Annotated in this window: 109 protein-coding genes (1 of these 109 running past the window's edge); 70 read left to right on the forward strand and 39 right to left on the reverse strand. The window is 58.0% G+C overall.

All coding sequences use genetic code 11. The features are described from left to right. Positions 1-205: 205 nt before the first annotated feature. Entirely contained in the window at positions 206-931 is a 726-nt protein-coding gene (locus FGE21_RS05935) for a uroporphyrinogen-III synthase (RefSeq protein WP_139662380.1), read from the reverse strand. A gap of 86 nt (positions 932-1,017) precedes the next feature. On the opposite strand from FGE21_RS05935, the gene tsaD reads away from it, so the two are divergent. Genes tsaD through FGE21_RS05955 form a run of 4 tightly spaced genes read left to right on the forward strand, consistent with a single transcriptional unit; the run spans position 1,018 to position 3,770 of the window. Next, positions 1,018-2,115, forward strand: a complete 1,098-nt coding sequence (tsaD, locus tag FGE21_RS05940; protein ID WP_139662381.1) for a tRNA (adenosine(37)-N6)-threonylcarbamoyltransferase complex transferase subunit TsaD — start codon at positions 1,018-1,020, stop codon at positions 2,113-2,115. Further along, positions 2,112-3,074 (forward strand): NAD(P)H-dependent glycerol-3-phosphate dehydrogenase, encoded by a 963-nt coding sequence (locus FGE21_RS05945; protein WP_139662382.1) that lies wholly within the window; start codon positions 2,112-2,114, stop codon positions 3,072-3,074. Before tsaD ends, FGE21_RS05945 begins: the two co-directional genes overlap by 4 nt. Position 3,075: 1 nt before the next feature. Then, the gene (locus tag FGE21_RS05950) at positions 3,076-3,348 is read left to right on the forward strand and encodes a YciI family protein (protein WP_139662383.1); all 273 of its coding nucleotides are present in this window, start codon (positions 3,076-3,078) and stop codon (positions 3,346-3,348) included. Then, entirely contained in the window at positions 3,348-3,770 is a 423-nt protein-coding gene (locus FGE21_RS05955; RefSeq protein ID WP_139662384.1) for an EVE domain-containing protein, read from the forward strand. Before FGE21_RS05950 ends, FGE21_RS05955 begins: the two co-directional genes overlap by 1 nt. 244 nt (positions 3,771-4,014) lie before the next feature. Here FGE21_RS05955 and FGE21_RS05960 read toward each other — a convergent pair whose 3' ends face one another. Both FGE21_RS05960 and ahcY read right to left on the reverse strand, forming a co-directional pair. Further along, positions 4,015-4,356, reverse strand: coding sequence for a DUF2853 family protein (locus FGE21_RS05960; protein WP_139662385.1), 342 nt, complete (start codon positions 4,354-4,356; stop codon positions 4,015-4,017). Positions 4,357-4,563: 207 nt separating this feature from the next. Further along, positions 4,564-5,949, reverse strand: coding sequence for an adenosylhomocysteinase (gene ahcY, locus FGE21_RS05965; protein ID WP_139662386.1), 1,386 nt, complete (start codon positions 5,947-5,949; stop codon positions 4,564-4,566). Positions 5,950-6,120: 171 nt separating this feature from the next. Between ahcY and FGE21_RS05970 the strand changes: the two genes are divergently transcribed. Further along, positions 6,121-6,717 (forward strand): HD domain-containing protein, encoded by a 597-nt coding sequence (locus FGE21_RS05970; protein WP_139662387.1) that lies wholly within the window; start codon positions 6,121-6,123, stop codon positions 6,715-6,717. On the opposite strand, the gene FGE21_RS05975 is transcribed toward FGE21_RS05970, so the two are convergent. The 3 genes from FGE21_RS05975 to FGE21_RS05985 form a co-directional block, all read right to left on the reverse strand. Next, positions 6,714-7,922, reverse strand: coding sequence for a DUF563 domain-containing protein (locus FGE21_RS05975; protein WP_139662388.1), 1,209 nt, complete (start codon positions 7,920-7,922; stop codon positions 6,714-6,716). The two genes, FGE21_RS05970 and FGE21_RS05975, sit on opposite strands and share 4 nt — an antisense overlap. Before the next feature lie 9 nt (positions 7,923-7,931). Beyond that, the gene (locus tag FGE21_RS05980) at positions 7,932-8,486 is read right to left on the reverse strand and encodes an ActR/PrrA/RegA family redox response regulator transcription factor (protein WP_139662389.1); all 555 of its coding nucleotides are present in this window, start codon (positions 8,484-8,486) and stop codon (positions 7,932-7,934) included. 81 nt (positions 8,487-8,567) lie between these two features. Beyond that, entirely contained in the window at positions 8,568-9,191 is a 624-nt protein-coding gene (locus tag FGE21_RS05985; RefSeq protein WP_139662390.1) for an SCO family protein, read from the reverse strand. A gap of 119 nt (positions 9,192-9,310) precedes the next feature. Here FGE21_RS05985 and regB point away from each other — a divergent pair, with 119 nt between their 5' ends. From regB to trxA, 8 genes are all read left to right on the forward strand, one after another. Beyond that, positions 9,311-10,708: a sensor histidine kinase RegB gene (gene regB / locus FGE21_RS05990; RefSeq protein WP_139662391.1), complete on the forward strand. Its 1,398-nt coding sequence runs from the start codon at positions 9,311-9,313 to the stop codon at positions 10,706-10,708. Between the two features lie 86 nt (positions 10,709-10,794). After that, positions 10,795-12,345, forward strand: coding sequence for a PAS-domain containing protein (locus tag FGE21_RS05995; protein ID WP_139662392.1), 1,551 nt, complete (start codon positions 10,795-10,797; stop codon positions 12,343-12,345). Between the two features lie 41 nt (positions 12,346-12,386). Continuing rightward, positions 12,387-12,875: a tRNA (adenosine(37)-N6)-threonylcarbamoyltransferase complex ATPase subunit type 1 TsaE gene (gene tsaE, locus FGE21_RS06000; RefSeq protein WP_139662393.1), complete on the forward strand. Its 489-nt coding sequence runs from the start codon at positions 12,387-12,389 to the stop codon at positions 12,873-12,875. After that, positions 12,872-13,870: an aminoglycoside phosphotransferase family protein gene (locus tag FGE21_RS06005; RefSeq protein WP_139662394.1), complete on the forward strand. Its 999-nt coding sequence runs from the start codon at positions 12,872-12,874 to the stop codon at positions 13,868-13,870. Before tsaE ends, FGE21_RS06005 begins: the two co-directional genes overlap by 4 nt. Then, positions 13,867-14,559, forward strand: a complete 693-nt coding sequence (locus FGE21_RS06010) for a nucleotidyltransferase family protein (RefSeq protein WP_176695371.1) — start codon at positions 13,867-13,869, stop codon at positions 14,557-14,559. Before FGE21_RS06005 ends, FGE21_RS06010 begins: the two co-directional genes overlap by 4 nt. Further along, complete coding sequence (gene addB / locus FGE21_RS06015) at positions 14,552-17,485, forward strand: double-strand break repair protein AddB (protein WP_139662395.1); 2,934 nt, start codon at positions 14,552-14,554, stop codon at positions 17,483-17,485. The genes FGE21_RS06010 and addB overlap by 8 nt, the downstream gene beginning before the upstream one ends. Further along, positions 17,482-20,847 (forward strand): double-strand break repair helicase AddA, encoded by a 3,366-nt coding sequence (addA, locus tag FGE21_RS06020; RefSeq protein WP_139662396.1) that lies wholly within the window; start codon positions 17,482-17,484, stop codon positions 20,845-20,847. Before addB ends, addA begins: the two co-directional genes overlap by 4 nt. Positions 20,848-20,909: 62 nt before the next feature. Beyond that, a complete protein-coding gene (gene trxA, locus FGE21_RS06025) occupies positions 20,910-21,230 on the forward strand; it encodes a thioredoxin (RefSeq protein ID WP_139662397.1) in 321 nt (106 codons plus the stop codon). Positions 21,231-21,396: 166 nt separating this feature from the next. Here the strand turns inward: trxA and FGE21_RS06030 are convergent, their stop codons facing one another. Next, on the reverse strand, positions 21,397-21,591 hold the full coding sequence (locus FGE21_RS06030) for a DUF1127 domain-containing protein (RefSeq protein ID WP_139662398.1): 195 nt from the start codon (positions 21,589-21,591) through the stop codon (positions 21,397-21,399). Between the two features lie 258 nt (positions 21,592-21,849). Here FGE21_RS06030 and hslV point away from each other — a divergent pair, with 258 nt between their 5' ends. From hslV to FGE21_RS06050, 4 genes are all read left to right on the forward strand, one after another. Then, positions 21,850-22,407 carry an ATP-dependent protease subunit HslV gene (gene hslV / locus FGE21_RS06035; RefSeq protein WP_139662399.1) on the forward strand — a complete coding sequence of 186 codons (558 nt, stop codon included), beginning with the start codon at positions 21,850-21,852 and terminating at the stop codon, positions 22,405-22,407. Next, a complete protein-coding gene (locus FGE21_RS06040; RefSeq protein ID WP_139662400.1) occupies positions 22,404-23,459 on the forward strand; it encodes a hypothetical protein in 1,056 nt (351 codons plus the stop codon). The genes hslV and FGE21_RS06040 overlap by 4 nt, the downstream gene beginning before the upstream one ends. Positions 23,460-23,472: 13 nt before the next feature. Beyond that, positions 23,473-24,783 (forward strand): ATP-dependent protease ATPase subunit HslU, encoded by a 1,311-nt coding sequence (gene hslU / locus FGE21_RS06045; RefSeq protein ID WP_139662401.1) that lies wholly within the window; start codon positions 23,473-23,475, stop codon positions 24,781-24,783. Positions 24,784-24,855: 72 nt separating this feature from the next. Next, positions 24,856-25,977 carry an alpha/beta hydrolase gene (locus FGE21_RS06050; RefSeq protein ID WP_139662402.1) on the forward strand — a complete coding sequence of 374 codons (1,122 nt, stop codon included), beginning with the start codon at positions 24,856-24,858 and terminating at the stop codon, positions 25,975-25,977. Positions 25,978-25,979: 2 nt separating this feature from the next. On the opposite strand, the gene FGE21_RS06055 is transcribed toward FGE21_RS06050, so the two are convergent. The 3 genes from FGE21_RS06055 to FGE21_RS06065 are packed head-to-tail and all read right to left on the reverse strand — an operon-like array spanning position 25,980 to position 28,296. Further along, a complete protein-coding gene (locus FGE21_RS06055; protein ID WP_139662403.1) occupies positions 25,980-26,585 on the reverse strand; it encodes a Smr/MutS family protein in 606 nt (201 codons plus the stop codon). After that, positions 26,585-27,643, reverse strand: a complete 1,059-nt coding sequence (locus FGE21_RS06060; protein WP_139662404.1) for a murein transglycosylase A — start codon at positions 27,641-27,643, stop codon at positions 26,585-26,587. Before FGE21_RS06060 ends, FGE21_RS06055 begins: the two co-directional genes overlap by 1 nt. Beyond that, entirely contained in the window at positions 27,640-28,296 is a 657-nt protein-coding gene (locus FGE21_RS06065) for a Tim44/TimA family putative adaptor protein (RefSeq protein WP_139662405.1), read from the reverse strand. Before FGE21_RS06065 ends, FGE21_RS06060 begins: the two co-directional genes overlap by 4 nt. Positions 28,297-28,409: 113 nt before the next feature. Between FGE21_RS06065 and FGE21_RS06070 the strand changes: the two genes are divergently transcribed. Both FGE21_RS06070 and secB read left to right on the forward strand, forming a co-directional pair. Then, the gene (locus FGE21_RS06070) at positions 28,410-28,901 is read left to right on the forward strand and encodes an FxsA family protein (RefSeq protein WP_139662406.1); all 492 of its coding nucleotides are present in this window, start codon (positions 28,410-28,412) and stop codon (positions 28,899-28,901) included. Between the two features lie 64 nt (positions 28,902-28,965). Next, on the forward strand, positions 28,966-29,454 hold the full coding sequence (gene secB, locus FGE21_RS06075; protein WP_139662407.1) for a protein-export chaperone SecB: 489 nt from the start codon (positions 28,966-28,968) through the stop codon (positions 29,452-29,454). A 61-nt stretch (positions 29,455-29,515) separates the two neighbouring features. Here the strand turns inward: secB and dnaQ are convergent, their stop codons facing one another. Genes dnaQ through FGE21_RS06095 form a run of 4 tightly spaced genes read right to left on the reverse strand, consistent with a single transcriptional unit; the run spans position 29,516 to position 32,256 of the window. After that, the gene (dnaQ, locus tag FGE21_RS06080; protein ID WP_139662408.1) at positions 29,516-30,244 is read right to left on the reverse strand and encodes a DNA polymerase III subunit epsilon; all 729 of its coding nucleotides are present in this window, start codon (positions 30,242-30,244) and stop codon (positions 29,516-29,518) included. Then, positions 30,237-30,830 carry a dephospho-CoA kinase gene (coaE, locus tag FGE21_RS06085; protein ID WP_139662409.1) on the reverse strand — a complete coding sequence of 198 codons (594 nt, stop codon included), beginning with the start codon at positions 30,828-30,830 and terminating at the stop codon, positions 30,237-30,239. Before coaE ends, dnaQ begins: the two co-directional genes overlap by 8 nt. Further along, positions 30,827-31,660 carry a shikimate dehydrogenase gene (locus FGE21_RS06090; protein ID WP_139662410.1) on the reverse strand — a complete coding sequence of 278 codons (834 nt, stop codon included), beginning with the start codon at positions 31,658-31,660 and terminating at the stop codon, positions 30,827-30,829. The genes coaE and FGE21_RS06090 overlap by 4 nt, the downstream gene beginning before the upstream one ends. After that, a complete protein-coding gene (locus FGE21_RS06095; protein WP_139662411.1) occupies positions 31,657-32,256 on the reverse strand; it encodes a nucleoside triphosphate pyrophosphatase in 600 nt (199 codons plus the stop codon). Before FGE21_RS06095 ends, FGE21_RS06090 begins: the two co-directional genes overlap by 4 nt. Before the next feature lie 418 nt (positions 32,257-32,674). On the opposite strand from FGE21_RS06095, the gene FGE21_RS06100 reads away from it, so the two are divergent. The 7 genes from FGE21_RS06100 to FGE21_RS06130 all read left to right on the forward strand — a co-directional run bounded on the left by FGE21_RS06100 (position 32,675) and on the right by FGE21_RS06130 (position 40,072). Next, a complete protein-coding gene (locus FGE21_RS06100; RefSeq protein ID WP_139662412.1) occupies positions 32,675-33,130 on the forward strand; it encodes a CopD family protein in 456 nt (151 codons plus the stop codon). Between the two features lie 127 nt (positions 33,131-33,257). Beyond that, positions 33,258-34,529: a transcription termination factor Rho gene (rho, locus tag FGE21_RS06105; RefSeq protein WP_139662413.1), complete on the forward strand. Its 1,272-nt coding sequence runs from the start codon at positions 33,258-33,260 to the stop codon at positions 34,527-34,529. A gap of 29 nt (positions 34,530-34,558) precedes the next feature. Next, positions 34,559-35,845: a tRNA uridine-5-carboxymethylaminomethyl(34) synthesis GTPase MnmE gene (gene mnmE, locus FGE21_RS06110; protein WP_139662414.1), complete on the forward strand. Its 1,287-nt coding sequence runs from the start codon at positions 34,559-34,561 to the stop codon at positions 35,843-35,845. 12 nt (positions 35,846-35,857) lie between these two features. Further along, the gene (gene mnmG / locus FGE21_RS06115) at positions 35,858-37,735 is read left to right on the forward strand and encodes a tRNA uridine-5-carboxymethylaminomethyl(34) synthesis enzyme MnmG (protein ID WP_139662415.1); all 1,878 of its coding nucleotides are present in this window, start codon (positions 35,858-35,860) and stop codon (positions 37,733-37,735) included. Continuing rightward, positions 37,732-38,349 (forward strand): 16S rRNA (guanine(527)-N(7))-methyltransferase RsmG, encoded by a 618-nt coding sequence (rsmG, locus tag FGE21_RS06120; RefSeq protein WP_139662416.1) that lies wholly within the window; start codon positions 37,732-37,734, stop codon positions 38,347-38,349. Before mnmG ends, rsmG begins: the two co-directional genes overlap by 4 nt. Next, a complete protein-coding gene (locus FGE21_RS06125) occupies positions 38,342-39,154 on the forward strand; it encodes a ParA family protein (RefSeq protein ID WP_139662417.1) in 813 nt (270 codons plus the stop codon). The genes rsmG and FGE21_RS06125 overlap by 8 nt, the downstream gene beginning before the upstream one ends. Positions 39,155-39,169: 15 nt before the next feature. Beyond that, positions 39,170-40,072, forward strand: a complete 903-nt coding sequence (locus FGE21_RS06130) for a ParB/RepB/Spo0J family partition protein (RefSeq protein WP_139662418.1) — start codon at positions 39,170-39,172, stop codon at positions 40,070-40,072. Here FGE21_RS06130 and FGE21_RS06135 read toward each other — a convergent pair. Genes FGE21_RS06135 through rph form a run of 4 tightly spaced genes read right to left on the reverse strand, consistent with a single transcriptional unit; the run spans position 40,062 to position 42,890 of the window. Beyond that, positions 40,062-40,415: a YbaN family protein gene (locus tag FGE21_RS06135; RefSeq protein WP_139662419.1), complete on the reverse strand. Its 354-nt coding sequence runs from the start codon at positions 40,413-40,415 to the stop codon at positions 40,062-40,064. The genes FGE21_RS06130 and FGE21_RS06135 overlap by 11 nt on opposite strands. Positions 40,416-40,418: 3 nt before the next feature. Then, positions 40,419-41,573 (reverse strand): radical SAM family heme chaperone HemW, encoded by a 1,155-nt coding sequence (hemW, locus tag FGE21_RS06140; protein WP_139662420.1) that lies wholly within the window; start codon positions 41,571-41,573, stop codon positions 40,419-40,421. Continuing rightward, positions 41,566-42,180, reverse strand: coding sequence for an RdgB/HAM1 family non-canonical purine NTP pyrophosphatase (gene rdgB, locus FGE21_RS06145; protein WP_139662421.1), 615 nt, complete (start codon positions 42,178-42,180; stop codon positions 41,566-41,568). The genes hemW and rdgB overlap by 8 nt, the downstream gene beginning before the upstream one ends. Next, positions 42,177-42,890, reverse strand: coding sequence for a ribonuclease PH (gene rph, locus FGE21_RS06150; RefSeq protein WP_139662422.1), 714 nt, complete (start codon positions 42,888-42,890; stop codon positions 42,177-42,179). The genes rdgB and rph overlap by 4 nt, the downstream gene beginning before the upstream one ends. A 140-nt stretch (positions 42,891-43,030) precedes the next feature. On the opposite strand from rph, the gene hrcA reads away from it, so the two are divergent. Then, a complete protein-coding gene (hrcA, locus tag FGE21_RS06155) occupies positions 43,031-44,095 on the forward strand; it encodes a heat-inducible transcriptional repressor HrcA (protein ID WP_139662423.1) in 1,065 nt (354 codons plus the stop codon). Between the two features lie 9 nt (positions 44,096-44,104). Further along, positions 44,105-44,665, forward strand: coding sequence for a nucleotide exchange factor GrpE (locus FGE21_RS06160; RefSeq protein ID WP_139662424.1), 561 nt, complete (start codon positions 44,105-44,107; stop codon positions 44,663-44,665). Positions 44,666-44,952: 287 nt separating this feature from the next. Here the strand turns inward: FGE21_RS06160 and mutS are convergent, their stop codons facing one another. Continuing rightward, the gene (gene mutS, locus FGE21_RS06165) at positions 44,953-47,601 is read right to left on the reverse strand and encodes a DNA mismatch repair protein MutS (protein WP_139662425.1); all 2,649 of its coding nucleotides are present in this window, start codon (positions 47,599-47,601) and stop codon (positions 44,953-44,955) included. A 123-nt stretch (positions 47,602-47,724) separates the two neighbouring features. After that, positions 47,725-48,573 (reverse strand): flagellin, encoded by an 849-nt coding sequence (locus FGE21_RS06170; RefSeq protein ID WP_139662426.1) that lies wholly within the window; start codon positions 48,571-48,573, stop codon positions 47,725-47,727. A gap of 324 nt (positions 48,574-48,897) precedes the next feature. On the opposite strand from FGE21_RS06170, the gene FGE21_RS06175 reads away from it, so the two are divergent. The 3 genes from FGE21_RS06175 (at position 48,898) to FGE21_RS06185 (ending at position 52,880) form a co-directional block, all read left to right on the forward strand. Further along, positions 48,898-51,153 carry an NADP-dependent malic enzyme gene (locus tag FGE21_RS06175; protein ID WP_139662427.1) on the forward strand — a complete coding sequence of 752 codons (2,256 nt, stop codon included), beginning with the start codon at positions 48,898-48,900 and terminating at the stop codon, positions 51,151-51,153. 17 nt (positions 51,154-51,170) lie between these two features. Further along, positions 51,171-52,043 carry a ribokinase gene (locus FGE21_RS06180; protein WP_139662428.1) on the forward strand — a complete coding sequence of 291 codons (873 nt, stop codon included), beginning with the start codon at positions 51,171-51,173 and terminating at the stop codon, positions 52,041-52,043. 123 nt (positions 52,044-52,166) lie between these two features. Further along, positions 52,167-52,880, forward strand: a complete 714-nt coding sequence (locus FGE21_RS06185) for an HAD family hydrolase (protein ID WP_139662504.1) — start codon at positions 52,167-52,169, stop codon at positions 52,878-52,880. Positions 52,881-52,898: 18 nt separating this feature from the next. On the opposite strand, the gene FGE21_RS06190 is transcribed toward FGE21_RS06185, so the two are convergent. From FGE21_RS06190 to FGE21_RS06205, 4 genes are all read right to left on the reverse strand, one after another. Beyond that, complete coding sequence (locus FGE21_RS06190; protein ID WP_139662429.1) at positions 52,899-53,180, reverse strand: SCP2 sterol-binding domain-containing protein; 282 nt, start codon at positions 53,178-53,180, stop codon at positions 52,899-52,901. 97 nt (positions 53,181-53,277) lie between these two features. Then, entirely contained in the window at positions 53,278-53,664 is a 387-nt protein-coding gene (locus FGE21_RS06195) for a DUF1036 domain-containing protein (RefSeq protein ID WP_139662430.1), read from the reverse strand. A 116-nt stretch (positions 53,665-53,780) separates the two neighbouring features. Continuing rightward, positions 53,781-54,236 (reverse strand): DUF1810 domain-containing protein, encoded by a 456-nt coding sequence (locus FGE21_RS06200; RefSeq protein ID WP_139662431.1) that lies wholly within the window; start codon positions 54,234-54,236, stop codon positions 53,781-53,783. After that, positions 54,233-55,459: an argininosuccinate synthase gene (locus FGE21_RS06205; protein ID WP_139662432.1), complete on the reverse strand. Its 1,227-nt coding sequence runs from the start codon at positions 55,457-55,459 to the stop codon at positions 54,233-54,235. Before FGE21_RS06205 ends, FGE21_RS06200 begins: the two co-directional genes overlap by 4 nt. Before the next feature lie 300 nt (positions 55,460-55,759). Here FGE21_RS06205 and ilvA point away from each other — a divergent pair, with 300 nt between their 5' ends. After that, a complete protein-coding gene (ilvA, locus tag FGE21_RS06210) occupies positions 55,760-56,986 on the forward strand; it encodes a threonine ammonia-lyase IlvA (RefSeq protein ID WP_139662433.1) in 1,227 nt (408 codons plus the stop codon). An 11-nt stretch (positions 56,987-56,997) separates the two neighbouring features. On the opposite strand, the gene FGE21_RS06215 is transcribed toward ilvA, so the two are convergent. Further along, entirely contained in the window at positions 56,998-57,321 is a 324-nt protein-coding gene (locus FGE21_RS06215) for an Hpt domain-containing protein (protein ID WP_139662434.1), read from the reverse strand. Positions 57,322-57,494: 173 nt separating this feature from the next. On the opposite strand from FGE21_RS06215, the gene FGE21_RS06220 reads away from it, so the two are divergent. Next, complete coding sequence (locus FGE21_RS06220) at positions 57,495-58,766, forward strand: PP2C family protein-serine/threonine phosphatase (RefSeq protein ID WP_370285504.1); 1,272 nt, start codon at positions 57,495-57,497, stop codon at positions 58,764-58,766. Positions 58,767-58,785: 19 nt separating this feature from the next. On the opposite strand, the gene FGE21_RS06225 is transcribed toward FGE21_RS06220, so the two are convergent. Continuing rightward, a complete protein-coding gene (locus tag FGE21_RS06225) occupies positions 58,786-59,229 on the reverse strand; it encodes an NUDIX domain-containing protein (RefSeq protein WP_139662435.1) in 444 nt (147 codons plus the stop codon). A 76-nt stretch (positions 59,230-59,305) separates the two neighbouring features. Between FGE21_RS06225 and FGE21_RS06230 the strand changes: the two genes are divergently transcribed. From FGE21_RS06230 to FGE21_RS06265, 8 genes are all read left to right on the forward strand, one after another. Continuing rightward, a complete protein-coding gene (locus FGE21_RS06230) occupies positions 59,306-60,283 on the forward strand; it encodes an Hsp33 family molecular chaperone HslO (RefSeq protein WP_139662436.1) in 978 nt (325 codons plus the stop codon). Positions 60,284-60,287: 4 nt separating this feature from the next. Beyond that, complete coding sequence (locus FGE21_RS06235) at positions 60,288-60,890, forward strand: CoA pyrophosphatase (protein ID WP_139662437.1); 603 nt, start codon at positions 60,288-60,290, stop codon at positions 60,888-60,890. Beyond that, complete coding sequence (locus FGE21_RS06240) at positions 60,887-62,041, forward strand: CCA tRNA nucleotidyltransferase (protein WP_139662438.1); 1,155 nt, start codon at positions 60,887-60,889, stop codon at positions 62,039-62,041. Before FGE21_RS06235 ends, FGE21_RS06240 begins: the two co-directional genes overlap by 4 nt. Before the next feature lie 220 nt (positions 62,042-62,261). Further along, entirely contained in the window at positions 62,262-64,100 is a 1,839-nt protein-coding gene (locus FGE21_RS06245; protein ID WP_139662439.1) for an ABC transporter ATP-binding protein, read from the forward strand. Continuing rightward, positions 64,097-65,944 carry an ABC transporter ATP-binding protein gene (locus FGE21_RS06250; protein ID WP_139662440.1) on the forward strand — a complete coding sequence of 616 codons (1,848 nt, stop codon included), beginning with the start codon at positions 64,097-64,099 and terminating at the stop codon, positions 65,942-65,944. The genes FGE21_RS06245 and FGE21_RS06250 overlap by 4 nt, the downstream gene beginning before the upstream one ends. A 70-nt stretch (positions 65,945-66,014) precedes the next feature. Further along, the gene (locus FGE21_RS06255; protein ID WP_139662441.1) at positions 66,015-67,262 is read left to right on the forward strand and encodes a class I SAM-dependent RNA methyltransferase; all 1,248 of its coding nucleotides are present in this window, start codon (positions 66,015-66,017) and stop codon (positions 67,260-67,262) included. A 23-nt stretch (positions 67,263-67,285) separates the two neighbouring features. Continuing rightward, positions 67,286-68,071: an ion transporter gene (locus tag FGE21_RS06260; RefSeq protein ID WP_139662442.1), complete on the forward strand. Its 786-nt coding sequence runs from the start codon at positions 67,286-67,288 to the stop codon at positions 68,069-68,071. Positions 68,072-68,146: 75 nt separating this feature from the next. Next, positions 68,147-68,665: a murein L,D-transpeptidase family protein gene (locus tag FGE21_RS06265; RefSeq protein WP_139662443.1), complete on the forward strand. Its 519-nt coding sequence runs from the start codon at positions 68,147-68,149 to the stop codon at positions 68,663-68,665. 73 nt (positions 68,666-68,738) lie between these two features. Here FGE21_RS06265 and FGE21_RS06270 read toward each other — a convergent pair whose 3' ends face one another. Beyond that, positions 68,739-69,233: a CAP domain-containing protein gene (locus tag FGE21_RS06270; protein ID WP_139662444.1), complete on the reverse strand. Its 495-nt coding sequence runs from the start codon at positions 69,231-69,233 to the stop codon at positions 68,739-68,741. 166 nt (positions 69,234-69,399) lie between these two features. Here FGE21_RS06270 and FGE21_RS06275 point away from each other — a divergent pair, with 166 nt between their 5' ends. Together FGE21_RS06275 and FGE21_RS06280 are read left to right on the forward strand one after the other, a co-directional pair. After that, the gene (locus FGE21_RS06275) at positions 69,400-70,020 is read left to right on the forward strand and encodes a L,D-transpeptidase (protein WP_139662445.1); all 621 of its coding nucleotides are present in this window, start codon (positions 69,400-69,402) and stop codon (positions 70,018-70,020) included. 139 nt (positions 70,021-70,159) lie between these two features. After that, complete coding sequence (locus tag FGE21_RS06280; protein ID WP_011540212.1) at positions 70,160-70,342, forward strand: hypothetical protein; 183 nt, start codon at positions 70,160-70,162, stop codon at positions 70,340-70,342. A gap of 97 nt (positions 70,343-70,439) precedes the next feature. On the opposite strand, the gene hemH is transcribed toward FGE21_RS06280, so the two are convergent. Then, complete coding sequence (gene hemH, locus FGE21_RS06285) at positions 70,440-71,501, reverse strand: ferrochelatase (protein WP_139662446.1); 1,062 nt, start codon at positions 71,499-71,501, stop codon at positions 70,440-70,442. Positions 71,502-71,605: 104 nt separating this feature from the next. Continuing rightward, positions 71,606-72,445, reverse strand: coding sequence for an SAM-dependent methyltransferase (locus FGE21_RS06290; protein ID WP_139662447.1), 840 nt, complete (start codon positions 72,443-72,445; stop codon positions 71,606-71,608). An 11-nt stretch (positions 72,446-72,456) separates the two neighbouring features. Here FGE21_RS06290 and FGE21_RS06295 point away from each other — a divergent pair, with 11 nt between their 5' ends. The 4 genes from FGE21_RS06295 (at position 72,457) to FGE21_RS06310 (ending at position 74,800) form a co-directional block, all read left to right on the forward strand. Beyond that, positions 72,457-73,191, forward strand: coding sequence for a ComF family protein (locus FGE21_RS06295; protein WP_139662448.1), 735 nt, complete (start codon positions 72,457-72,459; stop codon positions 73,189-73,191). Positions 73,192-73,263: 72 nt separating this feature from the next. Next, positions 73,264-73,521, forward strand: coding sequence for a glutaredoxin 3 (gene grxC / locus FGE21_RS06300; protein ID WP_139662449.1), 258 nt, complete (start codon positions 73,264-73,266; stop codon positions 73,519-73,521). Between the two features lie 8 nt (positions 73,522-73,529). Further along, positions 73,530-74,360, forward strand: a complete 831-nt coding sequence (locus FGE21_RS06305) for a carbon-nitrogen hydrolase family protein (protein ID WP_139662450.1) — start codon at positions 73,530-73,532, stop codon at positions 74,358-74,360. Then, positions 74,360-74,800, forward strand: a complete 441-nt coding sequence (locus tag FGE21_RS06310) for a MarR family winged helix-turn-helix transcriptional regulator (RefSeq protein ID WP_139662451.1) — start codon at positions 74,360-74,362, stop codon at positions 74,798-74,800. The genes FGE21_RS06305 and FGE21_RS06310 overlap by 1 nt, the downstream gene beginning before the upstream one ends. A 368-nt stretch (positions 74,801-75,168) precedes the next feature. Here the strand turns inward: FGE21_RS06310 and ubiG are convergent, their stop codons facing one another. After that, positions 75,169-75,912 (reverse strand): bifunctional 2-polyprenyl-6-hydroxyphenol methylase/3-demethylubiquinol 3-O-methyltransferase UbiG, encoded by a 744-nt coding sequence (gene ubiG, locus FGE21_RS06315; RefSeq protein ID WP_139662452.1) that lies wholly within the window; start codon positions 75,910-75,912, stop codon positions 75,169-75,171. A gap of 50 nt (positions 75,913-75,962) precedes the next feature. On the opposite strand from ubiG, the gene pip reads away from it, so the two are divergent. The 8 genes from pip to infB all read left to right on the forward strand — a co-directional run bounded on the left by pip (position 75,963) and on the right by infB (position 84,854). Next, positions 75,963-76,943 carry a prolyl aminopeptidase gene (gene pip, locus FGE21_RS06320; RefSeq protein ID WP_139662453.1) on the forward strand — a complete coding sequence of 327 codons (981 nt, stop codon included), beginning with the start codon at positions 75,963-75,965 and terminating at the stop codon, positions 76,941-76,943. Then, positions 76,940-77,800 (forward strand): ABC transporter substrate-binding protein, encoded by an 861-nt coding sequence (locus FGE21_RS06325; RefSeq protein ID WP_139662454.1) that lies wholly within the window; start codon positions 76,940-76,942, stop codon positions 77,798-77,800. The genes pip and FGE21_RS06325 overlap by 4 nt, the downstream gene beginning before the upstream one ends. Before the next feature lie 291 nt (positions 77,801-78,091). Then, positions 78,092-78,565 (forward strand): RNA polymerase sigma factor, encoded by a 474-nt coding sequence (locus FGE21_RS06330; protein ID WP_255731387.1) that lies wholly within the window; start codon positions 78,092-78,094, stop codon positions 78,563-78,565. Then, positions 78,562-79,314, forward strand: a complete 753-nt coding sequence (locus tag FGE21_RS06335) for an anti-sigma factor (protein WP_139662456.1) — start codon at positions 78,562-78,564, stop codon at positions 79,312-79,314. Before FGE21_RS06330 ends, FGE21_RS06335 begins: the two co-directional genes overlap by 4 nt. A gap of 145 nt (positions 79,315-79,459) precedes the next feature. Then, positions 79,460-80,071 (forward strand): ribosome maturation factor RimP, encoded by a 612-nt coding sequence (gene rimP, locus FGE21_RS06340; protein ID WP_139662457.1) that lies wholly within the window; start codon positions 79,460-79,462, stop codon positions 80,069-80,071. Then, the gene (nusA, locus tag FGE21_RS06345; protein WP_139662458.1) at positions 80,071-81,687 is read left to right on the forward strand and encodes a transcription termination factor NusA; all 1,617 of its coding nucleotides are present in this window, start codon (positions 80,071-80,073) and stop codon (positions 81,685-81,687) included. Before rimP ends, nusA begins: the two co-directional genes overlap by 1 nt. A gap of 27 nt (positions 81,688-81,714) precedes the next feature. Next, positions 81,715-82,332: an RNA-binding protein gene (locus FGE21_RS06350; protein WP_139662459.1), complete on the forward strand. Its 618-nt coding sequence runs from the start codon at positions 81,715-81,717 to the stop codon at positions 82,330-82,332. Positions 82,333-82,340: 8 nt separating this feature from the next. Continuing rightward, a complete protein-coding gene (gene infB, locus FGE21_RS06355) occupies positions 82,341-84,854 on the forward strand; it encodes a translation initiation factor IF-2 (RefSeq protein WP_139662460.1) in 2,514 nt (837 codons plus the stop codon). A gap of 175 nt (positions 84,855-85,029) precedes the next feature. On the opposite strand, the gene mutT is transcribed toward infB, so the two are convergent. The 3 genes from mutT to FGE21_RS06370 are packed head-to-tail and all read right to left on the reverse strand — an operon-like array spanning position 85,030 to position 87,545. After that, positions 85,030-85,422, reverse strand: coding sequence for an 8-oxo-dGTP diphosphatase MutT (gene mutT, locus FGE21_RS06360; RefSeq protein WP_139662506.1), 393 nt, complete (start codon positions 85,420-85,422; stop codon positions 85,030-85,032). 14 nt (positions 85,423-85,436) lie between these two features. Beyond that, positions 85,437-86,663 carry a bifunctional glutamate N-acetyltransferase/amino-acid acetyltransferase ArgJ gene (gene argJ / locus FGE21_RS06365; protein ID WP_139662461.1) on the reverse strand — a complete coding sequence of 409 codons (1,227 nt, stop codon included), beginning with the start codon at positions 86,661-86,663 and terminating at the stop codon, positions 85,437-85,439. Between the two features lie 30 nt (positions 86,664-86,693). Continuing rightward, positions 86,694-87,545 carry a peptidylprolyl isomerase gene (locus FGE21_RS06370; RefSeq protein ID WP_139662462.1) on the reverse strand — a complete coding sequence of 284 codons (852 nt, stop codon included), beginning with the start codon at positions 87,543-87,545 and terminating at the stop codon, positions 86,694-86,696. A gap of 177 nt (positions 87,546-87,722) precedes the next feature. Here FGE21_RS06370 and secA point away from each other — a divergent pair, with 177 nt between their 5' ends. The 3 genes from secA to FGE21_RS06385 all read left to right on the forward strand — a co-directional run bounded on the left by secA (position 87,723) and on the right by FGE21_RS06385 (position 93,019). Then, a complete protein-coding gene (secA, locus tag FGE21_RS06375; protein WP_139662463.1) occupies positions 87,723-90,416 on the forward strand; it encodes a preprotein translocase subunit SecA in 2,694 nt (897 codons plus the stop codon). A 125-nt stretch (positions 90,417-90,541) separates the two neighbouring features. Further along, the gene (locus tag FGE21_RS06380; RefSeq protein ID WP_139662464.1) at positions 90,542-91,441 is read left to right on the forward strand and encodes a hypothetical protein; all 900 of its coding nucleotides are present in this window, start codon (positions 90,542-90,544) and stop codon (positions 91,439-91,441) included. A gap of 24 nt (positions 91,442-91,465) precedes the next feature. Beyond that, entirely contained in the window at positions 91,466-93,019 is a 1,554-nt protein-coding gene (locus FGE21_RS06385; RefSeq protein WP_139662465.1) for a phosphate ABC transporter substrate-binding/OmpA family protein, read from the forward strand. Between the two features lie 89 nt (positions 93,020-93,108). Here the strand turns inward: FGE21_RS06385 and FGE21_RS06390 are convergent, their stop codons facing one another. Further along, a complete protein-coding gene (locus tag FGE21_RS06390) occupies positions 93,109-94,167 on the reverse strand; it encodes an ABC transporter ATP-binding protein (protein WP_139662466.1) in 1,059 nt (352 codons plus the stop codon). A 53-nt stretch (positions 94,168-94,220) separates the two neighbouring features. Further along, positions 94,221-95,012, reverse strand: a complete 792-nt coding sequence (locus FGE21_RS06395) for an IclR family transcriptional regulator (protein WP_139662467.1) — start codon at positions 95,010-95,012, stop codon at positions 94,221-94,223. Positions 95,013-95,153: 141 nt separating this feature from the next. Here FGE21_RS06395 and FGE21_RS06400 point away from each other — a divergent pair, with 141 nt between their 5' ends. The 10 genes from FGE21_RS06400 to FGE21_RS06445 all read left to right on the forward strand — a co-directional run bounded on the left by FGE21_RS06400 (position 95,154) and on the right by FGE21_RS06445 (position 107,188). Further along, complete coding sequence (locus FGE21_RS06400; protein ID WP_139662468.1) at positions 95,154-96,407, forward strand: ABC transporter substrate-binding protein; 1,254 nt, start codon at positions 95,154-95,156, stop codon at positions 96,405-96,407. Between the two features lie 160 nt (positions 96,408-96,567). Further along, complete coding sequence (locus tag FGE21_RS06405) at positions 96,568-97,476, forward strand: carbohydrate ABC transporter permease (RefSeq protein WP_139662507.1); 909 nt, start codon at positions 96,568-96,570, stop codon at positions 97,474-97,476. Continuing rightward, the gene (locus FGE21_RS06410) at positions 97,476-98,324 is read left to right on the forward strand and encodes a carbohydrate ABC transporter permease (protein ID WP_139662469.1); all 849 of its coding nucleotides are present in this window, start codon (positions 97,476-97,478) and stop codon (positions 98,322-98,324) included. The genes FGE21_RS06405 and FGE21_RS06410 overlap by 1 nt, the downstream gene beginning before the upstream one ends. Then, a complete protein-coding gene (locus FGE21_RS06415) occupies positions 98,321-100,387 on the forward strand; it encodes an alpha-galactosidase (RefSeq protein ID WP_139662470.1) in 2,067 nt (688 codons plus the stop codon). The genes FGE21_RS06410 and FGE21_RS06415 overlap by 4 nt, the downstream gene beginning before the upstream one ends. Further along, entirely contained in the window at positions 100,384-102,099 is a 1,716-nt protein-coding gene (locus FGE21_RS06420) for an IlvD/Edd family dehydratase (protein ID WP_139662471.1), read from the forward strand. The genes FGE21_RS06415 and FGE21_RS06420 overlap by 4 nt, the downstream gene beginning before the upstream one ends. Position 102,100: 1 nt before the next feature. Next, positions 102,101-102,871: an SDR family NAD(P)-dependent oxidoreductase gene (locus FGE21_RS06425; protein WP_139662472.1), complete on the forward strand. Its 771-nt coding sequence runs from the start codon at positions 102,101-102,103 to the stop codon at positions 102,869-102,871. Beyond that, positions 102,868-103,782, forward strand: a complete 915-nt coding sequence (locus FGE21_RS06430; RefSeq protein WP_139662473.1) for a 2-dehydro-3-deoxygalactonokinase — start codon at positions 102,868-102,870, stop codon at positions 103,780-103,782. Before FGE21_RS06425 ends, FGE21_RS06430 begins: the two co-directional genes overlap by 4 nt. A gap of 10 nt (positions 103,783-103,792) precedes the next feature. Continuing rightward, positions 103,793-104,398 carry a 2-dehydro-3-deoxy-6-phosphogalactonate aldolase gene (locus tag FGE21_RS06435; RefSeq protein ID WP_139662474.1) on the forward strand — a complete coding sequence of 202 codons (606 nt, stop codon included), beginning with the start codon at positions 103,793-103,795 and terminating at the stop codon, positions 104,396-104,398. Continuing rightward, on the forward strand, positions 104,395-105,249 hold the full coding sequence (locus FGE21_RS06440) for an SMP-30/gluconolactonase/LRE family protein (protein ID WP_139662475.1): 855 nt from the start codon (positions 104,395-104,397) through the stop codon (positions 105,247-105,249). The genes FGE21_RS06435 and FGE21_RS06440 overlap by 4 nt, the downstream gene beginning before the upstream one ends. 7 nt (positions 105,250-105,256) lie before the next feature. Then, the gene (locus FGE21_RS06445; RefSeq protein WP_139662476.1) at positions 105,257-107,188 is read left to right on the forward strand and encodes a beta-galactosidase; all 1,932 of its coding nucleotides are present in this window, start codon (positions 105,257-105,259) and stop codon (positions 107,186-107,188) included. Between the two features lie 4 nt (positions 107,189-107,192). Here the strand turns inward: FGE21_RS06445 and radC are convergent, their stop codons facing one another. The 3 genes from radC to dnaK form a co-directional block, all read right to left on the reverse strand. Further along, complete coding sequence (gene radC / locus FGE21_RS06450; protein WP_139662477.1) at positions 107,193-107,957, reverse strand: DNA repair protein RadC; 765 nt, start codon at positions 107,955-107,957, stop codon at positions 107,193-107,195. A gap of 138 nt (positions 107,958-108,095) precedes the next feature. Further along, positions 108,096-109,250 carry a molecular chaperone DnaJ gene (gene dnaJ, locus FGE21_RS06455; protein ID WP_139662478.1) on the reverse strand — a complete coding sequence of 385 codons (1,155 nt, stop codon included), beginning with the start codon at positions 109,248-109,250 and terminating at the stop codon, positions 108,096-108,098. A gap of 77 nt (positions 109,251-109,327) precedes the next feature. Continuing rightward, positions 109,328-111,253, reverse strand: coding sequence for a molecular chaperone DnaK (gene dnaK, locus FGE21_RS06460; protein WP_139662479.1), 1,926 nt, complete (start codon positions 111,251-111,253; stop codon positions 109,328-109,330). Positions 111,254-111,460: 207 nt separating this feature from the next. On the opposite strand from dnaK, the gene FGE21_RS06465 reads away from it, so the two are divergent. Continuing rightward, positions 111,461-112,063 carry an alpha-ketoglutarate-dependent dioxygenase AlkB gene (locus tag FGE21_RS06465; protein ID WP_139662480.1) on the forward strand — a complete coding sequence of 201 codons (603 nt, stop codon included), beginning with the start codon at positions 111,461-111,463 and terminating at the stop codon, positions 112,061-112,063. Here the strand turns inward: FGE21_RS06465 and FGE21_RS06470 are convergent. Then, positions 112,060-112,881, reverse strand: a complete 822-nt coding sequence (locus FGE21_RS06470; protein ID WP_139662481.1) for an ABC transporter permease — start codon at positions 112,879-112,881, stop codon at positions 112,060-112,062. The genes FGE21_RS06465 and FGE21_RS06470 overlap by 4 nt on opposite strands. Positions 112,882-112,999: 118 nt before the next feature. Between FGE21_RS06470 and cysQ the strand changes: the two genes are divergently transcribed. Next, positions 113,000-113,348, forward strand: partial view of a 3'(2'),5'-bisphosphate nucleotidase CysQ gene (gene cysQ, locus FGE21_RS06475; RefSeq protein ID WP_139662482.1) — the 5' portion only. 449 nt of this gene lie beyond the right edge of the window; 349 of the gene's 798 nt are visible here — the first part of the coding sequence; its start codon is at positions 113,000-113,002; its stop codon lies off the right edge, out of view.

Here is a 113,348-nt window from a genome sequence, read left to right on the forward strand (position 1 = left end):
AAAGTGGGAGCTCCGTTTCGGCAAAATCGTCAAGCTCTTCGGTACCGAGCCGTTCCTCGATTTCCGCCGCGGTCATCTCGCTCTTAGGAGCGTTTTCTTGCGAACGATCAGATGTCGCGTCCTGCGCTTCGTTGGTTTTCTTGTCTTCAGCCACAGCGCCGTTCCCCCGATTCCCAAAACATACACAACCCAGCTAAAGTTGACCCTAGTCTTCGGATCGACCGGCCTCAACCCGCACAAAAGGTGCCGCGACATCAAGCAGCATCTCCGCCATTGCTTGTGCTGCAGGAGCTTTACTTACGTGTACTGCCTTACAATGCAAGCGCGGCATAGCTTCAACAACTGCATCACTCATCGCAATCAATGTTAATTGGGACATATCCTTGCAGACGCTTTGGAAATGCGCAGCTGTCCTTGGCGAAAACAGGGGGACGAACATGGGAAGTCCAGCGTTCATCGCCTCCTGTGCACGAAGGTTGAGTGGACCAAACACCTGCCGGTAAATCACCAGATCGGTGCATTTCAGGCCCAGCGCGGACAAGCGAGCAGCCACGTCACCACGGGAAAATTCACCCCGTAGATGCAGAATACCCCCAGGGGGCCGCCAAACGGCAAGTTGTTCGACCAGCGCATCGGCCTGATGGCCCGCGTATTCCGCATCCCAGCCAGAGCTTCGGGCGAATTCGGTCGTGCGCTCCCCGACACAATAGGCTTTGGTGCGAATTTCCGTCTGGTTCGAGGCCACCCTCACCGCTTCACCAGAGGAGAAAATCACCGAAGAGATACCACTGAGGTCGACATTTCCGCCCGTGGGCACAATTTCAAGAAGAGGAGACTGCAGCACCGATATGCCCTGCAAGAATTGTGAGGGCAGCAGATTGAGAAACCGGGTATTTGCGTCGCAGGGACGAGTCATCAACAGGGTTGGCATGCTCGTTTTCACCTATGCGCTCCCGGGATTGTTTGCACCTCTTCTTGGTGGTAGCCCCCCACTACAAAGGATGCAACGGTAGCAACATGACGCAAACCCTCACGTTTCTTGGACTCGAAAGCAGCTGCGATGATACGGCGGCCGCGGTGGTGCGGCAACGCGACGGCGGACCTGCTGAAATTCTCTCCTCGATTGTTTACGGTCAGACCGACCTGCACAGTTCTTTTGGTGGTGTGGTCCCGGAAATCGCAGCGCGGGCGCATGCCGAAAAACTCGATACCTGTGTGCGGGACGCTTTGACGCAAGCCCACCTGTCGCTGGACGATCTGGATGCCGTTGCGGTCACAGCCGGTCCCGGACTGATCGGAGGGGTGATGTCCGGAGTGATGTGTGCCAAGGGCATAGCCGCAGCCAGAAACCTGCCTCTGGTCGGGGTCAATCACCTCGCGGGTCACGCGCTCACGCCGCGATTGACGGATGGAATTGACTATCCATATCTGATGCTTCTGGTCTCAGGCGGACATTGCCAGTTCCTGATCGCGCGGGGGCCGGAACTGTTCACCCGACTGGGCGGGACGATTGATGACGCACCGGGCGAAGCCTTTGACAAGACGGCGCGTCTTCTTGGGCTGCCGCAACCCGGCGGACCATCTGTACAGGCCGAAGCAGAGATGGGAGATCCCGACAGGTTTCGTTTCCCGCGACCTTTGCTCGACCGCCCTGACTGCAACCTTTCCTTTTCCGGTCTCAAAACCGCGCTGATGCGGATGCGGGACCAAATCATCGAGACACAAGGCGGCCTGACACGCCGGGATCGCGCCGACCTTTGCGCCGGTTTCCAGGCCGCGATTGTCGAAACTCTGGTTAAAAAAACGCAACGTGCGCTGGACCTCTATCTGGCAGAGGCTCCGGGCCGGCCGACCTTGGCTGTCGCCGGTGGCGTGGCGGCCAACACTGAGATCCGCAAAGGGCTGATGCAGCTGTGCGCCACGTCGGGGACGGATTTCCTGGCGCCTCCGCTCGCCCTTTGCACCGACAACGCCGCGATGATCGCCTACGCTGGTCTGGAACGGTTTCGGGCCGGGGCCCGCGATGGAATGGATCTTATTGCACGGCCCAGGTGGCCATTGGATAAAACAAGCCCCGCTCTGATCGGGAGTGGAAAGAAGGGCGCAAAAGCATGACTGTCGCGGTTCTGGGCGCCGGAGCATTTGGCACGGCGCTGGCGATTTCATTGGCGAGAAAAACGCCCGTGACGCTGTGGTGCCGAGACGAGGAACACGCCGGGGACATGCGTAAAACGCGCGAAAACCGCCGACGTCTGGCTGGCGCTCCATTTCCTGAACACCTGACAGTCACGTCTGATATCGCCGAGATCGGGGGCAATGCGACGCTCCTTCTCGCGGTCCCGATGCAGCAAATGCGCGGCTTTTTGCGAGCGCATCATCTTCGTTTCTGCCGCTCCCGGCTGGTTGCGTGCTGCAAAGGGATTGAGCTTGCGACGGGTTTGGGGCCGATCTCTGTCATTCAGGACACTGTTCCGGGCGCAACCGCTGCCTTGCTGACAGGGCCGAGCTTCGCAGCCGATATCGCAAGAGGCTTGCCAACGGCGCTCACTCTGGCCTGTGACGGTGACAGCAAGGGCTATGATCTGCAAAAGCAGCTCTCGACTGACAATCTGCGCCTCTACCGCACGACTGATCTGATAGGTGCGGAAATCGGCGGGGCGCTGAAAAACGTCATCGCAATCGCCTGTGGCGCGGTGATCGGCGCCAAACTCGGGGACAGCGCCCGCGCAGCTCTGATGACGCGGGGCTATGCGGAGATGCAGCGTCTGGCCCTGGCACGCGGCGCCAAGGCAGCAACACTGGCAGGTCTTTCAGGTTTCGGTGATCTCGCCCTGACATGCACCTCAGAGCAATCGCGAAACTTTCGTCTTGGCCTCAGCCTGGGTCAGGGCACCCCCTTTGATCCGAGCGTGACCGTGGAAGGTGCGGCAACGGCCAGGGCGACTGCGAAAGCCGCGTCGGCGATTGGATTGGAAATGCCGATCACGCAAACGGTAACCAATTTGCTGGATCACAGGTTGACGATAGCCGACGCGGCGGATCAACTGCTTAAAAGGCCACTAAAAGAGGAATAAAATGCTCATAGCATTGATAGCGCGCGATAAACCGGATCACCTTCAGACTCGTCTCGACAACAGGGCTGCGCATCTCGCCTACATTGATGACACGGGCGTGGTCGCACAGGCGGGTCCGCTTTTGGATCAGGACGGCGAGATGGTTGGCTCGCTGGTCATCCTTGACGTGGAGGACATGACCGCCGGCGAGGCCTGGGCGGAACACGATCCCTACAACAAGGCTGGTCTGTTCGAAGCGGTGGAGCTCATCACCTGGAAAAAGGTCGTTGGCTGATGGCTTTCTGGCTGTTCAAATCCGAACCCAACACCTGGGGCTGGGATGATCAGGTAGCCAAAGGCGACGCGGGCGAGGAATGGGACGGCGTTCGCAACTATCAGGCCCGGAACTTCATGCGCGAAATGCAACTCGGAGATCGCGGGTTTTTCTACCACTCCCTGAAAGAGAAATCTGTCGTTGGGATCGTCGAAATATGTGCCACAGCCCATCCTGACAGCAAGACCGACGACCCGAGATGGGAATGCGTGGATATCAAAGCCGTGCGGCCCTTTGCCAAGCCGGTGTCGCTGGACGAAATAAAGTCAAATCCGGCTCTGTCAGAGATGGTTCTGGTCAGGAACTCTCGTTTATCCGTGCAACCTGTCTCTGACGCGGAGTGGCAGGAAGTCTGCAGGATGGGGCAAACCAAAGACGATTGACGGTCGGCCACCACCTGTCCCACAGAGCTACAAAACCTGTTTACCAATTATTATGGGCCGCAAGGCATTGCCGCGGCCCATACTATCGGAACAGTCATTTTCACCAATCACACCCCAATCACCCAGAGTGGATTTCGGACAGTCTCGTCTCGCGAAACCGGGTATCGCTGTGATGTCACAAGACTTGGTCTTGCAGTCGAAGGTTAGATCAGCAGTGAGAATGCGTGATAGTTTGACCAAGAGGTTATCCGTAGATGGCTTCTTTGCCGAAATGCTTGGTCAGCATGTAATAGACAACCGCACGGTATTTGTTGCGCTCAGATTTACCGTAGGTTTCAATCACTTTTGAGATTGCGTCCATCAACTCCGGACCATCTTCGAGGCCCAGTTTCTTCACCAGGAAATTGTTTTTTACGGTTTCGAGTTCGCTCGGCTGGCTTGACGCGACCGTCGAGGCATCTGCGTTGTAAATTGCCGGTCCGCAACCGATTGTCACTTTCGTCAAGAGATCCAGATCCGGCTCCATGCCACATTTGGTCTTCAGGTCTTCTGCATATTGCGCAATCAGCTCTTCACGCTTTCCCATAGTCGAATTCTCCTGTCGGCTCGGCAGCCATACTTCTGGTGTCACATTATTGTGTTTCGAAGGTACGGTGATTTTTCTGACCAACAAAGGTTTTTTTCATCGAGATCTGCATCAGAAATGACGGCTCGGAGAGGCCAGCGCCTTCAGCGAGCATGAAAAAACCCGACGCACTGGCCGGGTTCTTCCATTTGTAAACTGGAAAAGCGTTCAGTAGCGGTAGTGCTCTGGCTTGAAGGGACCTTCCGGCTTCACACCGATATAAGATGCCTGCTCGGAGGTCAGCTTGGTCAGTTTGGCCCCCACACGATCAAGATGCAGCGCCGCGACTTTTTCATCCAGATGCTTGGGCAGGATGTATACGTCGTTTTTGTATTCATCGCCTTTCGTCCACAGCTCCATCTGCGCCAAAACCTGGTTGGTAAAAGACGCCGACATGACAAAGGAAGGGTGGCCCGTCGCATTACCAAGGTTCAGAAGACGACCTTCGGAGAGCAGGATGATACGGTTGCCCGAGGGCATCTCGATCATGTCCACTTGTTCCTTGATATTCGTCCACTTGTGGTTCTTCAGGCTCGCCACCTGAATTTCATTGTCGAAATGGCCGATATTGCCGACGATGGCCATATCCTTCATCTCGCGCATATGCTCGATACGGATGATGTCCTTGTTACCGGTGGTCGTAATGAAGATATCCGCATCCAGCGCTTCTTCCAGCAGGACAACCTCAAAACCGTCCATGGCCGCCTGAAGCGCACAAATGGGGTCCGCCTCGGTAATTTTGACCCGGGCACCGGCACCGCGCAGGGAGGCCGCGGATCCTTTTCCCACATCACCGTAGCCGCAGACGACTGCGACCTTGCCCGCCATCATGGTGTCGGTTGCGCGGCGGATGCCATCAACGAGGGATTCCTTGCAGCCGTATTTGTTGTCGAACTTCGATTTGGTCACACTATCGTTCACGTTGATCGCAGGGAACGGCAGCTGACCCTGCTTTACCAGATCATAAAGACGGTGGACGCCGGTGGTTGTTTCCTCGGAGACGCCCTTGATCTGATCACGCATCTTGGTGAACCAGCCCGGAGTTTGCTCCATGCGTTTCTTGATCTGCGCTTTGATGACCTCTTCTTCTTCAGAAGTCGGCACGGAAATAACATCTTCGCCCGCCTCGGCCCGCGCGCCAAGAAGTATATACAATGTCGCATCACCGCCATCGTCGAGGATCAGATTGGGTCCCTCGGGGAACTGGAAGGATTTATCAAGATAATCCCAATGCTCTTCCAGGCTCTGCCCCTTGATCGCAAAGACCGGGACACCGGTTTCCGCAATCGCCGCAGCAGCGTGGTCCTGAGTTGAGAAGATGTTGCAGGACGCCCAGCGCACGTCAGCACCCAGCGCAACAAGGGTCTCGATCAGAACAGCGGTCTGGATCGTCATGTGCAGCGAGCCGACGATGCGCGACCCCTTCAGCGGCTTGGCCTCCCCGTATTCGCTGCGCAGTGCCATCAGACCCGGCATTTCGGTTTCTGCGATGTCCAGCTCCTTGCGGCCATAGCCCGCCAGCGAGATGTCCTTGACGATATAGTCTACGGCCATTGTCTGCTCCGTTTGAGAAGTCCACAGGATATATTGACGCCGGAGGTAACACTGCAAAAGTTGATAAGCAACGAAGATGGCACTGCCCGGCGAGCGCTTTTACGGTGCTGTCCATTTGCGTCGGCACACATCAGGCGCTAGCTAGGTAGAAAACCGCTCTACGGAATTCATATGCCCCCGAAACCTCCCCGCGCCTGGCAACGTATGTTGTCCGGACGCCGCCTCGACCTTCTGGATCCGACACCCGTTGACATAGAGATCGAGGATATCGCCCATGGTTTGGCCTTTGTCGCGCGCTGGAATGGTCAGACTCATGGTGACTTCGCCTATTCCGTGGCCGAGCATTCCCTATTGGTAGAGATCATTCATGGACGCATGAATCCAAAGGCACCGGTCAAGTGGAAGCTGGCCGCCCTGCTTCACGACGCGCCGGAATATGTCATCGGCGATATGATTTCACCCGTTAAAGCAGCCGTTGGGTCGGGATATGGTGAGCTGGACGCGCGGTTGACGGCCGCCATTCATATTCGATTCGGCCTGCCCGCCACGCTCCCCAAGACCATCAAGGCCCAGATCAAGCGGGCAGATAAAATCTCTGCCTGGATGGAAGCGGTTCAGATCGCAGGATTTTCGGAAGCGGAAGCAACCAGGTTTTTCGGGCGCCCCGATAAAGCGCTGATTGAAGATCTGACGATCCGCCTGCGCCCACCGGTCGAGGTCCGGCGTGACCTGATCGCGCGGCACGAAGCCCTTCTGGCGCAGCTCTAGGAGGGAGAACCGTCGGCTGCACGCCGGGCTTCTCGTGCGGCCCGACGCGCGCGTCTGGCCATTCGCCGCTCCCGGATCCGGTCTCTCTCAAACTCAGGCGACTCAACAAACCGGTCGCTTTTTATACCTTTGTCTTTCAGTATCTGCGCCCGGTCTTCTTCACTGAGGACCGGCCAGTCCTCGCCGCCAGAGATGAAGCCTCCGGCCCGGAGCTCCCTGCCAATGACGGAATGATTGAGTTCGCCGAAGCTCAGCCGACTGGAGCGCTGTTTGTCCACCGGCACCCATTCCGTCCGCAATGCTCCAATGACCAAGGGATCACATCCACAGAAATGGCGGACATTGTCGGTCAGCAGCGTATGGGCGGTAGATTTTCGCCGCAGCACCATCGCGACACGCTGATCCGGCCGCCCGACCATTGCATAGAGATGCAGCGCCGATCCGTCCGCTGCGATCACCTTTTTTGCGGCTTTGTAGCGGGCGATCTGTTCCGTCAGACTGTGGTTTTGCGGATGGAAGATCTCGTATCCCTCTTCGGATAGATGGTGCTCCAATTGCTCCTCACCCAGCAATCCGCCCTTTCCCAACCCCAACTTGGACCGGGAAATATAGATTTTATCCGGCCCGTCGGGCACCACATCACGGGCAAAGCGTGCGTGGACAGCATTGCGGTAACGGGGCGTGCCTTCGATGATCTCGCCCAGACCAAACCCCTGCCCCGGCACAACCAACTCTTCGACCCGGGCGGGATCGGCAGCGACGCGAATAGGCAAATCCCTGTGCATGAGACCCAGGAATTCCGTCTGAAATCCCCGAACCTGATCACCAACCGCCGGACGTTTCGGAACGAACAGAACGCCATCTACAGGCCGATCCAGATGATCGAGCGCCCAGAGCCGCGAGGTGCTCTCCACCAGGAAATGGCCGAAATGCGCCCATAGGACGCCTCCCCAAAGCCAACGGCCCGAGATCTCCCCGCTGACAATATCAGGCATGGCGGGTTCAGTTGTGATGGGACGATGCCTGCGCCACAATGCGCCTTCTGGACAATATGTGCCATCCGCATGCAAAACGCCCGCCTCCTGCACCATGTCGCTTTCCACAGGCGGCACCACAATCGCGTCCTTCAGGGTCCGCAGTGTCTCCGACCAACCGCCTTTCGGGGATGGCAGCGTCAATGGATCTAGATCACCGGGGCCAGCCATCCGTCAGCTCTACTTTGGGCTGCGCTTGGCGAGAATACGCTGCAGTGTGCGCCGGTGCATATTCAGTCTCCGCGCGGTTTCTGAAACATTGCGATCACATAGCTCGTAGACGCGCTGGATATGTTCCCACCGGACCCGATCAGCGCTCATCGGATTTTCCGGCGGCGGCGGCAGCGCACCATCACCGGCCAGCAGCGCATTGGTGATATCGGTGGCATCTGCCGGCTTTGACAAATAGTCCGTGGCACCGATCTTGACCGCGGCCACCGCAGTTGCAATCGCGCCATAGCCGGTCAGCACCACAACGCGGCTGTCGGGGCGTTTCTCACGAAGCACTTCAACCACATCAAGACCATTGCCGTCTTCCAGCCGCAGATCCACAACCGCGTAGGCCGGGGGACGAACGGTCGCTGCGGCCCGGCCCGCCGCCACGGAATCCGCAGTCTCGACCGCGAAACCACGCTTTTCCATCGCCTTCGCCAGGCGGCGCAGGAAAGGTTCGTCGTCATCGACCAGCAAAAGCGAGGGATCGGGTCCGATGTCGGGCAAATTTGCTTCGACCATTCAAGTTCCTTCCAGCGGCGCGCGCTCTTGTTTGTCGAGGATATTAGGCTGTTAGCCTGAAACGTCAAACCACTGACACCATCAGCTGTTATCGATGAAACAGGCGACCCTGTCTGCCATCTGTTCCGCCGTGACATCGCGCCGGAAGAAGTCGACGAATCCATGCTCGGGCAGGACCAGATAGGACATGGTTGTGTGGTCCACCAGATAGTAGTCCTCATCCCCGTCCTGCGCTTTGTAGTAGGTTTTATACGCTTGGCTTGCGGCCTTCACCTGTTCCGCAGACCCGGTGAGGCCGATCATCTTCTCGTGCAGATTGTAGGCAAAGTCGCCGACCACCTCGGGCGTATCCCGTTCAGGATCAATAGAAATAAAGACCGGCGTGGTGGAATAGCCACGTTCCGCCAGAACATCCACTGCCTCGGCATTCCGGCTGGTATCGAGCGGGCACACGTCCGGACAGAACGTGTAGCCGAAGTAGAGGATCGATGGTTCGGTGATCACATCCTTGTCAGTGACCGTCTCTCCTGCGGCGTTTATCAACTCAAACGGCCCGCCAATGCTATCGCTGCCGCCAGCGATTGCAGTGGTGCGACACTGCGCGAAAGCGTCGGCCGACCCGCCGCCCCGCAACGTCAAATACCAGACTCCACCCAGCAGTGCGGCGATACACACAAGGGCCAGAACGGCGAAATTTCGAACCATAGCTCGTATCCTCATAGACATGGGGAGCATGCACTGGCACGGAGAATGTGCCGCAGTTGATCCCGGTTTATGCCAGACCTATCAAGAATTGTCGGCGATGCAACGGGAGCAAACGTCACATGAGCGATCAAAGTCTGGGCCTTATGAGCGGTCAGGAGCGCAGCAACTGGATCCGGCTGCGTACCTTGATCGTTCTTCGCTGGGTTGCAATCACCGGTCAGGCGACAGCGATCGGCGTCGCGCAAAGTCAGTACAACCTGCAACTGGCTCTGCTGCCGTGCTATCTTGCCATCGGCGTCTCTGCGCTTGGAAATCTGGTGGCATTGATCATTTTCCCGGAGAACAAGCGCCTGACGGAATTCCAGAATTTCCTGATGGTACTGTTCGATCTCCTGCAGCTGTGCTTTCTCCTCTATATGACCGGTGGACTGAATAATCCCTTTGCCCTTCTGGTATTGGGTCCGGTGACCATTTCGGCCTCGGTCATGGGCTTGCGGTCAACATTGATAATCGGGACAAGCGCGATCATCCTGACCTCGCTCCTTGTCCCATTTCACGTGCCGCTGGAGACATCCGAGGGCGAAATCCTCATTATGCCGACCCTCTTTATGTTCGGCCATTGGTGCGCTCTCATCATTGCGATCCTCTTTATCGGTGCCTATTCTTATCGGATCAGCGCAGAAATCCGATCCATGTCCGATGCCCTGGCGGCAACGCAATTTGCCTTGTCACGCGAACAGAAGCTGACCGACCTCGGCGGAGTTGTTGCCGCTGCCGCGCATGAACTCGGAACGCCCCTGGCGACGATTAAACTGACCAGTTCGGAGTTGATCGAAGAGCTCGAAGACGCCCCTGATCTGCAAGAGGATGCCCGTCTGATCAGGCAGCAGGCGGACCGCTGCCGGGACATTCTTCGCAGTATGGGCAGAGTGGGCAAAGACGATCTGCACCTGCGTCAGGCCCCCTTGTCCGCCCTGGTTCACGAGGCCGCCGAACCTCATTTCAGCCGGGGCAAGGATATCCGTTTCAGTGAGCATCCTGCCGAAGGCGCCGACCACAGCCCGCCCAGCGTTTTGCGCAAACCCGAGATGATCCATGGGCTGCGGAACCTGATCCAGAACGCCGTCGACTTCTCCCATACGAGCGTCTGGATTGAGCTACATTGGAGCACGGACTGGATCAAAGTTCGTATTCTCGACGACGGAAACGGGTTTCCCGTGCATCTTCTCGGCCGCCTCGGAGACCCTTTCATGCGTCGCCGCGCCCCGCTGACCGATCGCAGTCAGCGTCCGGAGTATGAGGGCATGGGTCTTGGACTTTTCATCGCCAAAACACTCCTGGAACGCACCGGTGCGCGTCTGAAGTTTGCCAACTGTCGCGATCTCCGCACCTCACAGGATCTGGCCCCTGAAAAACGGGGCGCACTCGTCACCGTAACATGGCCCCGCCGTAAAATCGACGCGATCCGCGGTGACACGCCCGTCCCTGGCGGTAAAAATATTCCCATAGGATTTTAGTTATTCACTTTTAGTAAACTAATTAAACTTCAATTAACCATTGTCAGAGAACATATGGGCGAAGAAGACTAAGCGAGGCTGGATCCATGCAATATCTGATGTCCGTAGAGTGGGTTGTTCTGGTTACCCTTTGCATTGCCAGCGCTGCTGTCGCGGTGTGGTTTTTGAACCCAAAGGCAGAACGCAAAGGCATGGAACATGACCTGCTGATTGCAGACGGCCGGACCGATGCCGTTTTCCTGTTCGACGACCAAACCCTGATTGCCTGGTCCTCCGGCGCGCGGAAGCTGCTCGGCGACAATACCGACGAATTCAGCTGGTCGAAACTCAGGGACAAGCTGGCGCGCAGCTACCCTGGCCTGCCCCAATCACCGGGGTTTCTGCGTGAAGTCGGGCCGCTGACCCTGTCCGGCACGGCAGAGGCAGACAGTCGGGAGGCCCATTGCGAGTGGATCGACGGCATTACGCGGGTACAGCTACGCCGTACATCCTCCGAACTCGGTCAGCCCGGCGATGAACAGGAACTGACCACATTGCGCGCTGCGGTCCATCAGGCCCCCTACCCGGTGTGGCTGCAATCTGACGATGCCCGCGTGACCTGGACCAACCTTGCCTATGATCGGCTGAACCAGAAGATCCGCGGACGTGGCAATGATACCTCCGCGCCATTATTTCCCAACCTGGATGCGCCGATGAACAGCGGCCGTCCCGAACGGATCTCGATCGAGCTGACAGAGCTGGACAAAAAGCTCTGGTACAACGTGTCAACGACAGAAACCGAAGCCGGCTGGCTGTGTCACGCAATGGATGTGAATGCCGTCGTCGATGCGGAAATCGCGCAACGCAATTTTGTCCAGACGCTGGCCAAGACATTTGCACAGCTCTCCATCGGGCTCGCCATCTTTGACCGAAACCGGCAGTTGGTACTGTTCAACCCGGTGCTGATCGACCTGACTGCCCTGCCTGCCAGTTTTCTGAGTTCGCGGCCCAATATGATGTCATTTTTTGACCGCCTGCGGGATCAGCGCATGATGCCGGAGCCCAAAAACTATTCCAGCTGGCGCCACCAAATGGCTGATCTTCTGGAGGCCGCCGCCGAAGGCCGGTATCAGGAAACATGGTCTCTGCCGTCGGGATCGGTCTACTCTGTTTCTGGCCGCCCCCATCCGGACGGAGCGATTGCCTTTCTGTTTGAGGACATCACCGCGGAAATCACCCTCACACGCCAGTTCCGGTCTGAGCTGGAACTGGGACAATCCATCCTCGACAATATTGACGATGCCTTTGCGGTGTTCGGCGCCGATGGCAGCATGATCTATTCCAACACCGCCTATCATCACATGTGGAAAACGGATCCCGAAGCCAGCTTTGCCAAGATCTCGATCACCGATGCCTGCAAAACCTGGCAGGAACTCTCCGGCCCCACGCCCACCTGGGGAGAGATCCGCGACTTTGTCTCTGGCGGTACAGAAAACCGCAGCCCCTGGTGGTCACGCGTCAATCTCCGGCATGGCGGGCAGTTGATCTGCCGGACCCAAGCGCTGCAGAACGGATCGACCATGGTGCGTTTCCAGCAGGTTGGCCTGCCGATCGCACCTCCGGAACAGGAACGTTTCACGGTGTCAAAGGAGAGCTGAACCCGCTTGCGGACAGTCTCTCACGGGGCCATTGTGGCCCAATGACACAGAGCATCAAACCGCGCTGCATCCCCCTCGACCTGAGCAGTGGCGACAAGACAACCGAATTGGCCCATCGTATCGCCCGGATCCTCAATCCGGGCGATGTTGTCTTGCTTGAGGGTCCGATCGGGGCAGGCAAGACCCATTTTGCCCGAAGCCTCATCCAATCCCTTTTGATTGAACCCGAGGATGTGCCCTCCCCGACCTTCACCCTTGTGCAGATTTACGACCTGGCCCAGTGCGAGCTCTGGCACGCGGATCTTTATCGGCTGTCCCATGTGGATGAGGTTGAGGAATTGGGCCTCATTGCGGCCTTTGATGATGCGATTTGTCTTGTCGAATGGCCGGAAAAGCTCGGAGAACTGCGCCCAGAAACTGCCTTGACCCTTCGGTTGTCCGTTGATCCCTGTGAAGAGAACTGCAGGCATGCGGAGTTGGAATGGACCTGTGATACCTGGGACGGCAGACTCAAAGGACTTCAGGAATGACCATTCGGAATGATGAAATTGCCGGTTTTTTGGCAGCGCACGGATATCAATCTTGGACCCACACGACACTGGCAGGGGATGCTTCGACGCGGTGCTACCGACGATTGACGGCCGATACCGGGCAAACGGTCATTCTCATGGATTGGCCACCGGAAACCGGCGGCGACACGCGACCCTTCGTCGAGATTGCCACCTATCTGACCGGGTTGAATGTATCCGCGCCTCAGGTTCTGGCGCAGGATCACGACCGCGGCCTTCTTCTGATCGAAGACCTGGGAGATGCCCTATTCACGCAAGCCATTGCGGCCCAGCCCCAGACAGAAACAGAGCTCTATGAGGCCGCAACAGACCTTTTGGTTCAATTGCATGGGGCTCCGGTGCCGGATCTCTCTCCACTCACCCCACGCGTGATGGCAGAGATGACCGGATTGGCTTTTACGGAGTATCACAGGGCGGTGAGGGGAGATTCAAACGACATTGTGCGCGCGCGATTTGAGGATCAGTTCGAAGAAATACTACGCAGGTCCCTGACCGGCGACATGGTGTTCGTGCATCGCGATTATCACGCCGAAAACCTCATATGGTTGCCGGACCGGGATGGAATTCGCCGGGTTGGCGTGATCGACTTTCAGGACGCCAGGGCAGGCCATCGCTCCTATGATCTGGCCTCTCTCCTGCAGGATGCGCGGCGGGACGTTCCAAAGCGCATCGAAACCGAAATGATAGAGCGCTACATTCAGGCAACCGGCATTGACGAGGTCTCCTTTCGGCGCGCCTACGCGGTTGCGGGGGTGCAGCGCAACATGCGCATTTTGGGAATATTCGCGCATTTGTCCCAAAACCTTGGCAAGCGCCAATACATCGACTTCGTGCCGCGCGTCTGGGCGCATTTCGAACGCGGCCTCTCTCATCCTGCCCTGGAAACCGTGGCCGAGGCCCTGCTGGACGTTCTTCCGGAACCGAATGCGGACACATTGGAGAAACTGCGCGCATGACCATCTCCCCGCGTGCCATTCTGATATTTGCGGCTGGGTTCGGGACTCGGATGGGCGCGCTGACCGCGGATCGGCCGAAACCGATGATCCCTGTTGCCGGTCGGCCATTGATTGATCATGCTCTCGATCTGGCGCAGGCCGTCAAACCGGATCGTATTGTGGTGAACACGCATTATCATGCTGAGGTCCTGCATGCGCACCTCCGGTCACGTGATGTGCTGATCAGCCATGAAGAGGGTCAAATTCTCGACACCGGCGGTGGTCTGAAAAAGGCCAGATCCCTGCTGAACAGCCCCAGCGTTTTTACTCTGAATCCCGATGTTGCCTGGACCGGACCCAATCCGTTGGCAGCATTGGAACAGGAATGGAATGATGCGCAGATGGACGCGCTGTTGCTGTGTGTGCCGACCATTCGCGCCGTCGGGCGGATCGGTGGTGGCGACTTCTCCGTCGATCGTTCGGGCCGCATCACGCGCGGCGGTGACTTGGTCTACACTGGCGCGCAAATAGTGAAGCCAGACCTTCTGGATATAATCCCGGAAACCGTTTTTTCACTCAATCTGCTTTGGGACATGCTGATTGCAAAGGGCAGGGCCTCTGCCGTGGAATATCAGGGCCAATGGTGTGATGTCGGGCGCCCGGACGGAATCGAACTTGCAGAAAAAATGATGGCGTCATCAGATGTTTGACACGAACATACCCGGCCCCCGCCTGTTTGCGGTTCCCTGTGGCGTGGATTTTCCGCGTGCCTTGGTGGAAGGGTTGATCCAGCGCAACGCCGGATCGCCGCCGGAGTCCTTGGCCAGGGTCGAGGTTATTCTCAACACAGAGCGTATGCTGCGTCGGGTGCGGCAGCTGTTCGACAGTGGACCGGCCTTGCTTCTGCCGCGTATTTCCCTGCTCTCCGGGCTCAGCACCCAAGCTACTCTGCGGGCGTTGCCCCCTGCCCTGCCACCCCTGCGCCGTCGGTTGGAACTCTCGCAGCTGATCGCCAGACTTTTGGAGGCTCAACCGGACCTGGCCGCGCGCTCATCGCTCTATGATCTGTCCGACAGCCTCGCCGAACTCATTGACGAAATGCAGAGCGAGGGTGTCACAACGGATCAGATTCGCGATCTGGATGTGTCCGACATGTCGGGTCACTGGGCCCGGGCAAAATCGTTCATCGGGATCGCCGACGCGTTTGTCGACCTCCATGACGGGGCGCTTGATGTCAACGCCCGCCAGAGGCAGGTCGTTCTGGAGCTGATCGAAGAGTGGCAGATCAACCCGCCGCAGCACCCGGTCATTCTGGCAGGATCTACCGGGTCGCGCGGGACGACATTGTTGTTGATGGAGGCAATCTCACGCCTGCCACAGGGCGCGGTTGTGTTGCCGGGCTATGATTTTGATCAACCGGACACGGTCTGGGCCAGTCTCTCCGATGCCATGGTTGCTGAGGACCATCCGCAGTACCGGTTCTGGAAGTTGATGCAGGACCTGAAGCTTTCCCCGCGTGACATCCGTCCCTGGACCGACACGCAGCCAAATGTCATCGCACGGAACCGTCTGGTTTCGCTGGCCCTTCGGCCCGCACCGGTTACCGACGCCTGGATGAGCGAAGGCCCACAGCTGCGCGATCTCGACAAGGCGACGGACTCCCTGACGCTGATAGAGGCCGAAAATCCCCGTGCCGAGGCCCTTGCCATTGCCTTGCGATTGCGACAGGCAGCAGAGGACGGGCAGACGGCGGCTCTGATCACGCCGGACCGGATGCTCACCCGGCAGGTTTCGGCCGCCCTCGATCGCTGGAATATCCTGCCGGACGATTCCGCCGGCCTGCCCTTGCAACTGTCACCACCGGGGCGTTTCTTGCGCCATGTTGCAGATCTTTTCTGCCGCCCGTTGCAGGCGGATATGTTGCTCACGCTGCTGAAGCACCCGCTCACCCATTCCGGCGATGCCCGTGGCCCCCATTTGCGCCATTCCCGCGAGCTGGAATTGCATATGCGCCGCTATGGACCGCCTTTTCCCGATGCCGCCGCGCTACAGAATTTCGGAACCGGCCGCGATCTGTTGCCCGGGTGGGCCGATTGGCTGGCCAACACGCTGGCCCATCAGGATCGCACCGGGCCGCGCCCACTCAGTGCATGGGTTGCTGACCTTCGCCGCATCGCCGAGGCCATCGCGGCGGGATCTCAGGCGACAGGATCCGGAGGTTTGTGGGACAAGAAAGCCGGCGCCAGTGCGCATGACGTGCTGAGCGAACTGGAAGCCGAGGCGCCGCATGGCGGACCAATGACAGCCCGCGATTTCGCTGACCTTCTGGGGGCGCTCTTGTCCCAGAGCGAGGTGCGCGACCGCGATGCCCCCTACGGCACGATCATGATTTGGGGCACGCTCGAAGCTCGGGTGCAGGGGGCTGATCTGGTGATCCTCGGCGGCCTGAATGAGGGCAGTTGGCCCGAAGCCGCGCGGCCCGATCCCTGGCTCAACCGAAAACTGCGCCACGAGGCCGGGCTGTTGTTGCCGGAGCGTCGGATCGGCTTGTCCGTCCATGATTTCCAGCAAGCGATCGCCGCGCCCGAAGTCTGGCTGACCCGCGCCAAAAGATCCGATGAGGCCGATACGGTGCCCTCTCGTTGGCTGAACCGACTGATGAACCTGCTCGGCGGTCTGCCGGAGCAAGGCGGACAAGCCGCGCTCTTTGCGATGCAGGTGCGGGGGCAGGTCTGGCTGGATTGGGCCAGCGTTCTCGACGCCCCGCTGCCGTCGCCGGCCAGTCCCAGACCCTCTCCGCGACCACCGATACCTGCACGGCCGCGCAGGCTGACGGTGACGGAAATTCCGCGCCTGATCCGGGACCCCTATGCGATTTATGCCAAACATGTGCTGCGGCTGCGGCCCGTTGATCCGCTGCTTCAGGAACCGGATGCGCTGCTGCGCGGAACCGTCATCCACACCGTATTGGAAACATTCATCAAATCCGTTCTGCAAACGCCAGAGAACCTCAACGCCGATGTATTCATTGAACAATCGCGTCGGATTCTCGAAGCGGAAGTACCCTGGCCCGTCGCCCGGACCCTCTGGCTTTCCCGCCTGCGCAAAGTGGCCGATGATTTTGTCGCGGGCGAGCGAGAGAGACAATCCCGCGCTCGTCCGTCCGGGTTTGAAACCTCGGGCGCCGTCCGCGTGTCGCCACTGGATTTCGAAATTACAGCCAAAGCAGACCGGATCGACGTGGACGACCTTGGGGGCCTGCACCTTTATGACTACAAGACCGGCGACCCGCCTTCAGAAAATCAACAAAAATCCTTTGAGAAACAATTGCTGATCGAAACTGCCATGGCAGAACAAGGCGCCTTTGACCAATACGGTGCGGCCCGGGTGGAACGTTCGCTGTACATCGGCCTGAAGCCGCCGGTAAAAGAGGTCCCCGCCCCGATCCAGGACGAACCGCCAGCGAAGGTCTGGGCAGAGCTGCGCAGTCTGATCGAAGCCTATTTTGACCCGGAGCAGGGCTACAGCAGTCGCCGCATGGTGCACCGCGATGACTTTGCCGGCGACTATGACCACCTTGCCAGATTTGGTGAATGGGATCGCAGCTCAGACCCCACGCCGGAGGACCTGACATGAACCGCGATGCCGCTTCCGAAGCACAGTTCCGTGCCGCACGACCTGACGCCTCCACATGGCTCGCGGCCAATGCAGGATCCGGCAAGACGAAGGTCCTGACAGATCGTGTCGCGCGCCTTCTGCTGCGGGGCGTGGAACCGCAACACATCCTGTGCCTGACCTACACCAAGGCCGCGGCCAGCGAGATGCAGAACCGGCTGTTTCAGCGATTGGGCGAATGGTCCATGCTACCGGACGCCACGCTACGGGCGGCGCTTGTGGACCTCGGCGCGGAAGACGCGACCAACGCCGACAGGCTCTCGCAGGCCCGCACCCTGTTTGCCAGGGCGATCGAGACCCCCGGTGGCCTCAAGATACAGACCATTCACTCGTTTTGCTCTTCGCTGCTACGGCGTTTCCCGCTTGAGGCCGGTGTCAGCCCACAGTTTTCCGAGATGGAAGATCGCGCCGCAACTCTGCTGCGGGCAGAAATCGTCGAGGATATGGCGCAAGGCGCTTCTGCACATGTCGTGGAGGCTGCCTCGTTTCATGTGGGGGGCCTGGATTTCGACGATCTGACTGCGGAAATATGCAGACGCCAGGCGGATTTCAGCCCCGCTATCGATCGCGACTCGCTCGGCACAGTATTTGGCTTGCCGGAGGGGTACGATCTGCGGGCGCTGCACAAGGATGTCTTCCTTGGCACAGAGGCGGATATCCTCGCTCGGACCGTCACGATGCTGCAATCGGGTGGCGTCACCGACAATAAAAACGCCGAGAAACTTGCGCAGATCAGGGAGGTCACAGTCGATGCCTTGCCTGTGCTTGAGGAGATTTTTCTGACCGGCAAAAGCGCCAAAGCGCCATTCACCGCCAAGATCGGCAGCTTTCCCACCAAGAAACTGCGCGAAAGCCATGGCGTGCTGATGGATCAGCTCGAACCCTTCATGGCCAGAGTGGAAGAGGCACGGCCACATCGGCTTGCCCTCGGGGCAATGGAAAAATCCCTCGTTTTACATGAGTTTGCGCGCGTATTTCTGCCGGAATACGAACGCCGGAAACAACTGCGGGGCTGGCTGGATTTTGACGACCTGATCGTCAAGGCGCGCAATTTGCTGAATGATCCCGCCGTGGCCAGCTGGGTTCTGTACCGGCTTGATGGTGGCATCGACCATATCCTGGTGGACGAGGCGCAGGACACCAGCCCGGTGCAATGGGACGTCGTCGAAAAGCTGGCCCAGGAGTTCACCTCAGGCCTGGGCGCCCGCCAGGAGGTTGAGCGCACCATATTCGTCGTGGGTGACAAAAAGCAGTCTATCTATTCCTTTCAGGGTGCGGACCCGGATGCGTTTGACCGGATGCAGGCCGAATTTGGCAAACGCCTAGTCGAGACCGGAGACGGCTTGCAAAACGCCAACCTGGCATTTTCGTTCCGCTCGTCCGCCGCGATCCTCGGTCTGGTGGATGTTGTGTTTGACGGGCAGGATCGGGCTGGGTTTGCGACGGAGGCCAAGCATCAGGCGTTCAAATCCGATCTCCCCGGTCGCGTGGACCTCTGGCCGCTGGTGGACAAGACCGAGAGCGAGGAAGACCGGGACTGGACGGACCCCGTGGACCGACCAAGCCCACGCCACCACGCGGTCATTCTGGCCGAACGCATTGCGGGTCAGATCAAGGACATGATCGACACCGGCGTCACCATCCCGGAGGACGGCCCGAACCGCGGTCGTTTTCAGCGCCGCCCCGTGCATGCCGGTGATTTTCTGATCCTGGTCCAGCGCCGATCTGATCTGTTTTCCGAGATCATTCGTGCCTGCAAGGCCGCAGGCCTTCCGATCGCAGGTGCCGACCGGCTGAAGGTCGGTGCCGAGCTGGCGGTCAAGGATATTGCGGCGGTGCTGCGGTTCCTCGCCCTGCCCGAGGACTCATTGTCGCTGGCGGAGGCATTGAAGTCACCTTTGTTCGGCTGGTCCGAGCAAATGCTGTTCGATCTTGCGCACAGACGTCAGGAGCCCCACCTTTGGGCTGCGTTGCGGTCCCGCGCCGATGCCTTCCCGCAAACGATGGAGATCCTGAATGACCTGCGTGATCAGGCCGATTTCCTCCGCCCGTTCGACCTGATTGAACGCATTCTCACCCGCCATATGGGTCGGGCAAAGCTCCTGGGCCGACTTGGAACCGAGGCAGAGGACGGTATCAACGCGCTTCTGTCGCAGGCCCTCGCCTATGAACGCACAGAAGTCCCCAGCCTCACCGGTTTTCTGGTGTGGATGCAAACTGACGATCTGGAAATCAAACGACAGATGGGTGCGGCTGGTGCCATGATCCGGGTGATGTCCGTCCATGGTTCCAAAGGGCTTGAATCGCCCATTGTGATTTTGCCCGATACCACGAAACGTCGGCCTTCCCCTGCCCCCGAGGTCATGACCGTCGATGGCACCCCCTTGTGGCGTGTGGCCAGCGAACAGATGCCGCCCGCGATGGTCGCAGCCAAGGACGGGGCCCAGGACCGCCAAGCAAACGAACGGTTGCGACTGCTCTACGTGGCTTTGACGCGTGCCGAAAAATGGCTGATTGTTGCCGGAGCCGGGGATTTGGACAAGGGTGGTGACAGCTGGTACCAGCGCGTCGATGCGGCAATGAAAACCATGGGAGCTCTGCCATTTGGTGCCCCTGGCGGTGAGGGTCTGCGGTGGGCTCATGGGGACTGGGATAGCCTGCCCTTTGTGCCCTCTGACCTGACAGAGGCGGAAGATATCCACTTGCCGGATCTGTTTCTGCGCCCGGCTCCACCCTATGTGGCGCCGCCCTCCACCCTGCGACCTTCCGAAGATCTGGGTGGAGCAAAGGCCCTTGCCGGCGATGGTGGACTTGATGAGGACTCGGCAAAATCACGGGGAACTGCGCTTCATTCGCTTCTGGAACACCTGCCCGGCATTCCCGAACCCGAGTGGGACCAAAGAGCCGAAGCCATCGCCCGGCATGACGACTGGACCGCGCTGTTTCAGGAGGCACGCCTGGTTCTGCAATCACCTGAATGCGCGGCAGTCTTCGCGCCGGATGCGCTGGCCGAGGTGACTGTCAGCGCCGATCTTGGCGGGCAACGGCTGCATGGCGTGATTGATCGCTTGATCCTGTCGCCGGATCGCATCCTGGTGGTGGATTTCAAATCCAACGCGATTGTACCCGACCGGCCAGACCTATGTCCCGAAGGGCTGCTGCGGCAAATGGCTGCCTACGAAGCCGCGTTGGCGCAGATTTACCCGGACCGGATGATTGAGACGGCGATCCTATGGACAAGAACCGCCACCCTCATGCGTTTGCCCCCCGAGCTGATCACACAGGCCCGTGAGCGGTCTGGTTTCCAGCGGCTGGAACCTTGACGCGGGCCTCACAGCTACTTACGTTCCGGGTCCAGTTGCCAAACATCTCAGGAGACATTTCCATGTCCACCGTAGCCGTCACCGACGCGACTTTCGACGCCGAAGTCAAGAATTCCGATGTCCCCGTAGTGGTGGATTTCTGGGCCGAATGGTGTGGCCCCTGCAAGCAGATCGGCCCCGCTCTGGAAGAGCTGGCAGCCGAATATGGCGGCAAAATCAAAGTGGCGAAGGTGGATGTTGACCAGAACCCGAACTCGGCTGCGGCCATGGGTGTACGCGGTATCCCGGCGCTGTTCGTCTTCAAAGATGGTCAGGTCGTATCCAACCGCGCCGGCGCGGCTCCGAAAGCGGCGCTGAAAAGCTGGATCGACGACTCGATCTGACTCGATCGGACTGGGACTTTTCCCGACGATACGGACAAAGGCGCGGCCCTGGGCGAGCGCCTTTTTTCATGTCATGCGAATTTTGGGGATCTCGGCGAAGTAGAGACAAAGGAAAAGCCGCCCTGCATCAGGACGGCTCTTACTTTACCGGATATGTCATTGCGGCTTACAGAGCCTCAATATCGGCACGTGTGAGCCCGATATCGTCGAGTTGAGCAGCGGTCAGGTTGGACAAAGCGTTGCGGGTGATGCGTGCTTCGTTCCATTCCACCAGAGCGGTGCGGAGGTTGAAGAAGAAATCGACTGCGCGCAGAACTGCGACAGAGCCGGCCGGTGCAATAACGTTACTTGCGTTTGCCATGATCGTGTTCCTTGAAGGGGACAGCCGACACCATGTCGGTTGTTGATGTTGATGTACTCATCCAATCCGAGTCTCACAATTGCCTATTCTTCAGTCCTGAATTGCGCCCCATGCATACCAAATGTGCAGTTTGAAAAGAATTTTATGGGTGAGGCCCGAATTTTGCTTCGGATGCTTGCGTCGCCTGCGCGCTGTCGGCTGCCCTTGTGCCGGCTTCCTGTTGCTTCCATATAGGACAGCAAAGAAACGGAGGCTTTTATGGCAGAGGACCAATTCCCCGGCTGGCACGGCACAACAATCATCGGAGTCCGCAAGGGTGGCAAAGTGGTCATCGCCGGTGATGGTCAGGTCTCGCTTGGTCAGACCGTGATCAAAGGCAGCGCCCGCAAGGTGCGACGACTGTCCCCCGGCGGCTACGACGTGGTCGCGGGTTTTGCCGGATCCACTGCCGATGCCTTTGCGTTGCTGGAGCGGCTAGAAGCCAAACTGGAAGCGACACCGGGCCAATTGCAGCGCGCCAGTGTCGAGCTGGCCAAGGACTGGCGCACCGACAAATACCTGCAAAAGCTGGAGGCCATGCTGATCGTGACCGATGGGACCGATCTCTATGTGATCACCGGCGCCGGCGACGTGTTGGAACCGGAACATGATGTCGCCGCCATCGGATCAGGCGGAAACTTTGCCTTGGCTGCAGCCCGCGCGATGATGGACAGTAACCGGGATGCCGAGGCTGTGGCCCGCGATGCGATGGCCATCGCTGCTGATATTTGCGTGTATACCAATGGCAACCTCACCGTTGAGAGCATTTGCGCATGATCACGCGCGACGATCTGCGCGCTGCGGTCGGTTCTGGTCTCATATCAGAATCTCAGGCCGCGTCGCTCACATCCTTGGCGGACAGTCGGCGCGGGGCCCGCGAGAGGCTGGATCCCGGAGACGAGCCCTTTGAGCTGTTCAAAGGGTTCAACGAGATCTTTATCGTCGTGGGCCTCGCCATTCTCGCGATGGGGTGGATTGCGGTGAACACGGCGTCCATGCTCACCGAGATCGTCAACTACAAGTCGCAAATGACCACCGCCGCATTGATTGGGGCCGCGCTCCTCTGGGCAATATCGGAATATTTCATCCGGGTTCGGCGCATGGTCGCTCCGGCAATTGCGCTGTCGGTCTTGTTTGCGGCCAACGCTGCCACCGGATTTACCGCACAATTTGCGCAGCCATTCATGATCGCACAGGAAGATTATACATCCCTGCCCGTCGCGCTGACGCTCTCGACCCTGGCTCTGCTGGTCTATTGGTGGCGTTTTCGGGTGCCCTTCGCCATGGCCTTGATCGCGCTCGGGCTGTTTGCCGTGACCATGATTATTGCCGCCGATCAGTCCGGCGTGCCGACCGAGATCGGTGATCTATTCCTGCTGAGCGCAAACGGGCCTTTTGCATGGATCACCCTTCTGGTGGGGCTTCTGGTATTCGCTGTCGCCATGGCCTTTGACCTGAGCGACCCTCATCGTGTGACCCGACGCTCGGCGCAGGGGTTTTGGCTGCACGTGGTTGCCGCTCCTGCTCTTGTGAACACGGTGGCATTGACGCTTCTTGAGGGCGAACAGGACGTTATGCTTGCGCTCGTTCTCGCGTTTTTTGCGCTCATCGCTATTGTGATCGACCGCCGGTCGTTCCTCATCACCGCAATCGGCTATATCGTAGCTCTCAGCACAACCGTGTTCGACAGCGAAGGCACCGGATTGAGCATTCTGGCGCTTGGCGTCGTTCTCGTGATCCTCGGGGCCTTCTGGGCCAGGATCCGAGCTGTTCTTTTGTCGTTGCTCGCCCGCGTGCTGCCGCTTCACCGCTTGCCGCCTTCTCACTGAAAAAGGGATAGACATGACTGATCTGACCCCCCGCGAAATCGTGTCCGAACTCGATCGCTTCATCATCGGCCAAAAGGACGCCAAGCGCGCCGTAGCAGTGGCCCTGCGCAATCGCTGGCGTCGTAAACAGCTGCCGGATGACCTGCGCGACGAGGTATACCCAAAGAACATTCTGATGATCGGCCCCACCGGTGTCGGCAAAACCGAGATTTCGCGACGGCTGGCCAAACTTGCCCGCGCGCCGTTCATCAAAGTAGAGGCCACCAAATTTACCGAAGTTGGCTATGTCGGTCGCGATGTCGAGCAAATCGTACGTGATCTGGTTGATACGGCGATTGTGCAGACGCGTGAACATATGCGTGAAAACGTCCGTACAAAGGCGCATAAGGCGGCTGAGCTCCGCGTGCTCGAAGCCATCGCCGGCAGTGAGGCCCGCGAGGGAACACTCGATATGTTTCGCAAGAAGCTAAAGGCCGGTGAGCTGGACGACACTGTCATCGAGCTTGATATCGCAGAAACCTCAAACCCCATGGGCGGCATGTTTGATATCCCCGGTCAGCCTGGCGGCAACATAGGGATGATGAACCTGGGGGACCTGTTTGGCAAAGCCATGGGGGGCCGCACCACCCGGAAGAAACTGACCGTCGCCGAAAGCTACGACGTGTTGATCAGCGAAGAAGCTGACAAGCTTCTGGACGATGAAACCGTGACCAAGGCCGCCTTGGAATCGGTCGAGCAGAACGGCATCGTTTTCCTTGACGAAATTGACAAGGTCTGTGCGCGAAGTGATGCGCGCGGCGGGGACGTCAGTCGCGAGGGGGTCCAGCGTGACCTTCTGCCCCTGATCGAAGGCACCACCGTGAGCACCAAACACGGACCGGTGAAAACGGACCATATTCTGTTCATTGCGTCCGGTGCATTTCACATCGTGAAGCCATCTGACCTGCTCCCCGAACTCCAGGGTCGGCTGCCGATCCGTGTCAACCTCCGCGCGCTGACCGAAGCAGACTTCGTGCGTATTCTGACCGAAACCGATAATGCACTGACCCGCCAGTATGAGGCGCTGCTCGGGACCGAACAGGTCACCGTGACGTTTACCAAGGACGGTATTCAGGCGCTTGCCCGGATCGCTGCCGAAGTGAACCAAAGCGTCGAAAACATCGGTGCGCGGCGGCTCTATACCGTGATGGAGCGCGTGTTCGAGGAACTGTCCTTCACCGCACCTGACTGTCCGGGAACGGAAATAGTTGTCGATGCAGCGCTGGTGAACAAGAACCTCGGTGAGCTGACAAAGTCCACTGATCTCAGCCGCTACGTGCTCTAGGGCGCCTTGCCTGTATCGCGGCCAATGCAAAGAGGGTACTACGGATCGCGGGACGGGCAGAAAGGCTGGAAGATGCGACTACATATTTTTTCCGCAGTCACGATCCTGTTTCTCGCCGCCTGCGCCGACAGGGATATGATGCCCATTGTACCGACGGCACTTTCCGTCGGTACAGCGCAAACGGTGTTTGCGACAACCACCCGGGCGGAAGAGCCGGACGGAACCTTTGGTTTTCAACGCTCAAACGACCTTCGAATGATGGAAATGACGGTGTCTATCCCGCCCGACCACAGTCCCGGAGAGCTTTCCTACCGGCACAAGAATCCCGATCCGACAAAGAACTTCACAATCGCAGACAACACTGACATTGCCTCGATAGAGGACCTGCGGCGTCGGTTTGCGCGGGAGCAGCGGGAAAATGGCTGGCCTCTGCGGGAGGTGACGATATTCGTTCACGGCTTCAACAGTACCCATCCGGAAACCGCCTATCGTGCCGCCCAGATTGCACATGACGTCGGCCTTCCGGGATCTCTGGTCATGTATTCCTGGCCCAGTCGCGGTCGCGCTTTTGGCTATGCCTACGATCTCGACAGTATGCTCTTTGCCCGCGACGGGCTTGAGGAAACCATACGCCGGGTCAAAAAAGCAGGCGCCGACCGCATTGTGCTGGTGGCCCACTCCATGGGGACTGGTCTCAGCATGGAGATGCTGCGGCAGGCTGAAATCCGCACACCTGGCTGGGCTTCTCGCACGATGAACGGAGGCGTTATTCTGATGTCACCGGATCTTGATGTGGATCTCTTTGAAAGCCAGATCGCCGATCTCCGGACGGTTCCCCAGCCCTTCGCTATCATGGTTTCCAAAAAAGACCGGATCCTGAACATCTCCGGTCGGCTGCGCGGAACCAGCACCGGCGAGCGGCTTGGCAACATTTCCTCCGCTGACCGGCTCAAGGATTGGCCAGTTCAGGTCATCGACCTCACCGCTTTTGACAGCGACGCCGCATCGGGGCATTTTGTGGCCGCAACCTCGCCGAGCCTGATTGCGGTGCTGCGATCGGCCGCGCGGGTGAACAGAGTCTTTGGCCCCGTGGATCCGAGTTTTCTCAGTCAGGTCCTGCCGGTGAATCAGGCAGTCCTGGCGGATTCGGGCAAACTTTTGCTGGAACGGCGTGAAAGGAGCGAAAATCGCTGACCTCAGCGATTGCGCCGCAAATAGACGTAATATGCGCCCTCACCGCCATGACTGATATGGGCCGGGGTGATCTGAAGAACCGCCTGTGCCAATGGAGGCAGCGCCAGCCACTGCGGAACCTGATGCCGTAGGACGCCGCGCGGAACCGGCATTGGACCGGGCTCATCGCGGTCCTTCCCCTTTCCGGTGATGACCAGCACGAGGCGTTTGTCTTTTGACTGCGATGTGAGAATGAAACGCACAAGCGCACCATGTGCCGACTCCATGCGCATCCCATGCAGATCCAGTTTCCCTTCCGGCTTCAACTTGCCGCGTTTCATCCGGCGAAAGGCTTTTTCATCCATTCGCACCGGATCGGCCGCCAGTTTTCGCCCCGGAGACGGCTTCAAATCATGACGTGGCGCCGCTCCGCGACCTTTGCTCCCAAGTTCAAACGGTTGCAGGGAGGCGGGTGCCGGTCTCTGCGGCTTCGGTTTTGGTTTTGGCGGAGGCGGCAGATCATCGTGTTCGCTCCCTCTTTCGTTCCGTCCGCTGTGCAGGCGTTCCGTATGTGTCACGACCTTTTTCCAAAGATCGATCTCTTCAGCTGTGAGTTTGCGCCGGCTCATCAGATATCATCCGGCAACAATGCATAGGCGCGCTGTATCGGCATCAATATCAGCATTCGGCCAGGGTCGCGGAGCTTGCCGGCGAGACGGCCCGCGTCATCGCCGGCGCCGAAAAAGATATCCGCCCTCTGCGCCCCTTTGATCGCGGATCCGGTATCCTGCGCGATCATCAGCCGACGCATTTTGGTCTCACCGTTTTTCTCAACCCACACCGGCGCACCAAGCGGGGTATAGGCGGGATCCACCGCGACGGATCGCAACGGCGTAATAGAGCGGTTCATCGCGCCAAGCGGCCCTTTGTGGGGCGCGACACGGTTCACTTCGCGGAAGAACACGTACGATGGGTTATGCATCAATAACTCTGTACCAGGACCCGGATTGCGACGAACCCAATTTTGAATGACCTGGGCACTGACTTGGTGGAGATTATAGATCCCGCGCCGCACCAGCTCTTGTCCAATCGACCGGTAAGGATGCCCGTTGGCCCCACCATATCCAAGTCTTATGGTCGAACCATTTGTCAACTTGATCCGTCCAGATCCTTGAATTTGCAAGAAAAACAGCTCTACTGGATCGTCAACCCAGGCAATTTCAAGACCTCGCCCCTCCATGACGCCGCTCGTCAGGATCTCTCGGCGGGTCAACCAAAGCGATGTGTTCCGGGCCTCTGGCGGCATCCTGTAGACCGGATAGCGGTACCGTGCCGTCCGAACCAGAGATCCCTGAAGCTCCGGTTCGAAATAGCCGGTGAACAGGCCATCCCTGCCGTCCTCGATCAAAACCGGGCGAAAAAACAATTCGAAAAAGCTGCGGGCGCCACTGTCATCGGCATTATGCGCCATGGCGCAGAGCGATTGCCAATCGGCACCATCAATATCCATGCAAGTGCCGCGAAAAACCCGAAGCGCCTCAACATGGTTGTCGAGGTCCCATTCGGACAGTTCGCTGAACTCCAGAATACGGTGGGATAGCCCCTGCACAGGTTGCGCTCCGGCTGAGAAACACAGGGTTACGGTCAAAAATACCGCACCCAGCCCCCTGCGGAGCGCACCCGTCATGCGTCCGTTGCCACCAGTTGCCAGTTCGGATCGTCACCGCCCATCTGTCGTGCAAACGTCCATGTATCCTTCTGGCGTTTGACCGCTTTTGGATCGCCCTCGACAATCTCGCCGCTGCGATCACGTACCACTGATGTCAGTTCACCGACAAACCGGACCGTAATCTCTGCAGTGGATGTCGGCTCGTGGAAACTGGCATCCGCAATGGAGGTTTCGCGCACGCCGATGAATTCTGCGTCAATGGTCAGACCCTGATCCTCGCGATTGGAAACCGCATCCACGAAGCTCTGGAAAATCTCATCCGAAATGAAGGGCTGAATCCCGTCAAGCTCGCCCGTCTCGAAGCCCATCAGGATCATCTCATATGCACCACGTGCGCCCTGCAGGAATTCCGCGACGTGAAACGACGAGTCCGCGCGCTTCATGTCAGCCAGCGCTTGCGCCTCGGGGCTCCCCTCATCGACATAAGCCACAATATCGTCATCAGGGCGGCCGTCTATTACTTCAAACTTACGCTGGGGCGCGCGGACGTCTGACCCGGACAAGGGAGGCTTTTCAAAGCCCTCTCGCGTGCCCAATACGCTCTTCAGGCGCAAAATCAGAAAAACCGCGATGCCGGCCAGGACCAAAACCTCTATCAAGGGCGACTCCATCTATACCTCTTGTCCAACTGGACCTGTTGGTTTGAAACCAACGCGTTCTGCTCTTATGTAGGTGACAGGCGGGATCAAGTCCACCGTTCTGCCTCAAGGAGAGGATGACTATAATGCCCCTTTTTCTAGCTTTCCTGCTAGTTCCCATAATTGAAATTGCCCTGTTCATTCAGGTCGGCAGTTTTATCGGCCTGTTGCCGACCCTCGGAATTGTCATTTTGACAGCCGTTCTGGGCACTTGGCTGGTCAAAACACAGGGCCGTCTGGCCTTGGGGCAACTGCGCGGTTCATTCGAACATCTCTCCGACCCGACCGAGCCATTGGCGCATGGTGCAATGATCCTTTTGGCGGGGGCACTCTTGCTGACGCCCGGATTTTTTACGGACGCCTTCGGTTTTTTGCTGCTCGTTCCGGGCTTTAGGACGAAGGCATTCTCCTATGTGCGCAGCAAGGTCGCTGTTACCTCCTTCCGAATGGGCGGAGCGCAGGGTCCATCGCATCCGCGCCAGAATGCGGGCGACGATATCATCGATGGGGATTTCGAAGATGTGACATCTCCGTCGTCAACTGGTCGATCATCCGGATGGGTCGAGGGACCGAAATAAGACTTTGAGGATGCTTCGCCAAGCTGGTAAGCACGCATCAACAAGGTAATTTCAGGAGACTTCCATGGCCGAAAATGGCGTACCGACAGAGGGCGCGGGTCAACCGCAAGTGCAGATGAATATTCTCGGGCAGTTCATTCGCGATCTGTCGTTTGAGAACGTGATGGCCCAAAAAGGGGTCGGAGGCGAGGTTCAGCCGGACGTCAATGTTCAGGTTGCCCTTGATGCCAAAAAGCGCAGCACCGAAAACCAGTACGAAGTCATCACCAAGCTGACCATTGAATCCAAGAATAAGGCCGGTGGCGAAACGCTGTTCGTTCTGGAGCTGGAATATGTCGGGATATTCAACATCTCTGGCGTGCCGGAAGAGCAGCTGCATCCATTTCTGTTGATTGAATGCCCAAGGATGCTGTTCCCGTTCCTGCGGCGCATCGTCTCCGACATCAGCCGTGACGGTGGTTTCCCGCCCCTGAACCTCGATAACATCGACTTCGTCGGCATCTACCGCAACGAGTTGGCGCGCCGTCAAACCACGGAAGACGTAGTAAACTAAGGTTTCTTCTATCTTCACTCTGCAGAGTAAGCGCCACACTCATTCGTTGTGGCGCTTATTTTCATTTCAAAGTCTTCCACAGCGCATCATCCCCCATCTTGGCGATAAAGGCCTCATGCGCGGCTTTCTCACTCTCTGTCAGTCGGGGGGGCAGGGGCGTGGCCCGTGGGGCAGGGCGCCAATCGGTGTCGATACCGCGCGGCCCACTGGACGATTGTGTGGACAGGCCAAAATCAGGCTGCCGTCCGCCGATCAGCTCCAGATAGACATCCGCAAGGATTTCCGAGTCCAGCAAGGCCCCGTGCAGGGTTCGGTTTGCGTTGTCGATACCAAACCTGCGGCACAGTGCATCCAGCGTTGCCGGTGAGCCGGGAAATCTCTTTCGAGCCATGGCAAGCGTATCGATGGCCTGATCCATGGGCAGTTGACGCAGGTTCATCCAGCCAAGTTCAGCGTTCAGAAACTTCATATCGAAGCTGGCGTTGTGGATCACCATTTTGGCATCGCCGACAAAATCCAGAAACTTCTGCCCCACCTTGGCAAAGACGGGTTTATCCCGAAGCGTTACGGCACCCGGCGCCGGCTGCTGGGGTGGCTCTAGGAGATCGGGACCAATCCCGTGTACCCCGAAGGCTTCTGAGGGCATCGACCGCTCTGGATTGATATATTCATGAAACGTCTTGCCGGTCGGCATATGATTGAACAGCTCTACGGCGCCGATTTCGACAATCCGGTCGCCCGAAAACGGGTCAAATCCCGTGGTTTCCGTATCGAGCACAATCTCACGCATGCTGCATCCTCCGTTCGATATCCTCCAACACAGTCGTGACCTGCCGACGGGCGTGTTCGAGAGTATCGGTTTCGATCCTATAGTCGCTCTGCGCCAGTTTTTGCGCAATCGGCATCTGTTTCGCCAGGATCTGCTCGAACTGTTCTTCGCTCATCGTGCCCCGATCCAGAACGCGCGCCCGCTGGACCTCAGCATCTACATATACACAAGCCACCGCGTCCATCTCATCTGCGGCGCCCGTCTCAAACAACAGTGGAATGTCGAAAACAAGAATTTTCTCGGTTACCGCCTGTCGAAAGGCGTTCCGGTCCGCATGCACTAATGGATGCACGATGTTTACGATTGCTGTGAGTACGGATTTATCTTTTGAAATCAAAGATTTCAGTATCGATCTGTCGACAAATCCTGCTTCGGTTGCCTGCGGGAACAACGCCCGGATCGGAAGAACCGCAGCGCCGCCTGCCTCGTACAGCCGATGCACGGCCGCATCCGCGTCCCAGACCGCACATCCCGCCTCGGCAAACAGGCGGGCCGTCGTGGATTTTCCCATGCCGATGTTGCCGGTCAATCCAAGAGCAAAGCTCATCTGAGCGCTGCGTCCCGTGCGGCTTCGTCAACCTCTGGTCGATGACCGAACCACCGTTCAAAACCGGGAACCGCCTGATGCAACAGCATCCCCAAACCATCGACAGTGATACATCCCGCCTCTTCAGCTTTCAAAAGCAGCTCTGTTTTCAGCGGTGTATAGACCAAATCCGTCACCACGGTGCCGGGCTGCAGACCATCCAACGGCACTCGCAAACGACGCTGGCCTTCCATACCGAGAGATGTCGTATTCACGATGAGCGCAGCGTCCTCGATGATGTTGCCGGCTTGAAGCCAGTCCACCACAACGATCTTCTTGCCGAACATTTTGGCGATTTCATCTGCATTTGCCTGGGTACGATTGGTCAGGCGAACCTCAGGAACGCCGGCTTCTATGAGGGAGGCAACAACGGCCCGGCTGGCCCCGCCGGCGCCAAAGACAGTGGCCGGACCAGATTTCGGATCCCAGTCCGGCGCGCCCTGATGCAGATTGGTAATGAACCCGTAGCCGTCCGTATTGTCGGCCACGACAGATCCATCCTCCCTGAATATCAGAGTGTTCGCTGCCCCCATCAGCTTGGCCCGATCAGTGACCTTGTCCGCGATAGACATGATTGCCTGCTTGTGCGGCAGCGTGACATTGGCACCGACAAATCCCATTTTCGGCATCATGCGGATCACGGCCTCAAGATCGTCAGGTTCCACATGCATCGGTACATAATGGCCTGCAATCCCGTAGGCGTTCAGCCAATGGCCATGCAACTGAGGGGATTTTGAATGTGCAATCGGGCAGCCAATCACGCCGGCGAGCGGGATCTTGTCCTCTGTCATTGTTCGATGATCCCCTGAAGTCCCAGATAGTTGATGAGTTCCAGCAGCGGCAACCCAAGGACATTAAAGTAGCTGCCGTCGATGCTTGTAAACAGGCGAACGCCTTCTTCTTCCAATTTGTATGCTCCGACAGCATCGCGAATACTGTCCCAGTTCCGAGCCACATAGCTCTGAATATATGTATCGCTCGCCTGTCGCATGACGAGGCGCACTTGACCGACATGGCGCCAAAGAGGCTGGCCGTCCCGGTAGATCACCGCAGCAGAGAGAAGAGTGTGGCGTTTTCCTCTCATCTGCGTCAGCTGCTGAACCGCCTCTTCCGGTGTCTCGGCCTTGGAGATCAAATGCCCCTCGAAATCCAGAACCTGATCACAGCCCAATACCATATTCCCGGGATGCTTGCCCGAGACCTTGCGGGCCTTCGCCTCGGCAAGAGCGTCTGCGATGTCCCTTGGTTTAGCGCCTTCAGCCAGAAGGGCTGCCTTAATTGCGCCTTCATCTACGCGCGCCGCAGCGACCGAAAAGTTAATGTCAGCCTGGCGGAGCAGATGAGCGCGGATCTCTGATCCGGAAGCAAGCACGATGTGGGTAGTCATGTGGAAAACCCTATGGGAAAACGTCTGATTGTTCAGGGACGGTTTGTATGCTTTTCACCCGTCAACGCAAGAGTGGGACTAAACCCCGATTTTCAGGAAGAAGTTCGCTGATTCCTCCATGGGGGATTGGGATAACTTTTGGAAGGTGGATAACTTTCCCTATCCCGGTTTACCCCGGTCTTATCCACAATTTAACCTTGGTAAACATATTGTTAACAGTCATATAAATCAGGGCGTTAACCACTTATTCATCATCAAGGCAGGAATAAGGCGCGCAGGCTATCCACCTTGTGGGTAGGGGGTGTGAAGACTCGATAATCCACCGAAAACAGGGTGCACTACAAAAACATCATCCTTATAAAACTTATAAATATTTAAGGGGGGTCTCCAGGACCCGTCCCGCAAAAGGAAGCCCATCATGGATCTGACTGATCTGATGTTCACTCTGTATCCCTACGCCAAGTCGCTTCACATCATGGCTGTCCTGAGCTGGATGGCTGGGCTTTTCTACCTTCCTAGGTTGTATGTGTATCACGTCGAACAGGCCGAGAAGATCGAGGCTTTGCAGCCGGTTTTTCTCACCATGGAACACAAGCTCCTGAAGCTGATCATGGGGCCTGCAAGCATCGTGACGTGGAGCGCTGGTCTTTTTTTGGTATTCACCCCCGGGATCGTCGATTGGACCTATGTCTGGCCCTGGACAAAGGGTGCGGCCGTCATTGCTATGACATGGTTTCATCATTGGCTGATGTATCGCCACAAGAACTTCGCTGCCGGTGAAAACAAGCTCACTGGACGCCAGTATCGCATGATGAACGAAGTACCGACGCTGTTGATGGTCATCATCGTTGTATCGGTCGTATTTAAGTTCTGACGCAGGGTTTGACTCGTTCAGGAAGAGCGACTATCTAGCGACAAGCGGCCCGTCCGGGATTCCCGCGATTTCCGTATTTATATTTATGATGTCCTCTGCTGGCAGAGGAAAAAAGGGCCGTGTGTGAATGACCGAGCAATCTCTGAATCTTTCTGATCTCAAGGCAAAAAGCCCCAAGGATCTTCTTGCCATGGCAGAAGAGCTGGAGATCGAGAACGCCTCGACCATGCGCAAGGGCGAGATGATGTTCCAGATCCTGCGGGAGCGGGCTGATGAGGGCTGGGAGATTGCAGGCGACGGGGTTCTCGAAGTTCTGCAGGACGGATTTGGCTTCCTGCGCTCACCGGAGGCCAATTATCTGCCAGGTCCGGACGATATTTACGTTTCTCCGGATATGATCCGCCAATGGTCGTTGCGGACGGGTGACACCGTCGAAGGCCAGATCAAGGCGCCCCTCGAGAATGAACGCTACTTTGCGCTCACGACCGTTACGAAGATCAATTTTGAAGAGCCTGAAAAAGCGCGGCACAAAATTGCTTTCGACAACCTGACCCCGCTTTATCCGGATGAACGGATGACGATGGAGATCGAGGATCACTCCGCCAAGGATCGCTCCTCGCGTGTGATAGACCTTGTCGCCCCAATCGGCAAAGGCCAGCGTTCCCTGATCGTCGCGCCGCCTCGGACGGGTAAAACCGTTCTCTTGCAGAACATTGCGCATTCCATCGAGCAAAACCATCCGGAGTGCTATTTGATCGTTCTCCTCATCGATGAACGGCCCGAAGAAGTCACGGATATGCAGCGCTCGGTCAAGGGAGAGGTCGTGTCATCGACCTTTGATGAACCTGCCGCACGCCACGTCGCTGTTTCGGAAATGGTCATTGAAAAGGCCAAGCGCCTTGTTGAACATAAACGAGATGTTGTAATTCTTCTCGACTCGATCACCAGACTTGGTAGAGCCTTCAATACTGTTGTGCCCTCCTCCGGCAAGGTATTGACCGGTGGCGTCGACGCGAATGCGCTGCAACGCCCCAAGAGATTCTTTGGTGCAGCTCGGAATATCGAAGAAGGCGGCTCACTGACGATCATCGCCACCGCACTGATCGATACCGGAAGCCGGATGGATGAGGTTATCTTCGAAGAGTTCAAAGGAACTGGTAACTCGGAAATCGTTCTTGACCGCAAAATTGCCGACAAACGCGTGTTCCCGGCGATCGACATCCTCAAATCCGGAACCCGGAAAGAGGAACTTCTGGTGGACAAGGTCGACTTGGCGAAAACCTTTGTTCTCAGACGTATTCTGAACCCGATGGGAACCACGGATGCAATCGAGTTCCTGCTCTCCAAACTGAAGCAAACAAAGACGAATACAGACTTTTTTGACTCCATGAACACCTAAGAGAGGCGGTCGGGGAAAGAGGCCACACCATGGATACAATCTTTGCGTTGGCCACCGCCCATGGCAAGGCCGGGGTTGCTGTCGTTCGGGTTTCTGGCCCACGGGCCCTGGACGTTGGACAGGGCCTGACTGGTAAGACATTGCCTCCTCGAGGAATAACATATTCGTCATTGAAAGACGAATGTGGCTCAATTCTGGATGACGCATTGGTCCTGTCTTTCACCGGTCCAGACAGTTTTACGGGTGAAAATATTGTTGAATTTCAGATACATGGAAGTAACGCGATCATTTCTGCGCTCCTTTTGGAGCTTGGAAAATGGGACCAACTTCGCCTAGCAGATCCTGGCGAGTTCACGCGCCGTGCAATGGATAACGCCAAGCTTGATTTAACCCAAGTTGAGGGATTGGCTGATCTGATTGACGCTGAAACCGAGATGCAACGAAAACAGGCCCAACGCGTCCTGTCAGGTGAACTCGGACAGCTGGTGGATCGGTGGCGCACTGACCTAATTCGAGCGGCTTCATTAATAGAGGTCACTATTGATTTTGCCGATGAGGACGTTCCCGTTGATGTGACACCTGAAGTCACAGAGCTATTGTCGGGAGTCCTGTCTGATCTGAAGAAGCAGATCGAGGGCATCTCAATATCTGAGCGCATTAGAGACGGATTTGAGGTGGCGATCATTGGGGCGCCAAATGTAGGTAAGTCTACGCTTCTCAATACGCTGTCGGGACGGGACGCGGCAATCACCTCGGCGTTTGCGGGAACCACGCGAGATGTCATAGAGGTTAGAATGGATTTGGCGGGGCTTCCGGTAACACTGCTCGACACCGCAGGCCTCCGGGAAACGGACGATCCTGTAGAAGGTATCGGCATACAGAGAGCACGAGCGCGCGCAGACCGCGCGGATCTGAGAGTGTTTTTGGCCGAAAAAGGGGAAGTTCTCGACGTCGAGGCAAAACCCGGAGATATTAAGCTCTTGCCAAAGGCTGACCTCAGAAACGATGCCGTAGACGGTATTTCGGGAATTTCGGGGCAGGGTGTTGATAAATTAGTGGCTCGTATCGAGGCAGAACTCAAGACCAGATCTGCAAGCGCTGGGATCGCGACACGAGTGAGGCATCGTGAAGCGATGATTCATGCGCAGGGATCACTGTGGAGTGCCATTGATGTATTGGGTCATGGATCAGATCTATACGATATCGCTGCCGAGGACATTAGATCGGCAATTCGGTCTTTAGAAATTCTGGTGGGTAGGATAGGCGTTGAAAATCTCTTGGATGAGATATTCTCTAGTTTTTGTCTTGGAAAGTAAGGAGTGTTTCACGTGAAACATTCACAATATGATGTCGTCGTCATCGGCGGAGGTCACGCCGGGACCGAGGCCGCACACGCAGCTGCCCGGATGGGTGTCGAAGTTGCATTGATCACGCTTTCCCTAGATGGAATTGGGGTGATGTCGTGTAACCCAGCCATCGGCGGCTTGGGCAAGGGGCATCTTGTCCGTGAGATTGACGCAATGGATGGCGTCATGGGCCGAGTTGCTGACTCGGCTGGTATACAGTTTCGACTTTTGAACCGTCGGAAAGGACCGGCCGTTCAAGGGCCAAGGGCACAGGCCGACAGGGCAATCTATCGGCACGAAATTCAAAAGGTCACGGCCGTCCAAAAAAATCTCACCGTATTGGAAGGAGAGGTAGTCGACCTAGTCTGTTCGCGGGAGCATCTGGTGACCGGTGTTATCCTTTCGAATGGTACTTCGATTGGTGCTCAGGCGGTCATCCTTACTTCTGGAACGTTCCTAAATGGGAAAATTCACATCGGCAGCGACTCTCATTCCGGTGGCCGAATGGGGGACAAGGCCTCTGTTCTATTGGCTGAACGACTCCAATCATTCGACCTTCCAATGGGGAGATTGAAGACTGGGACACCACCTCGTCTGGACGGCCGAACAATTGATTGGGAAAATCTAGAACTACAGCCCGGGGACGAAGATCCGACCTTCTTTTCCTTTTTGAGTTCAAAGGTCGCGGTCTCACAGGTGTCGTGCGGTATCACCCATACGAACGAGAGAACGCATGAGATAATCAGAAATAATCTTGATAAATCAGCGATGTACGGCGGCCACATCGATGGCATAGGACCGCGATACTGCCCTTCTATTGAAGATAAGGTTGTGCGGTTTTCAGATAAGAGCTCGCACCAGATTTTTCTGGAACCTGAGGGCCTTTCAGACCATACGGTTTATCCAAACGGAATTTCCACAAGCCTGCCGGTCGACGTGCAAGATTCTTACGTACGATCCATATCAGGTTTGGAAGGCGTCAAAATTCTGCAGCCAGGGTACGCGATCGAATACGACTATGTAGATCCCCGGTCGTTGACATCCGCGTTGGAACTTAAGAATGTCTCGGGGCTGTTCTTGGCTGGTCAAATTAATGGAACGACTGGCTATGAAGAGGCTGCTGCTCAAGGCCTTGTTGCAGGACTGAATGCTGCCAGTCAGTGCCTCGGGATGGAAAACATAGTGTTTTCACGCTCGAATAGCTATATTGGCGTGATGATTGACGACCTGATAACGAATGGCGTCACCGAGCCCTATCGAATGTTTACGTCTCGGGCAGAATTTCGATTGTCCTTGCGGGCAGACAATGCAGATCAGAGGCTCACTCCGTTGGGAATGGCTCTAGGATGTGTTTCGGAGAGTAGGGCGCGTGCTTTTCAGGAAAAACACAACGCCCTGCACAGCGTAAGACAACGTCTGAAGGGGGAGTCATTTACACCGAAGCAGCTGAAAGCCGCGGGCATTAAGGTGAGTGAAGATGGGAATCGGAGATCCGCGCTTGAAGTCCTGGGGTTTCCCAACGCAGTGTTCGACGACATCCTTCCTTTGATCCCGGACTTGACTACGGTAGATGGTGCCATACAGGATCAAATAATGCGGGAAGCGCTCTATGAAAATTATCTTGAGCGTCAGGAGCGTGAGGTTAACGCCTTAAAAAAGGATGAGAAAATTGAGATTCCGCCTGAATTTGAATTTGGAATTGAGGGGATTTCAACGGAACTTCGCCAGAAGCTTCAAACTGTACGACCGTCTACCCTGGCGCATGCTGCGCGTATAGACGGAATTACCCCGGCGGCGCTGGCTTTGATCCTTGGATCTCTTCGGAGGAGAAACCGCGGTAGGACTTCAGTGCCTTCATGACCCGAGATATCATACGTTCAAAATTTGATGTTTCACGTGAAACAATGGAAAAGTTGGACATATTTGTCGAAAATCTCCGAAAGTGGAACCCGAGAATCAACCTTGTCTCCAAGAGAAGCATGGAGGATCTGTGGACTAGGCATGTTTTGGACAGCGTTCAGGTATATCATGCTGCGCCTTCAACTGACACTTGGATGGACATTGGGAGTGGTGGCGGTTTTCCCGGTCTGATCTGCGCAATATTGGCTGCGGATACCGCGAAGGCGACCCATGTTACACTCGTTGAAAGTGATCAACGAAAATGTGCCTTCTTGCGGGCTGCAGCTCGTGAATGTGAAGTCTCCGTGACAGTAAAGTCAGAGCGCGTTGAAGCATTGGAACCAGCTGGAGCAGGGGTATTGTCGGCGCGTGCTTTGGCAGATTTAGCTCATTTATTCACCTTTGCCGAGCGGCATCTTGCCGTGGGCGGAACCTCTATGTTCCCAAAGGGTGTCACCTGGAAAAAAGAAGTTGACCGAGCGCGTCAACAATGGCGGTTTGATTACGAAGCGATTAAGAGTTTAACCGAGCCAGAGGCTGTCATTCTCAAAATCAAAGGTTTAGAGCGTGCCTGATTTGTCCCGTTTGGGTATCCCCCGCATTATCGCAATTGCAAATCAAAAGGGAGGCGTGGGGAAGACTACCACGGCCATAAATTTGGCTGCCGCTTTGGTCGAGGACGGCATGAGGGTTTTGTTGGTCGACCTCGATCCCCAGGGTAACGCATCGACCGGATTGGGCGTTCCCGCTGACGCGCGTGACCATACAACATACGACTTGTTGGTGGAATCTGCCGATCTATCGGATGTGATCCGTCAGACTGACATCGATGACTTGTGCATTATTCCCGCCACCGTGGATCTCAGCTCTGCCGATATTGAACTGATGTCGAATGAGAAACGAAGTTTTCTCCTTCATGACGCGCTTCGGCAGCCGGCGATGGACGAATATGAGTGGGATTATATTCTCATAGATTGCCCGCCATCCCTAAACCTGTTGACCGTCAACGCGATGGTTGCCGCTCATTCTGTTCTTATCCCACTTCAAAGCGAATTTTTTGCATTGGAGGGTCTGTCTCAACTTATGTTGACTCTGCGAGAGGTAAGGCAGGCGGCAAATCCAAAATTGCGGATCGAAGGGATTGTCCTGACGATGTATGATCGGCGGAACAACCTCTCGCAACAGGTTGAACAAGATGCGCGTGATAACCTGGGTGATCTGGTATTTCGAACCAAAATACCGCGAAATGTGCGGGTGAGCGAAGCGCCGTCTTATGCAATGCCCGTATTGAATTATGATTCTGGGTCTCTAGGGGCAAAAGCGTACAGGCAGCTCGCCTCTGAAATTATTGAGAACAACCAAGAAGTTGCGGCAGAGTAAGCGAAGGGGCGCGTAATGTCAGAGAAGAAACCCAAGCCACGTGGACTGGGGCGTGGTTTGTCTGCGCTTATGGCGGATGTGAATGCTGAACCGGTCAGCATGGAGGGCGGCGGACGCGCACCCCGAAATGCAGAAATCCTCGTACCAATCGAGAAAGTCCAGGCGAATCCAGATCAGCCCCGTCGCCAATTCTTGCAAGAGGATTTAGATGATCTTACCGCTTCGATAAAAGAGAAAGGGGTCTTGCAGCCCCTTATTGTACGCCCGCGGGACGGGGGAGCCTATGAAATTGTCGCTGGCGAACGGCGGTGGAGGGCGGCTCAGGCGGCGCAACTTCATGAGGTGCCGGTCCTTATTCGAGATTATTCCGACGTAGAGATGTTGGAAGTTGCGATTATTGAGAACATTCAGCGGTCTGACCTGAACGCGCTGGAAGAGGCTCAAAGCTACAAGCAGCTCATGGATAAATTCGGCCATACACAGGAGCGCATGGCTGAAGCGCTTGGAAAAAGCAGAAGCCACATCGCCAACCTCGTGAGGCTTTTGCACTTGCCGACGGATGTTCAGGATCTAGTACTGTCCAGAAAGCTGTCTGCAGGCCACGCGCGGGCGCTCATAACCTCTGACAATGCGTCGGATCTGGCGAAGAAGATCGTCAAGGGTGGTCTGTCGGTGCGCGCGACTGAGGCACTTGTCAAGAAGGATGCCGCTGGCACGCCCGAAGGCAGCGCGCCCAAAAGACCCAAGACACAGACCGAAAAGGACGCCGATACGCGTGCGTTGGAGGCAGATCTGTCGGCTGCAATTCGTATGAAGATTTCGATAGACCACAAACCGGGGGGAGAATCGGGCACGCTGTCGATTTCCTATGAGTCCCTGGATCAGCTCGATGAGCTTTGCAATCTTCTTAGTCGCTAGGTCGTGTCCAGATAAAGATCATGACCGCGCCGAGCGTCAGGGCCTGTATGAGCAGGAGCTTGATCGGCAGCTGTAGAATGAGCGAAATTGAAAATACGGCGGCTACCGAGAGAGTAGCCGCCTTTTTTGCGCCAAGGTGAATGGCACCTCTGGTTTGCCAGTCCACAATCATTGGGCCGAAGGTTTTGTGGTTCAAAAGCCAACTGTGCATCCGCTCTGAGGAACGGGCGAAGAAGAATGTGGCGAGCAGCAGGAAGGGGACTGTTGGAAGCAGAGGGAGAAGAACGCCCAATGTCGCCAGAAAAACCGAAGCCAATCCGAGGCAAAAGTAGATAATCCTCATGGCTCAATCCGTCAAAAGCTCGCGCAGGACAGAATTCAGCACGGCACGCCCATTCGCCGTCGCGCGGAGCCGACTTCCAACCCGTTCCACCATTCCAAGGTCCTGAAGCATGCTAAGCTTGCTGTCTGAAAGTGATTGACCAGACAATAACATATGCCGATCCATATCTAGGCCCTCATGAAGTCGCATCCCCATCATCATGTGTTCAACAACCTGATCTTCTTGAGAAAGCGCGAGAAAGGGTAGGGTTCCTTGGCCTTTCTCAACAGACTCCAGCCAGGCACCTGGCGCGCGAAGGGCCTCCGTCGAATGACGCTTGCCGTTCAGCGTCAGCCTTCCATGTGCGCCCGGTCCAATGCCAACATAGTCTCCATAGCGCCAATAGATCTGGTTGTGGCGACTCTCGGCGCCGGGGCGGGCGTGATTTGAGATCTCGTAGCCCGGAAGACCATGACGGTCGCAGATGTCTTGGGTCGCAAGGTACATGTCGGCGGCGTTGTCATCTGTCGGCAGATCGCGGAGCTTGCCCCGTGCGTAGCGATCACCAAAGGCGGTGCCGTCTTCTATTGTCAGTTGATAGAGGGAGAGGTGATCAATCGCCATGCTGAGGGCATCGGATAGTTCATGGTTCCATGCCTCCAATGTTTGTCCTTGTCTGGCATAGATCAAATCGAAGCTCACGCGATCAAAACAGGCTCGCGCCACGTCAAATGCTGTACGGGCTTCGGAAACGGAGTGGATACGGCCCAAACGACGCAGATCCTCATCGTTGAGAGCCTGAATACCCATGGAAATCCGGTTCACCCCGGCATCCCGATACCCCGCAAACCGACCGGCTTCGACCGATCCTGGGTTCGCTTCCAGCGATATTTCGATGTCATTTGCAAAGGGCCAGATGTCCCGCGCGGTTTCGATGACGGCGGCAACAGTGTCTGGATGCATCAATGAAGGGGTGCCGCCGCCGAAGAATATGCTGTTCAAAAGCCGGTCGGGCAGCATGTCTCCGATGCGGCGCAGCTCGGTCCGATAGGCCTTTACCCAAACCGATTGATCGATCCGTGAGACCACGTGACTGTTGAAGTCACAGTAGGGGCATTTGGCCTGACAGAATGGCCAATGCACATAAAGGCCAAAGCCCCCATTGCGCCAATCATCCACCAAAGCAGCCTTTGACGAATTGTGCGACAGCGTCGCCACGATGGCTGATCTTGTTCTTTTCCCAGCGGTCCATTTCGGCAAACGTCTGTTCGTGACCTTGCGGAATGAACATCGGATCATAGCCAAACCCATCGCGCCCGCGAATAGGCCAGACGAGATGGCCCGGCGCCACGCCTTCGAAGACCTCGTCATGTCCGTCGGGCCAGGCAAGCACGAGAGTGCACCGAAATTGGGCCAACCAGGGTTGGGGCGCTTTGGTTCTGACCAGCTCATCATGGGCGCGTGTCATCGCCTGCATGAAGTCGCGACCTTGACCCGTTTCCGCCCAGTCCGCCGTGTAGACCCCAGGGGCGCCACCGAGGGCGTCGATGGTGATGCCGCTGTCGTCAGACAGAGCCGGAAGGCCCGTCGACTGTGCCGCTGCGTGTGCCTTGATGCGGGCGTTTCCGACAAAGGTATCTTCGGTCTCTTCCGGTTCTGGCAGTCTCATCTCTGCGGCACCTACGACCTCGACGGCATAGGGCTGGAGGAGATGCGCCATCTCCTCCAGCTTGCCGGCGTTATGTGTCGCGACCAGCAGTCTGTCACCTTCAAAGGCGCGGGTCATGCGCAGGCGGCCTTTTGCATCTCGGCCAACTCGGATGTGCCTTTCGACGCAAGATCCATCAGCTCGTTCATCTGCACGCGCGAAAAGACAGAGCCCTCGGCGCTCATCTGTACCTCGATGAGTTTCCCGGATCCGGTCATGATGAAGTTCCCATCGACGCCGGCCTCGGAGTCTTCGGGGTAGTCCAGATCCAGGATCGACTGACCGGCATATATTCCACAGGAGATAGCCGAGACCGGATCCACCATCGGATCGATAGACACATCGCCTGCCTTCATCAGCTTGTTGACAGCCAGACGGAGCGCCACCCAGCCGCCGGTAATGGAGGCGCAACGTGTGCCGCCATCGGCTTGCAAGACATCGCAGTCCACGGTGATCTGGCGTTCACCCAGGGCAACGCGGTCCACACCGGCACGCAGCGCACGGCCGATCAGGCGTTGGATTTCAACCGTGCGGCCCCCTTGCTTGCCCGTAGCCGCTTCGCGACGCATGCGGGTATTTGTGGCACGGGGCAGCATACCGTATTCTGCGGTGACCCAACCCAGGCCCGACCCCTTGATAAAGGGCGGCACGCGATCTTCTATGGTCGCAGTACACAACACATGGGATTCGCCCATCTTGATCAGGCAGGAACCTTCTGCATGTTTGGTGAAGCCGGTTTCGAAAGAAACGGCGCGCATTTCATTGAGGGCACGTCCGGAGGGTCGCATGTGGATATCCTTTTGTTGTTGGCTCGTCGATACCGCTCGGGGGCTTGGCGATGCAAGGGTCATTGACCATATCCAAGGATGCGCTTTACTGACAAAGATAGGTACCGTTCGGGTATTTTCAACGAAGTGCCGAGAGAGAGATGATTGAAGCCAATTCCATCCTGCAGGATATGAACGACCGCTCCCGCGAGGTCTTTCGGTTGCTGGTCGAGAGTTACCTGGAAACGGGCGGCCCTGTGGGGAGCCGGACACTGACCCGTTCCCTGAACGAGAAGGTCAGTGCCGCAACCGTCCGAAATGTGATGCAGGATCTGGAGTATCTGGGATTGCTCGACAGCCCCCATGTGAGTGCAGGGCGCGTGCCGACCCATATGGGCTTGCGGCTGTTTGTGGACGGTCTGCTGCAAATGGGAGATCCCAGCCTTCAGGACCGCGCGCGTATAGACGGAACACTTGGCGATAACTCCAGCGATGTCAGTGGTATGCTCGATCGCGTAGGCGCGGCGCTCTCTGGGGTCACGCAGGGGGCCTCTTTGGTGCTCACGCCCAAATATGAGGCTGAACTGCGCCATATCGAGTTTGTTTCGCTGGCGCATGACCGCGCGCTGGTGGTGCTTGTGTTCTCTGACGGGCACGTCGAAAACCGGCTGTTCACACCCCCCCCCGGCCAGACACCCAGCTCGATGAGAGAAGCCGCCAACTTTCTGAATGCGCTGATCGAAGGCCGCACATTGAGTGATGTGCGCAAGGATGTGCAGGCCGAGATCCTCAAGCGTCGGCAGGAAATCGATACGCTCGCCAGTGACATGATCGAAAGCGGACTTGCCGCCTGGGAAGAAGATGCCAACGATCAGGCCCGGCTGATTGTCCGGGGACGGGCGAATCTCTTGTCAGAAGACGGGGCTCCGGACGAATTGGAGAAGATCCGAACCCTGTTCGACGATCTGGAACGCAAACGAGACATAGCTGAATTTCTGGAACTGACCGAAGAAGGCGATGGCGTACGCATTTTTATCGGCTCGGAGAACAAACTTTTCTCACTTTCGGGTTCCTCTTTGGTGGTGTCTCCATATATGAACTCTGATCGAAAGATCATTGGTGCGGTCGGGGTCATTGGCCCAACGCGCCTGAACTACGGACGGATTGTGCCGATCGTGGATTACACGGCACAGCTGGTTGGAAAAATGGTATCCGACCGGAGCTAGAGGTGAAGTATGGCAGAGCCCAAGAACGACGACTTTTTGGACGATATCGAGGCGGCAGAGGCCGAAGAGCTGTCGGCGCAGACCGAGGAAATCGACGACGAGGCGCTTGAGCTGGAAGCTCTGCGCGCCGAACGCGATGAATACAAGGACCGCTTCATGCGGGCGTTGGCCGATGCGGAGAATTCCCGCAAACGCGGCGACAAGGCGCGTCGTGAAGCAGAGCAATACGGCGGCTCGAAACTGGCACGCGACATGTTGCCGGTTTATGACAATATGAAGCGTGCACTGGAAGCTGCGACCGAAGAGCAGAAAGCGGTTTCCGCCGCGCTGATTGAAGGTGTCGAGCTGACAATGCGTGCGCTGCTGGATGTCTTCCAGAAACACGGCATGCAAGTTATTGCGCCGCAGGTCGGTGACAGGTTTGATCCGCAGGTGCATGAAGCAATGTTTGAGGCCCCGGTGCCCGGAACCAAGGCCGGAGACATCATTCAAGTCTCTGCCGAGGGTTTCATGCTGCATGATCGGCTGTTGCGCCCGGCGCAGGTGGGGGTTTCTTCTACACCGGCCTGATCGTTCATCAACAACCTCGGATGACGAGGATCAGTCAAAGATAAAGCGCCCGGACCACATCCGGGCGCTTTTGTGTCTACATCGCTTTGGCGACGGCTTTCTTCCAGACTGCATATTTGACTGTGAGGCCGTGTTTCTCCTCAAGCCGGGTGAAAGCGGCACTGGCAATCTTGTCCACGCCGACAGCCTTTGGGTGACCCACTGACAATGGTTCAGCCAGGTTGCGTGTTGTCTCTGGTCGTTCAACACGCCGGTCCGGAGGTGTATTCGCTATCTGGGATTTGATTTCAGACCTCTGATCGCCCCGCTTCTTTCAGACGATAGAGCGCCTCCAATGCTTCGCGTGGGCTGAGGTCATCCGGGTGGATCTCTTTCAACAGGCTTTCAACAGCAGAAGAGGATTTGGACGCAGACGGGGCCGGGGCGGGCGGTGCGGCGGCAAACAGGGGCAGATCATCGATTGCGATCTTGCCTGATCCGCCGTCCTCGCGGCTGCTTTTCTCCAGCATGTCGAGGACGCTGCGTGCCCGGGCCACCACAGTGGCGGGCAGACCGGCAAGCTGCGCCACCTGAACCCCGTAGGAGCGGTCAGCGGCGCCTTTTCTGACCTCATGGAGAAAGATGACTTCTCCCTCCCATTCCTTGACTGTTACCGTGGCATTGTCGACGCCCGGCAGCTTCGCAGCGAGCTGGGTCAATTCATGATAGTGAGTAGCAAAGAGCGCACGAGAGCGGTTGACCTCGTGCAGATGCTCCAGCGTTGCCCAGGCGATAGACAAGCCGTCATAGGTTGCGGTGCCACGGCCGATCTCGTCCAGAATGACCAGCGCACGATCGTCCGCCTGATTGAGGATGGCGGCGGTTTCAACCATCTCCACCATGAATGTCGACCGGCCACGCGCAAGATCGTCTGATGCGCCGACACGGCTGAAGAGTTGGCTGACCATGCCGATATGGGCCGCGTCCGCGGGCACGTAGCTGCCCATCTGTGCAAGGACCGCGATGAGCGCATTCTGACGCAAAAAAGTGGACTTACCAGCCATGTTCGGGCCGGTCAGCAGCCAGATCGCAGCCCCGTTCTCTGTCGTCAGGTCACAGTCATTGGCGACGAAGGTTTCCCCACCCTGTTGGCGCAATGCATGTTCCACCACCGGATGACGACCGCCGTCTATGTGAAATGCACGCGAGCTGTCCACCGTTGGTCTGATCCAGTTCTCAGCGCGCGCGAGATCGGCCAAAGCAGTCATCAGATCCAGCTCGGAAAACCCACGTGCAGCTTGATTGAGGCGCGCCGCAGAGGCCAGAATAGCCTCGGAAATCCTTTGATAGAGCCGCTTTTCAATATCCAGAGCCAAATTTCCCGCGTTGAGGATCTTGGTTTCAATCTCGCTCAGCTCTACTGTCGTAAAGCGGACTTGATTGGCAGTGGTCTGGCGATGAATATAGGTCTCCGCCATCGACGGAGACTGCATTTTTTCGGCATGTGTCGCTGTGGTATCGATGAAGTACCCCAGCACATTATTGTGCTTGATCTTGAGCGACGCGATGCCGGTATGTTCGGAATATTTCCGTTGCAGCGCCGCAATAACCGAGCGCCCTTCGTCCCGCAGGGTCCGGGCTTCATCCAGTTCGGCATCGTAGCCGGAGGCAATAAACCCGCCATCGCGTGCCATCAATGGCGGTTCCGCAACCAGGGCGGCCTCAAGAAGCGAAAGGAGGTCGCCAAACCCACCGAGGGATTGAACAGCGCTTTTTAGCAGCGGTGGGAGATCCAGGGGCTGAACCCGGCGCAGGATCTCTTCGCCTTGTGTCAGCGCATTGCGGATCGCGGCCAGGTCGCGGGGCCCCCCCCGATCGAGCGCGAGACGAGACAGCGCGCGATCCACATCTGGCGTCTTCCGCAACAGGTTGCGCAGGTCGTCGCCCAGGGTGGGGTCCTCGAAAACGGAGGTTACCGCCGACAATCGGGCGGAAATGGTTTCGAGGCTCCGCGATGGACTGGACAGGCGCTGTTCCAACAGCCGCCCGCCGCCGGGGGTAACAGTCCGGTCAATAACCGACAGCAGCGAACCGGCGCGCCCACCGGACAAGGATCGGGTCAACTCAAGGTTTCGGCGCGTCGAGGCGTCAATCTGAACGGTGCGGTCCTCGGCCTCCTGTTGCGGCGGCTGCAGGAGCGGAAGCTTGCCCTTCTGAGTGATCTCAAGATAGTCCACGACCGCGCCCATCGCCGAAATCTCAGCGCGGCTGAAAGTGCCAAACCCATCCAATACACCGACATTGAACAGCGTGCAGAGACGCTTCTCGGCGGCCGTGCTGTCAAAGCTGGCCTTGCCAAGAGGCGTCAGCGGAATCTTGTATTCCTCGGCGAGCGAGCGGGTTGCCTCATAAATCGGGCCATCTGCAACAATCAGCTCTGACGGCGCCAGCCGTGCAAGTTCCGGGCTGAGGCGCACCCGGGCAATTGGCATCACGTGAAACACACCGGTGGAGATATCGGCCCAGGCCAGCGCAGCCTGATCCCGCAGCTCCGCATAGGACACGAGGAAATTGTGGCGCCGGGCTTCCAGCAGCGAATCTTCGGTGAGGGTGCCGGGCGTCACAAGGCGCACCACGTCGCGCTTCACGACGGATTTGGCACCGCGTTTCTTGGCTTCTGCGGGGCTTTCGAGCTGCTCTCCGACGGCGACCCGAAATCCTTTGCGGATCAGCGTCAGCAGATATCCTTCTGCCGCGTGTACCGGGACACCGCACATTGGAATGTCCCGATCCTCGTGTTTGCCACGCTTGGTCAAAGCAATGTCGAGCGCTTCGGCGGCATTGACGGCATCGTCAAAGAACATCTCGTAGAAATCGCCCATGCGATAGAAAAGAAGCGCATCCGGGTATTGCGCCTTGATCTCGAGATATTGCGCCATCATCGGCGTTACGGTCATGCGGGCCCCCATCGGTCACGTTGCATGACGTGTACATTGCCCGAGTCGGGAGGAAAACCCGGCAATCAAAAGACCGAACCCCACATTGGCGGGGTTCGGCAAACGGGAAGAACCCGTATTGGATCAGGAATAGAGCGACCGCAGTGAACCGGGCGACGCATTGGCAATCGAAAGCGAGAGCCCACCGAGTTGTTCCTGCGCGCTCAGCGCTTCCAGGCGCGCAGCGGCGTCTTCCATGTCAGTATCTGTGAGTTCGCTGATACCCATCTGAATGGCGTCGCTCAGCCTGTCCATGAAGACGTCCTGTTCGGCCAATTGCTGCGCCCCGGCACCGAGCGCGGCCGCACTGTCGGTGGCGTAGCGCAGGAAACCTTCGATTTCTTCGAGGGCTGTTCGTGCAGACGCCGCGTCCGTGACTTCGGTGCGGTTGTTGATGTCAAAGCTGGCGTTGCTTTCGAAATCAACGCTGCCCACACTGATCGTGGATTGGGTCGGAGCATCGCTTCCCGACCGATCTTGTGACGCGGCCACAGTCAGCCCGGATCCGCCGTTTCCGTCGGCATCCGTCGCCAGCAAATTGACCCCATTGAAGCTGGTTGAGGAGATGATCGTATTGATCTGCTCGGTCTTCTGGGCGAGCTGCTGTTCTATGGTGGAGTAGTCAGCGGTTCCGGTGTTGGCCAGAACGCTCAGCTCTTTCATATCCGTCAGCAAGTTGGTGATCTGTTCCGCACCGGCAGAGGCAACGGAGACGGTGGCTTCTGCGACGTTCAGACCGGTGGAGGTTGCCTCGAACCCGGCGAGGTCCGATCCCATGACTTCTGAGATCGCCCAGATCGCTGGCGCATCCTTGGCTTTGTCCACTTCCTTGCCGGTGGAGATATCGTCCTGGACATCTTCCTTCTCCATCTGCTTGTCGGAGAGGACGCGAAGCGCAATATCTGCGCCTTGGTTGGTATTTATACTGGTCATATATGCACCCCTAAATAACCCATTATCTGGTTTGCTTGTTTCACTTGGCTGGTCCAGGCGCGGCCTGAAACAGCGGGGATGCCGTTCTGACATGTGCAATCAGCCGCGAGGCCGCTGCGCCACTTGGCGATCAAGTGCCGTTAACAAACACCAGAGAATTGTAGCAGCGGGGGGTCTCAAATGGGGCGAAACTTTGACAAACCCTTTCCATTTTAACTCTGGATTTGAATGAAAATCGAAATGTTGATTTGTGAAAGCCGTGGATTGAGAGGGGCACCCAGCTGGGATATGACAGTTTTCGAGTAGGAGAGGATGAGACCCACAATGCCCAATGCAAAGATCACCGACGACGAGGCGCTGGCCTTTCACCTTGAGCCTACTCCCGGCAAGTGGGAAGTTCAGGCCACTGTCCCGATGACAACACAACGTGACCTGTCATTGGCCTACTCTCCTGGTGTTGCCGTCCCCTGCGAGGCGATCGCGGCCAATCCGGAAACTGCGTATGACTATACCAACAAGGGTAACCTCGTTGCGGTGATCTCCAACGGGACCGCGGTTCTTGGGCTTGGCAATCTTGGCGCGCTGGGGTCAAAACCTGTGATGGAGGGCAAGTCGGTGCTCTTCAAACGGTTTGCCGATGTGAATTCCATCGACATCGAGCTGGATACCGAAGATCCGGATGAATTCTGTCGTGCTGTCCGGCTGATGGGTCCGACCTTCGGCGGGATCAACCTGGAGGATATCAAGGCGCCGGAATGTTTCATCATCGAACAGCGCCTCAAGGAAGAGATGGACATCCCGGTCTTTCACGACGACCAACATGGCACCGCCGTGATCTGCGCGGCTGGGCTGCTCAATGCGCTGCATCTGTCCGACAAGAAAATCGAGGATGTGAAGATTGTCCTGAACGGGGCCGGGGCGGCGGGAATCGCCTGTATCGAACTGCTGAAATCCATGGGGGCCCGGCACGACAATTGCGTGGTCTGCGATACCAAGGGCGTGATCTATCAGGGTCGCACCGAGGGCATGAACCAGTGGAAATCGGCCCACGCGGTCCAGACAGAGCTGCGCACCCTCGAAGAGGCGATGCGGGGCGCGGATGTCTTCCTCGGTGTGTCGGTCAAAGGGGCGGTGACGCAGGATATGGTGAAATCCATGGCCGACAACCCGGTGATTTTCGCGATGGCCAACCCCGATCCGGAAATCACTCCGGAAGAGGCACATGAGGTCCGGGTTGACGCAATCGTTGCCACGGGGCGTTCGGACTATCCGAACCAGGTAAACAACGTTCTTGGCTTTCCCTATCTGTTCCGGGGTGCGCTCGACATCCATGCCCGTGCGATCAACGATGAAATGAAGATTGCCTGTGCCCATGCTTTGGCGCGTCTCGCACGAGAGGACGTTCCGGATGAGGTGGCGCTGGCATATGGCAAGTCGCTGACCTTTGGTCGGGACTATATTATCCCGACGCCATTTGATCCGCGTTTGATCCACCGTATTCCGCCGGCCGTGGCGCGGGCGGGGATGGACACTGGCGTCGCCCGGCGGCCGATCATCGACATGGATGCCTACGAGCACGGTCTGCGCGGTCGCATGGACCCGACGCAGTCCATCCTTCGAGGGTTGAACGCGCGAGCCCGTGCAGCACAATCGCGGATGATTTTCGCAGAGGGCGACGACCCTCGGGTGTTGCGCGCCGCCGTGACCTATCAGCGGTCCGGATTTGGCAAGGCGCTGGTGGTGGGCCGCCCGGAAGAGGTGAAAGCCAAGCTGGAAGAGGCAGGTCTGGGGGACGCCGTTCGTGAGTTGGAGGTGGTCAACGCCGCTAGGACCCAGCATTTTGAGACCTACAAGGAATTTCTCTATGACCGGCTGAACCGCAAAGGGTTCGATCGCAAGGATATTCACCGTTTGGTGGGGCGCGACCGGCATGTGTTCTCGGCCTTGATGCTGGCACATGGACATGGCGACGGCCTGGTCTCCGGTGCGACCCGGAAATCTGCTCATGTTCTTGATCGCATAAACCATGTGTTCGATGCCGATGCAGAACATGGTGTTGCCGGCGTCACGGCTCTCCTGCACAACGGTCGCATCGTCCTGATCGGCGATACACTGGTGCATGAATGGCCGGATGAAAACGATCTTGCCACCATTGCAGAGCGCGCGGCGGGTGTGGCCCGGCATATGGGGCTGGACCCACGGGTGGCCTTTGTCAGTTTTTCGACCTTTGGATACCCGGTGTCCGAGCGGGCCGAGAAAATGCATATCGCGCCAACTGTCCTCGACAAACGGGGCGTCGATTTCGAATACGAAGGTGAAATGACCGTGGATGTCGCGCTGAACGCCAACGCGCAGCAGAACTACCCGTTTCAGCGCCTGTCCGGCCCGGCGAATATTCTGGTGGTACCGGCCCGACACTCCGCTTCGATTTCAGTCAAGCTGATGCAGGAAATGGGCGGTGCAACGGTTGTCGGTCCGATCCTGTCGGGTGTCGACAAGCCGATCCAGATTTGTTCAACCACCGCCACAGCCAACGATATTCTGAACATGGCTGTGTTGTCCGCCTGCAATATCGGCTGACAGAAGGAGCACATCCGATGGCAATCTGGAATCTCGGTTCGATAAACGTCGATATGGTCTATGCACTGCCACATATGCCTGAACCAGGTGAAACGCTCGCGGCCACATCCTTTGATCAGGGGCTCGGCGGCAAGGGCGCGAATATGTCGGTCGCCGCCGCCCGTGCCGGCGCGCATGTCTGCCACATCGGCGCGATCGGACCGGAGGGCAAATGGACCGTGGATCGATTGACGGAATACGGCGTCGATACCCGGCATATCGCTCAGACCGACACGCCCACAGGTCATGCGATTATCGCGGTAGATCCGGCCGGCGAAAACCAGATCATTCTTTTTCCCGGCGCCAATCGGGCCCTGACGGACTCCCAGATCGGTCAGGCGCTGTCGGCGGCCAACTCCGGGGACATTCTGTTGATGCAGAATGAAACCAACATGCAGGCAGAAGCGGCGAAGATCGGGAAACAGTTGGGGCTTCGGGTGGCCTATGCTGCGGCGCCTTTCGATGCCAACGCCGTTCAGGCGGTTTTGCCCTTCACCGACCTTTTGTTCCTGAACGAGGTAGAAGCCGCGCAGCTTGCAGGGGCAACGGGCCAGGCGGTGCAGGACCTTGGTGTCGACGACGTGATTGTGACCTTGGGTGCCAAGGGAGCCCGCCATTTCGACGCGCGCACAAACACGGTGAAGGACATTCCTGCACTGAGCGTGACACCGGTCGACACAACCGGAGCCGGCGACACGTTTACAGGCTATGTACTGGCCGCGCTGGACCGGGGGCTGCCAATGGCACAGGCCATGGCTCTGGCGGCCCGTGCAGGGGCATTGATGGTGACACGCCATGGGGCCGCGGACGTCATTCCGGATCTGAAAGAGGTCCAGGAGGCGCGCTTCTGAACCGGATCTGCCGACCGGGCGCTGCCTCGGTCCATTCCTGCCGGTAGCGCGCGTTTAGAACTTGGATCACTGCGGTCTTTCTTCTAGCGTCGGCGAAAATGCGCATAGCAAGAGGGAGCGATGATGCGAATTGCAATGTGGTCGGGCCCCCGAAATCTGTCGACAGCCCTCATGTACGCCTTTGGTGCCCGCAGCGATTGCGCTGTCGTGGATGAGCCGTTTTATGCGTCCTATCTTGCGCTGACAGGTCTGCAGCATCCCATGCGGGAGGAGATTCTGGACAGCCAGCCTCGGGATCCCGAAGCTGTGGCGAGGGCGTTGTCGGGACCCGTCCCGGGGGCCAAACCTCATTTTTATCAAAAGCATATGACGCAACATATGATTGAGGGCGTGCCCCGCGACTGGATGCGTCAAGTGACCAACGTTTTTCTGATCCGCCACCCCGCACGTGTGATTGCGTCCTTCGCGTCGAAATACGCGGATGTCGGCTTGGAGGACATCGGCTTTCGTCAGCAATGGGAGCTGGTCCAGCAACTGCAGGCCTGGGAAACGCCTGCCACTGTGATCGACAGTCATGATATCCGCCAGGACCCACACGGCAAGCTGGAGGCGCTGTGCGATACCATAGGCCTGCCGTTCTCGCCCGAGATGCTGAGCTGGCCGCGCGGCGGGCATCGTGATGACGGTGTTTGGGCCGCCCATTGGTATGGCGCAGTCTGGAATTCCACCGGGTTTGCGGGCCCGGAGGGGGAATTGCCGGAGGTGCCGGAGCCGCTGCAGCCCATCCTCAAGGAGGCAATGGCGTTCTACGAGGAATTACAGGCGATCAAGCTTTGACCTTGCAGCGTCACGGGTTCAGCCGATGAGTTTTCCCAGTTTCATGGCCACACCCATGTCACCGGAAATCTTGATCTTTCCCATCATGACGGCGGTCATGGGATTGAGCTGACCGCGGAGGAGCTTTTTGAGGTTTTTGGTGCTGAGGCGCAGCGTGCAGTCGGTCGGCTGAGCGACTGTTGATACCGTGCCGTTGTCCAGAACAATGACGCCATCCGGACCACAATCAAATGTCATCGAGCCTTCGAAAGTCTTCCCGTTCAGACCATCACGGATGCCTGTGGCGATATCTTCCAGCATTTTATTCCCCTCCGCGCATCTGGCAGGTTCACGCATAGGAGCCGACTGGCCAGCGTGACAAGGGTGACCACGGGGAACGGATCAACAAGATCTGCGATTAATCCGACAGGTTCTGTGTCCAGTCGAGCGCATTTCCAGTGTCGATCTCAAAGAAACCACCGGTTTTATAGCCACGCACGGTGCAGTTTTCGTCCCCCCGGATCGTAAAGGCATCATTGATGTAGCAAAAGGAGTAGTCCCCGGTCCAGTTTCCGGTCTCACTCTCGGCGCGTATATAGTAGTACCGGTTCTTCAGGTCCCCGACGATAGGGATACTGCATTCGCCCGGTTGGATCGTCCACCAGCCTTCTGAAACCCACGCGTCGCCCTCTTTGTATCCAATGGACGCAAAGGTCTTGCGACCGGTTTCGTTGCAGATCCGGAAATCTGCCAAACCCGGTGTGGCGAGACAGGCCAAAAGGCCGCTCAGGATCAAAGGCTTCATTTCGTTCCCCTAGGACATCGCTCTCTGTTATGAGGAGCTTAGCAATTTTTGCCCCGGAGGCGACAGGTGTTTTGACTTCAAATTGTCTTCTTCATCCTGCCCTCAGGCGCATGTGGTCATAACGGCGCTATGTCCTTCAGGGTCGCCTCACATGGCGTACTGTCAAAAAACGCCTTCAGTACCTGCGCGCATTGTAAAGGAGCATTCGGAGCGGCGGCAAACAAAGTCATGGACGACCGGAGCTTTTTTGCATCAACCCGGCCCAGGATGGCTTCGGCTGGGGTGCCTTCATGGGTCAGCATCAGGTCGCAGACTTCGATCAGCCGTGCCCGCAACACGTCGTGGTCCAGATACAGCTCCGCCTCGCGCAGGTCTTCCAGACCATAAAGCTGGGACATCGGTGACTGCCCTAGACTCGCAAGCTGCGGAAAGACGAACCACATCCAGTGGCTCGTCTTTTTTCCGGCTTCAAGCTCGGACAGGACATCCGGCCAGACCGCATCCTGGGCTTCGACAAACATGTCGAGTTCTTCGCCCAGATCCTCTTCAAAGGGGTCGTCGTCGTAGGTCAAGATTTCACACGCTTGTCGCGCGCCGCAAGCAGTTTCAGGCGCAGCGCGTTCAGCTGAATAAATCCGGCAGCATCCTTTTGATCGTAGGCACCTGCGTCTTCTTCAAAGGTAACGTGAGCCTCGGAATAAAGCGAGTGATCGGACCAGCGCCCAACTGTCTTGGCGGATCCTTTATAGAGCTTCAGGCGGACCGTACCGGTGACATGTTCCTGACTCTTGTCGATCAGCGCCTGCAGCATCTCGCGTTCGGGCGAATACCAGAACCCGTTGTAGATCAGCTCGGCATAGCGCGGCATGATCGAATCTTTCAGGTGCCCTGCGCCGCTGTCGAGAGTGATCTGTTCAATGCCGCGGTGGGCTTCGAGCAGGATGTCACCGCCAGGCGTTTCATAGATGCCACGGGATTTCATGCCGACAAAGCGGTTCTCGACGAAATCCAGTCGGCCAATGCCGTGCTTGCGGCCATATTCGTTCAGCTGTGTCAGGATCGTCGCCGGGCTCAGCGCCTCGCCGTTGATCGCCACCGCGTCGCCTTTTTCAAAGGTGATCTCGATGAACTCCGGCTCGTTCGGCGCATCCTCGGGGTTGACGGTCCGCTGATAGACGTAGTCCGGCGCCATTTCGGCCGGATCTTCCAGAACCTTGCCCTCGGACGAGGTATGCAGAAGGTTGGCATCGACCGAGAATGGTGCCTCGCCGCGCTTGTCCTTCGCGATCGGAATCTGGTTTGCTTCGGCAAATTCAAGCAGTTTCGTGCGCGATGACAGATCCCACTCGCGCCATGGCGCGATCACTTTGATGTCGGGGTTCAAAGCATAGGCCGACAGTTCGAACCGCACCTGATCATTGCCTTTGCCGGTGGCCCCATGTGACACCGCATCGGCGCCGGTGGCTGCGGCGATCTCGACCAGGCGTTTGGAAATCAGCGGCCGTGCGATCGATGTGCCCAGAAGGTAAAGCCCCTCATAGACCGCATTGGCGCGAAACATCGGGAAAACGAAGTCGCGGACAAATTCCTCGCGAATATCCTCGATAAAGATATTCTCCGGCTTGATGCCAAGCAGCTCTGCCTTTTTTCGTGCCGGCTCCAGTTCCTCGCCCTGACCGAGATCGGCCGTAAAGGTGATAACCTCGCAGCCGTATTCGGTCTGCAGCCATTTCAGGATGATCGAGGTATCAAGGCCACCGGAGTAGGCCAACACAACTTTCTTGGGCGCGGACATGGGTTTTCCTCTTGGTCAGAACGTCAAGCGCCCTAGCTCGTTTTGCGCCTGAGCGCAAGTTATTAGGGGATTTGGACAGTCGCAGTGCCGTTTCGGTCAACCGAATTCTGATCCAAGTTTTCGCTATGTTCCACCCAGCGACAAGGCGCCTGCCTCCGGGGGCCTTTGGCAATGTGGGATGCGGTTGTCGGGAGCGGTTGCAATCGCCGTTGTGTCTGCACGGTGATTTCGGCCGGATTTCCGCGTTTCTCCTGATGCCTGCCCCTTGCCTTGGGCGCGGTCATCGGCCACCTAGGCTGCATGACCAATTTTCGGACCCAGGCCAAGGCGGCCGAGGCGGCGATGCGCGATGTCTTCCCGCCCACGCCGCTGCAGAAAAATGAACTTTTGTCCCACCGGTTTGGCGCGGACATATACCTCAAGCGTGAGGATTTGAGCCCGGTTCGATCCTACAAGATCCGTGGTGCTCTGAACGCTATGCGCAAACAGGCAGGCAAGGATCTGTTTGTATGTGCCTCCGCGGGCAATCATGCGCAGGGCATGGCCTACATGTGCCGGCAGATGGGAAAGCGCGGCGTGATATTCATGCCGGTGACCACGCCACAGCAAAAGATCCAGAAGACGCGGATGTTTGGCGGTGAGAATATCGAAATCCACCTTGTTGGGGACTATTTTGACGTCACACTCGCCGCTGCACAGCAGTGGTGCGCAGAGGAAGGCGGGTATTTCCTGTCGCCCTTCGATGATGCGGATGTCATCGAGGGCCAGGCGTCAATTGCGGTGGAAATCGAAGATCAGCTCGGTCGTGCGCCGGATCATATTGTTCTGCCGGTGGGCGGAGGCGGGATGTCCTCGGGGGTTGCGACATATTTCGGCGATGAGGTTCATGCGCTGTTTGTGGAACCCAAAGGCGGCGCTTGTCTGCGGGCCGCCCTGGAAGCAGGGCACCCGGTTGCCTTGCCCCGTGTGGATACTTTTGTCGATGGTGCTGCGGTGGGACGTATCGGCGCTCTGCCCTTCGATCTCTTGCAGGACGTTCCGTTGCCGGATGTCCTGTCGATCGAGGAAGACCGGATTTGCACAACGATTCTCGAGATGCTCAACGTCGAAGGCATCGTATTGGAGCCCGCAGGGGCGCTGGCGGTCGAGGCGCTGGGCGACCTGCGGACGTGGATCAAGGGCAAGACGGTTGTTTGCATCACATCCGGCGGGAATTTTGATTTCGAACGGCTGCCAGAGGTCAAGGAGCGTGCGCAGCGCTATTCCGGGGTGAAGAAATACTTCTTACTGCGACTGCCCCAACGCCCCGGCGCGTTGAAGGAGTTCCTCAATATTCTTGGCCCTGAGGATGATATTGCGAGATTTGAATATATGAAGAAATCCGCGCGAAATTTCGGGTCCGTATTGATCGGGATAGAAACGAAAAAACCAGAGAATTTCGCGCCGCTCTTTGAACAGCTTGATGCGGCCGGATTCACCTATACGGACATAACCAGCGATGAAACACTGGCGCAATTTGTCATTTAGGAGGGCTTCTGTCAGGCCTTGGAGGTGACCTCGGACAGGAACGCGGCCTTGGATTGAGCGTAGCAGCCAATTATTCCGCTCAGATTGACGTCACCTGATTTTCCACTGGCGGCCAACCGCTCGCCCTCCAGGCACTTCGTTGAAAAGTCTTGAAAACCAAGGTTCAGGGCACTGCCTTTGAGAAAGTGCAGATCCTGCGCCAGCTGAGACCGGTCGTCTGTGGCAAGCTTCTCGATGACTTCTTCTACTTCCTCCAGGAACAGTTCAATGACTTCTTCAAAGCCGTCTTCCCCAACTTCTTGCTTCAGTTCGCGTACATGCGGCCAGTTGATCATTGCCTTCGTCCATTATTCTTTAGGAGACATGGTATGTTGTATGTCAAAGCCAGTAAAAGTGTAGTAAAGGAAAAAAACTAGGCTAAATCTTTATTCTTCATCAGCTATTAAGTTGAACAAGTGTTTTCTAAGCAGGTCACAAGGGGACACGCCGCGTTAATGAGGGATTGTCGGTGCTGCCAGAGCATTCAATTGAAGGCGAAGATTTGCCTATGAGCGGATCCATACGACGCGTGCTGGTTGTTGACGACAGCCGCTTGCAGCGCCGTATTCTCGTGGCTTCACTCAAGAAGTGGGGTTTTGAAGTCGTCGAAGCCGAAGGGGGCGAGGAGGCGATTGAGATATGCCGTGCTGACCCGCCTGATCTGATCCTGAGCGACTGGATGATGCCAGGCATGAACGGTATCGAATTCTGCCGCGCCTTCCGGGCCGAGGCCAACGAATCCTACAGCTATTTCATCCTTCTGACCTCAAAGAGCGAGAAAAATGAAATCGCTGAAGGGCTTGACGCGGGTGCAGATGATTTTCTGACCAAGCCCGTGAGCTCCGACGAGTTGAGGGCGCGTATCTCCGCAGGCGAGCGAATTTTACGCATGCAGCGGGAGCTTTTCGAGAAGAACAGGATTGTTTCTGAAACGCTGGGCGAGTTGCAGACGGTCTATGACGCCATCGACAAGGATCTGATCCAGGCGCGGAAGATACAGGAATCACTCGTTCCCGAGCTGAGCCGCGCGTTTGGAAAGTCCGAGGTGAACCTGCTGTTAAAGCCCTGCGGGCACATAGGCGGTGATCTGGTGGGCATGTTCTCGCCCGGGGTCAATCGTATCGGGTTTTACTCCATCGACGTGTCCGGCCATGGCATCACATCCGCGATGATGACGGCGCGGCTGGGGGGCTATCTCTCCTCGACATATTTTGACCAGAACGTGGGTATGGAGAAGAAATTCAACCGCTTTTATGCCCTGCGTCCGCCGGAAGAGGTAGCCAGCGTGCTGAACGCGCGGTTGATTGCCGACGCGGGAATCGAAGAATATTTCACGATGGCCTATTGCATCGCCGACCTCCGCACCGGTGTGATCAAAATGGTTCAGGCCGGTCATCCCCATCCGCTCCTGCTGCGGGCGGACGGGTCGATGGAATTCATCGGCAAGGGTGGCGTCCCGGTCGGGCTTGTGCCGGATATCGGCTATGATCAGGAAGAATTTGTCATGGAGAAGGGCGACCGTCTGCTGCTTTATTCTGACGGTTTCACCGAGGCACATCTTAAAGACGGCTCAATGCTCGACACTGAAGGTCTGGTCAATTTGGTAGAGCGCTGCAACCGCAATCAAAGCGGCAAGGCGTTCCTTGACGAGTTGTACCAAAATCTGACCGACGTCATGGGCGACGACAAAGGGCTGGAAGATGATATTTCCGCCACGCTGTTCGAATTCCAGGGACCCTGACTCTGCCGGTGAACGCGCCCTACACTTGGCGCGCCAGCAGCCGCGCAAAATGCTGATCGCCAGTATTGCCCAGCACCTGCGCAGCCTTTTGAACCGGTAGCCAAATCGCCCGGTGGTCTTTTTCAATCGGCTCTCCGAGACATAGAACCGCGCGTGCCACATAAATATGGCAGATCTTCTCGGCCCAAAGATCGTATTCCGGCATAAAGACGTATCGCCGGAAGGCGCCAATCCGGCGCGGGTTTGCAATCTTCCAGCCGGTTTCCTCGTGTACCTCCCGGAAGAGCGCGCGACGGGGCGATTCGCCAGGATCAATGCCGCCACCAGGAAGCTGGATATCCGGGTTCAGCTCATATTGACTGGTCAGGAGTATTCTCCCGCCCCTTGGCAACAGGGCATATGCGCCCGGGCGCAATCGATAGCGCTGATCTGCACGTGGTGGTTCTCCGAAACGTCTGATCACCGGCTGCCCCTTTCCTCTGCGACCCAACATCCTATATAGCGTCGGTATGCCAATAGCCGGCCCGTAAGGAAACCCCATGACACTTGGTTCAAAAATCGCGTGGGACGATACCGTCCTGCCCTTTCAACTCGATGCATCTGATATGCGCGGTCGCGTCGCGCGACTGGACGGGGTGTTGGATGGCGTTCTGGAGCAACATACCTATCCGGCCGCGGTCGAAGCGCTGGTGGCGGAGATGACGCTGCTGACCGCATTGATCGGCCAGACCATGAGCTTGCGGTGGAAGCTGTCCTTGCAGGTGCAGTCAAAAGGGGCTGTGCGGATGATTGCGACGGACTACTACGCCCCGGAAAAAGAAGGCGATGCCGCACGGATCCGAGCCTATGCCAGTTTCGATGCAGATCGTGTCACGGAGGGTGCTCCGTTCGAGCAGGTTGGAGAGGGCTATTTCGCAATCCTGATCGACCAGGGCGAAGGAACGCAGCCGTATCAAGGGATCACCCCTCTGTCCGAAACCTCTCTATCCGATTGTGCAGAAGCCTATTTTGCACAATCTGAGCAGCTTCCGACGCGGTTTCAGCTGAGTTTTGGCAAGTCGTCCGAACCGGGCAAGCAGGAAAGCTGGCGCGCCGGTGGGGTCATGTTGCAGCACATGCCCAAAGCATCCCCCTTCGCCGCGAAAAGCGACGGGTCGGGTGATGTGCTGAAGGCGGCTGATCTCCTCTCTGACGATGAAGAAGAAAACTGGAACCGGGTCAATATGCTGTTGGCAACAGTGGAGGAGCTCGAACTGATCGGACCCTCGGTGTCACCGACTGAGCTCCTGTTGCGGTTGTTTCACGAGGAACAGCCCCGCGTGTATGATGCGCAATCGGTGCGGTTTGGATGCACCTGCTCCGAAGAGCGCGTGCGCCAGAGCTTGTCGATCTATTCCGCCAAGGACATAGGAACGATGACCACGGACGAGGGGCGGGTCACCGCAGACTGTCAGTTTTGCGGCGCGCACTATGATTTGGACCCGGCCTCCGTAGGCTTCGAGGCCAATAGGGAATAACACCGTGTCGGCGCTCGCGGATAAAATTGCCGAAGCGCTGTCGCGCAGCACCTGGGAGACGTCGGACTTTGATTTGAACCCGGAAACCCGGCTTGATGCGGGGTGCAAATTGCGTCCCGCAGGCGTATTGCTTGGTATCGAAACCTTCGGACAGAGGCCCGAGGTGCTGCTGACCAAGCGGTCCTCCGCTTTGAAGCACCATCCGGGCCAGATTGCGTTTCCAGGTGGCAAGGTCGATCCCACTGACGAGGACGCAACCGCGGCTGCTCTGCGCGAGGCCTGGGAAGAAGTGGCTCTGCCATGCGATCGAACGCGTATTCTCGGTCAATTGCCGCAACATGAGACGGTGACAGGCTTTCGGGTCACCCCCATTGTCGCCTTGATTGAGCGCCCGTTCGAGAGCCGGTCGGAGATCGGTGAAGTCGCCGAGGTTTTCCGGGTGCCTCTTGACCATGTGCTGGATATATCGCGGTATCAGGTTCAGTCCCGCATATGGCGGGGGAGTCGGCGATACTATTTTACCGTGCCGTTCGGGCCCTATTATGTGTGGGGGGCGACTGCCCGCATGTTGCGGGGGTTTGCTGCCGCAATGGATCCGCGACAATGAAAATAAATCAACCCTGGATTGATGCCGCGCCCACGCGGGCGGTCTGTGATGCGATGGCGTTCGGCGGGGCGGAGATCTATTTCGTGGGCGGCTGTGTGCGGAACGCCCTGTTGAATGTGGCAGTTTCAGATCTGGATCTGGCGACCAGCCTGTCGCCGCAGGAGGTGGTCGAACGTGCAGAGCATGCAGGGCTGAAGGCGATCCCGACCGGCATTGAACATGGCACCGTCACGGTCGTGTCGGGCGGTATTGCGCATGAAATCACGACGTTTCGCAAGGATATCGCCACCGATGGCCGTCGTGCCGTCGTCGCGTTTGCCGAGTCGATTTCCGAAGATGCGCAGCGCCGGGATTTCACCATGAACGCGCTCTATGCCCGACCGGATGGCGAGGTTGTCGACCCGATTGGTGGCCTGGCGGATCTGCAGGCCCGGAAGGTCCGTTTTATCGGGGAAGCACGCAACCGTATCCGTGAGGATTATTTGCGAATCCTGCGGTATTTCCGATTTCACAGCTGGTACGGCGACCCTGATACAGGGTTCGACCCGGAGGCCCTGGCTGCGATCTCTGACACAATGGATGGGTTGGATCACCTCTCGCGTGAGCGTGTCGGTGCCGAGATGATCAAGCTTCTGGCTGCGAGTGATCCGGCGCCGTCAGTTGCGGCAATGCGGCAGCTTGGCGTGCTGTCTTATGTGCTGCCTGGCGCGGATGATCGCGCACTGGCGCCTCTCATCCATCTGGAGGGCACCCTGAAGGTGCAGCCAGAGCTTCGGCTTGCTGCGCTGGGCGGAGAAAACCTGCACGTTCATCTGCGTCTGAGCAAGGCAATGGCAGCACGGGTGGCCTTGTTTCGCGATTGCGCCGTCAGTACGGCATCGGCGGCCGAACTGGGCTATCGACACGGCGCCGACTTTGCATGGCGCGCGATGATCCTGCGAGCGGCCCTTCTTGAAACACCGCTTTCGCCCAATTTAGAGACTGACATATCCGTGGGTTCAGCCTCTGCCTTTCCCGTGGTTGCCAAAGATCTGATGCCGGATCTCTCTGGCCCTGAATTGGGGCAGGCGCTCAAGACGCTGGAAACAAAATGGATCGCTTCGGGGTTTTCAATGACGCGCAAAGAGTTGATCGACAGCTATCGCGCCTGACTGTCAGGAAACATTCATACGCGAAGGGCGTGACAAACGCGACTTGTAGCGTTAACTCTTTTGCCTGTGGAACTCATCGGGAGAATGCAGATGTTTTGTGGGATCTGGAACGACGATTGAAGGCTGCGGCCTGATCGCGACGTGAAGAGGGGTGAGGCTCACCTCCGATCACCCATGCACATTGCATTTTTGACCTTTGCTCAATTCATGGAGCAACCGAATGTTTCGCTTTTTCGAGAATCTTGTAGATCCCTATTGTGACTATCCACATAATGATCGCCCGCCGACACGGCTCTGGCCGTTCATGCTGGAGTATGCCCGGCCTTTTAAGAAGGTATTTTGGGCCACCGGGATAATGTCTGTGATCGTCGCTGCGGTGGAAGTCGGACTGATCTCCTACATGGGGCGCGTGGTCGACCTGCTGAACGGCTCACCGAGCGACTTTTGGCAGGACCATGGGCTTGAGCTGGTGCTGATGGCACTGTTCATTTTGTTCCTGCGCCCGATCGTTCAGCTGTTTGATGTGTTGTTGCTGAACAATACCATCCTGCCGAATTTCGGGACGCTTATCCGCTGGCGCTCTCACAAACATGTTTTGCGTCAGTCGGTTGGCTGGTTCGAGAATGATTTCGCGGGCCGCATTGCCAATCGGATCATGCAAACGCCGCCAGCCGCCGGAGAGGTGGTCTTCCAGGTCTTTGACGCGATCACCTTCGCGCTGGCGTATTTCATCGGTGCGGCGCTTTTGTTGTGGAGTGCCGATCCCCGCCTGTTGGTGCCGATGCTGATCTGGTTCGCTCTCTATGGCGCCTTGATCTCCTGGACCGTGAAACGCGTCGGACCGGCAAGCAAGGCCGCATCCGATGCGCGCTCGACAGTGACCGGACGGGTCGTCGACAGCTATTCCAATGTGCATTCGGTGAAGATGTTCGCGCATCACGACCGGGAGCTGGAGTATGCCAAACACGCAATCGAGAACACGCGCACCACGTTTCAGACTGAAATGCGGATCTACACCATCATGGACGGTGTTTTGGTGGCGTTGAACGGTCTTTTGATCGTCGGGGTTGTCGGCTGGGGCATCGGGTTGTGGATGCAAGGCACCGCCTCGGTGGGTGTTGTGGCCGCTGCGACAGCTTTGACCCTCCGGTTGAATGCGATGACGGGTTGGATCATGTGGGCGTTGACCTCGTTCTTTCGCCAGTTGGGCGTTGTGGCCGAGGGAATGGAAACCATTGCGCAACCGATCGAGCTTGTTGATGCGACTGATGCAAAGCCGCTGACCCTCCCCAAAGGCGAAATCAAATTTGAAGGGCTGTCGCATCATTATGGTCGCGCGGCCGGCGGTCTGGATAATCTCAGCCTGACGATCAAGCCCGGCGAAAAGATCGGCTTGATCGGTCGGTCAGGTGCCGGGAAAACAACACTCGTGAAACTGTTGTTGCGCTTTTATGACGCAGAAAACGGGCGGATCATGATTGATGGACAGGATATCTCCAAGGTGACCCAGGACAGCCTGCGGTATCACATTGGAATGGTGCAGCAGGACAGCTCGCTTTTGCATCGCTCCATCCGCGACAATCTCCTGTACGGGCGCCCCGACGCAACCGAGGCCGACATTGTAGCAGCCGCGCAAAAGGCGCATGCTCATGATTTCATTCTTGATCTTGAGGATCCCCAAGGCCGGAGGGGCTATGATGCCCATGTGGGAGAACGCGGCGTGAAGCTCTCTGGCGGCCAGCGGCAACGGGTTACCTTGGCGCGCGTGATCCTCAAGGATGCGCCAATTCTGCTGTTGGACGAAGCGACGTCGGCGCTCGATTCCGAAGTAGAAGCCGCGATCCAGGACACGCTCTACGGGATGATGGAGGGCAAGACGGTCATCGCTATTGCGCACCGCTTGTCGACGATTGCGCAAATGGATCGTATTCTGGTGATGGATAAGGGAAAAATCGTCGAAGAGGGCCCGCACGAAGCGCTTTTGTCGGAAAAGGGTCTATATGCTCAGTTCTGGGCGCGCCAATCGGGCGGGTTCCTGAATGTTGAGGCTGCAGAATGAGACTAGAAAACCTGATCAACGCATTTCAGCCCGCCGAGGGGGCGCCGCCCCAAACGCTGGGTCCTTTCATGCGTTGGTGCCTGTCCGGGGCCTGGCCGATGCTGGTTCTTGCCGCCGTGTTTTCTGCATTCGCCGGTGGCATGGAGGCCGGGACGGCTTTCATACTGGGACTGGTGATCGATACCGCATTGGAGAGCGGGCCTGAGGGGTTCTTCAGCAACAATCTGGGGATGATCCTTGGGGCATTGGCCTTTTTTCTGCTGGTGCGCCCGGTGCTGCTCGGCTTGTCCGCAGCCTCGAACGCCATCATCATCCAGCCCAATGTCAGCCCGTTGGTCTTGTCGCGCCTGAACCGCTGGACATTGGGCCAATCGGTACGGTTTTTCGACGATGATTTCGCAGGCCGGATTGCGCAGAAGCAGATGCAGACCGCGACTGCCGTCACAACCGTGGTCGTGGAATTGATCAATGTCGTGGCATTCTCTTTGGCTTCGCTGGCGGGGGCGGTGATCCTGCTGGGCTCGGTGGATCTGCGTATCACGGTTTTGTTTTTCCTCTGGCTTCTTGGCTATTTCGCGATGATCCGGTGGTTTCTGCCGCGTATTCGCGTTCGGGCCGCTGGCCGGGCCGGCGCGCGCGCCAATGTGACCGGGCAGGTGGTTGATACCATCACCAATATCAAGACGGTTCAGCTGTTTGCCCATGCAGACCACGAGGAGCGGGGGGCGCAGGACGCATTGGTGGCGTTCAGGAACAAAGCGCTGTCCTTCGGGTATCTGTCCGCATCATTTCGGTTCTGCCTGATGACTCTTGCGGGGCTTCTGCCCGTCCTGCTGATCGGTGCTACTCTCTATCTCTGGCAGAGCGGCGGCGCCAGCGAAGGCGATATCGTCGCGGCCGGGGCTGTCTCGATCCGTATTGCACAGATGACCGGATGGGTCAGCTTTGCGCTCATGGGGATCTATTCCAACGTCGGCGAAATCGAGAACGGCATGAAAACGCTGGCGCGGCCCGACAGAATAGAAGACGCGGCGGATGCGCCGGAGCTGACTGTTGAAAACGGCGGCATTGTGCTGGAGGATCTGAGCTTTAGTTACGGGCGCGACATTGGCGGCATATCCGAGATTTCGCTGTCCATAAAACCGGGCGAAAAACTCGGTATTGTCGGCGCGTCCGGGGCGGGAAAATCTACGCTTGTTGCGCTCTTGTTGCGGCTCTACGAGGCGGAAAAGGGTCGAATTCTGATTGACGGTTCTGACGCCGCAGCGGTGAGCCAGAACAGTCTGCGCAGTCAGATCGGGATGGTCACGCAGGAAACAGCCATGTTCAATCGTTCGGCCATGGAAAACATACTTTACGGTCGGCCCGATGCGACCCGTGAACAGGTGATCGAGGCAGCCAAAGCGGCTGAGGCCCACGAGTTCATTGCCGACTTGCAGGATGGTCAAGGTCGCGAGGGATACGAGGCCCATCTGGGAGAGCGCGGGGTCAAGCTCTCTGGTGGGCAAAGACAGCGGATCGCTCTGGCCCGCGCGATCTTGAAAGATGCGCCAATTCTGGTGCTGGACGAGGCGACTTCGGCTCTGGACTCGGAGGTCGAGGCCGCAATCCAATCTGCTTTGTCCCGTGTGATGGACGGCAAGACGGTCCTCGCGATCGCCCACCGCTTGTCCACATTGGCGGAAATGGACCGGATTATCGTTATGGATCGGGGGCAAATTGTCGAGCAGGGAAATCACGACGAGTTGCTGGAGCAAGAAGGTCTGTATGCACAGTTCTGGACGCGGCAGTCCGGTGGTTTCATCCGGACAGAAGATGATGGGACCGCCGCCGCGGCGGAATAGATCGGCTTTCGCGCGCTACCGGATGCGTTTGGATCTTTTGCCGTCGGCCAACCCGCGCTAAGGCAGGAGTATGAATGACGCAGCCAGAACCAGAGCCACGATCGAACGATTGGGACACCAGGGCGACGGGATCGCACCGGGACCGATCTACGCCCCGCGAACCCTGCCCGGTGAGATCGTCACCGGCAAGGCGGCGGGGCAGATACTGACAGATATCCGGATCGAAGAGCCGTCGGGCCACCGGGTACAGGCGCCATGCAGGCATTATAAATCCTGTGGCGGATGTCAGTTGCAACATGCCAGCGACGCCTTTGTCGCCGATTGGAAAATGGAGATCGTCCGGACTGCGCTCATGTCGCGCGGTCTGGAAACTGAATTCCGCCCGATGTTGACGTCGCCGGCCCGGTCCCGGCGCAGAGCAACGCTTTCTGCGAAACGCACCAAAAAAGGCGCGATGGCCGGGTTTCATGGCCGGGCGTCCGATGTCATCACCTCCATTCCGGACTGCCAGTTGCTGGACCCTGAGTTGATTGCAGGTCTTCCTGTCGCAGAAGAACTTGCCGTCATCGGTGCAAGTCGAAAGGCGGAATTATCGGTGACCCTGACCACCTCCGATGTTGGTTTGGATGTGCTGGTGCGCAACGGCAAAGCGCTGGATGGTCCGCTTCGCATAGAACTCGGCCGGATGATCGAACGCCATAAACTGGCTCGCCTGACTTGGGATGAAGAACCGATGGGAATGGACCAGGCGCCCTACCAGAGATTTGGGCCTGCTCTTGTCAGCCCGCCGCCGGGGTCATTTCTTCAGGCGACACATGAGGGCGAGGCGGCGCTCGTCGAGGCTGTGCAGGAGATTGTCGGCAGCGCGCGCCGTGTAGCGGATCTGTTCGCGGGTTGCGGTACTTTTTCGCTGCCATTGGCGCAGGGGGCAGAGGTTCTCGCCGTGGAAGGCGATCGCGAAATGATGCTGGCGCTGGAGCAGGGCTGGCGCAAAGCGCAGGGTCTGAAGAAAGTCACGACCCAGACGCGGGATCTGTTCAGAAACCCGCTGCTTGCCGAGGACCTGAAGCCATTCGGAGCCGCCTTCGATGCCGTCGTGATTGATCCGCCACGTGCCGGAGCAGAGGCCCAGATCACAGAGCTGGCCCGTGCACAAACACCTGTCATTGCCTATGTTTCGTGCAACCCGATCACCTTTGCGCGGGACGCTGAAATGCTGATTGCGGCCGGGTATGCGCTGAATTGGGTTCAGGTTGTTGACCAGTTTCGTTGGTCGGCGCATACCGAACTTGTCGCAAGCCTGACCTACACCCGATGACCAACCGAAAGAAAGCATCTCAGATGATCGACCGCCTCAACGCCATTCTGGAGAGTGATTCTTTTGGTCGGTTCATAACGGCCGTGATTTTGGTGAATGCGGTGACGCTCGGGATGGAAACATCTGACGTCATCATGTCCCGGATCGGCGGGATCGTGCATTTGGTGGATAATCTTTGCCTGCTGATCTTCGTACTGGAGATCGCAGCAAAGCTGGTCGCACAACGGCTGAGATTCTTCCTGAATGGCTGGAATATCTTCGATTTCCTGATCGTCGGCATTGCGCTGGTCCCGGGCGCGCAGGGGTTCTCGGTGTTGCGCGCGCTACGAATTCTCCGGGTTCTGCGGGTGATTTCAGTCGCGCCGCGCCTTCGCCGGGTGGTTGAGGGGTTCATTACCGCTCTGCCCGGAATGGGATCTGTCTTCCTGTTGATGGCTATCATCTTCTACATCGGCTCAGTGATGGCGACGAAGCTCTTTGGCGACACATTTCCGGATTGGTTTGGCACCTTGGGACTGTCCGCCTATTCGCTGTTCCAGATCATGACGCTTGAGAGCTGGTCCATGGGCATCGTCCGGCCGGTCATGGAGGTTTATCCCCATGCCTGGGCCTTTTTCGTGCCGTTCATCATGGTTACCACATTTGCCGTCGTGAACCTTCTGGTGGGTTTGATTGTAAACTCGATGCAGGATGCGCATTCGCAGGAAGAGGACCAGCGCACGGATGCCTATCGTGATCTGGTGCTTTCTCGGCTGGATGCAATTGAAACTCACCTGGCAAATTCTCGGGACGGACCGACACAAAAGTGATTTTCTTATTTCGACAGGTTTAGTGTAAGCTGCGGGCCAACAACAAAGCCAAAAAGAGCGGACAGAGCACATATAATGCACAGGCGAACATTCGGGGTAGGCTTGATTGCCGCCCTCGGCACAACGGCAGGCTGCGCAAGCGGCCCCCATGTTTCACGCTATAACGGCCCGCCGGTGACCTCGGTAGTGGTGAACAAGGGCGCGCGAAAGCTGTATCTTTTGAACGAAACCAAGATCCTGCGAGAGTATGAGGTGGGGTTGGGGTTTGCGCCGGTCGGCCACAAGGCAATTGAGGGCGACGGTCGCACGCCGGAGGGTTCGTATTGGATCAATCGCCGCAATCCGCGCAGCCAGTTCCATCTTTCCTTGGGGATTTCCTATCCGAACACGGCTGACCGGGCTGCTGCAAGCGCGATGGGCGCGCGCCCTGGTGGTGACATCTTCATCCACGGCGAACCGAACGATCAGAAAGATCGCCGTCGGGCTGCGCGCGTCAGGGATTGGACCGCCGGCTGTATCGCGGTGACCAATGATGAAATCGAAGAGATATGGGCAATGGTTCAGGACGGAACGCTCATCACATTGCGACCCTGATGGATTTCACACCGTCGAAGATCAGACAAAGATCAGAACACGGTGCGATTTTCCGCGATTTCCGGCATGGTCCCTAGTTGGCCATGACCAGCGTCCACCAAATCTTGCCTGTGGGTTCCTGATACCAGGAAAAGCCCATATTCACGGCCTTGGGATCCATGATTACGGCTCGCGTGCCACTGTTCTCCATCCAGGCCGTCAATGTCTGCAGTTCATTCTCGTATGTTTCCGAGATCGCTTCGCCCAGCATTGATCCGGTGTAGCCCACACGGGCCACCCGATCGAGCGGCGACGAGCCGTCCGATCCAAAGTGCCAGGGGCGGTTCTGAACAGCCATATCCCGCGAGTGTGTGGCGGCAGCGGCATTCAGCATCGCATCCAATTGCACCGCCGGGCTGCCTGCGGCCTGCCGCAGGGCGTTGACCGAATCGAGCATCCGAAACTGCACGCGTTCTTCGTTGCGAATCCTGTACACGCCGGAGCCGCCCGCGGTGCCATCGTTGCCGGTGGTGCATGCTGCGGCAACGAACATCGCCAATGTTGCCAGAATCAGAAATACGCGTGTCATTCTAAGCCCTAAGTATTGGATCACAGCGTCCTGTATCGCCCCTGTGACTTATAGGCAAACCCAGCGGGGTCACAATGGCGAGATTGTAGGGGATTGAATTGCGACTGCGGCATTCCGGCCATAAAGTCCTGGGTAAATCCGCCCTCACATTGCAGAGTAGCTTGTCATGACACGCAAACCCCTTTTGATTTCGACTCGCCGACAGTTTCTTGCCGGAGCATCATCGCTGATCGCAATGCCCGCCCTGGCCCAAAACCTGCCGGGCGCTGAGGGCAGCGAGGGAATAGACCCCTTGCGTCCGGCTCCCGAGCCTGAACCCAATGTGGCCCGCAATATTTCTGCCTTTCGGTCAAAGGACTGGCGTCCCTATTTTGACAGTCTGCGCAATGGGGCGATTCTCGTCGATATTGACAGCCGGGCGTTGCACTATTGGTCCGCAGACGAGACAGTTTACAAGCTGTTCCCCTCGTCAGTTCCGCTGAGCGATGACCTGACCCGTCGCGGAAGGACCCAGGTGGTGCGCAAGGTTGAGGGTCCCAGCTGGTCTCCGACGCCCAATATGCGAAAACGCAACCCGGAGTGGCCTGCATATATTCCGCCGGGTCCGGATAACCCTCTGGGGACGCATGCGCTCTACCTTGGATGGAAATACTACCGCATTCACGGCACACACGACACGCGCAAGATCGGGCGTAAATCCTCCAACGGCTGCATCGGTCTTTATAACGAACACATCGCCCAGCTTTTCAAACTGGCCCGGAACGGCACGCAGGTGTTGCTTATTTGACGACAACCCAGTCAGCGGCACAGCATTGGATTTAACAAGCAATTGCAATCCGGTGGGTTTACTGCTTAGAAAAAACTCACGAGGTAAGTCTTGAGTGCGCACATCATATGTGTGCTGTGCGCGTATTTCGGAGGTTAACATGAAGAAACTCGTTATCGCTGCCGCCCTGGTCGCTGCTGCATCTGCTGCATCTGCCGGTAACCTGGCAGAGCCGATCGTTGAAGCGCCGGTTATCATTGAAGAAGCAACCGGTTCTTCTTCCGGCATGCTTCTGCCGCTGCTGCTGTTGGTCATCGTGGCCGCTGCTGCTGCAAGCAACTAATCGTTGCACATATCTAGAAGAAGGCGGCTGGTACTCCAGCCGCCTTTTTTTGTTTCCGATTTCGGGGGCCGGAGCCTCCAAACAAGCGCAGGCTGAACTAGTCGAGCCAACCTTTCAGGTTGTCGCGTATGACCTGTGACAAGGCGTCAATGTGGGTGGCCTGATCGTTCAGGCAGGGAATGTAGGTGAACACATCCCCCCCGGCATGTTCAAAGCTCTCGCAGATCTCTTCATTGATCTCTTCAAGCGTTTCGATGCAGTCCGCAGAAAAAGCCGGCGCGATCACCGCTATATTCTTCTTCCCCTGTCTGGCGAGCTCCGCCACATGCTCGACCGTGTAGGGCCGCAACCATTCTTCCGGGCCAAAGACCGACTGAAAGGTCGTGGTGATATCCGTGTCAGCCCAGCCAAGACGTTCCTTCAGCAGACGCGTGGTTTTCTGGCATTGGCAGTGGTAGGGATCGCCCTGCATCAGGTAGCGTTTCGGCATACCGTGGTAAGAACACACCAGAATGTCGGGCTTTTTGTCCAGCTTGGCATAGGCCTCTTCGACGGACCGGGCGAGCGCGTCGATATACTCCGGCCGGTCAAAATATGGTTCGATCGTCCGCGCTGCGGGCTGCCAGGTTTGCTTCATCAAGGCCTGGAAAAAGGCGTCATTTGCCGTGGCCGATGTTGCCCCTGCATAATGAGGATAGAGCGGCACGAACAGGATTTTGCGGCAACCGGCGGCGATCATGGCCTCGACCTTCGAGTGGGTCGACGGGTTTCCATAGCGCATGCAAAAATCGACCATGACCTGATCGCCGTATAGCGCCTGCATCGCCTCTGCCATCTTCTCGGTCTGATCCCTCGTGATTGTCATCAGAGGGCTTTCGTTCTTTTCGTGATTCCAGATGGATTTGTAGGCAGCACCCGAGGCAAACGGGCGTTTCGTCAGGATAATCAGCTGCAGCAGCGGCTGCCACTTCCAGGCGGGATAGTCGATGACCCGCTGATCCGACAGGAATTCGCTCAGATAGCGCCGCATCGGCCAGTAACTGTAGTGATCCGGCGTGCCGAGATTGGCCAGCAGGATTCCGACTTTTTCTGGTTTCACTGTGGGGTGGTCGGCCGGGGCATTGGACGGGTGGGTCGCATTTTGGCTGGCATCCAGCATGGGTAGGGATCCTGTGTGATGTCGCGGTTAGGGATTAGATAGGTCGATAGGCGGGCAAACACCAATTGGATCATCTGACTGCGACCATTGGCTCAGATTATTGGTTACATCTCTTCATTCGGCAGGTCGCTTTCCGGGACCCTCAGGGCGTCGGCCAGCCGCATCTTTGCTGAACCGGGACGCAAAGGCTGTGGTTGGGAATCAGCCGGCGCCCAGCCCGTCAGACAAACCAGTTCGAACGTGGCATTCAGGGTTCCGCTATCGGAGGCGTAATTCTGACTGTAGATGTGGTCTGCAAGCTCAAACAGCGCACGGCGGCTGAACTTGCGAAGACGATTCTTTATCGCATTGGTTTCCCCCATCGCGCGCAGATCGTGCATCAAATGGGTCAGATTTCGGTATTGCGCCGTGAGCGGCACCAGGTCCGCCACCGGCAGCGCAAACCCGGCCCGCTGAAGCAGCCCGCCAAGGTCGCGGATTTCTGCCATCGGGGCCACGCGTGGGGAAAGGCCGCCGCTGATGTAGGTCTCGGCCTCCGCCAGCGAGGCGCGCAGCTCCTGCAGGGTTTGTCCCCCCAAGGTCATCACCAGCAACAGCCCATCCTCCACAAGCGCGCGACGGCACTGAATGAGCTGGCCCACCGGATCATTCGCCCAGTGCAGGGCCATGGAGTGAATCACCAGATCATGGGATTGAGGTTCAAGGTCGAGGACGGTTTTGTCGGAGACAATCCGCGCGTTTGGCAACACACCAACCCAAGGCTCCGCAAAAGCTGCGACAATCGCGGGTTTGGTAAAGACTCTATTAACCATGCTGAGCCGATCCTTAATCTCGTCTCTGGCTATTTCGTGCAGGAACATTGCGTCTGCTCTGCGCCGGCTGCGCCGCAGGTGCAGTGTGTCATGGTCAAAGATTTGGGGATGGGCCATCGGTTCTTGTGTCATGAGGTGTACCTATGACGTTGCGTCTACGGATTCAAACGGCAGTTTCACTTGTTTACCCCGCGCGTTGTCTGAACTGCGGTGGTCTGGTCGAAAGCGATTTCGGGCTGTGCAGTGCCTGTTGGCGCGATACGGATTTTATCTCCGGCCTCGTGTGCGACAGTTGCGGGGTGCCGGTGCCGGGCGAAGACGATGGGCAGCACGTCGAATGTGACGAGTGCCTCTCTACCCCCCGTGACTGGTCCCGGGGTCGCGCTGCGCTTGCCTATGGAGGACAGGGGCGCCGACTGGTTCTTGCATTGAAACATGGTGACAGAACCGATTTGGCCCGGCCTGTCTCCGCATGGATGGCGAGAGCTGCGGCGCCGCTTCTTGCAGATGAGCCATTGCTGGTGCCGGTTCCGTTGCATTGGTCCCGGCTGTTGCGCCGTAGATACAACCAATCGGCCTTGCTGGCCCAGGCCCTGGCCGCGCGGACCGGCTGCGAGTGGTGCCCGGATGCGTTGATGCGGACCGTTCAGACGCCGATGCTGGAGGGCCGGACCCGGCAGGAGCGAGTGACATTGCTCGAACATGCGATCCGACCTCATCAACGGATGGGATATCGGGTTGCCGGTCGCCATGTCGTGCTGATTGATGATGTATTGACCAGTGGGGCTACTCTTTCTGCCTGTACCCGTGCCTGTTATGCGGCAGGTGCCACCAAGGTCAGCGTTGTTGTTCTTGCTCGGGTGGTCACGGCGTTGTGAAAATTGTAGCAATGCTTGTAAATGCACCCCACATCGCGCAAGACCCAAGACCAAACGCCTATGGAGACCAATATGAAACCGGTCGAGATCTATACATCCCCGCTGTGCGGCTTTTGCCATGCGGCCAAACGACTTCTGTCTCAAAAAGGCGTGAGCTTTTCTGAAATCGATGTTCTCGCCGACCCGGATCGCAAGGCCGAAATGATCAAACGTGCAAACGGTGGACGTACCGTGCCGCAGATCTTTGTCGGGGATATTCATGTCGGCGGCTGTGACGATCTTTACGCCATGGACCGTGCGGGCAAGCTTGACCCTCTTTTGGCAGCCTGAGGTCTGACATGCGCGCTGCTCTGCTTCAGATGACGTCATCCGACGATCCAGACGAGAACCTTGCTACGGCCATTGGCTTGATAGCGGAGGCTTCGGATCAGGGAGCACGCTTCGTCTTGACACCAGAGGTGACCAACTGCCTCTCCACCAGCAGAGCCCATCAGCAAGACGTTTTGCATCACGAGCGTAATGACCCTACGTTGGCTGGCCTGCGTAACGCGGCGATGACATACGGGGTGTGGGTGTCGATTGGCTCCCTCGGGATAAAGACACAAGATGCTGACGGCCGGTTCGCCAACCGTCAGTTTCTGATCTCTCCGACCGGTGAAATCGCCGCGCGGTATGACAAGATCCACATGTTCGATGTCGAGGTTACTCCGGAAGAAACCTACCGCGAATCAGATGGCTATCGGCCCGGTACTCAGGCGGTGCTGGCTGATGCGGGATTTGCACGCATTGGCATGACGATTTGCTATGATGTCCGGTTTCCGGCTCTGCACCGCCGCTTGGCTCAGGCCGGGGCCGATATTCTGACGGCTCCGGCTGCGTTTTCTCATGTCACGGGCGCAGCGCATTGGCACAGCCTTCTCCGGGCCCGGGCGATTGAGACCGGTTGCTATGTGCTGGCGGCAGCGCAAACCGGGCTGCATCCCGCGCGTCGTGGTGCGCAACGGCAAACCTATGGTCACTCGATTGCGGTCTCGCCCTGGGGTGAGATCCTGGCGGACGCCGGCACAGAGGTTGGTGTGACCTGCATCGATCTCGACCTTGCGGAGGTCAGGAAAGCGCGCGGGCGCGTGCCGTCCTTGTCTCATGACCGAGAGTTTGACGGTCCCTGATGGATGAGAATCATTCCCTTGCCGTGTCGCTGTTCAGCGAAATCCTGATGGCGGATCAGCTCGCGCGGACACGTCTGAGCAAGGCGCTCCCCAAGGGCATGGAACTATCGCATTTTTCGGTTCTGAACCATCTGGCACGGGCAGGTCTGGAACGATCCCCGGCTCAGCTTGCCAAAGCGTTCCATGTCACACGCGGCGCGATGACCAATACCATCAATAAATTACAGGTCGCGGGCTATGTTCATGTCCGCCCGGATTGGGATGATGCCCGGCGTAAAATGGTTGCCATCAGCCCGTCAGGCCGCGCGGCACGCGATGCAGCTCTGACGTCTATCATCCCGATGATATCAGAAGTCGTCGCGGAACTGGGGGGGGATCGGGTCAGGTCAGCCTTGCCCATTCTCAGAGAGTTTCGGGGAAAACTTGAAGCAGAAGACTGAAGTTTGTGTCGGTCGGACGCCTTGGCCCGGCCCGATCCGCCCATTCTTCCGGTTCCGCCGATAAATATGGTTCCGCCCATAAAAGCCGATAAAAAAAGAGCGCCGGAAAATGCCGACGCTCTTTTTCTGAAACTGGGCCGTGAGTGGTGTGAGTGCGTCCCAGGGTACACATCCATTCCGGAGGGCAATGCGAGTGGTTCAGAAACGCGTTGCCATTGGTGGAGAGGCGTGGGGAGACAGTATGCACGAAGCACGTCTCCGGCAACTCCTCCTAAGGATGCATGCGTATACCAAAGTATAGATAGAATAGTAACGCAAGCCTTTTGCCAAGATCTCCCCCCATATTTCGGAGGGTTCAGCGACCACAGCTACGATTTTATGCTTGTCGTCACGTAATTTACACTGAGATCACGGTCGGAGATCGACCAACTCCAAAAGAGGGGATTAAAAACAAATCCCTTGCGATCGACTGGTGACAGGCCTGCCTGGCTCAGCAGGTCGAAGAGTTCGTCGGGCGTGATGAATTTCGACCATTCATGCGTGCCACGGGGCAGCCACCGCATAACCACCTCGGCGCCGAAAATCGCCATGGCATAGCTTTTGGGATTGCGATTGATCGTCGAACAAATCTGTAGCCCGCCGGGTTTCAACAGCTTCTGCGTGGCGGTCAGATAGCTGAGCGGATCGGCGACATGCTCCACAACTTCCATATTGAGTATGACATCAAAGACCTCGCCTGCGGATGCCAAATCCTCTGCGGTGGTGTGGCGGTAATCAATATCGAGCCCGGATTGCTTTGCATGGATTCTGGCGACCGGCAGATTGCCCGCGGCGGCGTCGGCGCCTATGACCTCCGCGCCAAGTCGCGCCATCGGCTCGCTGAGCAGGCCGCCGCCACAGCCGATATCGAGCAGGCGCAGGCCAGAGAAGGGGGCGGATGACGCCAGATCCCGGTCGAATTCACCCGCAATCTGTCGCGTGATATAGTCGAGGCGACAAGGATTGAGCATGTGCAGGGGTTTGAATTTCCCGTTCGGATCCCACCATTCGGCCGCCATTGCCTCAAACTTGGCAACTTCGGAGGGGTCAACCGTGGATTGTTGCGCTTGCATTCCTGTCTCCGTGTGTTTTCTTGTGGGTCTAGTGTTTAGTTAGGTCAGTAATGGACAAATACCCGGATCAAAAGCGCGCTGTGCAGTTTCTCTATTCGCCGATTGAGCCGTTCGATCAGCGAATGTTGGACGTGGGGCAAGGTCATCGGATCTATGTAGAACAATGTGGCAATCCGAATGGGGTGCCTGTGATCGTCTGCCATGGCGGCCCGGGTGGCGGTACCAGCCCGGCCATGCGGCGGTATTTTGATCCGAAGGTCTATCGTATCATTCTGTTCGATCAGCGCGGCTGCGGTCGGTCACGCCCGCATGCATCCTGTGATGACAACACCACCTGGCATCTGGTTGCGGATATGGAAATGATCCGCGAACTGCTTGAGATAGACGCCTGGATGCTTTTCGGAGGCAGCTGGGGGGCGACGCTTGCATTGATATATGCCCAAACCCATCCGGATCGGGTGACCCATTTGATTCTGCGGGGCGTGTTCCTGATGACCCAGGCGGAATTGGATTGGTTCTACGGTGGGGGGGCTGGCAAATTCTGGCCCGAAACCTGGGCCAAATTTACCGCGCTGGTGCCGGAAAGCGAACATGGTGATTTGATCGCCGCCTATCATAAGCGCCTGTTTTCCGGAAATCGCGAAGAGGAAGTCCGCTTTGGCCGGGCCTGGTCCGCGTGGGAAAACGCACTGGCATCGGTCTATTCCAACGGTGTTTCGGGTGAGAGCCCCGGAGATTACGCCCGTGCTTTCGCGCGACTTGAAAACCACTATTTCACCAATGCGGGCTTCCTTCATATGGATGGTCAGATCCGTGCGAACATGGGGCTGATTGCGCATATTCCGGGCATCATCGTGCAGGGCCGTTTTGACATGATCTGCCCTCCGCAGTCTGCCTACAGTATCCACGAATGCTGGCCGAATTCAGATCTGGTCATGGTGCGAAATGCTGGGCATGCCTTGTCGGAGCCGGGCATTAGCGCCGCTTTGGTCAAGGCAATGGATCAGCTGGCGGAGGATTTTTCCGAATGAGCCGTCTGGATCGCCGTGCTCTGTTCTCGACGGGTGCCGCGGCCGCATTGCTGGCGGCGACCGGGGCCTCCCTCTCCAATCGGCCCAGACGTGGCGGTACGCTGCGTTTTGCCGTACCGCGCGATGGCGGCGACCTCCTTGGACGGATGGCACGGAGCGCTGTCTATGATCAGTTGACCGAAGTGGCACCAGACGGCGTATTGCGCGGCGAGTTGGCGACAGGCTGGCGCAGTGATGACACGGCGCGCGAGTGGCATGTGGAGTTGCAGCCCGGTGTCAAATTCCACGACGGAACCGATATGACGGGCGGGGATGTGGTGGCTTCGCTGGAGGCCCACGCGGGCCTCGGCCGGCTTGGCTGGAACGGTTTGCGGGATATTCGGCAATCTGCTGACGGTGGTGTCACAATCGCGTTGAGCGAAGCTGATCCGCATCTGCCGTACCGGCTCGCGGACGCGAGGCTGGTGATCGCGCCCGGCGGTGCGGTGGATGTCTCTCTGGCCGCGATGTCTGGTACGGGGTTGTATCAGATGGAGCGCGCGCAGGATGAACGCCATTTTCGTGCACGCCGCCTGGGGCAGCATTACAAGGATGGCCTCGCGGGATGGTTTGATGCGCTTGAATTCATTGTCATACCGGATGCAGGCGTTCGGGCAGAGGCGCTGCGCGATGGCTATGTCGACATCGCGGCTCTTCCACGGTCGGAGGATCTGTTGAACCGTGGCGGGTTTTTCTATCATCCTTCGGCCGAAGATATGATGCTGGCGGCTGCATCGCATGTGGCGAAACCCACGCGTGTGTCCACACGCGCGCCGTTCGATGACCATCGTATCGCCGAACGGTGGTGGATGTCGTAGGCCCGTAACCCGCCGCCAACGCGTTGACAAAACCGCTGCACGCTATGGTGCGGCCCGGATCAGGCAGAGTTCTGACGTAGACTTCCAGCAGGGACGCGTAGTTGCTGGGCACAGAACAGCCGCTGTTGTGCGAATTCAAAAGATTAAGTTGAGCATTGTCCGATCCTGCTCTTAATGTTAGCGCCGGGTTGTCTTTGATTTGACTGATTTGATTGCACCGCAGGAGTAGGCACTATTCTTGGTCTTTGGAAAAAATCGTCCCTGGATGAAATCCGGGATGGCATTGCACCGATCTACCCCCGGCTTTGGCGGTATTGTCTGGCGCAGACGGGCAAGCGTGATCGCGCGGATGATCTGGCGCAAAAGACCTGCCTGCGGGCATTGGAAAAGCACGAGAGCTATCAGGTTGGCACCCATTTGGACCGTTGGCTGTTTCGGATGGCCCATCGGCTGTGGTTGAATGAGATTCGCGCAACCGCAGTTCGCACCGGTGGCGGGCTTGTTGCGCTCGAAGAAACGGAGATCCCTGATTCTTCGGTCACTGCGGAGGAGAATATTTTCCTGTCTGAAGTGTTCACTAAGATAGGAGCGCTTCCGGAAGGGCAGCGTGTTGTTGTACTTCTGGCCTATGTAGAAGGCTTCACATATCAGGAGACGGCTGACACACTCGGTATTCCGATTGGCACGGTCATGAGCCGTTTGGCCAGCGCACGGAAGAAAGTCGCAGGAGCATTATCTGCTTCTGCGGTGGAGGCTGGAGTATGACGAAGGCAAGCGTAAGAATTTCGGATGAGGATCTGACCGCCTATCTTGATGGCGAGGCCGATGAGCAGCTGAGCCGGGGCATTGATCGTGCGCTGGAAACAGATCCGGATCTGCAGAACCGCATGGAGGCATTGATGCTTCCGATAGACGCGCTGCAAGAGGCATTCGCGGTCGATCGTTTGGGCGCTCCCGAGCCGCCTGTGCTGGATCAATACGCTCCCCAATCACGGCAAAGCGGCGCTCCTTTGCGGCTTGTGGCCTCGGTGGTTCTGGCCTTTGGCATCGGGATATCAGGGGGTTACCTGCTGCAACCGAAACAGGCTGCTCCGGGTTGGATCGATGTGGTTGCCAGCTATCAATCGCTCTATATGACGGAAACCGTCGAGCAGACCACCCAGGCTCCAGAGATGGCACAAGCCGCGCTTGAGCAGTTCCACTCCCGCAGTGGCGTTGCACTGGCCTCCGTCACGGCGGTGGAGGGGCTGGATTTTCACCGTGCGCAAGTGTTGGGCTTCAATAACAAGCCGCTCATGCAGATGGCCTATCTTGGCGAGGATGGCACGCCCTACGCGCTCTGTGTGATCACGACCGCCAATGCCGACAGCGCCCTCACGGATCGCATGGCGCAGGGGCTCGCTGCTACATCCTGGACATCAGATGGTGTCGGCTATCTGGTTATCGGAGGTCAGGATCCCTCCCGCACGCGGGGGTTTGCAGAGCAGATGAAAGCGCGCCTCGAACAGGGCTGAACGGTGCTGTTCGAGGTAGGGCTTGCAAAACCGGGTGGGCCCGCGTATATCGACCGACAACAGCGGCGTGTCGGGCTCTGGTCCTGAGGCACCAACGATTGATTTCGACGGGCCGCGGGCCCGTTTTTTTGTGTTTGGAAGTCCGATGACCAATGACCTTATTGCCAAAGCCGCAATTGACCGGCGCCTGGCGGAGATCATCACACCTGTGATCGAAGATCTCGGCTATGAGCTGGTCCGCCTTCGGTTGATGTCTGGCAAGACCACTACGCTGCAGATCATGGCCGACAAGCCCGATGGCGGGATTGAGGTAGATGACTGCGCGAAGATCTCCAATGCAGTGAGCGCCACGTTGGATGTCGAAGACCCAATTCTTGATGCCTATGCGCTGGAGGTCTCCAGCCCGGGTATCGATCGGCCACTGACCCGCCTCAAGGACTTTGACATGTTCGAAGGCTACGAGGCCAAGTTGGAAACGACGGAACTGATAGACGGTCGGCGCCGCTTCAAGGGTGAGCTTGCCGGTGTCGAGGATGATGAGGTTCTGATCAACATTGAGGATCAGGGCGAGCAGCTGACCATCGGCCTGAAATTCGACTGGCTGAGCGACGCCAAGCTGGTTTTGACCGATGATCTCATCAAGGAAATGCTGCGTCAGCGCAAGGCTGCTGGCGTTTTGAACGAAGATGCCTTTGACGACATAGAGACCGAAGGGTCCGCAGAAGGGGCCGCAGGGTCCGAAGAGGAGAATACGTAATGGCTATCACCTCTGCAAACCAGCTGGAGCTGTTGCAAACCGCCGAAGCTGTGGCGCGCGAGAAGATGATCGACCCGGGTCTGGTGGTCGCGGCGATGGAAGAGTCCCTCGCCCGGGCCGCCAAGAGCCGCTACGGCAGCGAGATGGACATTCGTGTGTCTATCGATCGCAAGACCGGCAAAGCGACTTTTACCCGCGTGCGCACCGTGGTGGCCGATGACGAACTGGAGAATTACCAGTCCGAGCTGACGGTCGAGCAGGCGCGGCAGTATCTGGACAACCCTGTTGTCGGCGATGTGTTCTCCGAAGAGGTTCCGCCAGTCGAAATGGGCCGGATTGCAGCCCAGTCGGCCAAGCAGGTGATTCTCCAGAAGGTGCGCGAAGCAGAGCGGGATCGTCAGTACGAGGAATTCAAGGATCGCAACGGCACGATCATCAACGGTCTCGTCAAGCGCGAGGAATACGGCAACGTCATCGTTGACGTTGGCTCCGGCGAGGCAATTCTGCGGCGGAATGAAAAGATCGGCCGCGAGAGCTATCGCCCGAATGACCGCATCCGCTGCTACATCAAGGATGTGCGCCGCGAGCCGCGCGGTCCCCAGATTTTCCTGAGCCGTACCGCTCCGGAATTCATGGCCGAATTGTTCAAGATGGAAGTGCCGGAAATCTATGACGGCATCATCGAGATCAAGGCCGTAGCCCGTGATCCGGGCTCGCGCGCGAAGATCGCCGTCGTTTCCTATGACGGATCCATCGATCCGGTCGGCGCCTGTGTCGGTATGCGGGGCTCCCGAGTTCAGGCCGTCGTCAACGAACTGCAGGGCGAAAAAATCGACATCATTCCGTGGAATGAAGATCAGCCGACCTTCCTTGTCAACGCGCTGCAGCCGGCCGAAGTGTCCAAAGTGGTTCTGGACGAAGAAGCAGGCAAGATCGAAGTCGTGGTGCCGGATGAGCAGCTGTCGCTGGCCATCGGTCGTCGCGGTCAGAACGTACGCCTCGCGTCGCAGTTGACCAATCTCGATATCGACATCATGACCGAAGAAGAAGAGTCGGCCCGGCGCCAGAAGGAATTCGAGGCACGGACAGGGTTGTTCATGGAAACCCTCGATCTCGATGAATTCTTTGCGCAGCTGCTGGTTTCCGAAGGCTTCACCAATCTGGAAGAAGTCGCCTATGTCGAGCTGGATGAGCTGTTGGTGATCGACGGTGTTGACGCAAGCACGGCAGAAGAGCTGCAGGCGCGGGCGCGGGACTATCTGGAGGCGCAGGCAAAAGCGGCGCTCGACAACGCGCGCGAGCTGGGTGCCGAGGATAGCCTCATTGACTTTGACGGGCTGACACCCCAGATGGTTGAGGCGCTGGCCAAGGATGGCGTCAAGACGCTTGACGACTTCGCGACCTGCGCTGACTGGGAGCTGGCCGGTGGCTGGACCACCGTCAACGGTGAGCGGGTGAAAGACGACGGCCTTCTTGAGCCCTTCGACATGAGCCTGGAAGACGCACAAAATCTGGTGATGACGGCCCGCATTATGCTCGGCTGGGTCGATCCGGCTGATCTGGAAACAGATGAAGAAGACCTGGAAACTGAGGTTGAAGAAGACGCGGAAGCCTGATCGGCCTCCCCTCTTCTGGAGATGTAGATGACGCGCGGTGGTGCAGAAAAATCCCGTCTAGACGGGCCGGAACGGAAGTGTATCGCCACCGGCGAAACACTTCCAAAATCCGATCTGATCCGGTTCGTGATGGCACCGGACGGGCAGGTTGTACCGGATATTCTGGGCAAGCTTCCCGGACGTGGGGTGTATGTCACCGCTCGCCGGCCTGCGCTCGAGCAAGCGGTGAAGAAGAAACTCTTTGCCCGCGGGTTCAAGTCACAGGTCACGGTGCCAGAGGGCATCGTGGACGAGGTGGTACGTCAGGTATTGCGGCGCACCATCGAACTGATCAGCCTCGCCCGGAAGTCGGGGGACGCGGTCGGAGGATATGAAAAGGTCAAGGATTGGCTGGCCAAAGAGGAGGCACGGGTTCTGATCCAGGCCTCGGATGGCTCCGGAAGAGGGAAGTCCAAACTGAGCACCCCACATCGGGGGAAATTCGTCGGATGTCTGACTGCCGACGAGCTTGGGATGGCATTTGGGCGCGAAACTGTCATACATGCAGCGCTCGCCTCTGGTGGACTCAGCCAACGTGTTGTAGAGGAAGCCCAGCGATTGCAGGGTTTGCGCGAAAAGGGCGGCAAGGGCCGCACGGAAGGATAAAGAGCTTTATGAGCGATAGTGACGGCAAAAAGACATTGGGTCTGCGTGGTGGTGGGTCTCGGCCTGGGAATGTCAAGCAGAGCTTCAGCCACGGTCGGACCAAGAATGTCGTGGTGGAAACCAAGCGCAAGCGCGTGGTTGTCCCCAAGCCGGGCGCGGGCAAAGGTGGCGCCGGTGGCGTTGCGGCCGGCGACGCTTCGCGACGCCCTGCCGGAATCAGCGATGCCGAAATGGAACGTCGTCTGAAGGCGTTGCAGGCAGCCAAGGCCCGTGAGGCTGACGAGATTGCGCAGCGTGAGGCCGAGGAAAAGGCCCGCACCGAAGAGCGTGAGCGCCGCCGTGCGGAGATTGAGGCCAAGGAGCGTGAACAGCGTGAAGCTGAAGAGCGGGCCCGTCAGAAAGCCGAAGACGAAGAGCGTAAACGCAAGGAACAGGAAGACGCAGCCAAGCGTGCCGCAGCTGAAAAAGCCGCGCCGCAAGCGTCTGAAAAGCCCAACAATGCTCCTGCTGCGGCGCGCCCTGCGGGTGGCCCGGGTGGTGCACCCAAGCCCGGCCTCGCCCCGCGCAAAGCGGAGCGTGAGCGTGAAGAGCGCGGCCGCAGTGCCAAAGGTCGCGATGATGCCGGGCGTCGCTCCGGGAAGCTGACCCTGAGCCAGGCCACTGGTGGTGAAGGCGGACGTCAGCGTTCGGTTGCGTCGATGAAACGTAAACAGGAACGCGCCCGTCAAAAAGCCATGGGTCAGATCGAGCGTGAAAAGGTTATCCGCGACGTGCAGCTGCCGGAGGCGATTGTCGTCTCTGAGCTCGCGAACCGGATGGCGGAGCGCGTCGGTGACGTGGTCAAGTCGCTGATGAATATGGGCATGATGGTCACGCAAAACCAAACCATCGACGCTGACACAGCCGAATTGATCATTGAAGAATTCGGCCACAAGGTCGTCCGCGTTTCCGATTCCGACGTCGAGGATGTCATCAAGGAAATCGAAGACAACGATGACGAATTGCTGCCGCGTCCGCCCGTCATCACCATCATGGGCCACGTTGACCATGGTAAAACCTCGCTTCTGGACGCGATTCGCGATGCGAAGGTTGTCTCCGGCGAGGCAGGCGGCATCACGCAGCACATCGGTGCGTATCAGGTGAAGACCGAAGGTGGCGTCACGCTGTCCTTCCTCGACACACCCGGCCACGCGGCGTTTACATCCATGCGCTCTCGCGGTGCCCAGGTCACGGATATCGTGGTTCTTGTGGTCGCAGCAGACGATTCGGTGATGCCGCAAACGGTAGAGGCGATCAATCACGCCAAAGCGGCTCAGGTTCCGATGATCGTCGCAATCAACAAGATCGACAAACCGGCAGCGGATCCTCAGAAAGTCCGCGCAGAACTCCTGCAGCACGAAGTCGTCGTCGAAGCCATGTCCGGTGAAGTGCAGGACGTTGAGGTCTCTGCCCATACCGGTCAGGGTCTGGATGAGCTGCTCGAAGCGATTGCCCTGCAGTCCGAAATTCTGGAACTGAAGGCAAATCCGAACCGGGCAGCGCAGGGTGCCGTCATCGAGGCGCAGCTCGACGTGGGCCGTGGCCCGGTCGCGACCGTTCTGATCCAGAAGGGTACGTTGCGTCAGGGCGATATCTTTGTTGTCGGCGAGCAATACGGTAAGGTCCGCGCGCTGATCAACGACAAAGGCGAGCGGGTGAAGGAGGCGGGACCATCGGTTCCTGTCGAGGTTCTGGGTCTGAACGGAACCCCCGAGGCGGGCGACGTTCTCAACGTGACCGAGACCGAAGCGCAGGCCCGTGAGATTGCCGAGTACCGCGAACAGGCGGCCAAGGACAAACGTGCCGCGGCCGGGGCTGCGACCACTCTGGAACAGCTGATGCAGAAGGCCAAGGATGACGAAACGGTCTCCGAGCTGCCGATCCTGGTCAAGGCTGACGTGCAGGGCTCTGCCGAGGCGATCGTTCAGGCGATGGAGAAAATCGGCAACAACGAGGTCCGCGTGCGGGTTCTCCATTCCGGTGTCGGTGCCATCACCGAGACGGATATCGGCCTGGCCGAGGCCTCCGGTGCACCCGTCTTCGGCTTTAACGTGCGGGCCAACACATCGGCGCGAAACACAGCTAACCAGAAGGGCGTGGAGATCCGCTATTATTCGGTGATCTACGATCTTGTGGACGATGTGAAGGCGGCCGCATCCGGTCTTCTGTCTGCGGAAATCCGCGAGAACTTCATCGGTTACGCTGAGATCAAAGACGTCTTCAAGGTCTCCAACGTTGGCAAGGTTGCCGGCTGTCTCGTCACCGAAGGGGTGGCCCGCCGCTCTGCCGGGGTCCGCTTGCTGCGCGACAACGTTGTGATCCACGAAGGTACGCTGAAGACCCTCAAGCGCTTCAAGGACGAAGTGTCCGAAGTGCAGTCCGGTCAGGAATGTGGTATGGCGTTCGAGAATTACGATGATATCCGGCCCAAGGATGTGATCGAGATCTTCGAACGTGAGGAAGTCACGCGGTCTCTCGACTGATCCATGCGGTCGACCTAGACACAATTAAAGAACCCCGGCCTGCCTCAGGTCGGGGTTTTCACTTTCTACCGCATTGAAAATATTGCGAAGTTTGACATCTTCTGGGCCTGATACAGGCCGCGCTTTCCGGCCTGTTGCAACGCTTTCGGGACTATCCCCAAGGCAAGAAAGCCGGCTACAGCCAGTCTCGCAGGATCGGGATCAACGGGACATCGGCTGCAGGCATCGGGTAGTCCCGCAGATCCTTTGCTCTCACCCATTTCAGGGTCTGCCCCTCCCGCGCTTGTGGAATTCCCTCCCATTTGCGACAGGCGAACAGGGGCATCAACAGGTGAAAATCGTCATAGCCATGGCTCGCAAAGGTCAATGGCGCCAGGCAACTGGACCAGGTGTTGATCCCAAGCTCTTCCTGCAGTTCCCGGATCAGGGCCGCTTCCGGGGTTTCCCCCGGTTCAACTTTGCCACCGGGAAATTCCCATAGGCCCGCCATGGACTTGCCTTCGGGACGCTGCGCAAGCAGCACACGCCCCTCTACATCAATCAGCGCAACAGCGGAGACCAGAACCATCTTTTGCGAACGGATCACGACCGATAGTCCGCGTTGATGGAAATGTATTGGTGTGTCAGGTCACAGGTCCAGATCGTGGCCTGCCCCTCTGCGAGCCCGAGATCCACCTTGATGATGATCTCGGCCTTTTTCATTTCGGCGCTGCCCAGATTCTCCTGATAGCTTGGCGCGACCCATCCGTTTTCGGCGACACGCACGTTTCCGAATGAAATCGATAAAAGGTCCCGATCCGCGCGGGCGCCGGATTTGCCAATCGCCATCACGATGCGGCCCCAGTTCGGATCTTCGCCGGCGATCGCGGTCTTGACCAATGGCGAGTTGGCAATGGCGAGCCCGTGTACCTTTGCATCTGCATCGCTGGCCGCTCCGGTGACCTGAATTTCCACGAATTTCGTCGCACCCTCTCCGTCGCGTACGACTTGATGCGCGAGATCGAGCATGACGCTGCGCAAAGCCGCTGCAAAACCTGCGTCCCCTGTGGCATCCACCCCAGAGGCCCCCGTCGCACAGACCATCAGGCTGTCAGAGGTCGAGGTGTCGCTGTCGACGGTGATGCAGTTGAAGGAGGTTTCATTCTGCTCTGATACCAGCGTCTGCAGCGCCGCCTGATCATAGATGGCGTCGGTGAAGATATAGACCAGCATCGTCGCCATATCCGGAGCGATCATGCCGGACCCTTTGGCAATACCGGCGATTTGAACAGTCTTGCCGTCGATCTCGACCGACGCGGACGCGCCCTTGGGGAAGGTGTCCGTGGTCATGATGGCTTCGGCTGCCGACCGCATGGCCCCACGGCTGAGGTCGGCATTCAGATCTTCCAGCTTCGCCACAATGCGGTCGTGCGGCAAGGGCTCGCCGATGACCCCGGTCGAGGCGGTGAATACCCGGCTTTGCGGCAGGCCGGTAATCCCGGCGACGGCTGCGGTGATTTCAGCCACCGAAGATTGCCCATAGTGCCCGGTAAAGGCGTTGGAGTTGCCGGAATTGACCAGAATGGCCGCCCCTTGATCCCTTGCGCCGCCGAGCTTGGCCTGACAATCCAATACCGGCGCCGACCGCGTCGCGGAGCGTGTGAAAACACCTGCAACGGATGTGCCGGGCTCCAGGACTGCGAGCATGACGTCGGTTCGGCCCTGATATTTCACCCCTGCGGCGGCAGACGCGAAACGTACCCCGTCGATATCCGGCAGTAGCGGAAACTCAGCAGGGGCGAGCGGAGAGCGGGGCAAGGATTTTGCCATATCTGTATTCCTGAAACAAAGGGCAGGGGATTAGTTGGTGATCAGGCTCAAGTCACGCAGGACCGAGGGATCAAGCTCTTCCAGCCCGGGACGTTCGATTGCCGATCCGGCCGTGAGCTGGCTGACCCGGTCTTCTACCGCCTGCCGTGCAAGCTCCTGCGCGATCTCTTCGCGGACGTCGTCATAGTCAGGAGCTTCGAGTTTGCGACGCTCAATCAGTTTGATGACATGCCAGCCGAACTGGGTTTTCACCGGTGCGGAAATATCCCCGGCCCGCATTTCCAACACGGCCGCCTCGAATTCCGGGACCATGCGACCGTTGGTGAACCAGCCCAGAGATCCCCCGTTCGGGCCGGACGGGCCGGTGGAGGATTCCTTGGCCAGGGCGGCAAAGTCAGCCCCCTCGTCGAGCAGTTCCTTGATGTCGATGGCCTCTTCCTCTGTGTCCACCAGAATATGTGAGGCGTTAAATTCGTCGCCCCCGTCGCCTGTGGAATAGCGCGCGTCATAGGCGGCCCGGATTGCGTCCTCATTCTGTGCGCGCTCCATGATGGACTGGATCACTTCGGATGCGAGCAGGGAGCGGGTTTCATTTTCAACGGTCAGGCGCACATGCTCGGGCATTTCGCCATGCAGCTGCTGTTTCAGGGCCGTTTGTTGAATCAGCTGATCCAGCAGGGCGTTGAACAATACGTCATCCGGCAGGCTTTGATACTGGGCCGGCAGCTTTGTGCGGGCCACGATCATGTGCCCTATCGTGATCTCTTCGCCATTCACCCGTGCTACAACACTTTTTGCATGTTGTTCCGCAACCGCGGGAACAGAGAGGCTGACAGCGGCAGCGACTACGACGCCCTTCAAAAAAGTGAGACCTTTGGGCATGGAAACCATCCTATCTTGATGCCACGAGGGGTCGCGGCGTTGACACTCATTTTCCCGCCCCTTACATCCCGGTGAGGCCTGCGGCAGGACCGTCTTTCCACCTTTGTTTATGGGTTGCGAACACGGCGGGCAAGCCTGCCTGACACATAGGTCGTGAACTAGACTCTTGGAGCGCACATGCTGGGTATCGGAACTCTCGCCAAAAAGGTCTTCGGCACACCGAATGACCGCAAAATCAAGGCGACGCGGCCGTTGATTGCACAGATCAACGCCTTGGAGCCTGAGTTCGAGGCGCTGAGCGATGACGGGCTGAAGGGTAAAACCGAGGAGTTCCGCAAACGCGCGCTGGGTGGCGAGAGCCTTGACGACCTGTTGCCCGAAGCTTTTGCCAACGTGCGTGAAGCGGCCCGGCGGGCATTGGGTCTGCGGGCATTTGATACGCAGCTCATGGGGGGCACTTTCCTGCATCAGGGAAATATCTCCGAGATGAAGACCGGCGAAGGCAAGACGCTCGTTGCGACTTTCCCGGCCTATCTGAACGCTTTGACGGGCAAGGGCGTGCATGTGGTGACCGTCAATGAATACCTCGCCAAACGCGACAGCGAATGGATGAGCAAGGTATTTGACGCGCTCGGCATGACCACCGGTGTGATCTATTCCAACCAACCCGAGGCGGAAAAAATGGCCGCCTATGGGTGCGATGTCACCTACACCACCAATAATGAACTGGGCTTTGACTACCTGCGGGACAATATGAAGCCCTCGCTGGATCAGGTTTTCCAGAAGCATCACAACTTTGCGATTGTCGACGAGGTGGATTCGATCCTGATCGACGAAGCCCGGACGCCGCTGATTATCTCGGGCCCGGCCGAGGATCGCTCCGAGCTGTATGAAACCATCGACAAGCTGATTCCGACGCTGGACGAAGCCCATTTCGAGGTGGACGAAAAAACCCGCGGTGTGACCTTCACCGAAGACGGCAACGAGTTCCTAGAACATTCGTTGCAGACCGCGGGCCTGCTGGACGAGGGCGCGAGCCTTTATGATCCCGAAAGCACCACGGTGGTGCATCACGTCAATCAGGCCCTGCGCGCGCACAAGCTGTTCCAGCGGGACAAGGACTACATTGTTCGTGATGGGAATATTGTTCTGATCGACGAATTTACCGGCCGGATGATGCCGGGGCGTCGTCTGTCCGACGGGCTGCACCAGGCGATCGAAGCCAAGGAAGCCGTGAAAATCCAGCCCGAAAACACCACGCTCGCCTCGGTGACGTTCCAGAACTATTTCCGTCTCTACGACAAACTGTCCGGGATGACCGGCACCGCCATGACCGAAGCCGAAGAATTCTCCGAGATCTACGGTCTTGGCGTCGTCGAGGTTCCGACCAACCGGCTGATCGCCCGTGTCGATGAGGACGATCAGGTCTATCGGACCGGTGCTGAAAAATATGCGGCAATGATCGAAGAGACCAAGATCGCACATGAAAAGGGCCAGCCGGTTCTTCTGGGCACAACGTCAATCGAGAAATCCGAGCTGCTGAGCCATCTTTTGCAAAAGGAAGGTATCGAGCACAACGTTCTGAACGCCCGTCACCATGAACAAGAAGCCAAGATCGTCGCGGATGCCGGTCGGTTCGGCGCCGTGACGATTGCCACCAACATGGCCGGTCGCGGGACCGATATTCAGCTTGGCGGCAATGTCGAGCTGAAAGTGATGGAGGTGCTGGAAGCCAATCCCGATGCGGATCCTGTGGTCCTGCGCGCCGAGGAAGAGGCGAAGCACGCCGAAGAGAAACAAAAGGTTCTCGATGCTGGCGGGTTGTATGTGATGGCCTCGGAACGGCACGAAAGCCGCCGGATCGACAACCAGCTGCGCGGGCGTTCCGGGCGTCAGGGTGATCCGGGCCGCACCCGGTTCTACCTGAGCCTCGAAGACGATTTGATGCGGATCTTTGGGTCGGAACGTCTGGATAAACTGCTCTCTGGCCTTGGCATGAAAGAGGGTGAGGCAATTGTGCACCCTTGGGTGAACAAATCCCTGGAACGTGCCCAGGCGAAGGTCGAGGGCCGGAACTTTGATATGCGTAAAAACGTATTGAAGTTCGACGACGTGATGAATGACCAGCGCAAGGTGATTTTCGGCCAGCGCCGCGAGATCATGGCCTCTGCCAACACCAATGAAATCGTGACAGATATGCGTCACGAGGTGGTGGATGATCTTCTTGACCGCTACATGCCGCCAAAAACATATGCGGATCAGTGGGATACAGCAGGTCTTCAGGCGGACGTCAAAGACAAGCTCGGGATCGATGTGCCGGTCGCGGATTGGGCTGCCGAAGAGGGTGTCGATGACGAACAGATCCGCGAGCGCCTGATCGAAGCCTCTGACAAGCTGATGGCCGAAAAGGTCGAAGCCTTTGGTGAAGACGGCATGAGCAACATCGAAAAGCAGGTGTTGCTGCAGGCCATCGATGCCAAATGGCGCGAGCATCTGCTGACGCTGGAACATCTGCGGTCCGTTGTCGGTTTCCGGGGCTATGCTCAACGTGATCCGCTCAACGAATATAAGAACGAGAGCTTCCAGCTATTCGAGACAATGCTCGATTCTCTGCGGGAAACCGTGACCCAGCAACTGTCGCGTGTGCGCCCGTTGAGCGAGGAAGAGCAGCGCGAAATGATGATGCAGATGGCTGCGCGCCAGGGAATACTGCCGAAATCACCGACCGCAGAATCGGAGCCTCCAGCAGAAGCTCCGGCAGAGGGATTCGTCGAGGAGGACCCCTCCACTTGGGGCAACCCCTCCCGGAATGACAAATGCCCCTGCGGGTCCGGCAAGAAATTCAAGCATTGTCACGGCAGGCTGGGATAAGGCGCGGGCAAACCTCCGGAACCCTCTTACTTTAGGCAAAGGCCGTTTTCTCTACCGGCCATTGCCACAGTCTGGCCGTCTTCTGCTGACACCTTTCCTTAACCTTTTGAGGTGAGGAGGCTGGAATGGGTATACGAGTGACGGCTCTTACTGTGGCAGCGACGGTTGTCTGCGCGTTGGGCACAGGTTTGTTCATGCAAAAGCGGGCTGAACTTCAGCGATCCGCCGATCCCTATCTGCCGGGCGAGTCGGGCGCCGCTGATACCGCAGAGCTGGTTCTGCAGGATGTGGCCTTCACGTCGGTGGGCGGGTCCTCATTTGCGCCTTCTGAGCCAGATCGTCAGCCTGGAAGGACCACTCCGACCTGCCCGATGGAAATGAACCTGACCGCCCTTCCTGGTGCGCTGGTGCAGGTGGAGATCAATGCACCTTGTCGCGCCGGGGAACGGTTTGGCCTCCATCACGCGGGGATGATCATCACCGAAGGGCTGGATCTCGCGGGCCACTTCACGGGGGCTGTTCCCGCGCTGACCGAATATGCGGTTATCATTGCGGATTTTGTATCGGGCTCTGATCTGCAGTCCGCAATCCACGTCGACGAATTGCGCGCCATTGACCGGGTTGCGCTTCAATGGCAGGGCGGTAGCGGATTGGAGCTGCATGCGCTGGAATTCGGTGCGTTTTATGGGGAACCCGGACATGTCTGGCGCGGGTCCTCCGCCGATGAAGGTGTCGGGCGGGTCCTGTCGATCGGAGATCCTGACCAGGCCATGCCGCAAATGGTTCAGGTCTATTCCCTCCCCACGGATCAAGCCCCGCATCATGAAAGCGGCGTCGCAATTTCGGTGGAGGCCGAGATTACCACGGCCAATTGTGACCGAGCATGGAATGCCCAGCTATTTGAACACCGTGCGGGACGGCTGTCGATCCGTGATCTCATTCTGACGATGCCGGATTGTTCTGCCACAGGTGATTTTCTTGTGTTGAATAATCTTGTGGAAACCCTGAAAATCGCCGCCAACTGATCGGGCAGATTACCAGGATTTCTCATGAGCTGTTTTCGTGCGGCGGTTTGCGCCGCACTCTTTATGTTCGGCGTTTCCGGCCCGGTTGCCGGGCAGGACGTGACGTTGTCTTCTCCCGACGGAGCGATTGAGGTCACCGGCGATTTGCTTGGTTTTGACGGTGAATTCTACCGGGTGGAGACTCAGTTTGGCGAACTGACGGTCGATGGCTCGGGTGTGCGCTGTGAAGGTCCGGGCTGTCCGAGCCTGTCGGACTTCGTGGCCGAGATCACCCTGTCCGGTTCCTCCACGATGGCCGAGGTCCTCTTGCCCGCTTTGATCGAGGGCTTTGCGCTGCGCAACGGCTATCAAACGGCGCGGGAACAATTCCAGCCACGCCAGTTCGAATACACGCTCTCTCGGAACGGTGTGGCGGCGGCTCGGTTCATTTTTTACGTCAGCAATACCGATGAGGGTTTCGCAGATCTGTTGGCAAATCAGGCCGATATCGTGATGGCGCTCCGCGAAATCCGGGATGCGGAACGTATTCTTGCCAGAGAGGCAGGCATGGGGGATATGTCCGTCGCCAATCGCGGGCGGGTTCTGGCGTTGGATGCGATTGTGCCTATTGTCGCGCCGACCAACCCGGTTGCGCGGATCTCATTGCCCCAGCTTGCGGGAATTTACGCCGGTGAAATCACCAATTGGTCGGAGCTGGGCGGCCCCAATGCCCCAATTGCCGTTCATCTCCTTGTCGAGGGCGCCGGCCTGACGCAGGCGGTCGAGGACAAGCTGCTGCGGCCGGCAAAGCTGAGCCTCGCGGAGGGTATTCGCCGGCATGATCGGGGTAGTCGTCTGGTGCGGACTGTGGCAACTGACCCATTTGCCATCGGCATCGCGAGTTTCGCAGAGACCGGAACGGCGCGGATGCTGACATTGACGGGCGAATGCGGCTTTTCCCTCAGCGCCGGTCGCCGGATGATCAAAACCGAGGACTATCCGCTGACCTCGCCGATGTTTCTGTATCTGCCTGCGCGTCGTTTGCCGCGTGTCGCGCGGGATTTTTTGACCTATATCCGGGGACCATCTGCCCAGATCGTGATCCGCCGCGCAGGATTTGTGGATCAGGCGGCGGAACGCATTCCCGTTGCCATCCAGGGCGAAAGGCTCGCCAACGCGATAAAGTCCGCCGGTCAGGACATCTCGTTGGCGGAATTGCAGCGCATGATCCGCGCGCTGGATGGTCTGCAGCGATTGACCCTGTCCTTTCGGTTTGAGCCCGGCTCCTCGCGGCCGGATGCGCAATCGCGCAGCAATATCGAGCTTTTGGCCCGTGCTGTCGAAGCCGGGGTCTATGACGGAAAGCGCCTGGTTTTCGTAGGGTTTTCCGATGGAGAGGGGCCGGCCGAAGTGAACAGGGTGATTGCCCTGAAACGTGCAGAAGCTGTTCGCGCCTCCGTCGAAAAAGCGGCCGAGACGGCGAATTTGGACCGGATCTCAATCGAGACCGAAGCTTTTGGCGAGGCACTCCCCATCGCCTGCGATACCAGCGCCTGGGGGCGGCAGGCCAATCGGCGTGTCGAGGTCTGGGTGCGCTGACGGGCAAAGCACCCAAACTCCTGTCTGCGGATCGCAATTGATCGGCCCCCGACGGCTATCAGACGCCGGAAGCGGGACCTGTCTTCATATCAGCGCAAGCGGGCTTCGTTCTCGGCATCAAAGACAAACACATCCTGATCGGCGAAGTCGAGGCTCACGGTAGCACCTTCCTCCAAAGCATCTTCGCCGCGTGTCTCGACGATAATCTTCGCGCCGTCCGGACAAATCAGGTGATCATAGGCCACCGCACCGAGGCGTTCACGCAACTCCAGCGTGGCGACATCGCCGGGTCCGACCATGATGTTCTGAGGTCGTAGACCCACTATGACCGCTTTCCCCTCCGCAGGCAGCGCGACAGAGGTCTCGATTTCACGGTTGCCAAATGAGGCGATGACGATCTTTCCACCCCGGACGATCCCATCAACAAAATTCATACCCGGCGACCCTATAAAGCCCGCGACAAATCGATTGTCCGGATCATTATAGAGCTCCATCGGTTTGCCGACCTGCTCAACCCGACCGGCGCGCAATACGACGATTTTATCTGCCAGTGTCATCGCCTCGACCTGATCGTGGGTCACATAGATCATGGTGGCGCCGATTTCCTTGTGCAGGCGGGCGATTTCAACCCGCATATCGACGCGCAGCTCAGCATCAAGGTTGGACAGCGGTTCGTCAAAAAGGAACACCTCGGGGCCGCGTACGATGGCGCGGCCGATAGCGACCCGCTGGCGCTGCCCGCCGGACAAGGCCTTGGGCTTTCGTTTCAGATAGTCGTCCAGCTTCAGGATGCGCGAGGCCTCTGCGACCTTTTCCCTGATCTCGGCCTTGGGGTGGCCGTTCATCTTGAGGCCAAACCCCATGTTCTCTTCTACGGTCATATGCGGATAGAGCGCGTAGGATTGGAACACCATAGCCACGCCACGCTCGGCGGCGTCGACCTTGGTCACATCGCGATTGCCGATATGAATGTGGCCGGATGTTGTGTCTTCCAGCCCTGCAACCATGCGCAACAGCGTGGATTTCCCACATCCAGATGGGCCGACGAAAACGCAGAACTCGCCGTCGTCGATCTGCAGGTTCACGTCGTGAATGGTCTGGATATCGCCATATTTCTTGATCGTATTGGTCAGCGTGACGCCGGTCATAGTCGTGATCCTTTTTGCGACGCGAGGCATGGGGCCCGTGGCGTCGGTCCTCCTCAGGTGGGAAATTGCCAGCTTTCGGCAGTTTCCGCGATGTCATTGGCGGTCTTCAACAGCAGCGGCCGGAGGCTCGTCAGGCTCTCCAGGGACTGCCGCCGGGTGGAAGACGTGATTGACAAAGCCCCCATGACCCGTCCCTTGGTGGACAGGATGGGGGCGGCGATGCAGATGATGCCGGGCTCATGTTCTTCGCGGTCAAAGGCCACTCCGTCGGCCCGGATAGACTCCAATTCGTCGCGGAACGCGGTCTCCGTGGCCAGGGTGTGGGGCGTGTGCTGAAAGAAAGCCTGCCGCCGAATGGCATCCTCGCGGGCATCTTGATCCAGATGGGCGATGATCGCCTTGCCAACGCCGGTGCAATATCCGGGGCCGACCTTGCCCGCCTGGCTGAACATTTCAATCGGTGTGCGCGCGTTGCGTTTATCGACATAGAGCACCTGCCCCTGATCCAGCTGCGCGAGGTGAATGGTCTCTCCGACTGACGTGGAGAGCGCATCAAGGTGAGGACGCGCGATCGGCGCCAGAGAGCTTTGCCGCCACGCGGTATGGGCAAGCCGAACGAGGCGCAGGCCGGGCGCATATGTCTGCTGCAGATCGTCAAAACACAGCATCCCCTGATTCGTCAGGGTCTGCAGCAGGCGGTAGAGGGTCGCTTTTGGGTGGCTCGAATCCGCCAGCAGTTCCGCAAAGCGAACCGGGCGGCCGTATTCGGCGACCCGATCGAGAATCTCCAATGCTTTTCCGACAGTTCCGTCATTGCTGCGCTGCGGCGCATCGGGCGTTGCCATAGTCATCCTCCCTTACGTCTGTTCATCCTTGGGCGAACAGACTGTTGACATTCATAGCCGCTATCCTTCATGGTTTCAATAGTTGGAAACTGGTTTCATTATTTGGAACTCAAGACCGGCGAACAATTATGGGAGGATACCATGAACTTGCTGAAAGGAACGACCGCGGGGCTTTCGATGGCCATCGGTCTGGCTGCGTCTGTGCAGGCGTCTGAGCTGAGCGGAACGCTCAAGATTTTCTCGGATATGTCGAACCCTGCACCGCGCGCGGTTATTGAAAAACTGGCTGAAGATTTCGATGCGCTTCACCCGGATCTCACGGTTGAGCTGACCGTGATCGATCGTGAGGCCTATAAAACGCAAATCCGCAACTTTCTGACCGCGAATGCACCGGATGTCGCGAACTGGTATGCGGCCAACCGCATGCGCCCCTATGTTTCTGCGGGCCTGTTCGAAGATGTATCCGATCTGTGGGCCGAGCCCGAAATTGCTGAAAATCTTGCGTCCACCAAAGGGGCGATGACGCTGGACGGAAAACAATGGGGCGTTCCCTATACCTACTATCAGTGGGGCGTTTACTATCGCGAGGACATCTACAAGGAACTGGGCCTCGAAGAGCCGAAAGATTGGGATACCTTCAAGTCCAACTGCCAGAAGATCCTCGATTCCGGCAAGAAGTGCTTCACCATCGGGTCCAAGTTCCTGTGGACTGCGGGCGGGTGGTTTGACTACCTGAACATGCGCACGAACGGCTATGATTTCCATATGGCGCTGACGAATGGCGAAGTGGAATGGACGGACGACCGCGTCAAGGCCACCTTTGCCAACTGGCGCGAGCTCATCGATATGGGCGCTTTCATCGACAACCATCAATCCTACAGCTGGCAGGAAGCCTTGCCCTTCATGGTCAACGGCGAGGCTGCGGCCTATCTTATGGGCAATTTCGCCGTAGCGCCCCTGCGTGAGGCTGGCCTGAGTGTCGATCAGTTGGATTTCTACCAGTTTCCGATGATCAACCCGGAGGTTGAACTGGCGGAAGATGCTCCGACCGACACATTCCATATTCCGTCGGGTGCCCAGAACAAGGAAGCCGCACGGGAATTCCTGCGCTATGTCGTGTCGGCGGATGTCCAGACCGACATCAACAGCGGTGCAAAGCTGGGTCAGCTTCCGGTCAACGCCTCCTCCTCTGTGGATGACGATGAAATGCTGAACCAGGGTTTCGAGATGCTGTCCTCGAACAGCAAGGGCGGCATTGCGCAGTTCTTCGACCGGGATGCTGCGGCTGAGATGGCGTCGGCCGCGATGGAAGGTTTTCAGGAATTCATGGTCTTTCCGGACAATCTGGATGACATCCTGGACCGTCTCGAGAAAACACGTCAGCGGATCTACTGAGAACTGACAGTCACACGGGCGCAGGCATGCCCCGCCCGTGTGCATCTTTTGCTGCGCTATACTTCTGAAAACAGAATCAACACAGTTTCTGCCCGATCTGCCGGAAGACCACCGGCGCGGGCCTGACGTTCCGGGAGATACTCCTTTGGCCGATACCACGATGCCGCAATCGGACGGTGCCCCCGGTTGGATCCGGCGCAACCGACAGGCCCTCGCCCCAGCGCTGTTCCTTTTGCCGGGCGTGCTGTTTTTCCTATTCTACGTGATCTTTCCCATCTGGCAGAGTTTCAACCTGTCATTCTATCGCTGGGATGGCCTGGGAGAGCCGGTATATGTCGGCGTGGAAAACTACGTCGAGCTGATGGATGACCGGGCCTTTGAAGTCTCCATGTGGAACAACCTCAAATGGTTGCTGCTGTACCTGCTGGCGATCCCGGCCGGTCTGGCGATCGCGCTTTTTCTGAACCAGAACGTCACCGGCATCCGGCTCTATAAGTCTTTGTTTTTCTTTCCGTTTGTAATCAGTCAAGTGGTCGTTGGCTTGGTGTTCAGCTGGTTCTACGACCCGACCTTTGGCCTGCTCAATCAAATCCTCAGCTTCTTTGGTTTTGGGACATTGAACGTCTTGGGCGATCCCTCGCTTGTGACCTATGGTATCATCATTGCCGGTCTTTGGCCGCAAACGGCCTATTGCATGATCCTGTATCTGACCGGGCTCAATGCGGTGGATCCCGAACAGGTCGAGGCCGCGCGTCTGGATGGCGCAAAGGGCCTGAAGATGCTTTGGTATGTGATCGTCCCGCAATTGCGACCAGCGACGTTCATCGCCTTTGTGGTGACCATCATCGGCGCACTACGCTCCTTCGATCTGATTTCGATCATGACCAACGGTGGCCCCTTCGGGTCCTCGCGGGTGCTGTCATTTTACATGTTTGAAAAGGCGCTGTCGGAATACGGCTTCCGCATGGGCTATGGCGCTGCGATCGCTGTGGTGCTGTTCCTGATCATGCTCCTGTTCATCGCCTACTTCCTGTGGTCGATGTACCAAGAAGAGAAAGGGGGCCGCTGATGTTCCCGCGCCCGATCCAAAAGTCCTCGCCTGCCTGGGCCGCGACCTATCAGGCCTTGGTGCCCATGGCGCTGATCCTGTGGCTGCTGCCGCTCATTGCCGTGGCCGTGTTCTCGGTGAAACCAGACGTCGATTTCACGACTGGCAACTACTGGGGCTGGCCGTCGGCGTTCAAAGGATTTGAGAACTACGGCAAGGTGTTCTTTGCCTCTGACATGCCACGATACCTATGGAATTCGGTGTTGATCACTGTCCCGACGGTCATCGGAGCCGTGGCGCTGTCGTGCATGGCCGGGTTTGCGCTGGGCGTCTATAAATTCCGGGGCAACCTGTTGCTGTTCTTCATGTTTGTCGCGGGCAACTTTGTCCCGTTCCAGATCCTGATGGTGCCGGTCCGCGATCTCACTCTGGATCTTGGACTTTACAATACCAAGACCGGTCTTGTGCTGTTTCACGTCGCGTTTCAGACGGGGTTTTGTACGCTCTTCATGCGCAATTTCATCCGTGCCCTGCCGTTTGAGCTGATCGAGGCCGCGCGCGTCGAAGGCGTCGCAGAGTGGCGCATATTCTGGTTTGTCGTGCTGCCGCTGATGAAGCCGGCCATCGCGGCGCTGTCGGTTCTGATCTTCACCTTCATCTGGAACGATTACTTCTGGGCCGTTGTCCTGACTCAGGGCGCCGAGAGCCAGCCTGTCACCGCGGGAATTACCTCGTTCAATGCGCAGTATCGTGCGGCCTATCATTTGATGAGTGCCGGTTCTATTGTCGCCGCTCTGCCGCCGGTTGCGATGTTCTTTTTGATGCAACGTCACTTTATCGCCGGGCTGACGCTTGGAGCCGTGAAATGACCGACGCCTTGAACCTCTGGCGGGTCGATGCGCCGGGGCAAACGATTGTTCTCTCCTCGGATGGCGGACTTCCCGGCGCCCTCTATTGGGGTCCTGCGCTGCACCCGCAAACCGATCTGAATGATCTGGCACGTGCCACAGAACAGGAAGTGACTGGCGGGATGATCGACAGGCTGCCGCCGCTGGCGCTCTGCCCCGAAGCGTCGCGCAGTTTTCCGGGCCAGGCGGGCATTGTCGCCTATCGGGACGGTCTGCCGCTCTATCCGAGGTTCCGGCTGGTTTCTGAGGCAGAGGGTGTTTTTACCGCCCGGGATGAGGAGCTTGGCCTGACGTTGAGCCTTTGTTTCGAGGCGAAAGGCGAGGCTTTGGTCGCGCACAGCCGTCTGGATGCAGAAGAAGACATCATGCTTCACCATCTTGCGGCTCCGGTTTTGCCCGGTCCGCAGATGGGACAGGATATCCTCCATTTTTCCGGTCGCTGGATTGGTGAATTCCAACCGGAGCGCAGTTGTTGGGGCCCCGGCAGCCTGAGACGGGACGCGCGCGGAGGTCGGTCCGGCCATGAACACCCGCCATTGGCCTATTTCCCGGAAACCGGCGCCACAAACACGCAAGGGTGCGTCTTTTGCATGCATTACGCCTGGCCCGGCGGCCATGTAATGACGGCCGAGGAGCTACCGGATGGTCGCCGTCAGATCCAATGGGGCCACGCGACTGGTACTCGTGGAGCCGGACGGACGTTCGAGACCGCGCCGCTGTTCCTGACCGTCTCTGACCAGGGCCTGAACGGCGCGGCAGTTGCCCTGCAGAGAACGATCCGTGACCATGTTGTGACCTGGCCCAAGGGAGTTGCGGCCCGCCCGGTGCACTACAATTGCTGGGAAGCGGTATATTTCGACCATGACGCGGAAGAGCTGAAAAAAATTGCCACGCTGGCTGCCGATCTCGGGGCGGAGCGGTTCGTGCTCGATGACGGGTGGTTCGGCAGACGTGATGACGATACCTCGAGCCTGGGCGACTGGGAGATCGATCCGCGAAAATGGCCCGATGGTCTGGCGCCGTTGATTGCCCATGTACAGTCTCTGAATATGGGGTTTGGCCTCTGGTTCGAGCCGGAAATGGTCAACCTTGACAGCGATCTGGCCCGATTGCATCCGGATTGGATACTTGGCCCCGGCGACCAGATCGAAGGACGCCAGCAGCGGGTATTGAACATGGCGCTGCCGCAGGTCCGGCAGCATCTGTTCGACAAGATCTCCGCTCTGCTTGCGGCAAACGCCATTGAATACATCAAGTGGGATCATAACCGCTTGCTGCCGATCCCCGATGCCGCGCAGGCCGAAGGCACGCTGCGCCTCCTGGGTGACCTGAGAGAGCGGTTCCCGCTGGTCGAGATTGAGAGTTGCGCATCAGGCGGCGGCCGCATCGACGCAGGCATCCTGGCGCAGACGCAACGGGTCTGGCTGTCGGACAGCAATGATGCGTTGGAGCGTCTCCGTATCCAGCACGATGCTGCCTTGCTGCTGCCCTTGCCGGTGACGGGATCTCATGTGGGGCCGCGCACCTGTCATACCTCCGGGCGGACGATCGACATTCGCATGCGGGCCTGGGTGGCTGCGCAGCGGCATATGGGGTTCGAGATGGACCCCCGCGAGCTGACAGATGACGAAGCCCGCGTGCTTGGCCATGTGACCCGCTGGTGGAAAAGGCATCGTGACTGGCGCATGACCGCTGATATTCTGCGGCTGGACAGCGCCGATCCAAACATCATTGCCGAACAACAGCTGGCGGCGAACACGGATCGTTTTGTTGTCTTTGCAGGTAAGATGCGCTCATCGCATCAGATCATGCCGCGTCCCTTGCGGCTGACGCAGCTTGATCCGACGGCGAGCTATCGCATCGAATTGATCAACCGGGACGAGCTGCACCATCTTTCCCGGGGGCGGACGGCGCTGAAGGGCGGGCCTCTGACGCTCAGCGGGCAGGTTCTCATGCAGCAGGGTCTGACCCTTCCCTGGCAATTCCCCGAAACGATCTGGGTGATCGAAGGAGAAAAAATATGACCAAAGATCGCCGCAGCCAAGGCTGGTATGGCAAGCTGGACAAGGACGGCTTCATCCATCGGTCGTGGATGAAAAATCAGGGGTTTCCGGATCATGCCTTTGACGGTCGGCCCATTATCGGGATCTGCAACACCTGGTCCGAGCTGACCCCCTGCAACTCCGGGTTGCGGGATCTGGCCGAAGGCGTGAAACGCGGGGTCTGGGAGGCAGGTGGTTTCCCGGTGGAATTCCCGGTGATGTCGCTTGGCGAAACTCAGATGAAGCCGACAGCCATGCTGTTCCGCAATCTTCTCGCCATGGATGTCGAGGAATCAATCCGCGCCTATGGTATTGACGGGGTTGTGCTGCTTGGCGGCTGTGACAAGACCACTCCCGGTCAGCTGATGGGCGCGGCCTCTGTCGATCTGCCTGCCATCGTCGTGTCCTCCGGGCCGATGCTGAACGGGAAATACCGGGGTCAGGATATCGGCTCCGGCACGGACGTCTGGAAGTTCTCAGAGGCGGTGCGCGCCGGAGAAATGACCCTGAAGGATTTCATGAACGCGGAATCGGGCATGAGCCGGTCCAAGGGCGTCTGCATGACGATGGGAACGGCCTCGACCATGGCGTCGCTGGTAGAGGCCATGGGCATGTCGCTTCCCACCAACGCCGCTTTGCCGGCCGTGGATGCCCGGCGCATGGCGCTGGCGCATTTGACCGGGAAGCGGATCGTGGAAATGGTCGACGAGGGTCTGAAGCCATCGGATGTCCTGACCAAAGAGGCCTTCGAGAACGCCATTCTCGCAAATGCCGCAGTCGGCGGGTCGACCAACGCAGTGGTTCATCTGCTGGCTCTTGCGGGCCGGGTGGGCATTGATCTCAATCTGAAGGATTTCGAGATCGGCTCTGATATTCCCTTGCTGGTCAACTGCATGCCCTCCGGCAAGTACCTGATGGAAGATTTCTGCTACGCAGGCGGCGTGCCGGTTGTGCTGCAGCAGCTTCGCGATCACGGCCATCTGCGCGCCGCAACGACCGTCCTCGGAGGCGATATCAGTGTCTATGCGGAGGGCGCGGAATGTTTCAACGACGACGTGATCCGCAGCTTCGAGGCGCCAGTCAAACCGGCGGCTGGCCTCCGGGTTCTGCGCGGCAATCTGGCGCCGAACGGCGCAATCGTGAAACCCTCGGCCGCCTCTGATCACCTTCTGGAACATGAGGGCGAGGCCTTTGTGTTTGAAAGCATCGAAGACATGAAGGCCAATATCGATCGCGAGGATCTTCCGGTGACGCCAGATACAATACTGGTGCTCAAGGGCTGTGGGCCGAAGGGCTATCCTGGCATGCCGGAAGTCGGCAACATGCCAATCCCGCACAAGCTGGTGACCCAAGGTGTCAAGGACATGATCCGTGTGTCCGACGCCCGCATGTCGGGAACGGCCTTCGGGACCGTGATCTTGCATGTCTCGCCCGAAGCGCAGGCCGGAGGGCCGCTTGCCCTCGTTCGCACCGGCGATCGTATCCGGGTGTCTGCGTCAGACGGCGAGCTGGAGCTTCTGGTTTCCGCAGAGGATCTGGCCACTCGGCACGCTGAATGGCGTCCGGACGCGCCGCATTACACGCGCGGCTACGCGAAATTATATGTCGATCACGTCCTGCAGGCTGACAAAGGTGCGGATCTGGATTTCTTGGTGGGCAAAGACACCCGACCGGTCACAAGGGAGAGCCACTGACATGGATCTGAACGCAACGTTTCACGACCTCGAGGGCACTTCGGTTTTCATAACCGGCGGCGGATCGGGCATCGGCGCGTCACTCACCGAAGGCTTCTTGCGGCAAGGGGCCAAAGTCGCATTTGTCGGGCGGTCGGATGCCTCAGAATTCGTCGAAAGGATGGCGACAGAAACCGGCAATCGGCCGCTCTTCATCCAATGTGACATCACAGATATTGCCGCGCTGAAAAATGCCGTCACTGAGGCCGCAAATGCACATGGGCCTATTGGCATCCTGGTCAACAACGCCGCCAATGACCAACGCCACGCAACTCTGGACGTGGACGAGGATTTCTGGGATTGGTCACAGTCGATCAACCTCAAGGCGTATTTCTTTGCCTGTCAGGCAGTGATTCCGGGCATGCAGGCGCTGGGCGGTGGTGCGATCGTCAACTTCACGTCGATCAGCTACATGATGGGAAACAGCGGCTACCCGGCCTATACCTCCGCCAATTCCGGGATCAACGGGCTGACCCGCAGCCTTGCACGGGAGTTCGGCCCGGACCGTATCCGGGTGAACGCGCTGGCACCGGGTTGGGTGCTCACCGATAAGCAGCTCGACAAATGGGCGACGCCGGAGGCCCTGGCAGCGCATCTGGAGCGGCAATGCCTGAAGGATCACCTTGCGCCGCAGGATATCGTTGAATCCACGCTCTTCCTGGCGTCGAAAGCCAGCCGGATGATCTCCGGTCAGGCCCTCGTTGTGGACGGCGGCGTCGTGGTGTCGGGATGACAGAGCGCAAAAACGCCAAAGCTGTGTGGGTCGCGGTCGATTGGGGGACCTCGCATTTGCGTCTGTGGCCGATGGCGTCTGACGATACTCCGCTGTGCCGCATTGACTCGGATATGGGCATGGGGGTTCTTGAACCGGCGGCATATGAATCGACACTATTGGCCTTGTTAGAGCCGTATTTTTCGCCCGACGCCTCGCTGGATGTGATTTGCTGCGGCATGGCCGGATCGCGCCAGGGCTGGAGTGAAGCCCCCTATGCCACCGCCCCCTGTCGACCGCCCTCGCTGGATTTGGCAACTCGCGTCGAAACGGCTGACGCGCGGCTGAATGTCTATATCCTGCCCGGGGTGAAGCAGAATGATCCGGCGGATGTGATGCGCGGGGAGGAAACCCAGATCGCAGGCGCCCTGGTTGCGCAGCCAGGGATGGACGGTGTGATCTGCTTGCCCGGAACCCATACCAAATGGGTGTCGGTCCGCGGCGGCGAAATCACCAGTTTTGCCACCTTTCTGACCGGCGAGTTGTTTCAGTTGATCAGCAAGCAATCGGTTCTGCGCCACACGCTCGCGACCGCGGGCTGGAACAACGCAGCCTTTGAGGCGGGGTGTCTTGCGGCAGTTGAGGCCCCGCAGGCGCTGGCGAATGCGTTGTTTGGTTTGCGGGCGGAAGCGTTGCTGACAGATCTCGACCCGGTCGAGGCGCGGTCGCGGGCGTCCGGCTATCTGATCGGGTTGGAAATTGCGGACATGCGACCGCGCTGGCAGGGCAAGACTGTCGTCCTGGTGGGCGAAAACGAGATTGCCCAAGCCTATGCCACCGCGCTCGGAACGCAAGGGGCAGAGACCGTTCTGGCCGATGCCGAAGAGTACACGCTCGCCGGGCTACGGTCTGCCCGGGCGCAGATTGCATAGGGACAGGAACATGAGCCGAGAAATTATTGCGATCCTGCGCGGATTGACCCCGGATGAGGCCATTCCGATGACCGACGCTCTGCTGGAGGCGGGCATTGCCCGTATCGAGGTCCCTCTGAACTCTCCAAACCCGTTTGAGAGTATTGAAAAGATGGTCAACCACGCCGGTGACCGAGCAGTCGTCGGCGCCGGGACTGTACTGGATCCCGCGTCGGTGCGCAGATTGCGAGACATCGGCGCCGGGATGGTGGTCTCGCCGGATTGCAACCCTGACGTGATTTCCGAGACGAAAGCGGCAGGCATGTTGTCCTATCCGGGCGTGTTTTCCGCCACCGAGGCGTTCGCGGCCCTGCGTGCGGGGGCCGATGGGCTCAAGTTTTTTCCCGCCTTCAAACTGGGTATTGATGGGTTTACGGCGCTCAAGGCGGTGTTGCCGACCTCTGCGCCGACCTTTGCCGTCGGCGGGGTCGCGGCTGAGAATTTCGCCGAGTGGCTGGCTGCGGGCATCACGGGTTTCGGGATCGGCTCATCCCTCTACAAGCCCGGGCAAAGCGCGCAAGAGGTGTCTGCCAGCGCCCTCAGGCACGTTGCGGCCTACGATGCGGTTGTTCGATGAGCACAGAGCGCACAGAGGTTTTCAGCAGCGTCCAATGCACCTTGGGAGAAGGGCCATTATGGCACCCCCTGCGGCAGCAGTTGTTCTGGTTCGACATCCTCGGCAAGAAAATGCTCTCGGTGGACGACGGCAGAACCCTCGTCTGGCAGTTTGACGAATGTGTCTCTGCGGCTGGGTGGCTGGATCGCGACAGGCTCTTTATGGCCAGCGAAACCGGCCTCTGGACATTTGATCTCAGCACCGAAACCAGGACATTGGTCTGCCCGTTGGAGGCCGATAACCCTGTGACACGCTCAAACGATGGGCGGGCTGATCCCTGGGGTGGTTTCTGGATTGGCACGATGGGATTTGAGGCCGAGCCGGGGGCGGGCGCGATCTACCGGTTCTACAAAGGGGAGCTGCGCAAATTGGTGCCGAACGTCACCATTTCAAACGCGATCTGTTTCCCGGCGGACCAAACCTGTGCCTACTACGCGGATACAGCGGTCGGTAAAATCATGCGCCAGCCTCTTGATCCTCAGGACGGATGGCCGACAGGCGTGGCAGAAATATTCCTGGACCTCAGCGCGGAAGCATTCGGCGTGGACGGTGCCGTTGTCGACCGCGACGGAAACCTGTGGAATGCGCAGTGGGGTGCGGGACGTGTGGCCTGTTACAGCCACAATGGCGCCTTGTTAGAGACTGTATCTGTACCAACTCCGCAATCTTCATGCCCGGCTTTTGGCGGGGAGGACATGGCGACCCTGTTCATCACCACCGCGGCCGAAGGGGTTGAGACCGGACTGGCGGGACAGACCTTCATGTCGGCCACGGGCGCGACGGGGCAACGTGAACACCAGATAATACTGTGAGGCCGCAATGAAACGCACGCTTGGAACCTGCTACTATCCGGAACATTGGCCCAAAGAGATCTGGCACGAAGATGCCATCCGCATGGCAGAGGCGGGCCTGACCTGGGTCCGCATCGGGGAATTTTCCTGGTCAAAGCTGGAGCCCGCGCCAGGAGAACTCTGCTGGGATTGGCTCGATCAGGCGATAGAGTGCCTCGGCTCGCGCGGTTTGAAAGTCGTTCTTGGCACGCCGACCGCGACGCCACCAAGGTGGATGACAGAGCGCCATCCGGACATGTTTGCCCGGGATGAAAACGGACATGTCCGGGGATTTGGCTCGCGCCGCCACTATTGTTTCAGTCACCAGGGATTTTTCGCCGAAAGCCAGCGGATCACACGGTTGATGGCAGAGCGCTACGGTGCGAACCCCCATGTTGCGGCATGGCAGACGGACAATGAATATGGCTGCCACGATACGGTTGTCAGCTATTCTGACGCCGCGCGGGATGCGTTTCAAAACTGGCTGCGTCAGGCGTTTTCCGGCGATATCGATGCGCTCAATCTCGCGTGGGGCAATGTTTTTTGGTCAATGGAATACGGGAATTTTGCCGAGATTGGTTTGCCAAATCTCACGGTGACGGAACCCAATCCGGCGCATGTTCTGGCCTTCAAGCGCTTCAGCTCGGATCAGGTTGTGGCCTTCAACCGGGCTCAGGTCGACATCCTCAAGGAGTATAGCGCTGCGCCCGTTGCCCATAACTACATGGGACGCGTCACGGATTTCGATCATTTCAAGGTTGGTGCCGATCTGGAGATTGCCAGTTGGGACAGCTATCCGCTGGGGTTTCTGGAAGATCGCGCCGGTGCGACTGTGGCGGAACAACAGAAGTTCTCTCGCCAGGGCGACCCTGATTTCCAGGCGCTGCATCATGATCTGTATCGCGCTGTCGGTCAGGGGCGATGGTGGGTGATGGAACAACAGCCGGGCCCGGTGAACTGGGCACCATACAATCCATCGCCACTGCCGGGCATGGTGCGCCTCTGGACCTGGGAGGCGTTTGCTCATGGGGCAGAGGCCGTGTGCTATTTCCGCTGGCGCCAGGCGCCCTTTGCGCAGGAGCAATTGCATGCAGGCCTGCTGCGCCCTGACAGCGAGGATGCTCCGGCCATCGTGGAGGCGCGTCAGGTTGCTGAGGAACTTCGGGAGGCGCAGGATGTTCAGCCGGTGCAGGCTGAGGTTGCGATTATGTTTGACTACGATGCGGATTGGGCATGGTCGACGCAACCACATGGGGCGGGGCTCAGTTACTTTGGCCTGATCCTTGACTATTACAAGGCCCTGCGCAGGGCGGGCCTGTCCATTGACATCCTGCCGCCGGATACGCGGGACTTTTCCGGCTATCGCATGGTGCTGGTTCCCGGCATGATGCACTTGCCCGATGATCTGAAAGCGGCCCTGGCGGACTGTGGCGCCGAGGTTTTGCTGGGGCCGCGCACAGCGGCGCGGGATCAGCATTTCAATATGCCCACGACACCGCTTCCGCCTGCGTTTCCGAATTTCGACGTCACCGTGGCGCGGCTTGAGAGCTTTCGGCCTGACCTGCCACGGCCTTTGGTCGGTGGAGGAGCTGCGATCCGGTATCAGGAAGAACTGGAAAGCGGTGCCGAAGTTGTTTTGCGCACAGAGGTGGCGGCCGGGGCAGAGGCTGGAACAGGCGCGAAAGTCGCCGTCCGCAGCGGCCGGTTGACGTACTGTGGCAGTTGGCTGGATGCTGAGGGCATGGACCGATTGATCGCAATGCTTGCCGAGGCGGCGGGTCTTGGGTTGCGTATGCTCCCAGAGGGGGTCCGTACCCGCCGCACCGCAACGGAGGAGTTCTGGTTCAACCACTGCGCCGAGCCAGTAGAGACCGAGGTTGGTGTGATCCCCGCCGCCGGAGTGATCCGCAGGCCTGTCTGAAACGTCAAAGCAGTCCTTCGGAGCGAAAAGACAGCTCGTCGGAGGCTCCGATGATGAGGTGATCGTGCAATTCAATCCCGAGGGCGTCCAACGCGGCCTCGACCTTGCGGGTCATGCTGATGTCCGATTGTGAGGGTGTCGGGTCCCCGGACGGGTGATTGTGGACGAGAATGAGGGCACTGGCGTTTAACTCCAGTGCCCGTTTTGCAACTTCGCGCGGATAGACCGGCACGTGATCCACTGTGCCCCGTGCCTGTTCTTCGTCGGCGATCAGGACGTTTTTGCGATCAAGGAAGAGGACGCGGAACTGTTCAGTGTCCCGGTGGGCCATGGCGGTATGGCAATAGTCCAGAAGAACGTCCCAGCTGGCGATGACTTGCCGCTGCATCACACGCGATCTCGCCATGCGCTGGGCTGCGGCTTCAAAGATCTTGAGGTCGCAGATGACTGCCTGCCCAACCCCGGAGACCCGCGACAATCGCTCCGGAGGAGCCGTGATCACCCGGTTCAGATCCCCGAATTGGGCCAGCAGGCGATGGGCCAGAGGTTTGACATCCTTGCGGGGAATGGTTCGGAACAGAATCAATTCCAGCAATTCATATTCAGGAAGAGCGGTTGCGCCCCCCTTCATGAACCGTTCGCGCAGTCGCGCGCGGTGATCGGCTATATAGGATGGTACGCGCCCTTGTGGCAACGTTGCAGCAGTGGCCTCGTCGCTGTCGCCGAACAACGGCATCATTGCTTCTTTGAAGTGACCGGATTTTCCCATGGGTTCATGGTGCTGCAACCTTGGTTAGCGAAGCGTTAAAATCTGGCTGCGCAAGCGTGAAGATACAGAAAAGAAAAACGCCCCGAAACGGGGCGTTTTACAGGGTTTGCCTGGCCTTTGAGGCCAGGACAGTGAGGTTTACCCCTTCATGCCGTCCCAAAAACTCTTGACCGACGAAAAGAAGCTGCCGCTCTCGGGGTTGTTGTTCTCCTCTGAAAGCTCATCGAACTCCCGCAGGATTTCCTTTTGCCGCGGGGTCAGGCTGACCGGTGTTTCGACCGCCAGCTCAATGAACATATCCCCGACACCGCCGCCGCGCAGGGCCGGCATGCCCTTGCTGCGCAGGCGCATTTGGCGCCCGGACTGACTGCCTTCGGGGATTTGCACCCGACCACGTCCGCCGTCAATTGTCGGAACCTCTATGGCGCCACCGAGTGCGGCCTTGGCCATGGAGACAGGCACCCGGCAGTGCAGATTGTTGCCTTCGCGCTCAAACAGTTCGTGGCTTGCGACCTCGATGAAAATATAGAGATCACCCGGAGGGCCACCGCGCAAACCGGCCTCGCCTTCGCCAGCCAGACGAATGCGGGTTCCGGTTTCCACCCCTGCGGGAATGTTCACCGAAAGAGAGCGGTCTTTTTCAACCCGGCCATGTCCATGGCAGGATTTGCAGGGGTTCTTGATCATCTGACCGAGGCCTGAACAGGTCGGGCATGTGCGTTCGACGGTGAAGAACCCTTGCTGCGCCCGAACCTTACCCATGCCAGAGCAGGTTGGACAGGTCGTCGGCTCCGCGCCTCCTTCGGCCCCGGTGCCATCGCAGGACGAACAGCCCACTGAGGTGGGAACGTTGATCGTCTTGTGCAGGCCGGTGAAGGCCTCCTCCAGCGACAGACGCAGATTATAGCGCAGATCAGCCCCGCGCGATGCGCGTTGATGGGCCCCGCCACGGCCTCCGCCTCCGCCCATGAAATCTCCGAAGAGATCATCAAAGACGTCGGAGAAAGCTGAGGAGAAGTCACCGCCGGGATGGCCGCCCGGGCGCTGACCGCCGCCGCCCATACCGTTTTCGAAAGCGGCATGACCATACCGGTCGTAGGCCGCCTTCTTCTCTGGATCCTTCAGGACGTCGTAGGCCTCATTGGCCTCCTTGAACTGCGCCTCAGATTCCGGATTATCCTTGTTCCGGTCCGGATGCAGTTCCTTGGCTTTCTTGCGGAAGCCCTTCTTGATCTCGTCGGCGCTGGCGCTTTTGACCACACCAAGCACTTCGTAGTAATCACGTTTTGACATCGGAAAATCCCTTCTGCCTCAACGAAAGAGGGCCGGTCCGGGGTACGGACCGGCCCACCTTTGGCCAAGGTGCACCCTTAGCGCTTGTTGTCGTCCAGGTCCTCGAACTCGGCATCGACGATATCGTCGTCGCCACCGGTCGCAGAGGAATCGTCGGCTGCTGTGGGCTCGTCCCCATCGGCTTCTTCAGCTTGGGCCTTGTAGATCGCCTCGCCCAGACGCATGGCCACTTCGGTCACGTTCTGAATACCGGATTTGATCTTCTCGGCGCTGGCCTTGTCGCCTTCGAGGTCGTCCTTCAGGGCCGCAATTGCCAGTTCGATCGCTTCGACGGTGGTCGGGTCAACCTTCTCACCATGCTCTTCCACCGATTTTTCGGTCGAATGGATCAGGCTTTCGGCCTGGTTGCGCGCTTCGATCAGTTCGCGACGTTCCTTGTCCGCCTCGGCATTGTCTTCGGCGTCCTTGACCATCTTTTCGATGTCGTCGTCGGACAGACCGCCAGAGGCCTGGATGGTGATCTTCTGTTCCTTGCCGGTGCCTTTATCCTTTGCGGATACGGACACGATACCGTTGGCGTCGATGTCAAAGGTGACCTCGATCTGGGGCATGCCGCGCGGCGCCGGAGGGATGTCCTCCAGATTGAACTGACCAAGCATCTTGTTGTCGGCCGCCATTTCACGCTCACCCTGGAAAACCCGGATGGTCACGGCGCTCTGGTGATCTTCGGCAGTGGAGAAGACCTGAGATTTCTTGGTCGGGATCGTGGTGTTGCGATCGATCAGACGCGTGAACACGCCACCAAGGGTTTCGATCCCGAGGGACAGAGGCGTCACGTCCAGCAGTACGACGTCCTTGACGTCCCCCTGCAGAACACCGGCCTGAATAGCAGCGCCCATGGCGACAACTTCATCAGGGTTCACACCTTTGTGGGGCTCCTTGCCGAAGAATTTGGTCACCTCTTCGATGACTTTCGGCATCCGGGTCATACCACCGACCAGAACCACCTCGTCGATATCGGATGCGGACAGGCCTGCGTCTTTCAGAGCGGCGGCACAGGGTTTCATCGAGGCCTTGATCAGGTCGCCGACAAGGCTTTCCAGCTTGGCGCGCGTCAGCTTCATCACCATGTGCAGCGGCTGGCCGGTGCTCGGATCCATAGAGATGAAGGGCTGGTTGATTTCGGTCTGGCTGGAGGACGACAGTTCGATCTTGGCTTTTTCGGCAGCTTCTTTCAGACGCTGCAGCGCCATCTTGTCCTTGGTCAGATCAACGCCGTGGCCTTTTTTGAACTCATCCGCGAGGTAGTTCACGATCCGCATGTCAAAGTCTTCACCGCCGAGGAACGTGTCGCCGTTGGTGGATTTCACTTCGAACAGACCGTCGTCGATCTCCAGGATGGTGACGTCGAACGTACCGCCACCAAGGTCATAGACCGCGATGGTTTGGGTGTCGGCCTTGTCCAGACCGTAGGCCAGTGCGGCGGCAGTCGGTTCGTTGATGATACGCAGAACCTCAAGACCGGCGATCTTGCCCGCGTCTTTTGTCGCCTGACGCTGTGCGTCGTTGAAATAGGCGGGAACGGTGATGACCGCCTGTGTCACGTCTTCGCCCAGATAGCTCTCGGCGGTTTCTTTCATCTTGCCGAGGATAAAGGCAGAAATCTGCGACGGAGAATATTTTTCCGTTTTCGCTTCGACCCATGCATCGCCATTGCCGCCATCGATCACGTTGAACGGCAGGTTCTTTTTGTCTTTTGCCAGGTCGGCGTCGTCAAACCGGCGACCGATGAGGCGCTTTACACCAAAGATGGTGTTGTCCGGGTTGGTGACGGCCTGGCGTTTTGCCGGCTGGCCAACCAGGCGCTCTTCATCGGTGAAGGCGACAATGGAGGGGGTGGTGCGTGCACCTTCCGCGTTCTCGATCACGCGGGGTTGCGAACCATCCATGATGGCTACGCAGGAGTTGGTCGTACCGAGGTCGATCCCGATCACTTTGCTCATTGTGTTCGATCCCTTTTACTTCACAAGGCGATTACCCGAAGCCAGAACCCGTTTTGGCATTCCGGCCCCGATTCAGTTGCGATAGGGTCTGCACCCAACCGCTTCTCGGCGTATATAGGGAGCGAAAATGACCCCTGCAACCGCACGATTGCCCTGTTACAGGCAAATATGAGCGCTTTTGCGACAAACAGAGTTAAGATTAAGCTAATGGCACGACTGACGCTGCGCGGTTTCGAAATTCACAAGGGATTTCTGCCGCTCGATGTGCAACGAAACCTCATTCACGCGCTGCGACCGGTTCTGCGCGCGGCGCCGCTGTTTTCACCTGAGGTGCCCGGCGGAGGGCAGATGTCGGTTCGGATGACCTCGGCGGGGAGTTATGGATGGTTCAGCGATGCCAAGGGCTATCGCTATGCGGACCGCCACCCTTCCGGACAGGCCTGGCCGCAGATCCCGCCCGAAGTGCTGAGCATCTGGACCTCTCTGGTCGGGGGCGACAAGCAACCGGAATGCTGCCTGTTCAATTATTATGGTGAAGGGGCTCGGATGGGATTGCATCAGGACAAGGACGAAGCCGACTTCTCCTATCCGGTTGTCTCTGTCTCTCTCGGGGATGACGGCTTGCTGCGGATTGGCGGGACGTCCCGCAAGGACAAGACGGACTCGATCTGGCTCAATTCCGGGGATGTTGTCGTCATGGGTGGCCCCGCGCGGCTGGCCTATCACGGCGTTGACCGGATCCGGTTCGGATCATCGAGGCTCCTGCCGAAGGGCGGGCGTGTGAACCTGACGCTCCGGGTGGTGACCTAGCGACGTGCACTCCAGCTGAGTGAGACAGCGCGGCGGGTGTAAAATTCCCCCATCAAACCGAGCACCAGGAAGATCAATGCAAGCCAGGCGGTATATTCCCACCAGGTCACCCTGGGGTTGTAGTTGATGAAAATATGGCCGCGTGCCTGATCGATTGTGTGAAACAGCGGGTTCCAGATGAACATTGGCAGCATGTATCCGGGAAGCGAATTGGCAAGAACCATCTTGCCGGAAAACAGCATGTTGGACCGTTGATAGATCGTTGAAATAATCCCGATCGCACCGGGCATCCAGGGCTTCAGCACATATAGCACCAGACCGATCGCGGCCCCCGAGGCCCAGGACAGAAGGATCATGCCGAAGGCGGGAAAGGGTTCTTCTATGTAAATCGGCGTGAAGGCCACGTGATAGGCGAACAGTATGATCAGCATCGACAGGATCTGAACATAAAGCGCGCCGATTGCCGCCGACAGAATTGCAATCGTGGTGTTCATCGGCGCGTGTTGCATCATCGGGCTGGATGCCCCTTCTGCCCCGACCACCGCGCCGAGGGTTTTCGTATGCGTCATGAACAGAAAAACACCGGACATCATGTAGAGCAGAAAATCACCGCGAACGGCACCGCCGCGCATCCCCAGAACAGAGAACATGAAATAGAAGAACATAACGAACATCACCGCCTGCACGATGTTCATTCCGAGCGCCATGAAAGCATTGTTGTGCTTGGAACGCACGCTCCGCACAACCGAGTGAAAGACGACTTCACCCAGGGTTATGGCGCGCGAGAACGCGGATCTGTCGGTTCGGTATTGAAACATGACCTCTATTTCAGCAGTGCTATGCCCAGCATTGCATGGAATTCTTGCTGATCCATTGCGAAGCAATCATAAGAAGCACAAATCTTTGTGGCAATATATGGTCCCTGGGGAGAAAATAATGAATTATGATGAGCTGATTGCCGTGATCCGCCGTCTTGCCCTGGAGGCCGGCGACAAGATCATGGAAATCTATGACTCCGACGATTTTGATGTGAAGGTGAAGTCGGACGACAGCCCGGTCACCGCAGCGGATGAGGCGGCGGACGCTTTGATCTCGGCCGGGCTCCGTGCGGCTTTTCCGGATGTTTTGCTGGTGACCGAAGAGCAATCGGCCTCGCATGAGGTCAGGGGGGATACGTTTCTGATCGTTGATCCACTCGACGGCACCAAGGAGTTCATAAACCGCCGCGGCGATTTTACCGTCAATATCGCATTGGTGGAAAAAGGCGTCCCTACGCGGGGCGTGG

Source organism: Phaeobacter sp. B1627, assembly GCF_006265095.1.
Lineage (GTDB): Bacteria > Pseudomonadota > Alphaproteobacteria > Rhodobacterales > Rhodobacteraceae > Epibacterium.

What these genes read in the sequence shown, in the direction of transcription:
- FGE21_RS06010 (WP_176695371.1), top strand. Translation starts at nt 13,867, where the DNA reads ATGACCATCTCCCCGCGTGCCATTCTGATATTTGCGGCTGGGTTCGGG.
- FGE21_RS06430 (WP_139662473.1), top strand. Translation starts at nt 102,868, where the DNA reads ATGACAGAGCGCAAAAACGCCAAAGCTGTGTGGGTCGCGGTCGATTGG.
- FGE21_RS06385 (WP_139662465.1), top strand. Translation starts at nt 91,466, where the DNA reads ATGAGCTGTTTTCGTGCGGCGGTTTGCGCCGCACTCTTTATGTTCGGC.
- trxA (WP_139662397.1), top strand. Translation starts at nt 20,910, where the DNA reads ATGTCCACCGTAGCCGTCACCGACGCGACTTTCGACGCCGAAGTCAAG.
- FGE21_RS06185 (WP_139662504.1), top strand. Translation starts at nt 52,167, where the DNA reads ATGCGAATTGCAATGTGGTCGGGCCCCCGAAATCTGTCGACAGCCCTC.
- FGE21_RS06060 (WP_139662404.1), bottom strand. Translation starts at nt 27,643, where the DNA reads ATGACGGGTGCGCTCCGCAGGGGGCTGGGTGCGGTATTTTTGACCGTA.
- FGE21_RS05970 (WP_139662387.1), top strand. Translation starts at nt 6,121, where the DNA reads ATGCCCCCGAAACCTCCCCGCGCCTGGCAACGTATGTTGTCCGGACGC.
- hrcA (WP_139662423.1), top strand. Translation starts at nt 43,031, where the DNA reads ATGATTGAAGCCAATTCCATCCTGCAGGATATGAACGACCGCTCCCGC.
- ubiG (WP_139662452.1), bottom strand. Translation starts at nt 75,912, where the DNA reads ATGCAAGCGCAACAATCCACGGTTGACCCCTCCGAAGTTGCCAAGTTT.
- FGE21_RS06195 (WP_139662430.1), bottom strand. Translation starts at nt 53,664, where the DNA reads ATGAAGCCTTTGATCCTGAGCGGCCTTTTGGCCTGTCTCGCCACACCG.
- FGE21_RS06445 (WP_139662476.1), top strand. Translation starts at nt 105,257, where the DNA reads ATGAAACGCACGCTTGGAACCTGCTACTATCCGGAACATTGGCCCAAA.
- FGE21_RS06440 (WP_139662475.1), top strand. Translation starts at nt 104,395, where the DNA reads ATGAGCACAGAGCGCACAGAGGTTTTCAGCAGCGTCCAATGCACCTTG.
- hslV (WP_139662399.1), top strand. Translation starts at nt 21,850, where the DNA reads ATGGCAGAGGACCAATTCCCCGGCTGGCACGGCACAACAATCATCGGA.
- FGE21_RS06005 (WP_139662394.1), top strand. Translation starts at nt 12,872, where the DNA reads ATGACCATTCGGAATGATGAAATTGCCGGTTTTTTGGCAGCGCACGGA.
- addB (WP_139662395.1), top strand. Translation starts at nt 14,552, where the DNA reads ATGTTTGACACGAACATACCCGGCCCCCGCCTGTTTGCGGTTCCCTGT.
- FGE21_RS06135 (WP_139662419.1), bottom strand. Translation starts at nt 40,415, where the DNA reads ATGAGGATTATCTACTTTTGCCTCGGATTGGCTTCGGTTTTTCTGGCG.
- FGE21_RS06240 (WP_139662438.1), top strand. Translation starts at nt 60,887, where the DNA reads ATGAAAATAAATCAACCCTGGATTGATGCCGCGCCCACGCGGGCGGTC.
- FGE21_RS05935 (WP_139662380.1), bottom strand. Translation starts at nt 931, where the DNA reads ATGCCAACCCTGTTGATGACTCGTCCCTGCGACGCAAATACCCGGTTT.
- mutS (WP_139662425.1), bottom strand. Translation starts at nt 47,601, where the DNA reads ATGACCGTAACGCCGATGATGGCGCAATATCTCGAGATCAAGGCGCAA.
- nusA (WP_139662458.1), top strand. Translation starts at nt 80,071, where the DNA reads ATGGCTATCACCTCTGCAAACCAGCTGGAGCTGTTGCAAACCGCCGAA.
- FGE21_RS06100 (WP_139662412.1), top strand. Translation starts at nt 32,675, where the DNA reads ATGGATCTGACTGATCTGATGTTCACTCTGTATCCCTACGCCAAGTCG.
- FGE21_RS06465 (WP_139662480.1), top strand. Translation starts at nt 111,461, where the DNA reads ATGGCACGACTGACGCTGCGCGGTTTCGAAATTCACAAGGGATTTCTG.
- dnaQ (WP_139662408.1), bottom strand. Translation starts at nt 30,244, where the DNA reads ATGCGTGAGATTGTGCTCGATACGGAAACCACGGGATTTGACCCGTTT.
- rdgB (WP_139662421.1), bottom strand. Translation starts at nt 42,180, where the DNA reads ATGACCCGCGCCTTTGAAGGTGACAGACTGCTGGTCGCGACACATAAC.
- FGE21_RS06205 (WP_139662432.1), bottom strand. Translation starts at nt 55,459, where the DNA reads ATGTCCGCGCCCAAGAAAGTTGTGTTGGCCTACTCCGGTGGCCTTGAT.
- dnaK (WP_139662479.1), bottom strand. Translation starts at nt 111,253, where the DNA reads ATGAGCAAAGTGATCGGGATCGACCTCGGTACGACCAACTCCTGCGTA.
- FGE21_RS06325 (WP_139662454.1), top strand. Translation starts at nt 76,940, where the DNA reads ATGAGCCGTCTGGATCGCCGTGCTCTGTTCTCGACGGGTGCCGCGGCC.
- FGE21_RS06290 (WP_139662447.1), bottom strand. Translation starts at nt 72,445, where the DNA reads ATGACACAAGAACCGATGGCCCATCCCCAAATCTTTGACCATGACACA.
- FGE21_RS06415 (WP_139662470.1), top strand. Translation starts at nt 98,321, where the DNA reads ATGACCGACGCCTTGAACCTCTGGCGGGTCGATGCGCCGGGGCAAACG.
- FGE21_RS05975 (WP_139662388.1), bottom strand. Translation starts at nt 7,922, where the DNA reads ATGGCTGGCCCCGGTGATCTAGATCCATTGACGCTGCCATCCCCGAAA.
- tsaE (WP_139662393.1), top strand. Translation starts at nt 12,387, where the DNA reads ATGACACAGAGCATCAAACCGCGCTGCATCCCCCTCGACCTGAGCAGT.
- argJ (WP_139662461.1), bottom strand. Translation starts at nt 86,663, where the DNA reads ATGGCAAAATCCTTGCCCCGCTCTCCGCTCGCCCCTGCTGAGTTTCCG.
- FGE21_RS06380 (WP_139662464.1), top strand. Translation starts at nt 90,542, where the DNA reads ATGGGTATACGAGTGACGGCTCTTACTGTGGCAGCGACGGTTGTCTGC.
- coaE (WP_139662409.1), bottom strand. Translation starts at nt 30,830, where the DNA reads ATGAGCTTTGCTCTTGGATTGACCGGCAACATCGGCATGGGAAAATCC.
- FGE21_RS06245 (WP_139662439.1), top strand. Translation starts at nt 62,262, where the DNA reads ATGTTTCGCTTTTTCGAGAATCTTGTAGATCCCTATTGTGACTATCCA.
- rimP (WP_139662457.1), top strand. Translation starts at nt 79,460, where the DNA reads ATGACCAATGACCTTATTGCCAAAGCCGCAATTGACCGGCGCCTGGCG.
- FGE21_RS06130 (WP_139662418.1), top strand. Translation starts at nt 39,170, where the DNA reads ATGTCAGAGAAGAAACCCAAGCCACGTGGACTGGGGCGTGGTTTGTCT.
- mutT (WP_139662506.1), bottom strand. Translation starts at nt 85,422, where the DNA reads ATGGTTCTGGTCTCCGCTGTTGCGCTGATTGATGTAGAGGGGCGTGTG.
- FGE21_RS05945 (WP_139662382.1), top strand. Translation starts at nt 2,112, where the DNA reads ATGACTGTCGCGGTTCTGGGCGCCGGAGCATTTGGCACGGCGCTGGCG.
- secA (WP_139662463.1), top strand. Translation starts at nt 87,723, where the DNA reads ATGCTGGGTATCGGAACTCTCGCCAAAAAGGTCTTCGGCACACCGAAT.
- rsmG (WP_139662416.1), top strand. Translation starts at nt 37,732, where the DNA reads ATGACCCGAGATATCATACGTTCAAAATTTGATGTTTCACGTGAAACA.
- secB (WP_139662407.1), top strand. Translation starts at nt 28,966, where the DNA reads ATGGCCGAAAATGGCGTACCGACAGAGGGCGCGGGTCAACCGCAAGTG.
- FGE21_RS06160 (WP_139662424.1), top strand. Translation starts at nt 44,105, where the DNA reads ATGGCAGAGCCCAAGAACGACGACTTTTTGGACGATATCGAGGCGGCA.
- FGE21_RS06055 (WP_139662403.1), bottom strand. Translation starts at nt 26,585, where the DNA reads ATGAGCCGGCGCAAACTCACAGCTGAAGAGATCGATCTTTGGAAAAAG.
- FGE21_RS06350 (WP_139662459.1), top strand. Translation starts at nt 81,715, where the DNA reads ATGACGCGCGGTGGTGCAGAAAAATCCCGTCTAGACGGGCCGGAACGG.
- FGE21_RS05950 (WP_139662383.1), top strand. Translation starts at nt 3,076, where the DNA reads ATGCTCATAGCATTGATAGCGCGCGATAAACCGGATCACCTTCAGACT.
- FGE21_RS05955 (WP_139662384.1), top strand. Translation starts at nt 3,348, where the DNA reads ATGGCTTTCTGGCTGTTCAAATCCGAACCCAACACCTGGGGCTGGGAT.
- FGE21_RS06180 (WP_139662428.1), top strand. Translation starts at nt 51,171, where the DNA reads ATGGCAATCTGGAATCTCGGTTCGATAAACGTCGATATGGTCTATGCA.
- FGE21_RS06250 (WP_139662440.1), top strand. Translation starts at nt 64,097, where the DNA reads ATGAGACTAGAAAACCTGATCAACGCATTTCAGCCCGCCGAGGGGGCG.
- regB (WP_139662391.1), top strand. Translation starts at nt 9,311, where the DNA reads ATGAGCGATCAAAGTCTGGGCCTTATGAGCGGTCAGGAGCGCAGCAAC.
- FGE21_RS06270 (WP_139662444.1), bottom strand. Translation starts at nt 69,233, where the DNA reads ATGACACGCGTATTTCTGATTCTGGCAACATTGGCGATGTTCGTTGCC.
- mnmE (WP_139662414.1), top strand. Translation starts at nt 34,559, where the DNA reads ATGGATACAATCTTTGCGTTGGCCACCGCCCATGGCAAGGCCGGGGTT.
- FGE21_RS06310 (WP_139662451.1), top strand. Translation starts at nt 74,360, where the DNA reads ATGGATGAGAATCATTCCCTTGCCGTGTCGCTGTTCAGCGAAATCCTG.
- FGE21_RS06030 (WP_139662398.1), bottom strand. Translation starts at nt 21,591, where the DNA reads ATGGCAAACGCAAGTAACGTTATTGCACCGGCCGGCTCTGTCGCAGTT.
- FGE21_RS06420 (WP_139662471.1), top strand. Translation starts at nt 100,384, where the DNA reads ATGACCAAAGATCGCCGCAGCCAAGGCTGGTATGGCAAGCTGGACAAG.
- FGE21_RS06260 (WP_139662442.1), top strand. Translation starts at nt 67,286, where the DNA reads ATGATCGACCGCCTCAACGCCATTCTGGAGAGTGATTCTTTTGGTCGG.
- FGE21_RS06095 (WP_139662411.1), bottom strand. Translation starts at nt 32,256, where the DNA reads ATGACTACCCACATCGTGCTTGCTTCCGGATCAGAGATCCGCGCTCAT.
- grxC (WP_139662449.1), top strand. Translation starts at nt 73,264, where the DNA reads ATGAAACCGGTCGAGATCTATACATCCCCGCTGTGCGGCTTTTGCCAT.
- ahcY (WP_139662386.1), bottom strand. Translation starts at nt 5,949, where the DNA reads ATGGCCGTAGACTATATCGTCAAGGACATCTCGCTGGCGGGCTATGGC.
- FGE21_RS06400 (WP_139662468.1), top strand. Translation starts at nt 95,154, where the DNA reads ATGAACTTGCTGAAAGGAACGACCGCGGGGCTTTCGATGGCCATCGGT.
- radC (WP_139662477.1), bottom strand. Translation starts at nt 107,957, where the DNA reads ATGGGAAAATCCGGTCACTTCAAAGAAGCAATGATGCCGTTGTTCGGC.
- FGE21_RS06255 (WP_139662441.1), top strand. Translation starts at nt 66,015, where the DNA reads ATGAATGACGCAGCCAGAACCAGAGCCACGATCGAACGATTGGGACAC.
- FGE21_RS06405 (WP_139662507.1), top strand. Translation starts at nt 96,568, where the DNA reads ATGCCGCAATCGGACGGTGCCCCCGGTTGGATCCGGCGCAACCGACAG.
- hemH (WP_139662446.1), bottom strand. Translation starts at nt 71,501, where the DNA reads ATGCTGGATGCCAGCCAAAATGCGACCCACCCGTCCAATGCCCCGGCC.
- FGE21_RS05980 (WP_139662389.1), bottom strand. Translation starts at nt 8,486, where the DNA reads ATGGTCGAAGCAAATTTGCCCGACATCGGACCCGATCCCTCGCTTTTG.
- FGE21_RS05960 (WP_139662385.1), bottom strand. Translation starts at nt 4,356, where the DNA reads ATGGGAAAGCGTGAAGAGCTGATTGCGCAATATGCAGAAGACCTGAAG.
- tsaD (WP_139662381.1), top strand. Translation starts at nt 1,018, where the DNA reads ATGACGCAAACCCTCACGTTTCTTGGACTCGAAAGCAGCTGCGATGAT.
- FGE21_RS06040 (WP_139662400.1), top strand. Translation starts at nt 22,404, where the DNA reads ATGATCACGCGCGACGATCTGCGCGCTGCGGTCGGTTCTGGTCTCATA.
- rho (WP_139662413.1), top strand. Translation starts at nt 33,258, where the DNA reads ATGACCGAGCAATCTCTGAATCTTTCTGATCTCAAGGCAAAAAGCCCC.
- FGE21_RS06230 (WP_139662436.1), top strand. Translation starts at nt 59,306, where the DNA reads ATGACACTTGGTTCAAAAATCGCGTGGGACGATACCGTCCTGCCCTTT.
- rph (WP_139662422.1), bottom strand. Translation starts at nt 42,890, where the DNA reads ATGCGACCCTCCGGACGTGCCCTCAATGAAATGCGCGCCGTTTCTTTC.
- FGE21_RS06280 (WP_011540212.1), top strand. Translation starts at nt 70,160, where the DNA reads ATGAAGAAACTCGTTATCGCTGCCGCCCTGGTCGCTGCTGCATCTGCT.
- FGE21_RS06175 (WP_139662427.1), top strand. Translation starts at nt 48,898, where the DNA reads ATGCCCAATGCAAAGATCACCGACGACGAGGCGCTGGCCTTTCACCTT.
- FGE21_RS06070 (WP_139662406.1), top strand. Translation starts at nt 28,410, where the DNA reads ATGCCCCTTTTTCTAGCTTTCCTGCTAGTTCCCATAATTGAAATTGCC.
- FGE21_RS06395 (WP_139662467.1), bottom strand. Translation starts at nt 95,012, where the DNA reads ATGGCAACGCCCGATGCGCCGCAGCGCAGCAATGACGGAACTGTCGGA.
- dnaJ (WP_139662478.1), bottom strand. Translation starts at nt 109,250, where the DNA reads ATGTCAAAACGTGATTACTACGAAGTGCTTGGTGTGGTCAAAAGCGCC.
- FGE21_RS06295 (WP_139662448.1), top strand. Translation starts at nt 72,457, where the DNA reads ATGACGTTGCGTCTACGGATTCAAACGGCAGTTTCACTTGTTTACCCC.
- FGE21_RS06215 (WP_139662434.1), bottom strand. Translation starts at nt 57,321, where the DNA reads ATGATCAACTGGCCGCATGTACGCGAACTGAAGCAAGAAGTTGGGGAA.
- FGE21_RS06370 (WP_139662462.1), bottom strand. Translation starts at nt 87,545, where the DNA reads ATGCCCAAAGGTCTCACTTTTTTGAAGGGCGTCGTAGTCGCTGCCGCT.
- FGE21_RS06170 (WP_139662426.1), bottom strand. Translation starts at nt 48,573, where the DNA reads ATGACCAGTATAAATACCAACCAAGGCGCAGATATTGCGCTTCGCGTC.
- ilvA (WP_139662433.1), top strand. Translation starts at nt 55,760, where the DNA reads ATGACCAATTTTCGGACCCAGGCCAAGGCGGCCGAGGCGGCGATGCGC.
- FGE21_RS06275 (WP_139662445.1), top strand. Translation starts at nt 69,400, where the DNA reads ATGACACGCAAACCCCTTTTGATTTCGACTCGCCGACAGTTTCTTGCC.
- addA (WP_139662396.1), top strand. Translation starts at nt 17,482, where the DNA reads ATGAACCGCGATGCCGCTTCCGAAGCACAGTTCCGTGCCGCACGACCT.
- FGE21_RS06305 (WP_139662450.1), top strand. Translation starts at nt 73,530, where the DNA reads ATGCGCGCTGCTCTGCTTCAGATGACGTCATCCGACGATCCAGACGAG.
- pip (WP_139662453.1), top strand. Translation starts at nt 75,963, where the DNA reads ATGGACAAATACCCGGATCAAAAGCGCGCTGTGCAGTTTCTCTATTCG.
- FGE21_RS06050 (WP_139662402.1), top strand. Translation starts at nt 24,856, where the DNA reads ATGCGACTACATATTTTTTCCGCAGTCACGATCCTGTTTCTCGCCGCC.
- FGE21_RS06390 (WP_139662466.1), bottom strand. Translation starts at nt 94,167, where the DNA reads ATGACCGGCGTCACGCTGACCAATACGATCAAGAAATATGGCGATATC.
- infB (WP_139662460.1), top strand. Translation starts at nt 82,341, where the DNA reads ATGAGCGATAGTGACGGCAAAAAGACATTGGGTCTGCGTGGTGGTGGG.
- FGE21_RS06335 (WP_139662456.1), top strand. Translation starts at nt 78,562, where the DNA reads ATGACGAAGGCAAGCGTAAGAATTTCGGATGAGGATCTGACCGCCTAT.
- FGE21_RS06410 (WP_139662469.1), top strand. Translation starts at nt 97,476, where the DNA reads ATGTTCCCGCGCCCGATCCAAAAGTCCTCGCCTGCCTGGGCCGCGACC.
- FGE21_RS06470 (WP_139662481.1), bottom strand. Translation starts at nt 112,881, where the DNA reads ATGTTTCAATACCGAACCGACAGATCCGCGTTCTCGCGCGCCATAACC.
- FGE21_RS06090 (WP_139662410.1), bottom strand. Translation starts at nt 31,660, where the DNA reads ATGACAGAGGACAAGATCCCGCTCGCCGGCGTGATTGGCTGCCCGATT.
- FGE21_RS06425 (WP_139662472.1), top strand. Translation starts at nt 102,101, where the DNA reads ATGGATCTGAACGCAACGTTTCACGACCTCGAGGGCACTTCGGTTTTC.
- FGE21_RS06435 (WP_139662474.1), top strand. Translation starts at nt 103,793, where the DNA reads ATGAGCCGAGAAATTATTGCGATCCTGCGCGGATTGACCCCGGATGAG.
- hslU (WP_139662401.1), top strand. Translation starts at nt 23,473, where the DNA reads ATGACTGATCTGACCCCCCGCGAAATCGTGTCCGAACTCGATCGCTTC.
- FGE21_RS06190 (WP_139662429.1), bottom strand. Translation starts at nt 53,180, where the DNA reads ATGCTGGAAGATATCGCCACAGGCATCCGTGATGGTCTGAACGGGAAG.
- FGE21_RS06065 (WP_139662405.1), bottom strand. Translation starts at nt 28,296, where the DNA reads ATGGAGTCGCCCTTGATAGAGGTTTTGGTCCTGGCCGGCATCGCGGTT.
- FGE21_RS05995 (WP_139662392.1), top strand. Translation starts at nt 10,795, where the DNA reads ATGCAATATCTGATGTCCGTAGAGTGGGTTGTTCTGGTTACCCTTTGC.
- FGE21_RS06265 (WP_139662443.1), top strand. Translation starts at nt 68,147, where the DNA reads ATGCACAGGCGAACATTCGGGGTAGGCTTGATTGCCGCCCTCGGCACA.
- FGE21_RS05985 (WP_139662390.1), bottom strand. Translation starts at nt 9,191, where the DNA reads ATGGTTCGAAATTTCGCCGTTCTGGCCCTTGTGTGTATCGCCGCACTG.